Annotated in this window: 115 protein-coding genes and 1 pseudogene (2 of these 116 cut by a window edge); 80 read left to right on the plus strand and 36 right to left on the minus strand. The window is 56.0% G+C overall.

What is annotated here, in order from left to right:
- On the plus strand, positions 1 to 104 hold the 3' portion of the coding sequence (locus tag CLOEV_RS04620; RefSeq protein ID WP_245591106.1) for a terminase large subunit domain-containing protein. The gene continues 586 nt to the left of window position 1, outside the view; 104 of the gene's 690 nt are visible here — the last part of the coding sequence; its start codon lies beyond the left edge, outside the window; the stop codon is at positions 102 to 104.
- 174 nt (positions 105 to 278) lie between these two features.
- Positions 279 to 674, plus strand: a complete 396-nt coding sequence (locus CLOEV_RS04625) for a terminase TerL endonuclease subunit (RefSeq protein WP_034442190.1) — start codon at positions 279 to 281, stop codon at positions 672 to 674.
- Positions 675 to 1351: 677 nt separating this feature from the next.
- Here the strand turns inward: CLOEV_RS04625 and CLOEV_RS04630 are convergent.
- From CLOEV_RS04630 to CLOEV_RS04655, 6 genes are all read right to left on the minus strand, one after another.
- Positions 1352 to 2098: an ATP-binding protein gene (locus CLOEV_RS04630; protein WP_034442193.1), complete on the minus strand. Its 747-nt coding sequence runs from the start codon at positions 2096 to 2098 to the stop codon at positions 1352 to 1354.
- A complete protein-coding gene (locus CLOEV_RS04635; protein ID WP_169732195.1) occupies positions 2091 to 3185 on the minus strand; it encodes a Mu transposase domain-containing protein in 1095 nt (364 codons plus the stop codon). Before CLOEV_RS04635 ends, CLOEV_RS04630 begins: the two co-directional genes overlap by 8 nt.
- A gap of 63 nt (positions 3186 to 3248) precedes the next feature.
- Positions 3249 to 4019 carry an IS21-like element helper ATPase IstB gene (istB, locus tag CLOEV_RS04640; RefSeq protein ID WP_034442196.1) on the minus strand — a complete coding sequence of 257 codons (771 nt, stop codon included), beginning with the start codon at positions 4017 to 4019 and terminating at the stop codon, positions 3249 to 3251.
- Complete coding sequence (gene istA, locus CLOEV_RS04645) at positions 4012 to 5562, minus strand: IS21 family transposase (protein WP_034442200.1); 1551 nt, start codon at positions 5560 to 5562, stop codon at positions 4012 to 4014. Before istA ends, istB begins: the two co-directional genes overlap by 8 nt.
- Positions 5563 to 5664: 102 nt before the next feature.
- On the minus strand, positions 5665 to 6225 hold the full coding sequence (locus CLOEV_RS04650) for a hypothetical protein (RefSeq protein ID WP_051484896.1): 561 nt from the start codon (positions 6223 to 6225) through the stop codon (positions 5665 to 5667).
- A gap of 285 nt (positions 6226 to 6510) precedes the next feature.
- Entirely contained in the window at positions 6511 to 7197 is a 687-nt protein-coding gene (locus tag CLOEV_RS04655) for an IS30 family transposase (protein WP_051484897.1), read from the minus strand.
- 41 nt (positions 7198 to 7238) lie between these two features.
- On the opposite strand from CLOEV_RS04655, the gene CLOEV_RS04660 reads away from it, so the two are divergent.
- Both CLOEV_RS04660 and CLOEV_RS04665 read left to right on the plus strand, forming a co-directional pair.
- Positions 7239 to 7643 (plus strand): terminase TerL endonuclease subunit, encoded by a 405-nt coding sequence (locus tag CLOEV_RS04660; RefSeq protein WP_034442203.1) that lies wholly within the window; start codon positions 7239 to 7241, stop codon positions 7641 to 7643.
- A gap of 36 nt (positions 7644 to 7679) precedes the next feature.
- The gene (locus tag CLOEV_RS04665) at positions 7680 to 7871 is read left to right on the plus strand and encodes a phage head completion protein (RefSeq protein WP_034442206.1); all 192 of its coding nucleotides are present in this window, start codon (positions 7680 to 7682) and stop codon (positions 7869 to 7871) included.
- Positions 7872 to 8009: 138 nt separating this feature from the next.
- Here CLOEV_RS04665 and CLOEV_RS16385 read toward each other — a convergent pair whose 3' ends face one another.
- The 7 genes and pseudogenes from CLOEV_RS16385 to CLOEV_RS04695 all read right to left on the minus strand — a co-directional run bounded on the left by CLOEV_RS16385 (position 8010) and on the right by CLOEV_RS04695 (position 14966).
- The gene (locus CLOEV_RS16385) at positions 8010 to 8972 is read right to left on the minus strand and encodes a restriction endonuclease subunit S (protein ID WP_084482180.1); all 963 of its coding nucleotides are present in this window, start codon (positions 8970 to 8972) and stop codon (positions 8010 to 8012) included.
- Positions 8969 to 10783 (minus strand): HsdM family class I SAM-dependent methyltransferase, encoded by a 1815-nt coding sequence (locus CLOEV_RS04670; protein WP_034442209.1) that lies wholly within the window; start codon positions 10781 to 10783, stop codon positions 8969 to 8971. The genes CLOEV_RS16385 and CLOEV_RS04670 overlap by 4 nt, the downstream gene beginning before the upstream one ends.
- Before the next feature lie 237 nt (positions 10784 to 11020).
- Positions 11021 to 11812, minus strand: a pseudogene (locus CLOEV_RS04675) (IS1634 family transposase); the annotation flags it as partial.
- Positions 11813 to 11891: 79 nt separating this feature from the next.
- Positions 11892 to 13016: an IS5 family transposase gene (locus CLOEV_RS04680; protein ID WP_034442212.1), complete on the minus strand. Its 1125-nt coding sequence runs from the start codon at positions 13014 to 13016 to the stop codon at positions 11892 to 11894.
- Positions 13016 to 13294, minus strand: coding sequence for an IS5 family transposase (locus tag CLOEV_RS04685; RefSeq protein WP_034442213.1), 279 nt, complete (start codon positions 13292 to 13294; stop codon positions 13016 to 13018). Before CLOEV_RS04685 ends, CLOEV_RS04680 begins: the two co-directional genes overlap by 1 nt.
- 96 nt (positions 13295 to 13390) lie before the next feature.
- Entirely contained in the window at positions 13391 to 14410 is a 1020-nt protein-coding gene (locus CLOEV_RS04690; protein WP_425393597.1) for an IS1634 family transposase, read from the minus strand.
- A 265-nt stretch (positions 14411 to 14675) separates the two neighbouring features.
- Positions 14676 to 14966, minus strand: a complete 291-nt coding sequence (locus tag CLOEV_RS04695; protein WP_034442215.1) for an AAA family ATPase — start codon at positions 14964 to 14966, stop codon at positions 14676 to 14678.
- A gap of 270 nt (positions 14967 to 15236) precedes the next feature.
- Here CLOEV_RS04695 and CLOEV_RS04700 point away from each other — a divergent pair, with 270 nt between their 5' ends.
- The 10 genes from CLOEV_RS04700 (at position 15237) to CLOEV_RS04740 (ending at position 24585) form a co-directional block, all read left to right on the plus strand.
- The gene (locus tag CLOEV_RS04700) at positions 15237 to 16481 is read left to right on the plus strand and encodes an MFS transporter (RefSeq protein ID WP_034442217.1); all 1245 of its coding nucleotides are present in this window, start codon (positions 15237 to 15239) and stop codon (positions 16479 to 16481) included.
- Positions 16482 to 16492: 11 nt separating this feature from the next.
- Entirely contained in the window at positions 16493 to 17368 is an 876-nt protein-coding gene (locus tag CLOEV_RS04705; RefSeq protein WP_034442219.1) for a fumarate hydratase, read from the plus strand.
- Positions 17361 to 17924 carry a FumA C-terminus/TtdB family hydratase beta subunit gene (locus CLOEV_RS04710; protein ID WP_034442222.1) on the plus strand — a complete coding sequence of 188 codons (564 nt, stop codon included), beginning with the start codon at positions 17361 to 17363 and terminating at the stop codon, positions 17922 to 17924. The genes CLOEV_RS04705 and CLOEV_RS04710 overlap by 8 nt, the downstream gene beginning before the upstream one ends.
- A gap of 446 nt (positions 17925 to 18370) precedes the next feature.
- Positions 18371 to 19318 carry a TAXI family TRAP transporter solute-binding subunit gene (locus CLOEV_RS04715; protein ID WP_034442225.1) on the plus strand — a complete coding sequence of 316 codons (948 nt, stop codon included), beginning with the start codon at positions 18371 to 18373 and terminating at the stop codon, positions 19316 to 19318.
- 88 nt (positions 19319 to 19406) lie between these two features.
- A complete protein-coding gene (locus CLOEV_RS04720) occupies positions 19407 to 21392 on the plus strand; it encodes a TRAP transporter permease (protein WP_034442228.1) in 1986 nt (661 codons plus the stop codon).
- 88 nt (positions 21393 to 21480) lie between these two features.
- On the plus strand, positions 21481 to 21630 hold the full coding sequence (locus tag CLOEV_RS16775; RefSeq protein WP_245591108.1) for a hypothetical protein: 150 nt from the start codon (positions 21481 to 21483) through the stop codon (positions 21628 to 21630).
- 88 nt (positions 21631 to 21718) lie between these two features.
- The gene (locus CLOEV_RS04725) at positions 21719 to 22645 is read left to right on the plus strand and encodes an HNH endonuclease (protein WP_156938364.1); all 927 of its coding nucleotides are present in this window, start codon (positions 21719 to 21721) and stop codon (positions 22643 to 22645) included.
- A 103-nt stretch (positions 22646 to 22748) separates the two neighbouring features.
- A complete protein-coding gene (locus CLOEV_RS04730) occupies positions 22749 to 23252 on the plus strand; it encodes an AbrB family transcriptional regulator (protein ID WP_245591109.1) in 504 nt (167 codons plus the stop codon).
- A gap of 12 nt (positions 23253 to 23264) precedes the next feature.
- Entirely contained in the window at positions 23265 to 24167 is a 903-nt protein-coding gene (locus tag CLOEV_RS04735; RefSeq protein ID WP_034442237.1) for a lysophospholipid acyltransferase family protein, read from the plus strand.
- Positions 24151 to 24585 (plus strand): RuvC family protein, encoded by a 435-nt coding sequence (locus CLOEV_RS04740; protein ID WP_034442240.1) that lies wholly within the window; start codon positions 24151 to 24153, stop codon positions 24583 to 24585. The genes CLOEV_RS04735 and CLOEV_RS04740 overlap by 17 nt, the downstream gene beginning before the upstream one ends.
- Here CLOEV_RS04740 and CLOEV_RS04745 read toward each other — a convergent pair.
- On the minus strand, positions 24577 to 25098 hold the full coding sequence (locus CLOEV_RS04745; RefSeq protein ID WP_034442243.1) for a Rossmann-fold NAD(P)-binding domain-containing protein: 522 nt from the start codon (positions 25096 to 25098) through the stop codon (positions 24577 to 24579). The two genes, CLOEV_RS04740 and CLOEV_RS04745, sit on opposite strands and share 9 nt — an antisense overlap.
- An 11-nt stretch (positions 25099 to 25109) precedes the next feature.
- A complete protein-coding gene (locus CLOEV_RS04750; protein WP_008710950.1) occupies positions 25110 to 25418 on the minus strand; it encodes a YerC/YecD family TrpR-related protein in 309 nt (102 codons plus the stop codon).
- Between the two features lie 267 nt (positions 25419 to 25685).
- On the opposite strand from CLOEV_RS04750, the gene proS reads away from it, so the two are divergent.
- Positions 25686 to 27128: a proline--tRNA ligase gene (gene proS / locus CLOEV_RS04755; RefSeq protein WP_034442247.1), complete on the plus strand. Its 1443-nt coding sequence runs from the start codon at positions 25686 to 25688 to the stop codon at positions 27126 to 27128.
- 94 nt (positions 27129 to 27222) lie between these two features.
- Here the strand turns inward: proS and CLOEV_RS04760 are convergent, their stop codons facing one another.
- The 8 genes from CLOEV_RS04760 to CLOEV_RS04795 form a co-directional block, all read right to left on the minus strand.
- Positions 27223 to 30534 carry an AAA family ATPase gene (locus CLOEV_RS04760; protein ID WP_034442250.1) on the minus strand — a complete coding sequence of 1104 codons (3312 nt, stop codon included), beginning with the start codon at positions 30532 to 30534 and terminating at the stop codon, positions 27223 to 27225.
- Complete coding sequence (locus CLOEV_RS04765) at positions 30531 to 31709, minus strand: exonuclease SbcCD subunit D (RefSeq protein WP_218915504.1); 1179 nt, start codon at positions 31707 to 31709, stop codon at positions 30531 to 30533. The genes CLOEV_RS04760 and CLOEV_RS04765 overlap by 4 nt, the downstream gene beginning before the upstream one ends.
- A 119-nt stretch (positions 31710 to 31828) precedes the next feature.
- Positions 31829 to 33145: a TRAP transporter large permease gene (locus tag CLOEV_RS04770; protein ID WP_008710955.1), complete on the minus strand. Its 1317-nt coding sequence runs from the start codon at positions 33143 to 33145 to the stop codon at positions 31829 to 31831.
- The gene (locus CLOEV_RS04775) at positions 33142 to 33732 is read right to left on the minus strand and encodes a TRAP transporter small permease (protein WP_008710957.1); all 591 of its coding nucleotides are present in this window, start codon (positions 33730 to 33732) and stop codon (positions 33142 to 33144) included. The genes CLOEV_RS04770 and CLOEV_RS04775 overlap by 4 nt, the downstream gene beginning before the upstream one ends.
- An 88-nt stretch (positions 33733 to 33820) precedes the next feature.
- Entirely contained in the window at positions 33821 to 34192 is a 372-nt protein-coding gene (locus CLOEV_RS04780; RefSeq protein WP_008710959.1) for a hypothetical protein, read from the minus strand.
- A gap of 100 nt (positions 34193 to 34292) precedes the next feature.
- The gene (locus CLOEV_RS04785; protein ID WP_034442256.1) at positions 34293 to 35546 is read right to left on the minus strand and encodes an acyltransferase domain-containing protein; all 1254 of its coding nucleotides are present in this window, start codon (positions 35544 to 35546) and stop codon (positions 34293 to 34295) included.
- Positions 35547 to 35642: 96 nt separating this feature from the next.
- On the minus strand, positions 35643 to 37004 hold the full coding sequence (gene mnmE, locus CLOEV_RS04790; protein WP_034442259.1) for a tRNA uridine-5-carboxymethylaminomethyl(34) synthesis GTPase MnmE: 1362 nt from the start codon (positions 37002 to 37004) through the stop codon (positions 35643 to 35645).
- 154 nt (positions 37005 to 37158) lie between these two features.
- Positions 37159 to 38364, minus strand: coding sequence for an aminotransferase-like domain-containing protein (locus tag CLOEV_RS04795; RefSeq protein ID WP_008710967.1), 1206 nt, complete (start codon positions 38362 to 38364; stop codon positions 37159 to 37161).
- A gap of 213 nt (positions 38365 to 38577) precedes the next feature.
- On the opposite strand from CLOEV_RS04795, the gene CLOEV_RS04800 reads away from it, so the two are divergent.
- The 3 genes from CLOEV_RS04800 to CLOEV_RS04810 are packed head-to-tail and all read left to right on the plus strand — an operon-like array spanning position 38578 to position 41098.
- Entirely contained in the window at positions 38578 to 39591 is a 1014-nt protein-coding gene (locus CLOEV_RS04800) for a 3'-5' exoribonuclease YhaM family protein (RefSeq protein ID WP_034442262.1), read from the plus strand.
- Between the two features lies 1 nt (position 39592).
- Positions 39593 to 40513, plus strand: coding sequence for an RluA family pseudouridine synthase (locus CLOEV_RS04805; RefSeq protein WP_034442266.1), 921 nt, complete (start codon positions 39593 to 39595; stop codon positions 40511 to 40513).
- Entirely contained in the window at positions 40514 to 41098 is a 585-nt protein-coding gene (locus CLOEV_RS04810; RefSeq protein ID WP_034442269.1) for a DUF1847 domain-containing protein, read from the plus strand. It abuts the gene before it with no gap.
- A 25-nt stretch (positions 41099 to 41123) separates the two neighbouring features.
- On the opposite strand, the gene CLOEV_RS15825 is transcribed toward CLOEV_RS04810, so the two are convergent.
- The 3 genes from CLOEV_RS15825 to CLOEV_RS04825 all read right to left on the minus strand — a co-directional run bounded on the left by CLOEV_RS15825 (position 41124) and on the right by CLOEV_RS04825 (position 44355).
- A complete protein-coding gene (locus tag CLOEV_RS15825; RefSeq protein WP_051484898.1) occupies positions 41124 to 41741 on the minus strand; it encodes a TetR/AcrR family transcriptional regulator in 618 nt (205 codons plus the stop codon).
- A 180-nt stretch (positions 41742 to 41921) separates the two neighbouring features.
- Positions 41922 to 42680 carry a hypothetical protein gene (locus tag CLOEV_RS04820; protein WP_034442271.1) on the minus strand — a complete coding sequence of 253 codons (759 nt, stop codon included), beginning with the start codon at positions 42678 to 42680 and terminating at the stop codon, positions 41922 to 41924.
- A 124-nt stretch (positions 42681 to 42804) separates the two neighbouring features.
- Entirely contained in the window at positions 42805 to 44355 is a 1551-nt protein-coding gene (locus tag CLOEV_RS04825; protein ID WP_034442273.1) for an S-layer homology domain-containing protein, read from the minus strand.
- 898 nt (positions 44356 to 45253) lie between these two features.
- Between CLOEV_RS04825 and rpoB the strand changes: the two genes are divergently transcribed.
- The 46 genes from rpoB to lat all read left to right on the plus strand — a co-directional run bounded on the left by rpoB (position 45254) and on the right by lat (position 80456).
- On the plus strand, positions 45254 to 48934 hold the full coding sequence (rpoB, locus tag CLOEV_RS04830) for a DNA-directed RNA polymerase subunit beta (RefSeq protein WP_034442276.1): 3681 nt from the start codon (positions 45254 to 45256) through the stop codon (positions 48932 to 48934).
- Positions 48934 to 53943 carry a DNA-directed RNA polymerase subunit beta' gene (gene rpoC / locus CLOEV_RS04835; protein WP_034442279.1) on the plus strand — a complete coding sequence of 1670 codons (5010 nt, stop codon included), beginning with the start codon at positions 48934 to 48936 and terminating at the stop codon, positions 53941 to 53943. Before rpoB ends, rpoC begins: the two co-directional genes overlap by 1 nt.
- A 124-nt stretch (positions 53944 to 54067) precedes the next feature.
- Positions 54068 to 54313, plus strand: coding sequence for a L7Ae/L30e/S12e/Gadd45 family ribosomal protein (locus CLOEV_RS04840; protein ID WP_008710979.1), 246 nt, complete (start codon positions 54068 to 54070; stop codon positions 54311 to 54313).
- Between the two features lie 36 nt (positions 54314 to 54349).
- The gene (gene rpsL, locus CLOEV_RS04845; protein ID WP_008710980.1) at positions 54350 to 54721 is read left to right on the plus strand and encodes a 30S ribosomal protein S12; all 372 of its coding nucleotides are present in this window, start codon (positions 54350 to 54352) and stop codon (positions 54719 to 54721) included.
- A 21-nt stretch (positions 54722 to 54742) separates the two neighbouring features.
- Positions 54743 to 55213, plus strand: coding sequence for a 30S ribosomal protein S7 (gene rpsG, locus CLOEV_RS04850; protein ID WP_008710981.1), 471 nt, complete (start codon positions 54743 to 54745; stop codon positions 55211 to 55213).
- A 43-nt stretch (positions 55214 to 55256) separates the two neighbouring features.
- Positions 55257 to 57323: an elongation factor G gene (fusA, locus tag CLOEV_RS04855; RefSeq protein ID WP_008710982.1), complete on the plus strand. Its 2067-nt coding sequence runs from the start codon at positions 55257 to 55259 to the stop codon at positions 57321 to 57323.
- Between the two features lie 32 nt (positions 57324 to 57355).
- Positions 57356 to 58546 (plus strand): elongation factor Tu, encoded by a 1191-nt coding sequence (gene tuf / locus CLOEV_RS04860; protein WP_008708477.1) that lies wholly within the window; start codon positions 57356 to 57358, stop codon positions 58544 to 58546.
- A gap of 19 nt (positions 58547 to 58565) precedes the next feature.
- A complete protein-coding gene (gene rpsJ, locus CLOEV_RS04865; protein ID WP_008710983.1) occupies positions 58566 to 58871 on the plus strand; it encodes a 30S ribosomal protein S10 in 306 nt (101 codons plus the stop codon).
- Between the two features lie 32 nt (positions 58872 to 58903).
- The gene (gene rplC, locus CLOEV_RS04870) at positions 58904 to 59530 is read left to right on the plus strand and encodes a 50S ribosomal protein L3 (RefSeq protein WP_008710984.1); all 627 of its coding nucleotides are present in this window, start codon (positions 58904 to 58906) and stop codon (positions 59528 to 59530) included.
- Between the two features lie 17 nt (positions 59531 to 59547).
- On the plus strand, positions 59548 to 60171 hold the full coding sequence (rplD, locus tag CLOEV_RS04875; RefSeq protein ID WP_008710985.1) for a 50S ribosomal protein L4: 624 nt from the start codon (positions 59548 to 59550) through the stop codon (positions 60169 to 60171).
- Positions 60171 to 60467 (plus strand): 50S ribosomal protein L23, encoded by a 297-nt coding sequence (rplW, locus tag CLOEV_RS04880; RefSeq protein WP_008710986.1) that lies wholly within the window; start codon positions 60171 to 60173, stop codon positions 60465 to 60467. The genes rplD and rplW overlap by 1 nt, the downstream gene beginning before the upstream one ends.
- 20 nt (positions 60468 to 60487) lie before the next feature.
- Positions 60488 to 61312 carry a 50S ribosomal protein L2 gene (rplB, locus tag CLOEV_RS04885; RefSeq protein ID WP_008710987.1) on the plus strand — a complete coding sequence of 275 codons (825 nt, stop codon included), beginning with the start codon at positions 60488 to 60490 and terminating at the stop codon, positions 61310 to 61312.
- A gap of 25 nt (positions 61313 to 61337) precedes the next feature.
- Positions 61338 to 61622, plus strand: a complete 285-nt coding sequence (rpsS, locus tag CLOEV_RS04890) for a 30S ribosomal protein S19 (RefSeq protein ID WP_008710988.1) — start codon at positions 61338 to 61340, stop codon at positions 61620 to 61622.
- A gap of 12 nt (positions 61623 to 61634) precedes the next feature.
- Complete coding sequence (gene rplV, locus CLOEV_RS04895; protein ID WP_008710989.1) at positions 61635 to 61967, plus strand: 50S ribosomal protein L22; 333 nt, start codon at positions 61635 to 61637, stop codon at positions 61965 to 61967.
- Positions 61968 to 61981: 14 nt separating this feature from the next.
- The gene (gene rpsC / locus CLOEV_RS04900; RefSeq protein WP_008710991.1) at positions 61982 to 62656 is read left to right on the plus strand and encodes a 30S ribosomal protein S3; all 675 of its coding nucleotides are present in this window, start codon (positions 61982 to 61984) and stop codon (positions 62654 to 62656) included.
- Between the two features lie 6 nt (positions 62657 to 62662).
- Positions 62663 to 63082, plus strand: a complete 420-nt coding sequence (gene rplP, locus CLOEV_RS04905) for a 50S ribosomal protein L16 (protein ID WP_008710993.1) — start codon at positions 62663 to 62665, stop codon at positions 63080 to 63082.
- 1 nt (position 63083) lies between these two features.
- Entirely contained in the window at positions 63084 to 63299 is a 216-nt protein-coding gene (gene rpmC / locus CLOEV_RS04910) for a 50S ribosomal protein L29 (protein WP_008710995.1), read from the plus strand.
- Between the two features lie 6 nt (positions 63300 to 63305).
- A complete protein-coding gene (gene rpsQ / locus CLOEV_RS04915) occupies positions 63306 to 63596 on the plus strand; it encodes a 30S ribosomal protein S17 (RefSeq protein WP_008710997.1) in 291 nt (96 codons plus the stop codon).
- 1 nt (position 63597) lies between these two features.
- Positions 63598 to 63966 carry a 50S ribosomal protein L14 gene (gene rplN / locus CLOEV_RS04920; protein ID WP_008710998.1) on the plus strand — a complete coding sequence of 123 codons (369 nt, stop codon included), beginning with the start codon at positions 63598 to 63600 and terminating at the stop codon, positions 63964 to 63966.
- Positions 63967 to 63979: 13 nt separating this feature from the next.
- Positions 63980 to 64306, plus strand: coding sequence for a 50S ribosomal protein L24 (gene rplX / locus CLOEV_RS04925; RefSeq protein WP_008710999.1), 327 nt, complete (start codon positions 63980 to 63982; stop codon positions 64304 to 64306).
- Positions 64307 to 64323: 17 nt separating this feature from the next.
- Positions 64324 to 64866 carry a 50S ribosomal protein L5 gene (gene rplE / locus CLOEV_RS04930; protein WP_008711002.1) on the plus strand — a complete coding sequence of 181 codons (543 nt, stop codon included), beginning with the start codon at positions 64324 to 64326 and terminating at the stop codon, positions 64864 to 64866.
- 13 nt (positions 64867 to 64879) lie between these two features.
- Positions 64880 to 65065: a type Z 30S ribosomal protein S14 gene (locus CLOEV_RS04935; protein ID WP_008711004.1), complete on the plus strand. Its 186-nt coding sequence runs from the start codon at positions 64880 to 64882 to the stop codon at positions 65063 to 65065.
- 30 nt (positions 65066 to 65095) lie between these two features.
- The gene (gene rpsH / locus CLOEV_RS04940; RefSeq protein WP_008711007.1) at positions 65096 to 65500 is read left to right on the plus strand and encodes a 30S ribosomal protein S8; all 405 of its coding nucleotides are present in this window, start codon (positions 65096 to 65098) and stop codon (positions 65498 to 65500) included.
- Between the two features lie 15 nt (positions 65501 to 65515).
- The gene (gene rplF, locus CLOEV_RS04945) at positions 65516 to 66058 is read left to right on the plus strand and encodes a 50S ribosomal protein L6 (RefSeq protein WP_008711010.1); all 543 of its coding nucleotides are present in this window, start codon (positions 65516 to 65518) and stop codon (positions 66056 to 66058) included.
- Positions 66059 to 66074: 16 nt separating this feature from the next.
- Complete coding sequence (gene rplR, locus CLOEV_RS04950; protein WP_008711012.1) at positions 66075 to 66440, plus strand: 50S ribosomal protein L18; 366 nt, start codon at positions 66075 to 66077, stop codon at positions 66438 to 66440.
- 16 nt (positions 66441 to 66456) lie between these two features.
- Positions 66457 to 66975 (plus strand): 30S ribosomal protein S5, encoded by a 519-nt coding sequence (gene rpsE, locus CLOEV_RS04955; protein WP_008711013.1) that lies wholly within the window; start codon positions 66457 to 66459, stop codon positions 66973 to 66975.
- 14 nt (positions 66976 to 66989) lie between these two features.
- On the plus strand, positions 66990 to 67172 hold the full coding sequence (gene rpmD, locus CLOEV_RS04960; protein WP_008711014.1) for a 50S ribosomal protein L30: 183 nt from the start codon (positions 66990 to 66992) through the stop codon (positions 67170 to 67172).
- Positions 67173 to 67186: 14 nt separating this feature from the next.
- Positions 67187 to 67633 carry a 50S ribosomal protein L15 gene (gene rplO / locus CLOEV_RS04965; protein WP_008711015.1) on the plus strand — a complete coding sequence of 149 codons (447 nt, stop codon included), beginning with the start codon at positions 67187 to 67189 and terminating at the stop codon, positions 67631 to 67633.
- Entirely contained in the window at positions 67634 to 68929 is a 1296-nt protein-coding gene (gene secY / locus CLOEV_RS04970; protein WP_008711016.1) for a preprotein translocase subunit SecY, read from the plus strand.
- Positions 68930 to 68951: 22 nt separating this feature from the next.
- Positions 68952 to 69593 carry an adenylate kinase gene (locus CLOEV_RS04975; protein ID WP_034442294.1) on the plus strand — a complete coding sequence of 214 codons (642 nt, stop codon included), beginning with the start codon at positions 68952 to 68954 and terminating at the stop codon, positions 69591 to 69593.
- 11 nt (positions 69594 to 69604) lie between these two features.
- Positions 69605 to 70375, plus strand: coding sequence for a type I methionyl aminopeptidase (gene map / locus CLOEV_RS04980; RefSeq protein ID WP_008711018.1), 771 nt, complete (start codon positions 69605 to 69607; stop codon positions 70373 to 70375).
- Positions 70366 to 70710: a KOW domain-containing RNA-binding protein gene (locus CLOEV_RS15830; protein WP_008711019.1), complete on the plus strand. Its 345-nt coding sequence runs from the start codon at positions 70366 to 70368 to the stop codon at positions 70708 to 70710. The genes map and CLOEV_RS15830 overlap by 10 nt, the downstream gene beginning before the upstream one ends.
- Positions 70692 to 70910, plus strand: coding sequence for a translation initiation factor IF-1 (infA, locus tag CLOEV_RS04990; protein ID WP_008711020.1), 219 nt, complete (start codon positions 70692 to 70694; stop codon positions 70908 to 70910). Before CLOEV_RS15830 ends, infA begins: the two co-directional genes overlap by 19 nt.
- A gap of 52 nt (positions 70911 to 70962) precedes the next feature.
- Positions 70963 to 71088, plus strand: coding sequence for a 50S ribosomal protein L36 (gene rpmJ / locus CLOEV_RS16390; protein ID WP_008711021.1), 126 nt, complete (start codon positions 70963 to 70965; stop codon positions 71086 to 71088).
- Positions 71089 to 71094: 6 nt separating this feature from the next.
- Complete coding sequence (gene rpsM / locus CLOEV_RS04995; protein ID WP_008711022.1) at positions 71095 to 71472, plus strand: 30S ribosomal protein S13; 378 nt, start codon at positions 71095 to 71097, stop codon at positions 71470 to 71472.
- Between the two features lie 25 nt (positions 71473 to 71497).
- Entirely contained in the window at positions 71498 to 71890 is a 393-nt protein-coding gene (rpsK, locus tag CLOEV_RS05000) for a 30S ribosomal protein S11 (RefSeq protein WP_008711024.1), read from the plus strand.
- A gap of 24 nt (positions 71891 to 71914) precedes the next feature.
- On the plus strand, positions 71915 to 72541 hold the full coding sequence (gene rpsD, locus CLOEV_RS05005; RefSeq protein WP_008711027.1) for a 30S ribosomal protein S4: 627 nt from the start codon (positions 71915 to 71917) through the stop codon (positions 72539 to 72541).
- A 23-nt stretch (positions 72542 to 72564) separates the two neighbouring features.
- Positions 72565 to 73638 carry a DNA-directed RNA polymerase subunit alpha gene (locus tag CLOEV_RS05010; RefSeq protein ID WP_008711028.1) on the plus strand — a complete coding sequence of 358 codons (1074 nt, stop codon included), beginning with the start codon at positions 72565 to 72567 and terminating at the stop codon, positions 73636 to 73638.
- Between the two features lie 3 nt (positions 73639 to 73641).
- The gene (gene rplQ / locus CLOEV_RS05015; RefSeq protein ID WP_008711029.1) at positions 73642 to 73995 is read left to right on the plus strand and encodes a 50S ribosomal protein L17; all 354 of its coding nucleotides are present in this window, start codon (positions 73642 to 73644) and stop codon (positions 73993 to 73995) included.
- Between the two features lie 3 nt (positions 73996 to 73998).
- Positions 73999 to 74829, plus strand: a complete 831-nt coding sequence (locus CLOEV_RS05020) for an ATP-binding cassette domain-containing protein (RefSeq protein ID WP_034442298.1) — start codon at positions 73999 to 74001, stop codon at positions 74827 to 74829.
- Complete coding sequence (locus CLOEV_RS05025) at positions 74820 to 75671, plus strand: ATP-binding cassette domain-containing protein (RefSeq protein ID WP_034442300.1); 852 nt, start codon at positions 74820 to 74822, stop codon at positions 75669 to 75671. The genes CLOEV_RS05020 and CLOEV_RS05025 overlap by 10 nt, the downstream gene beginning before the upstream one ends.
- Before the next feature lie 24 nt (positions 75672 to 75695).
- Complete coding sequence (locus CLOEV_RS05030; RefSeq protein ID WP_008711032.1) at positions 75696 to 76508, plus strand: energy-coupling factor transporter transmembrane component T family protein; 813 nt, start codon at positions 75696 to 75698, stop codon at positions 76506 to 76508.
- On the plus strand, positions 76505 to 77263 hold the full coding sequence (gene truA, locus CLOEV_RS05035; protein ID WP_008711033.1) for a tRNA pseudouridine(38-40) synthase TruA: 759 nt from the start codon (positions 76505 to 76507) through the stop codon (positions 77261 to 77263). Before CLOEV_RS05030 ends, truA begins: the two co-directional genes overlap by 4 nt.
- Positions 77264 to 77411: 148 nt before the next feature.
- Positions 77412 to 78455 (plus strand): rod shape-determining protein, encoded by a 1044-nt coding sequence (gene mreB, locus CLOEV_RS05040; protein WP_008711034.1) that lies wholly within the window; start codon positions 77412 to 77414, stop codon positions 78453 to 78455.
- Between the two features lie 4 nt (positions 78456 to 78459).
- Positions 78460 to 78882 (plus strand): YkgJ family cysteine cluster protein, encoded by a 423-nt coding sequence (locus CLOEV_RS05045; protein WP_008711036.1) that lies wholly within the window; start codon positions 78460 to 78462, stop codon positions 78880 to 78882.
- A 206-nt stretch (positions 78883 to 79088) separates the two neighbouring features.
- A complete protein-coding gene (gene lat / locus CLOEV_RS05050; protein WP_008711038.1) occupies positions 79089 to 80456 on the plus strand; it encodes an L-lysine 6-transaminase in 1368 nt (455 codons plus the stop codon).
- A gap of 165 nt (positions 80457 to 80621) precedes the next feature.
- Here the strand turns inward: lat and CLOEV_RS05055 are convergent, their stop codons facing one another.
- Positions 80622 to 81140 carry a DNA-deoxyinosine glycosylase gene (locus CLOEV_RS05055; protein ID WP_034442305.1) on the minus strand — a complete coding sequence of 173 codons (519 nt, stop codon included), beginning with the start codon at positions 81138 to 81140 and terminating at the stop codon, positions 80622 to 80624.
- Positions 81141 to 81368: 228 nt separating this feature from the next.
- Between CLOEV_RS05055 and CLOEV_RS05060 the strand changes: the two genes are divergently transcribed.
- The 3 genes from CLOEV_RS05060 to CLOEV_RS05070 all read left to right on the plus strand — a co-directional run bounded on the left by CLOEV_RS05060 (position 81369) and on the right by CLOEV_RS05070 (position 86320).
- On the plus strand, positions 81369 to 82424 hold the full coding sequence (locus CLOEV_RS05060) for a carbamoyl phosphate synthase small subunit (protein WP_034442308.1): 1056 nt from the start codon (positions 81369 to 81371) through the stop codon (positions 82422 to 82424).
- 10 nt (positions 82425 to 82434) lie between these two features.
- A complete protein-coding gene (gene carB, locus CLOEV_RS05065; RefSeq protein ID WP_008711044.1) occupies positions 82435 to 85572 on the plus strand; it encodes a carbamoyl-phosphate synthase large subunit in 3138 nt (1045 codons plus the stop codon).
- A gap of 268 nt (positions 85573 to 85840) precedes the next feature.
- On the plus strand, positions 85841 to 86320 hold the full coding sequence (locus CLOEV_RS05070) for an Lrp/AsnC family transcriptional regulator (protein ID WP_008711046.1): 480 nt from the start codon (positions 85841 to 85843) through the stop codon (positions 86318 to 86320).
- Here the strand turns inward: CLOEV_RS05070 and CLOEV_RS05075 are convergent.
- Positions 86317 to 86499, minus strand: a complete 183-nt coding sequence (locus CLOEV_RS05075; RefSeq protein WP_034442310.1) for a hypothetical protein — start codon at positions 86497 to 86499, stop codon at positions 86317 to 86319. The two genes, CLOEV_RS05070 and CLOEV_RS05075, sit on opposite strands and share 4 nt — an antisense overlap.
- A gap of 24 nt (positions 86500 to 86523) precedes the next feature.
- Between CLOEV_RS05075 and gyrA the strand changes: the two genes are divergently transcribed.
- From gyrA to CLOEV_RS05100, 5 genes are all read left to right on the plus strand, one after another.
- Positions 86524 to 88977 (plus strand): DNA gyrase subunit A, encoded by a 2454-nt coding sequence (gene gyrA / locus CLOEV_RS05080; protein ID WP_008711048.1) that lies wholly within the window; start codon positions 86524 to 86526, stop codon positions 88975 to 88977.
- A gap of 3 nt (positions 88978 to 88980) precedes the next feature.
- Positions 88981 to 89607: a phosphatidylserine decarboxylase gene (locus CLOEV_RS05085; RefSeq protein ID WP_034442313.1), complete on the plus strand. Its 627-nt coding sequence runs from the start codon at positions 88981 to 88983 to the stop codon at positions 89605 to 89607.
- Positions 89604 to 90347: a CDP-diacylglycerol--serine O-phosphatidyltransferase gene (pssA, locus tag CLOEV_RS05090; RefSeq protein WP_008711052.1), complete on the plus strand. Its 744-nt coding sequence runs from the start codon at positions 89604 to 89606 to the stop codon at positions 90345 to 90347. The genes CLOEV_RS05085 and pssA overlap by 4 nt, the downstream gene beginning before the upstream one ends.
- Before the next feature lie 136 nt (positions 90348 to 90483).
- Positions 90484 to 92247, plus strand: coding sequence for an indolepyruvate ferredoxin oxidoreductase subunit alpha (iorA, locus tag CLOEV_RS05095; protein ID WP_034442316.1), 1764 nt, complete (start codon positions 90484 to 90486; stop codon positions 92245 to 92247).
- Positions 92248 to 92249: 2 nt separating this feature from the next.
- Complete coding sequence (locus CLOEV_RS05100) at positions 92250 to 92831, plus strand: indolepyruvate oxidoreductase subunit beta (RefSeq protein ID WP_008711055.1); 582 nt, start codon at positions 92250 to 92252, stop codon at positions 92829 to 92831.
- 194 nt (positions 92832 to 93025) lie between these two features.
- On the opposite strand, the gene CLOEV_RS05105 is transcribed toward CLOEV_RS05100, so the two are convergent.
- Positions 93026 to 94804, minus strand: coding sequence for a hypothetical protein (locus CLOEV_RS05105; protein WP_034442319.1), 1779 nt, complete (start codon positions 94802 to 94804; stop codon positions 93026 to 93028).
- 278 nt (positions 94805 to 95082) lie between these two features.
- Between CLOEV_RS05105 and larC2 the strand changes: the two genes are divergently transcribed.
- From larC2 to CLOEV_RS05125, 4 genes are all read left to right on the plus strand, one after another.
- Complete coding sequence (gene larC2, locus CLOEV_RS15835) at positions 95083 to 95763, plus strand: nickel pincer cofactor biosynthesis protein LarC2 (RefSeq protein ID WP_008711060.1); 681 nt, start codon at positions 95083 to 95085, stop codon at positions 95761 to 95763.
- Entirely contained in the window at positions 95753 to 96487 is a 735-nt protein-coding gene (locus CLOEV_RS05115) for an SIR2 family NAD-dependent protein deacylase (protein WP_008711062.1), read from the plus strand. The genes larC2 and CLOEV_RS05115 overlap by 11 nt, the downstream gene beginning before the upstream one ends.
- Positions 96488 to 96842: 355 nt before the next feature.
- Positions 96843 to 97292 carry a MarR family winged helix-turn-helix transcriptional regulator gene (locus tag CLOEV_RS05120; protein ID WP_034442323.1) on the plus strand — a complete coding sequence of 150 codons (450 nt, stop codon included), beginning with the start codon at positions 96843 to 96845 and terminating at the stop codon, positions 97290 to 97292.
- A complete protein-coding gene (locus CLOEV_RS05125; protein ID WP_034442326.1) occupies positions 97292 to 98617 on the plus strand; it encodes an MATE family efflux transporter in 1326 nt (441 codons plus the stop codon). Before CLOEV_RS05120 ends, CLOEV_RS05125 begins: the two co-directional genes overlap by 1 nt.
- Before the next feature lie 165 nt (positions 98618 to 98782).
- On the opposite strand, the gene CLOEV_RS05130 is transcribed toward CLOEV_RS05125, so the two are convergent.
- Together CLOEV_RS05130 and CLOEV_RS15840 are read right to left on the minus strand one after the other, a co-directional pair.
- Positions 98783 to 99775, minus strand: a complete 993-nt coding sequence (locus CLOEV_RS05130; protein ID WP_323398513.1) for an NAD(P)H-dependent glycerol-3-phosphate dehydrogenase — start codon at positions 99773 to 99775, stop codon at positions 98783 to 98785.
- A 52-nt stretch (positions 99776 to 99827) separates the two neighbouring features.
- Positions 99828 to 100547, minus strand: a complete 720-nt coding sequence (locus tag CLOEV_RS15840) for a formate dehydrogenase accessory sulfurtransferase FdhD (RefSeq protein ID WP_051484901.1) — start codon at positions 100545 to 100547, stop codon at positions 99828 to 99830.
- 123 nt (positions 100548 to 100670) lie between these two features.
- Between CLOEV_RS15840 and CLOEV_RS05140 the strand changes: the two genes are divergently transcribed.
- Both CLOEV_RS05140 and CLOEV_RS05145 read left to right on the plus strand, forming a co-directional pair.
- Positions 100671 to 101072 (plus strand): QueT transporter family protein, encoded by a 402-nt coding sequence (locus CLOEV_RS05140; protein WP_245591110.1) that lies wholly within the window; start codon positions 100671 to 100673, stop codon positions 101070 to 101072.
- A gap of 120 nt (positions 101073 to 101192) precedes the next feature.
- A complete protein-coding gene (locus CLOEV_RS05145; RefSeq protein ID WP_034442333.1) occupies positions 101193 to 102089 on the plus strand; it encodes a proline iminopeptidase-family hydrolase in 897 nt (298 codons plus the stop codon).
- A gap of 150 nt (positions 102090 to 102239) precedes the next feature.
- On the opposite strand, the gene CLOEV_RS05150 is transcribed toward CLOEV_RS05145, so the two are convergent.
- Positions 102240 to 103328, minus strand: coding sequence for a YkvI family membrane protein (locus CLOEV_RS05150; protein ID WP_034442337.1), 1089 nt, complete (start codon positions 103326 to 103328; stop codon positions 102240 to 102242).
- Positions 103329 to 103681: 353 nt separating this feature from the next.
- The gene (locus CLOEV_RS05155; RefSeq protein ID WP_008711074.1) at positions 103682 to 104773 is read right to left on the minus strand and encodes a YkvI family membrane protein; all 1092 of its coding nucleotides are present in this window, start codon (positions 104771 to 104773) and stop codon (positions 103682 to 103684) included.
- Between the two features lie 382 nt (positions 104774 to 105155).
- On the opposite strand from CLOEV_RS05155, the gene CLOEV_RS15845 reads away from it, so the two are divergent.
- Both CLOEV_RS15845 and pheA read left to right on the plus strand, forming a co-directional pair.
- Entirely contained in the window at positions 105156 to 109517 is a 4362-nt protein-coding gene (locus CLOEV_RS15845) for a PAS domain S-box protein (protein WP_051484902.1), read from the plus strand.
- 74 nt (positions 109518 to 109591) lie between these two features.
- Entirely contained in the window at positions 109592 to 110749 is a 1158-nt protein-coding gene (gene pheA / locus CLOEV_RS05165; protein ID WP_034442341.1) for a prephenate dehydratase, read from the plus strand.
- On the opposite strand, the gene CLOEV_RS05170 is transcribed toward pheA, so the two are convergent.
- The 3 genes in view from CLOEV_RS05170 to aroA are tightly spaced (at most 5 nt apart) and all read right to left on the minus strand, a layout consistent with a single transcriptional unit that may run on beyond the window.
- Complete coding sequence (locus tag CLOEV_RS05170) at positions 110746 to 112407, minus strand: prephenate dehydratase domain-containing protein (protein WP_034442344.1); 1662 nt, start codon at positions 112405 to 112407, stop codon at positions 110746 to 110748. The two genes, pheA and CLOEV_RS05170, sit on opposite strands and share 4 nt — an antisense overlap.
- Before the next feature lie 5 nt (positions 112408 to 112412).
- Positions 112413 to 113498 carry a chorismate synthase gene (gene aroC, locus CLOEV_RS05175; RefSeq protein WP_008711082.1) on the minus strand — a complete coding sequence of 362 codons (1086 nt, stop codon included), beginning with the start codon at positions 113496 to 113498 and terminating at the stop codon, positions 112413 to 112415.
- Positions 113495 to 113837, minus strand: the final stretch of a protein-coding gene (gene aroA / locus CLOEV_RS05180) for a 3-phosphoshikimate 1-carboxyvinyltransferase (RefSeq protein ID WP_008711084.1). 935 nt of this gene lie beyond the right edge of the window; the window shows 343 of its 1278 coding nt (coding positions 936-1278); its start codon lies beyond the right edge, outside the window; the stop codon is at positions 113495 to 113497. Before aroA ends, aroC begins: the two co-directional genes overlap by 4 nt.

A 113837-nucleotide genomic window follows, 5' to 3' on the forward strand; every position in this document is an offset into this window, starting at 1 on the left:
ACCCGGCTTTATGCTCCATTAAGAAGCTGGACGACCTGACCGCTAAAGTAGAGAGGGCAAAGCAGAACCGCAACGAACTTTCGGGCGTTCTTTGTAAAGAATAAAACTCAAACTTTTCCAGTTATAGGGACTATGAGAACCTAACATTGTTCTTATGGCTGAAAAATACTAGCTTTTTGAGCTTATATTAATAGTACCTTACATATACTATATTAATTTGCTATAAGGTGTTGCTATTACCAGATCCTAGAGATACGAGTACCTATCATTAGAAAAGTTTGAGATTAAACGTCCGGGAAACGGTAAAAACGGCGTGGCTTTCCTTTGACGATATAAACAACGAGGAAATATTCACCCTTGACGACTTCCGGGGCGCGTACTGTATAGGCGGCGTTGACCTGTCAATCACAACCGACCTAACCGCCGCAAGCCTGTTATTTATGAAGCGCGGGGACGATAAGAAGTACATAACGCAAATGTATTTCCTGCCCGCCGACCGTCTGCAAGAGCGCGTACAGCAAGACAAAATCCCTTATGACAAATGGTTTGAACGGGGGCTATTGCGCCTTTGCGCGGGTAATTCAATCAACTATTCCGACGTTACAGAATGGTTTTCCAAAACCGTCAAGCAATACGACCTTTTCCCAGCGTGGGTTTACTATGAGGCCGATTGAAAAATCAACTGCCCCCCCAAGGTAGTGTAGAAATGCTCCTGCATATTGTCACCTGTTTACAGTAACGGGACAGGTTGTTCCGAGACCTTGCCTCTCCCTGTTTCGGTCACCATAATAGCATCCAATTCGGCTTCCCACAATTCTTGTGGCGTCTTATAGCGGTGTCTCTTGCGGGGCAACGTGTTGATCTCAAACTTTTCCAGTTATAGGGACTACGAGAACTTAATCTTGTGCCTATGGCTGAAAAATACTAGCTTTTTGAGCTTATATTAATAGTACCTTACATATACTATATTAATTTGCTATAAGGTGTTGCTATTACCAGATTCTAGAGATACGAGTACCTATCATTAGAAAAGTTTGAGGTTGATATAACCGGAAATCCTTACCATGTCTCGTTCCGTCAATTGTTCAAAGCTGCTCCCTTTGGAGATAAATCGCCTCACTATACCATTCCAGTTCTCATTCGTCCCACGCTCAAAACTGCTATAAGGATGCGCATAATATATCTCTGTTCGCCCGTTACGCTCCATCTCTTCACTGGAGGCAAACTCGGATGAATATTTCACTCCCATAGGCCCACTGTTCCGCTAGCGACAGGCCCAGCGTTCCGGCAGAGACGGGGCCACCATCTTAATGACGGCAGGCCCATATCTGAGCGAGTATTGTTAGTGAGCCTAATTTTCCACGGACGCCAGGCGCTTCCTCATTGAATCCCCTGCAATGAGCATGCTTTCAGAGTTATGGATAATGCGGTCCAATAGGCTTTCAGAAATAAGCCCGTTGCCTAAGGCTGCCATCCATTCCGACACATCAATTTGCGTGCAAAAAATAGTGGACTTGTGCATGGTATAGCGATACTCAAACAATTCAAAAATGTCTGTGATGTTGTTTGAAGACATGCGGTTTAGCAGCCATTCGTCCAGTATCAGCAGCGAAACTTTACTAAGCCGCTGTATCGTTTTGCTAAAAGAGCCGTCTTCTCTGGCAAGCGCTAGCTCGTCCAGCAGGTTAGGCATTCTGATATACTTGCAGGTGTATCTGTTGCGGCAGGCAGCAGTGCCCAGAGCACAGGCAAGATATGTTTTTCCAACGCCGGTTGCGCCCATGATTATGATGTTCCGGCCGTGGAGCAGATAACCGCATTCCACAAGCTCATTGATCTTTCGTTTCTCTAATCCACGATCTTCAGAATAGTCGATCTCAAGCGCAGAAGCGCTCGGATAGCAAAAAGAAGCTTCTCTGATATGAACGCAGGCCGTATTGTCCTTTCTGCGATGCCACTCCCGATCTATAAGCACTTCGATCTGCTGGTCAAATGTCAGCTCTGTGAAACCTTTACTTTCACTCCTCTCACGTATGTCAGCCGCCAAAGAAGTAAGATGCATATCGCGCAGCTGATTGAGTGTGATCTGGCTAATCATTGTTTCTGCCTCCGTAATAAGCAGATCCGCGCCTGAATCCTATTACAGAAGAATTATCATCATTCTCGGCAAACCGGATGTTTATATCCTCCTGCAATGTGTTTCTGCTGCTCAACGCAAGTTTTATTGACTTCAAGCTGGGTGTGGACTGAAGCTCAAGTATGCGTGCACATGCCTTTTCAAGCGCCGCCGCGCCGTATTTTTTATCCAAAGAAAGCAGCCCTGCGCAGAATCTATCCCCTATGACACGGCTTCCATTCTTTTTGAGTATCTTATCAATGACGGTAAGCGTAGAGGGGCCGTGTTCTGTTCCCCAAGCAAGGTACTTATCCGCATCCCATTCCAGCATTCTGCGATGCGCCTCCGGCATGTGTGACTGGTCGGTAACATAACTCCCTTTTACTTCAGAACGAGGATGAGCAGCTATGCGCTCGCCATGAAAAAAACATTCGATAAGGTTGCTAGCTGTCCTTATCTGTACTTTTTTTGAGGCATAAGAGCATGGCACACTGTAATATGTTCCATCTATATTGACGTGATAACTGTAAGGTACGGTCTGCTCTTTATAGTGCGCGATGACGAATTCATGCTCGGGAAGCGCTGTCATCATACTCCTTTCTTCAGTCTCATAAACGGACTTTCTCGAGCTTTCTTTCTTTTGGAACGGCTTGTTGTTGAATCCTTCGAGGCGTTCCCTGACTGCATTGTTGAGCTCGTTCAGAGAATAAAATTCCTTATCTCTGAGCGCCGCTATGATATGGGTTGTAAGGAGCCCTACTGTGCATTCCACAGAAGACTTGTCTCTGGGTTTAAGCACTCTGGCCGGCGATACAAAACAACCGTAGTATTCAGCAAGCTCACGGTACGACTGATTGATCTCCGGCTCATACCTGTCTGGCTTTTTTACTCCGGTTTTAAGATTGTCAGGACGCAGCAGGCGCGTGGTTCCCTGAAAGTAGCGGAACGCATTGATATGCGCATTTTGCCACGAATCCTGTTTCTGATCATTGGTTGCTTCAGCGTAGCAATAACCTGAAAAGGGCAGGTGGATATTACGCTCCAAAGAGCCCACCATTCCGCAGGTCATGAAATTCTGTTCCGTAGCAAACGAGCCCACCGTAACGACGGCGAGCCCATTCATTGAGATGCGTTATTTCATTTCGACCGTACTGGCTTGAATAGACTTCAATCCTTTTTTCTTCCTCATTGAGTCGCCGTGAAGCACGATTTTATACGAACAATGAATGATCCTGTCCATTAAACTTTCGGCCATCAACGAATTGCCGAGCGCAGCCAGCCATTCCGAGGTCTCTATCTGACTGCAGAATATGGTCGAGCGCTGTTCTGTGCTGCGGCACTCCATTATTTCAAAGATGTCTTCAAGTCCTCCATGGCTGATCCGGGTTATAAGCCATTCGTCCAGGATAAGGAGCCGGGGTTTTCTGTATTGCTGTATAATTTGGCGTACAGAGCCATCGGTCCTCGCCATCGCAAGCTGATCCAGCAGTTCCGGCGTTCGGGTGTAACGGCAGGAATAGCGGTTGCGGCAGGCCGCCGTTCCCAGCGCGCATGCGAGATAACTTTTCCCCACTCCGGTGGCTCCCATGATCATGATGTTGTGTCCGTTTTCAATATAAGAACAGGCCGCAAGTTCGTTTATCTGCTTTTTTACCAGTCCGCGCTCCTGTGCATAGTCTATCTCAAGCACTGAAGCGCTGTTGTAGCAGAACTGCCCCTCCCTTATAAGGTCTGTAATGCGCTTGCTGCGCCTCCTATGCCACTCTCTGTCCACAATGACGGTTATCTGCTCGTCGAAGCTGAGTTCGCAGAAAGAAGCGTCGGCCTGTCGCTCCTTGATGTCGCCGGCGAGGAAACTGAGGTGCATATCATGCAGCTGGTTTATCGTCTGCTGGCTAATCATCGCTCTTGCCTCCGTAGTAGCCTGCGCCGCGTCTGAAACCTGTAACGGAAGGCCCATCATTCTGTGTCGAATCATCATCAGCGTTTCTTTTCGCGGTAACAGCGCTGAGCGCGAGCTTCATAGATTTCAGGCTCGGGGCGGAAGAAAGGGCGAGAAGCGCCCTGCAGGCGTTCTCTATATCCTGCGCGGCATAATTTTTACTCAGCGATACCAGCCCCATACAGAATTTGTAGCCCGGCAGGCTATGTCCGTTCCTGGTAAGTATCTTCTGTATCACGGAGAGAGTGCCGCCGCCTATCTCCGCGCCCCATTCAAGAAACTTGTCGTTGTTCCAGGCGTAGAGCTGTCTATGCGCCTCAGGCATATGAGAACTGTCCGTGACATACCGTTCAGCTCCCCGATTGCGTATATGACAGGCGACCCGCTCTCCGTCGCAGAATACCTCTATCATAGAAGAGGTGCTCCTTACCGTTACTTTTCTTCTGATACACTCATAGGGCACACTGTAGTATTTCCCGCCCTCTGCCTGAATATGATAATTTGCCGGAACGACGGCATCCTTGTAATGGGCTATCTGATAACAGAATTCAGGCAGCGGACTCAGATACCGGCTCTCCTGAACGGAGAACAGGAGGCTGCGTGAGCCCTCTTTCTTTTGAAAGGGCCTGTCGTTGAATTGTCTGAATCTGAGACAGATGTCCTTGTTAAGTTCTTTTAATGAATGATAGTCAACGTTTCTGACGGCGGCTATGATATGAGTGGTGAGCATTCCGACCGTTCCCTCGACGGTGGGCTTGTCTTTTGGTTTGCGTACTTTTGCGGGAGAGACAAAAGCACCGTAGTGCTCAGCGAGTTCTCTGTAAGCGCTGTTGATTTCAGGGTCATACTTATCTGACCTGACGACCCCGGTCTTTAAGTTGTCCGGCCTGAGAATCTTAGCCGTTCCTCCGAAGAAAGCATACGCATGGATATGCGCTGTGAGCCATGAATCCAGCTTCTCGTCCGCGAATGCCTCGGCATAGCAATAACCTGAAAATGGCAGGCAGGCTGTGAAGAGAGACGCTTTTATTTCTTTCCCGGCAACGGCATCTCGAAGCAGAATCTTTGTGCCGGCCCAGTCGACCTCCATGACCTCGGCAGGCTTATGGGCGATATGCATAGACGTGCTGTTCGCTGCCGCATATTCCTTATAATTCTTGCTGAACTGTGAATACATATACGGGATATCGCCGCTTTCCTGACATGCCGCGCAATACTCGTTCCATAACAGAGCAAGCGTGACGCCTGATCTGGCAAGCTCCTTATGTATATAGGCGTAATCCGGTTCTTTCTGGATACGCGGCAGTATGGCCTGCGGATAGATCATCCTTGCAAGCGAATTGTCCGAGAGCTCTTTGATCTTGTTAAAATCCAGCTCCAGCTCTGCGGCTCTTGCAAGGATCCGCTTGACAGTGCTGTGGGCGCAGCGGCAGCTGGCGGCAATATCCCGCTGGCTCAGCCCGCCTTCGAAGTGAAGGCGAAGTATCTCTCTGTACATGGTCATATTAATGACCTCCCTTGTGTTATTTACGCAGTACGCGTATTGCGCAAGGGTACCAGAAATACCTCTGGGCTCGCCGCCGTGACGCTGGGCTCGTTTGCATAATTACACTGGGCTCATGCGAAGGATTTTAGGTGCGCTTTGAGGAGCGGAATACTCACGCAGGCAGGCCACAAAAAGATTGGCATTTCGCTCTTCTCCGCCCGGGCCATTCCTGTATGCCATTTTCGTACCAGCCCAATCTACCTCCATGACTTCACCTGGTTTATGAGTGAGGTGGAAGGTAAGTTTGTTTTGCACGGCATATTGCCTATATCTGTTGCAGAATTGGGTGTACATATAGTGAGGAAGCGCAGCTGCAGCACATTTATCGCAATATTCATTCCACAGCAACATAAGGGTGACGCCGGATTTGGCGAGTTCTCTGTGTACGTATTCATAATCTGGCTCTAACTGCCTGCCTCTTTTGGGAACTTTTGGATATATAAGAAGTCCTATTGCAATGTCTGACTTTTCCCGAATTATTTCAAAGTTGATTCCTCTTTCTCTGGCGCTGTTTAAGACTCTCTTCACTGTGGTATATGAACATTTGCAGCTGGCAGCAATCTCCCTTCCACTCATTTTACCCTCTTCTGCAAGGCGCAGAATCTCACGATACATGGTCATTTTGATGACCTCCTTGAATTTATTCGCCGAATGATTACGGCGCCTGTATCAAGGATACGTCTGCTGTCTGGGGCTGTCATTGTCGTGAGGGTGGGCCTGTCTGCGTTGACGCCATGGGCCTGCCAGCGCCGGAACAAGTGTTAACGGTGGAGTGAAATATTCACTCGGACCCATTGTCGAACGTGATGCTTTTGAATATTTTGCTAAAAGAGTCTCCGTAGTCTCTCTCCAATCTGTCCAATACTTCTACGATCCTGCTGCTCTCTTTGTCTCCTACACAAAACATCATGCCATTCCTATCTTGCGTTCAACCAACGTCAGGATATGTCCACTCTGCTCTTTTCCTACAATACCGTCTCCTTCCCAATGACCGAATTCTTTGCGCTCCTGAATATGCTTTGGCCGTTCGTATATACTACGTCCCAATACCTTTTTACGCTCTCTCCTTAAACTCTTTGGCTTACGGCGTACCTTCAGCGGTAAGTCGATATTCCTGGTTCGCACTATCCTATCTTCGATCCAGTTATAAAATGTCTTTGTCGTAAACGTATGCCTGAACAACCGATTCTCTTTCGCATAACCGACAGCCGCGTCCACAGACCATTTCTCTCTCGAACGAATCTTTGACTCCACGAATTCCACCATATCAGTGCATTGGATGACTTTGTTTTTTGCTCCGCACCTCTTACGATTTTCTTCGTACCTCTTTTGTCCCACTTCGGCCAGATAGATGGTGTATGAAATACGCTCTGACCAGTCCACTTTCTTGCTATAGCTGGGATTTTGCTTCACCTGCGTGACAGTTCCTCGTTTGATCTCGCGCTTGATCGTACTTTTATCCCGCTTTAGAAGCAGGGCTATTTGGCCTATGCTTAAACCTTCTTTGTAAAAACGTTCGATCGTATCTCGTTCACAGCGGTTGATATGAGGTGTTGCTTTCCGCTCTTTTGTGGTATCTTCTTGATGGCTCATTGGAAGTCCTCCTGGCATCTGTTGGTTTGGCGACAAACATTATGCAGGATTTTCTTCCTTTGAGCTATTTCTTTCTTCTACTCCACTGGGGGCAGTTGATTTTTCAATCGGCCGGGGTTTACTATGACAGTTATTCGGCACGGTATTTTGTAGAGGAAATGACGCTGCAAGGCTTTAACATGGTTAGGTGCATACAAGGGGCGAAAACCCTGTCCCTGCCTATGCAAATGTTAGGCGCGGACTTACAGGCGCACAGGGTTATTTACAATAACAACCCTATCTTGAAATGGTGCTTGACGAATACGGGCATACAGACCGACCGCAACGGGAACATAGTACCCATAAAGAACCAATCGCCCCGACAACGGATTGACGGAGCGGCGGCGTTACTGGATTGTTACGTCGGATTGTATGAGCATTACAACGAATATACAAGCGCGATATGACTATCCAAGTTTGGATTGAGTAAAGGGGGAATTGCTTTGAAACTGAAAGATAAGAAAATAGAGATATTAGCGGTAACGATGATTAAAGACCCGGAGGGCTTTCCGACGCAGGTTTTAGCCCCTATCGCGCCGCCGCTATGGGCGTACTTCCGGCAGCTATCGGGGAAAGAGGTTTACGCCGCTATGTCCGTACAGGCTGTCGAAGAAGTCCAATTCGTGATTAACTAGCGGGACGACATAACCACGCGGCATATTGTCCGCTTTCGCGGCGTGGACTATGATATTACCCGCATTGACACATTCGAGGGGTATAAGCAGGATTTAACGCTTTATGCGAAGCGGCGGACGTAAATATTGCTTACGCCCTTATAGTTTATCACCATAAGGCAATGATTTAATATAATTCTCCATATAGCTCCAGTCCGGAACACCCTTCCTTTTGTCGGTTTTTTTGACTGGCAATTTTAGGACTGTTTGCTCTAATCGTGTATTATTTACTATACGACCGTATGAATAGCGGGGAATTTCAAGCCAACAAAGCGTAGTAATAAATAACCCAATATATTTATTCATAGTAAAGCCTTTTGCAGTTAAGCAAGTTACATTGTTCGACGGTACAAATTTTGAAGGTTGATAAAATGTTCTAAAAACTGAACCTTGCCCCGTGTTCGCTACTGTTAGACAATTTCCGTTGTTCACATATTCGCTTTCGCAGGAAATGTAATTGCTAACGCCGTTATTTTGGGTATAAGCTGTAACCAATGGAATATCGCCGCTTTCGCAATCTGTAACACTACCCATCTTCCCGCGGGCAGTATTAAACAGTCGGGTTATCGGGAATTCTTCCCAAGTCGACTTATCAAGCGGTAATGCGTTTTCAGTTGTGTTTTTTGTCGTAACAGGATTTACAGGCGTAGAGTTTACCCAAGACGGAATAATATCGGGTAATTGAATATCTTTCAAAGTCTTGTTTGCTTGTCTGCCATAATTATAACGGTATGCGTTAGCTTTAATGCACATACAGTAAAATAGTTTTTCTTGTATAGTCATAGACTTTTTAGGTGTTAAAACATATAAGTCCCGTCCGCTGTAATAGGGTTTTGTTTGCACAAATGTTTCTAATACACTACCGCCGCCCGCACAAGATAAAGTCCCTGCTTTTTGCGGTATAACGCCGTCAATTTTCTTTACCACAGCAACAACGCCGTTATTACTTGCAGTACGCGAAACAAAATTAACACCGTTTATATCGTCGGCGGTTGTTCCCTCACAATTCAGCAATTCGAGGTTTACCCCATATTCTACACTAAATAAATCTATAACTTTCATAGTTGTTCACCATTTTTCAAGACATAGGCTAAATAATCTCTTACTACCCTTTCAAAATCGCCTTGTGTCAATGTAGAATAGTTTGTGCTCATATACGCTTCTGCTAACCATTCATCGTTAGCTGTAACTTTTTGGCATACAGAAAGCCCCGGTTCTGCCTTTCTTTCTCTGTATAAATCAAGCCAATTTGCTTCAATGTTTGCCCAAACGCCCAAGCCCTTGTCGTCAGTCTTTTCTATTCTGCCGAGATTTTTTCTCTTTACAAAGCCATCGTCGCGAAAATACCCAAAAAAAGTGCTTGTGGGAGCGTTTTCGTGCCTTGTTCCAAGAGTAAAAACCATACAACAGGCGTTAGCATTTGCACCGGGGTGAAACATATCAGACGGAAAAGAAAAAACCGCATCAAGAGTATGCTCTTCAAGCATTTTTGTTTTATATAGCTTAATGTCTGCGTCTGTGCCAATAGCGCATTGCATAGGCAATAAAACGGCAAGTCGCCCAATCTTGACCTTTTCGGCAATTTTATAAACGTAATGAAAGCCTTTTGATGGGTCTTCTTTAATTTTGCTATTCCAAGTCTTAACATACGTTTCATCGCTATGCTTTCTTTGCGCGTTATAAGGCGGGTTCATTAAGACAACATTAACTCCCGCATCAACATAGTTGTCAACCCTGAAACAGCTTCCTTGAACAATGTTAGAGTTGCCGTCGCTATGTATTAACATATTTGTAGTGGCAAGCCCGAAAGCCGTTTCTTCATACTCTATTCCGTAAATATGTTTCTTTCTGACGCGTTCTTTTTCGTCCTCCGTATCGCAGTCCGCTAACGCTTCTGTCATAGCGCGTACTAAGAAAGCTCCACTACCACAGCACGGGTCTAATATAACGGAGTTACGATTAACACCGACAACCTTACACATAAAATGAACTATGTGGTCTGGCGTAAAGGCTTGATTTTTATCGGCTTTTCCAACGTATTTATTGAAAGTCGTAAAGAATAGGTTTAATAAATCCTGTCCCTTTGTTGTCCTGTCGTTAATGAATGGTAAAATTTTATCTTTTATTTCTTGCAAAACGTGCGAAAATTGCTCCTTTGTTAAGTCGGTAACATCTTGAGAATCAATTACTTTGCTTTTCAAAATAACCAATTTAGCGGCTTTATTTAAGTCTTTCGCTTTATCAAGCAGGGCATTTAGAATTTCCTCTATACCCGCGCGAATTTGTTTAGTGCTTAATCCCTCATATTTTAAGCCATTTTTTAACGCTAAAAGACAAGTACCCACAAACTGACTACGGATTTTTTCGTTTATTCCGTAGCCGTGTAGTAATTCGTTAAGTGCGTAGGTGTTTTCAACAATAGTCCTTTTGTCATTCTTTGCGCCGAAAAACACATCTACATAGTCTGTAAAAGGACGGATAACACGTTCGCTTTTATTTTCATGTTCGTCGTCAATAATGCCGCTGTCGTCAAGCCACACACGAATTTCGTCGGTTTGAGTTGCTGCCAAGATAGCAATAACTTTATTATCCGTTAGTTGTTTTTCATAGATAACATACTGTTGTAACTGCTCAATGTCCTTTGTGGCATTACCCTTGATAAGTTTCGTCTTTGTTTCGATAAGCACAGTTACTCTATCGTTAGCAAAGCGCAAGTCTAAGTTTTTGTATCGGCGTAAAGCACCCGAAGCAAGGAAATTCAAATAATCCTTGCCAATCTCTTTTAGAGCCTTTTCATAGCTGAATTCGCTGTTTTCTATATTGTCGACGAGAAAGTCCCTGCCGACAGTCGTAATAATATCTGCACGTTTCATTATGAAATTCTCCTTACAGCGTGACTTGTTGCTAAGCAAGTATTATTGCGCATACACAAAAAGCGCACAACAATACATTTGATATTATAATATAAACTCAAACAAAACGCAATCCCCTTAAGAAAAATATTTTTGCGTTTTAACGCCCCGACTTTTACAGTAAATTCGAGTCAAACATATCCAATTCCTTGCAATGACTCATTTTTTCAAACGACATGTTCGTGATATTTCGTTATGCTATTTTATCTTCTTAAGAAATCTGTTAAATTCTTCTTGCTTTGGGTACGCGTCATAGAAATCAACATTGAAAGTTTTCTGTATCTTGCTGTAGTCTACGGCTATTTCATCTTTATCAGAAAATGAAAGAGTGTCGACTTCTTTACCGTGGCGATCTATGCGCTTTTCGAACTCCAGACTTCCTCCCACATCCGTAAGGTGCATTATTCCACCGCGCAGGACGCGGCAGTTGGCCGCCCTTAGCGCGGCCGCTATGCGTTCGATCGAGATGGCATCACCGCCCATCCTCAGCTGGAGCATCCTCACTAACAGCAACGCCGTAAAGCATATCAGAAAGTGCGCGTGAATATGTCTTTGCGTGCTTACATATACCGGCCTGGCATCCAGGTCGGACTTCATGACCCTAAAGGATTGTTCTATGCGCCACAGGCCTCCGTAGACTTCGCGCATCTTTGCCGCGTCATAATCCATTTCGCTTGTAACGATGCAGAAATACCCGTCGAAACGCGAATCTTCGTATGCCTTTTCTTCGTCGACCTTCAGTTTTTTACGCGCGCCTTTTACTACTTTGCCGTCGCTTCCGCTGACAATCTCTTCTTTTGTGTATTCAAGACAGCCGTGCCGTATTGAGTATGCGCTGTTTTTCGTGGCTGATTCTGCCCTCAACAGCTTTTCTATACGTTTGCGGCGGGCCATCTCCGCATCTGCCCGACTCCAGTAGATAAGTACCTTGCGTTGCCTGGAGATAGAATGACCTTCACTGTCCTTGCCTGTGTACTCCTCGGTAAAGAGCTTGTAACGGCAACTTCCGTCCGCGTTTTGTACATACCCTTCGTCGCTGAATAGTCGCCGCTGAAAAACGCAGTTTTTCCTAAAATTTCAAGCACCAACTCAAAAACCCGATGTTGAACCCCAAAAACGTCGGGTTTTCTGCCTTTAGATAAATTTGAACAAAAATCCTAAGACGGTTTAGGATCTTTTTCATGTTATAAGCACAGCTTGCCATCAGAGCGTTGATTTCATCTCCGATACGGCCTTTCAGGTAATTCCTGTCCATCCCATAATCTCGCTTCAAATGCCCTATTATCGGTTCGATGGCGTTTCTTCGCTTCAGGTTTTTCTTGAGCGATACCGTCACTGCTTCTTTCGTTCCCGGAATGTGGATGGCGCAGGGTATCTCTTTGTGCTTTGCTTTGCCTCTGTAGCCTTTATCGCAGTAGGCGTCTTTCGGGAATATCCCTGTTATCTCCGATGCTTGAGTCAGGGCGCTTTTGAGCGTCGTTACGTCGTTTGGACAGCCTCCGTATGTCTGGGCGCCTACGACAAAATTGCTTTTGTGTGTTGAAGTTATCGAAACTTTGCTGCCAAATTCGTATTTCTTGGCTGCTTTGCCTTTGGCGATGCAGGCTGTCTCAGGTTCAAAGTAGCTGTAGAGCTTGTTTTTATCTGTGCGTTGCTGTTCAAATGCACGGCGGGCCATTGCCAACAGCCGGCTGAGTGGGGTTTCTGTCTGCTCGTTCTGTTGCTTGTCTGTGATCTCCCGTATCAGACGGCCTAGTATCGTCTTTACTTTTCTCGTGCAGGCGGCGGCTTTCTTGTATTTGCGGCTCCTTGAAAACTGCCAGCTCGCGCGCTGAAGGGCAGGCACCGTCCTGGCGTAGGTCCGTTTGAGTTTCATTCCAGCTCGTTTCGCCTCGCGTACCAGTAATTCTATGCCCTTGGCGTAGAGCTTGAGGTCCGTAGGAAACGTTATGTCGTTTTCCTGTACCGTCGTGTCTACGATGACACAGCTAAGCTCTCTTGGCTTAAGGCATTTCATGCGCATCGCCGTTTCAAGACTCTCTTTGAGCATTGCCTCAAAGCCTTTGTGGCCGGTCCTCTTGCGCCACCGTGTCATTGAGCTGGAGTCCAATGGCAGCTCTGTCATAAAGTATTCCATTCCGCATAAGTGAGATAGGAAATCTTTGATTTCCGTAATCGAACTTAGTATGTTCATCAAAAATACTGCCAATATGGATTTTCTAGGAATTCCATAACTGTCGCTTCGTCTGAAAGATCGCGAAGGCCTTTGAGATAGTGAAGGCCAGCCATAAGCCTTGTCGGAAGCCCGGGGCGGCCTTTGTTCGCAATGTAGACCTCGCCTAGTGTACTCTCGAAGGTCTTCCAGTTTATTTTATCGCCCAGTTTTACGAGTTCATGGTCCATATTGATCATGTTTTCGAGCCTGTCTTGAAATAATCTATCCTGAGGTTCTTCTGTAGTCTTTGGCTTCATTATCGTAGTTTTCTCCTGATAATTGCGAATCTTCTACGTATATTTTACCTCAAATTTAAAGATTTATGCAGACTATTACTGGATCCTTTGAGTTTTTTAGCGGAGACTGAATAACGCCTCATGATACCGGCTTCCATTCTTGCCACGCAGTACCTGTGATACGACATAGCCGTCTCCGTTATTACAGATCATATCTATGTTTTTTGACGAGTTCAGTCCTTTGTCCGCTACAACCACAAGCCTCTTCAATTCATACGTCTTACGCACCTCATCTATTACAGGATGAAGCGTCAAACAGTCGCTCGTATTGCCTGGGAAAAGAGACATACAGGCTGGAAGCCCGTGCTCATCCAGAAAAAGCCCCATCTGAACGATCGGATCCACCCGATGTTCCTTAGAAACACCGCGCATGCGGTAACCGTCTCCATCATCAGGAAAATCTATCTCAAAATAGTAATTGGTCACATCGTAAAAGGCATAAGACATATCACGCCCTACAATACGCTCAACCCCCTCGCTCAGCCACCGCTGAAAATCCAACGACATATCCGCAAACAGACCAAGAGCACGATAAACATCCTGCAAAGAAAAATCGCAGCACATCCCATAAAACTCATCCTTCATCTGACAGTTGCCGCGCTTTGAATCCGGAGCTAAAACACGCGTCAGCACAAGGAACTTGAAAACGGCAGCCAAAGGCACCTCTCCTCTATATCCGGAGGATGCGACATAGTGCTCAATAAAACCGTCCACATCAAGACTATTATAGATTGCTTCAATAAACTTATACCCATAATTTCTCTCACGGTTGGAAGGAGAATACATCTTAAGAGTAGAAGGCACCTCAAGCCGCAGGACAGGCTCATCCCTGCATTTTGCGTCAAACTCTGCAACCATAGCGAGGAAAGCCTCTCTATCCTCATGGTCTTCCAAATAGCCGAAATTCTTAACAGTCCGCTGCTTAGGAGGAAGTCCCGGGCCAGGTCGGTATCCTTCAACCACCCGTATCTGAGTCTTGACCACTCCGTTTTTATAAACCCTGCTGTCCTTTCGAATCACGCGAACCACCCCAATTTGCGAAAAGCTAATAAAACGTGCACAGACATAGTATGGCACAACCAGAGCATAACACAATAGATATAATAAAAAACAGAAGCAAAACCATGAAAATTCGCTCCTGTACTGGGGGGATTATAAGTTAGTTTTTGATATGTCGGGATTTACTGTAAAAGTCGGGATATAATATAAACTCAAACAAAACGCAATCCCCTAAAGAAAAATATTTTTGCGTTTTAACGAGTGTTTTCAAGTATCATTTAATAGATATAAGCGACAAACAAGCGACAAAACAAAAGTCAAACACGGCAAAAACCCAGTAAAATCAAGGTTTTCTGTCGTTTTTTATATAGTCTTTCTCAGAAGGGCGAAATTTGATTTCAAAGTAGATGTCGCCTCTCTGATCTCTTGAGATTACTTCGCTGAAGCCTCCGCGTTTTGCAAGCGCCGCCCTGACATTGCTGTTCAGGCAGTCATGGAGAAAACCAAAAATATCAAAGAACGTTGTTTTACCGACGCCGTTTTGTCCAAGGAAAACGGCCATGTTTGGTATATTTCTTATGGCGATGCTCTTGAACACTTTATAATTTCTAACGGTCAGCGATTCTATCCTCATGGACCTTACCTCTTGCTCAGGCAGATGAATGTATTATAACCTGAAACCCAGCGGCGGAGAATAGCAGCCCGCATCAATAAGTATATGTTGTATTGAAATGCTGATACACGGTAACCTATTTCTTTTGCGCGGCGGAAGGTCATGTAATGGAGCGTCTTTGCGAAGGGGGCAGCGGAGGGTGTTTGTAAAGCTGCCGTCCTCGTTCCTGTTTATCCCTCTGGAAGTGATATATAATATCTCATCAGTAAATTATAGACGGGGGCTATTATTTTGAAAGAGGAAAACATATTGCTTACGCCGCTCTTTATGCGGCTTTTTATTCCCTTTGGCGTGGGGTATTTTTTATCTGTCTTTCTTGGCAGCGCCAACGCGACGATGGCGCCGATCCTGATAACGGAATTTGCGCTTTCTCCCGCCGACCTTGGCTTTATGGGCTCGGTCTATCTGATTTTTTTCGGTTTGGCGCAGTTTCCGCTCGGGGTCTTTCTCGATCGGTACGGCGCTCGTGTTACGCTTGCGCCGATGCTGCTCTTTGCCGTTGCCGGCGCGCTGCTCTTCGCCGCGGCGGAGGGCTTCGCGGCGCTCGTCCTTTCCCGCGCTCTGATCGGCATCGGCCTTGCCGGGAGTCTGATGGCGGCGTTCAAGGCCTATGCCTCATGGCTGACGGCGGATAAGCTTCCGCTTGTCTACAGCGTTCAATCGCTGATGGGCGGGATCGGAGGAATGTTCGCCACGCGCCCGGTCGCGATCGCCTTTGATATTTTCGGCTGGCGGCATGTATTCGTCATGCTTGCGGTTATCAGCCTTTGCAGCGCCTCGCTGGTCTGGTTCGTCGTCCCGAAGGACACGGTCCGCCGCGATGAGAGGCGCGGCTCTTTCTGGAAGCTCCTCGGCAAGATGTTTTGTTTTTTCGCCGACCGGCGTTTTTGGCTCGTCGCGCCGCTGGTGACGGCCGCGCAGAGCGTGATGTTTGCCTACCTCTATCTCTGGGTCGGCCCGTGGATGCTTGACGTCGCGGGGATGGACATCGGCGAGGCGGGAATGTATATGATGCTGGCCTTTGGCGGCGCCGCTCTCGGTTATTTTGGCAACGGCATCCTTGCCGGCTGGTTCAAGAGAAAGGGCTGGCTGAGCTGGGAACAGCTTTACCTATTGTCCGGCGTGACGCTGACCGCCGTGCTCGCGGCGATAATGTTTATGAACGGCAGAGGCGCGGCTCCGCTGTGGGGTGCGGTGATGTTTCTTTCTACGATGACTATGATCTCTTTTCCGATAATGCGCACGATGTACGCGGAAGACGAGGTCGGGCGCGTGCTTTCCCTGCTCAATTTCACCATTTTTCTCTTCTCTTTTATCGTTCAGTGGTTCATAGGCGTGGTTCTCGATTTGTATCCCGTGAGCGGCGGGCGTTTTTCTCCGGCCGGCTATCGGTCGAGCCTTGCCGTCGTCGTCATCTTTAATCTGGCGTCGTGTATCTGGTATTATTATGGAATGAAGAAAGAAAGCAGCCGGTAAGGAGGCGCGATATGTCGAAGATATACAGGATAATGGCGGAGGAGGTCGCGGAAAAGGTCTGCGAGCTCGCGCTTACCGCCAACATGTATCTGCCAGAGGATGTGAAGCGGGCGCTGGCGGAGGCGCGGTCGGCGGAGAAAATGCCGCTCGCCCGTTCCACCTATGACGAGATCATCAAAAACGCGGAGCTCGCCGCCGAGAAGTATATGCCGATCTGCCAGGATTGCGGGATGGCGGTTTTGTTCGCCGAACTCGGACAGGATCTGCATGTCGAGGGGGGCGGCCTCGAAGAGGCGATAAACGAAGGGGTGCGCAGGGCTTACCGCAAGGGATATCTGCGTAAATCCGTCGTCTCGGACCCGCTCGTAGACCGCAGGAACAGCGGGGACAATACGCCCGCGGTCATCCATTGGCGCGTCGTTCCCGGACGTTCTCTCGATATCACGATAACACCCAAAGGAATGGGCAGCGAGAATATGAGCCGGATATTCATGCTGAAGCCCGCCGACGGCGCGGACGGCGTGATAAAGTCTGTCGTGGAGACTGTCGAACAGGCCGGGTCTAATCCCTGTCCTCCGGTGGTTATCGGCGTTGGGATCGGCGGCAATTTCGAGACCGCGCCGCTCGCCGCGAAAGAGGCGCTGCTCGTGCCCTACGGCGAACGGCATCCGGTCTCCGCTTACGCGCAGATGGAGGAGCGGATACTGCGCGAGGTCAACCGGCTGGGGATCGGCCCCGCCGGGATCGGCGGCACGGTGACGGCGCTCGACGCGCATATCGTCACGCGCCCGACGCATATCGCGGGGATGCCGGTCGCGGTCAACCTTTGCTGCCACGCGCTGCGCCACGCGCGCGGAAGGATAGATGGGAGGGCTGAAAATGAATGAGATCAAGCATATAAAACTGCCGCTCAGCGACGAGGATGCCCAGGCCCTTCGCGCCGGGGATATCGTAAGGCTTTCCGGGAGCATTCTGGTGGGGCGCGACGCCGCTCACAAGCGGATGGCCGAGGCGATCCGCGAGGGAGGGGAACCTCCTTTCCCGATCGAGAACGAAATCATTTACTACGCCGGTCCCGCCCCGACGCCGCCCGGCGCTGTCATCGGCCCAGTCGGCCCGACGACGAGCGGGCGCATGGACCCTTATACGCCGCTTCTTCTCTCCAGGGGACTGCGCGGCATGATCGGCAAGGGCAAGCGCACGCCGGAGGTCCTGGCGGCGATCAGGGAACACAAGGCCGTGTATTTCGGGGCGACGGGAGGCACCGCCGTGCTGCTTGCCGACTCGGTCAAGCACGCGGAGCGTGTGGCCTACGAGGACCTCGGGCCGGAGGCGGTGCTTCGGCTTACGGTGGAGGAGATGCCGCTGGTCGTCCTAGCGGACTGCCGCGGCGGCGATCTTTACGTAAGCGGTCCCGAAGAGGCGCGCAAGAGTTTTTTGTGATCTCGAATATAGATTTTAACGGCACAAGATATAAAGATCCCGCTCCACCCAGGCGCGCTCAAGTATTATAAGGAGATCGGCGCCGTGAAATAAAATATCGCGGTAATTGGAACCGGCGCGGGGGCTTGTTCACGGCCTCCGCGTTTTTAGCTATTTTCACAAATGGTATTTAATATTATTGACAGGAATAGAGAAATTAAATAATCTAACTTTCTATTATATACTCTGTATACTAGGATTGCACCGTCAATATGAAAAAAAATGATAATTTATATTCGTACATATTGCTTTTTGTATTTTGTGGGCGTGTAACTATAATTATAGAATAATCATTTTATCGATATTTTAGATTGTACGTTTTCAGTTTCTGCAAAACGAAAGGGGGACCGTTTTTTATTGTAGGTATCACCGGGTAATTTTCTATAAAAAAGGAGATGTACATTTTTATGAAGAATTTCATCAGACTCGCATTGGTAACGGCTCTTATCGCGTCATTTGCCGCCTCGGCGTCGGCGGCGACATTCATCAACATCGGCACCGGTTCCACCGGCGGCACCTATTATCCCGTCGGCGCGGCGATGGCTAAGGTCTGGAACTCAAGCATTTCCGGGATGAAGGCGAACGCCCAGTCCACCGGCGGCACGGCTCAGAATCTCGCGCTGCTCGGGAAGGGCGAGGCTGAGGTTATTTTCGCCGACGGCCTTTATTTCTTCGCATATGGGGGCAAAGGGGCCTTCGAGGGCAAGGCGATGAAGAATCTGCGCGGCCTTGTTCCTCTCTACGCGGAACCGATACATTTCCTTGTCGCCAAGGGCAGCAATATAAAGAGCATCAAGGACCTCAAGGGGAAGCGCGTCTCCGTGGGAGCCGTTGGCAGCGGTACGGAGGTAACTGTCCGCACGCTCCTCAAGGCGAACGGCATCGACCCCGACAAGGACATCAAGGCTGAGAATCTCGGACTTTCCGACACGGCTTCGGCCTTCGCCGATAAAAACATCGACGCCGGACTTACCGTCGGCGCGCTCGGCATCGCCGGCGTGGTGGAGATCGCGACGCTTGGAACCGCCGAACTTCGCGACTTTGAGCCGGAGGCCATAAAAAAACTCTGCGCGGAGCTTCCCTATTACCTGCCTTTTGATATTCCAGCCAACACCTATAAGGGACAGACAAAACCGGTAAAAGCGATGGCAAGCTGGAACGTTCTTATCACGAATGACAAGCTCGACGCGGAGACCGCCTACCAGATGACGAAGGCCCTCTATGAAAAGAAGCAGGATATTCTTAACGTGTCGACGAGGCTCGCCTCGATGTCGCCCGAAAACCTGAAGTATATCCAGGTCCCGATCCATCCCGGCGCTCTCAAATACTATAAGGAGATCGGCGCGGTAAAATAACTTACCACGGACATTCTTAGATCAGGGCGCGCGGAGGCAAGGATCTTCCGCGCCCTCTTTCGCCCGTCTTTCTATAGGAGGAACGTATATGGAAGAAAAGAAACATAACAAGTCTTTATTGGAAGACATAAGCATGGACGAGGCACAGGTAAGCAGCCTCGTAGAAAAATATGACGCGGAGAGCCGTTATCGCAGGCTCACCGGCGCGCAGGGGATATTCATCTCCCTCTGGCTCGCCGCGATGGCGCTTTTCCACCTATATACAGCCGGTATCGCGACGATGCCCATCACTATCCAGCGCGCGGTGCACCTTACGTTCGCGATAGTCGCGGTGTTCATTCTATTCCCCGCGTCAAGAAAATCATCAAAAATGAAGACGCCATGGTACGACTGGCTGCTGGCCGCTGCCGCGGGCGGCGTGACAGGCTACATCGTCTTCTTTTTCAACGATATCGCGCGCCGCGGAGCGGAGCCGATCGATTACGAAATATACCTCGGCATCGCCGCCATACTGCTGGTCCTCGAGGCGGGACGCCGCGTAGTGGGAAACGTACTGCCCTGCATGAGCGTGATTTTCCTGCTCTATTGCTATTTTGGCAATTACGCGCCCGGGATATTCCAAATACGCGGATATTCGCTGAGCCGCATAATACAGCATATGTATCTGACTCCCGAGGGCATCTTCGGACTCGCGCTCGGAGTCTCTGCGACCTTCGTCATCGTGTTCATCATATTTGGCGCCTATCTCTCGCAGAGCGGCGGCGCGAAGTTTTTCAACGAGCTTGCGCTTGCCCTTGCCGGAAGTAAGCCCGGCGGCCCTGCGAAGGTGGCGGTCGTAGCCTCCGGGCTGCTCGGCACGATCAACGGCTCTTCCGTCGCCAACGTCGCGACTACGGGCACCTTCACCATCCCGCTCATGAAAAAGGTCGGGTATCCCCCCTATTACGCCGGCGCGGTCGAGGCCTGCGCCTCCACCGGCGGCCAGTTGATGCCGCCGATCATGGGCGCCGGAGCCTTCATCATGAGCGAGTTCCTCAACATCCCCTACCTTTCGATCGCCGCCGCCGCGATCATTCCGGCTCTCATCTACTACACGGCGATATTCACGAATGTCCACATCCGGGCCCGCAAGCAAAAGCTGCAGGGCATTCCTAAGAGCGAACTGCCGTCCGTGGGAGAGGTAATGAGGAACGACGGTCATCTGCTGGTTCCCGTGATCGTCGTCATCGTCACGCTGTTGTTGAAGTACACCCCTCTGCGCGCCGGGTTTATCGGCGTCGTGTCGGTCATTATCGTGAGCTCGCTGAAAAAGAATACGAGGATGACGCTTAGAGATAACTTCAACGCGCTTGTGGAGGGCGCGCGCGGAGGGCTCGGCGTGGCGCTGGCCTGCGCGCTCGTGGGGTTCATTGTCGGCACCTCGTCGCTGACCTCGCTTGGCCTTACGATCTCCAACAACATAATCGAGATATCGGGCGGGAACTTGATGCTGACGCTGGTGATGGCGATGGTGGCCTGCCTCGTCCTCGGAATGGGGCTGCCGACTACGGCGAACTACATCGTCTGCAGTACGATCATCGCCCCGGCGCTGATCGGCATGAAGGTGCTGCCGCTCTCCGCGCATCTCTTCGTCTTCTACTTCGGCATCATGGCCGACCTCACGCCGCCGGTATGTCTCGCCGCGTTTACTGGCGCGGGCATTGCGGGAGCGAGCCCGGCCAAAACAGGGATGACGGCGACGCGGATCGCGCTGGCCTCTTATCTGCTGCCCTACTGCTTCGTCTACAACCCCATGCTGCTGCTGCATAATGTTGAGGTCGTTGAGCTTGTCGTCCTTGTAATTTCCGCGGTTCTTGGCGTGGTCGCTTTGGCGGGTTCCTTCGAGGGATGGTTCTACAGGGATCTCAAAAATTATGAAAGGGTGGTTTTTGGCGTTATCGCGCTGCTGTCTATCCACCATGATTTCTGGATCAGCATCGCCGCGATCGTTGGGATCGCGCTGATGATAGTCTACTTCAAAAAGAGCTCTCACGACGGTCAGCTGCCGGAGAAATTTGAAGAAGTTTCAGCGTAATGAAGGATAATTGACGGACGATCGGCCTCTTCCACGCGGGAGAGGCCGATTTTTATTGTATAATCTATCGATACAGGAGGTGTGCTTGATGTCCTCGCAATTTTACACGATATTTGCCGTTATTCTCGGCAGCGGCGTCGGTTATAAATTGAACTTTCCCGCGGGAGCGATGGTCGGCGGTCTTCTCGGTATCGCGCATGCCGGCAACGGGGAGGTGAAAAAGTTTAAAAGTCAATAAAAAAACAGCGCTAAGCTAGCCTTTTATAGGATTTATATTTATAAAACTAATTAATATTATTTAAATGATGCTAGAAAGGAGGTTTTATATGCGTCGAGTCAAAAGAATTATTGATGATATGAGGAGGCGATGTGGATATAAACGAATGTTGAGTCAACATCCGCATGAGGTTGACATATTATTTGATGTAATATCTAAAAGGCTTGGCCGCGAGGCTCTTATCAGACAGGTGAAAAATAAAAAAGATTATTATCTGATAGATATAGCTTTTTCATATTTTCAAAAAGCGGACAGAAACAGGCAGGTTGGATATAGGTCAGGCTTTTGTTTTAGGAAGCCGAGTTTTATCTATAAAGAATTAATGTTTATTATCGTGCACTCACCGATAATGTTCTCATTTTTTCAACAAAACTTTGATTACGATGTTTTTAGAAGTATTTTAGAAAAAACAGGAAAATATCGAGATTGTAATTATATGTATTATACGATCTTTAATAAAAACAGGGATACAAAGGAAACCTTTGAAATATCCACCGAATCAATGGATGAATTTCTGAAAGAGATTGATTTGGTAGAAAGTCAATATGGTTTTGCAAAAACGGTTTTCTCTGCAAAAAATTCAAGTAAAGCTAATTTAGGTAACACATATTATCTCCTTATTGCTAATAAGTTTACCACAGAAAATATATCAGAAATAATAGATATTTCTTGGGATTTATTTATGTGGTTGTATCCCAGCAAGCCACTTTTTTCCAGAGATGCCACACTGAATAGAAGCATGAGAAATATAGAAAGAAAGTGCGAATTTCATCATATAAAAAATTTGCCTAATTTTATGACAGATATAGAATGCGAAGGCGTTATTCAAGCTGCCCATATAAAACCGCATCATAAAGGCGGTAGCGATAAAATGGAGAATGGGCTATGGCTGTGCGAAAAACATCATAGGCTGACGGAGGGAAAAATTTCTGGAAGAAGAAACAAAACGGCTATAGATGTACGTTACATATCTTAATTGAATAGATTTTTCCTTCCATTTACAAGCATGTACTTCTTACGAGGGTTTTAGTGCGAATGATGTTGCTTTTTTATTATATAATTCTATGATGAAGAAAGGGGTGGAGAATTTGTCTTCACAATTCTACACGATATTTGCCGTAGCCTTGGGCAGTGGGCTTGGTTATAAATTGAACTTTCCCGCGGGAGCGATGGTCGGCGGTCTTCTGGGCGGCCTCATCGTCAAGGGAGCGTTCACCATGGGGCTCGATCCCAAGATAGATTGGCTCTCCTACCTTTCCCAGGCGCTTGTGGCATATGTTCTGGTGCGCGGGAGCGACTTTTCCTCGCTCCGGGAGCTGCCTAAATACCTTCCCGCGGCGATAGCCTACAGTCTGCTGCTGCTTGCTTTCACACTCGGCCTGGCCTGGCTCTTCGCCCATTTCTGCAAGATGGATTTTCTCACGTCTCTCTTCGCGACGACCCCGGGAGGGCTTACGGGCATTGCCGTGGTGGCGGTGGACATCGGCGCCAACCCCGCGATCTCCGTCCTTTTCAACATCTGCCGTATCGTGACGGTGCTTGTCGTGGTGCCCATCCTTGCCAATATAATAGTGAAACACTGAAAGGAAAACTTTATGGCACAAAGTCAGCCTTTAATATGGCACTCGCTCAATACATTCAGAAAACTGGTCTGCGCTCTGCCGCATGAGAGGGCCGTCGCGCTTGGAGGCGCGCTGGGTTCTCTTGTCGGACGTTTTTCCCATAAGAAAGTTTCCGAGGCGCAGGAACGCTGTGCGAAGATACTGGGAGTTTCCCGCGAAAGGGCGCTGGAGATCGTGCTCGGCTCATACGGCCACTTTGGACGCGCAGCCGCGGAATTCGCGCGGATGCCGGTCATGGCGGACAAGATAGATTCGCTGATGCACAGCAGCGGACAAGAGCACCTTTTCGAAGCGGTAAAATCCGGGCGCGGCGCGATACTTGCCACGGCGCATATCGGCAACTGGGAATATGCCGCATGCTGGCTCGCGCATCTGGGGCTGCCGATAAATTCGCTCGGCGCCGACCAGCGGGACGAGCGCATAACCGAACTTATCAAAGAGCTGCGCCGCGCCGGCGGTTCCAAGGCGCTGGGCAAGGCGAGCGACCTCAAATCGATGATGAAGGCGCTGCAAAACGGGGAGATAGTCGCCGTCCCGGTCGACCAGGACGCAAAGGAGTTGGGCGTGGTCTCGCCTTTTCTGGGCTTCGCGGCAAGCACGCCGGTAGGCCCGGCGAAGCTTGCCGCGAAGCTCGGCTGCGACGTCATCCCCGGAGCCTGCGTGCGGCGGCCGGACGGTATCAGTTTTGAGCTGACGCTGCTGCCGCCGATGAAGGGCCGCGGCGGGGAGCCCTTCGGCAAGGATATGCAGGCAAGCACCGACGACCTCAACGCCGTCATATCGGAGATGATCCGCGCGCATCCAGATCAGTGGATGTGGATGTATCCACGATGGGAATCGGTGGAGAGGGGCATTTTCGGTGATCGCGGGAATTGATCCCGGGCGCTGGAAGATAGGCGTCGCCTTCGTCGAGGGGAAGGAGCTGCTTTTTTCGGCGATAGTCCCCGCCGAGAAACGAGCCGTCCTTATCAGTGCCTTTGAAGCGGGGGAATGGGGCCCTCTCGGAGAATGGCGCATGGAGGGCGCGGTGAAAAATCTCGCGGGACGCCGCGCCGAAAAGATCTGCATCGGCGACGGCACCTCCTCAAAAGAATTCGCAAAAGATTTTCCCTTTGAATACAGCGAAACAGATGAATACGGCACTACGCTTGAGGCGCGGAAAATATTTTGGCGGCTGCACCCGCCGGGCGGAATAATGAAACTTGTCCCGCTCTCGCTGCGCACGCCGCCGAGAAACATAGACGATCTGGCCGCTTATGCCATCATTTTAAGAGCGGAGGGCTCTTTAGATTAATTTTACGAGCACGCCGTACTCCGCAAGTTCATTGTTCATGCTCTTTGCGACGGCCTCCGCCGCCGAACGGTACATTTCGGAGATGAGATTGCTCTGTCCGTGCGGCAGCCTGACGATGATTTCCGGGGATTCTCCGCCCATCATGTAGGGCAGCGCGCATTTGCAGAGCATGAAGAGTCCGTTTATCGCCGCCGTGTGCGCCGTAAAATCATCCTCGGAGAGGTCCAGGAATAGTTCGCCCCGCGCCGTAAGCTCCGGCATATAGATGAGCCTGTCGATCGCGCCGAGGTTCTCCGCGCAGCCGACGACCGCCGGCGCTATCGCCTCCAGCGTCATCTCTCCCGTTACGCATCCTCCCGCGCAGCCGGACATCTCCCGCAGCCGCTTTTCCAGCTCCGCCGCCATTTCCGGGACGGCGCAGGTATAATAGACCGCGCCGTCCGCGATCAGCTCTGCCGCCGCCGATAGGTCGGATGGCGCGAAGGGCAGGAATATCTTTCTTTTTTCGGGCATTTCAGGCGGCGCTACTTTCCCTCGTTCGTCTTCGCGGCTTCAAGTTTGCGCAGCACGTCGCGATATCCGTCCGCCCCGTACTCGACAAATTTCTTTACCCGGCTGATCGTCGCGGTGCTGGCGCCGGTGGCCTGCACGATCTGCGGGTAGGAGAAACCCTTGATGAGAAGGCTGGCGACCTGGAGCCTCTGCGAGAAAGCCTTGATCTCGGAGAATGTCGCGACGTCCTCAAGAAAACGGTATGCCTCGTCACGGTCTGTAATAGCGACTATGGAATCGCAAAGCTGGTCGGTGAATTCGTCTTTCCACTGGTTTGACATAGTTTTGCCTCCGTATTTTAGAGCTTTAATCAGGGACTATATTAAAAAGGATACGCTAAATCGCGAAAATGTCAAGTTAGGTTAATGTACTAAAGCGATTTTTGTCATGCGCATGAACAGCAAGGGATATCTTTGCGGGAAAAGCTCGACGCGTTTGCCAGTGAATGCTGTCATTCCATATCGCAAAATTCCTTAAAAGAGTGGTAAAATACAATGCAACTGTAAACGAAAAAATATATGACCAAGAGCGTATGGAGGAGTTTATAAATGGCAAAAAACATCACACCGAAAGAAAAAGATTATTCGCAGTGGTATCTCGACGTCATCCGCGCCGCGGAGATGGCGGACTACGCGCCGGTGCGCGGATGCATGGTCGTGCGCCCGACGGGCTACGCGATCTGGGAGCTCGTTCAGAAGCATTTTGACGACGCCTTCAAAGAGACGGGGCACGTCAACGCCGCCTTTCCGCTGCTCATCCCGCAGTCCTTCCTCTCCAAAGAGGCGGAGCATGTAGAGGGCTTTGCGCCGGAATGCGCCGTAGTCACCCATGCCGGCGGCGAAGAGCTTGAGGAACCGCTCATCGTGCGCCCGACATCGGAGACCGTCATCGGCCACATGTACAGCAAGTGGGTCCAGTCGTGGCGAGATCTGCCGATCCTCATAAACCAGTGGTGCAACGTCATGCGCTGGGAGAAGCGCCCGCGCCTCTTCCTGCGTACCTCGGAATTCCTCTGGCAGGAGGGGCACACCGCCCACGCGAGCAAGGATGAGGCCGTCGAGGAAACGCTGCGTATGCTCGAGGTGTACCGCCGCATCATGACAGACTATCTCGCGCTGCCCGTCCTTGAGGGAGAGAAGACGGAGGGAGAGCGTTTCCCCGGAGCCGACAACACCTACACCTGCGAAACGATGATGAGCGATAAAAAGGCTTTGCAGGCCGGCACGAGCCACTACCTCGGCCAGAACTTCGCAAAAGCCTTCGAGATACAGTTCCAGAACAGGGATGGCGAGATGGAGTTTGCCTATACGACCAGTTGGGGCGTCTCCACGCGCCTCATCGGGGCGATCATCATGACCCACTCCGACAACGACGGCCTTGTGCTGCCGCCGCGCATCGCCCCCGTCAAGGCGGTCATCGTTCCAATTTCGACGAGCGGCGAGAAGATAGAAAAAGAGCTTATGCCGAAGGCCGCCGAGCTCAAGGCGGCGCTCAATGAAGCGCTCGGCGGACGCTTTGTCAGCATAGACTCCCAGTTCCACATGCGCCCCGGCGACCGTTTCTTCTCGCACCTGCAGAGGGGCGTGCCGCTGCGTCTTGAACTAGGAGAAAAAGAATACGCGGCGGAGAAGCTCCGCGTCGTACGCCGCGACACCGGCGAGAAGCTGGAGATCGCCTGGGCCGACGCGCCGGCGGCGATCCCCGCGCTGCTTGAGGAGATACAGCAGAACCTCTATCGCCGCGCCCTGGAGTTCCGTCTCGCGAACACCCACAGGGCTGACAGCTTTGAAGAGTTCAAGATGCTTCTTGAGGAGAAGGGCGGTTTTATCGAAGTCTTCTTTGACGGTACGAAAGAGGACGAAAAGGCGATAAAAGAGGCGACCGGCGCGACGCCGCGCTGCTTCCCCTTCGCCCATTCCGAGGAGCGCGGCAAATGCTTCTACACCGGCAAAGAGGGCGCGCGAAAGGCGATCTTCGCCAAGGCCTATTAAAGCCGGATCCAGAAAAATAAAAAGAGGGGCGCGGTCCTTATCCGCAGCCCCTCTTTTGCGTTAAGAGCCGCGGCCGCCGCTCGGCGGCCATTCCCTAACTCCTGATCTCAGCCTCGCTGCCGCTGGCGCCGTTTTTGGTGACCACGATCTGTTTTTCTATCCTCTCCCTGAGTTCGCCGACATGCGAGATTATGCCTACGAGGCGTCGTCCCTCGCTGAGCGAGGCCAGCACTTTGAGCGCCTGTTCGAGCGATTCTCCGTCGAGCGAGCCGAAGCCCTCGTCCACGAATAGCGTGTCGAGCTTCACTCCGCCCGCGACCGACTGTATCTCATCGGAGAGGCCGAGCGCCAGCGAAAGCGAGGCCATAAACGACTCGCCTCCCGAGAGAGTCTTTACTCCCCTGACCGTGCCGTTGTAATGATCGACGACGTCGAGATCCAGGCCGATCTTCCCCTTCAAAGTCTCCTCATTTTCCCTGCGTTTCAGCTCGTACTGCCCTGATGACATGACCATAAAACGCACGTTGGCGCGCTGGAGGATCCTCTCGAAGCAGGCCATCTGGACGTAGGTTTCAAGCATGATCCTTGGCTTGCCGTTCAGCGTCCCGTTGGCGGTCTCGGCAAGGGGTTTGAGCAGCCGCCGGAGTTTTTCTTCCTCCGCCAGCTCTTTGCTCTTCGCGGAAAGGCCGGCGGCCGCCTTATGGTTGACGCTGAGGCGCGCAGCGACGACGCCGCGCTCAAGCGCCAGCGCCTCTTTGCGCGCCGAGGCGGCGGCCTGTTCCTTTTTGAGCTCTTCTGCGTCGGTCTCTTCAGCGCCGGAGAGGCCTTTTTCAAGTCCCTTGACCCTACCCTCCGCCTCGTCGCGTTTTGTGCGGCAGCCTTGGAGCGCCAGGCGGCTCCTAGCGAGAGCCGCCTTCATGGACTCCAGCTCTTTTTCCTTCTCCTTCACCGCACGCTCTGCCTCGGCCCTGCCGGCGTATGGCAGGCGCAGCGACAGGGCCTGCACGCTGTCCTCTTCGGCACGAAGCGCCCCAGCAGCCTCCGTCAGTTTTATTTCGGCGCTGCGGATCGCCTGTTCGAGCGTGTTTCTTTGCTCCTCCCCCGCGGGGATGAGCGTCTCAAGTTCCCGTGTCCTCTCGATCTTTGCCGCGGCAAGGGCGATCGCCCTCTTGGTCTCACAGACGGTCTTTTCCGCCTCTTTGAGTTCCGCCGCGCTTTGGGCCTCTGCTTTATCCAGCCCGCATTCCGCCAGGACTTTGCCGCAATCTTCCGTCAGTGAACGTTCGTCCGCTTCGATCATCCCGGCAAGCCTGCTGATTCCGTTATCGGCCTCCGCCTGCGCCTGCCGCCATTCTTCGGCGAGGAGGCACAGCTCTTCTTCGCGCATCTTTATCTCTTGGGCGAATGCGGCGGCCTTTTGTTCTGATTCGTTCCTGTTCTTTATATCTTTGGCCGCCGCCGTCAGGGCCTCATCTAAAGAGATGAGGAGAGTCTTGTTCTCATAGCGTTTTGCCTCCAGCGCCGGCAGGATTTTGTCCGCGGAGGTTTCGCCGAGGATTTCCTCTGCCAGTCTGGCTGTCACTCCGCGCTTTTCGCGCGCTTCGCTCTCCAGGCCGCCGGCCAGCGCGCTCAGCGAACGGTACTTTTCTTCGGCCGCGCCCTTATTTTTTGCCGCCTCTTTGAGCTCCCTCTCCGTCGGTACCTCTCCTGCGAGCGAAGCGGGCGACGGGTGATCGCGTGAGCCGCAGACGGGGCAGGGGTGCCCCTCTTCCAGCGCCGAAGCGAGGATGCCCGCCTGCGCGTTGAGGAAGAGGCGGTTTTTATCTTCATAACTGTCCCTCGCGGTCTCATAGCGGCTCTCGGCCTCGGCAAATCCTTTCCGGGCTAGGGCGAGTTTTTTCAGCGCCGCGTCCTGCTCGGCAAGCCTCTCTTCTATCTCGCGCAGCCGCCGCGCCCTCTCTCCGCTTTCCTGGCGGCTGTTTTTCAGCCGTTCAAATGTGAGATCCGCCTCCCGCAGTGCCGCGGCCTCATTTTTAGCCCGCGCCTCATCTTCTCTGACCGCCCTCAGCCGCTCGTTCCCGGACCTTTCCTCTTCCGCATATTTGCCAAGCGATTTTTCTTTCGCCTCTTTTGCATCCAGCAGCTCTCTCTTCATACTCTTCAGCCGCCCGGCCGAGCTCAGGATGGCCGCCAATACTGCGGAACGGCTCCGCGCGGCCTCCAGCGCAGCTTCCAGGGCCGCCTTTTCCGCCGCCGCCTCTTTGAGTCCCGCGCGCTCCGCTTTAAGGCTCTCCGTCGAGGCGGCCTGCGTTGCCAACGCTGCCTGCCGGCGTTCTATTTCCTCTTTGTCCTTGCTGATCGCCGATTTTATCGCTTCCAGTTTTGCGCGGCGCGCCGCAAGCTCGTCGCAGGCGGGGAGTTCATCCCTGATAGATTCGATCTCATGGGCCAGCGCCAGACGCCGTGTCTCTTTTTGCTCTTCGGAGCTGTTTTCTTCCGTGAGCAGCGTCAGCTCCTTTTCTCTCTCCGTCAGGTCAGCCTTTGCTGCGGTAAGGTTTTTTCTGGTTTTCTCCGCCTCTTCGGCGCGGACCAGTCCGGCGCCGAGTGCTGCCAGCGCCTCCTCCGTTTCGCGCAGCTCCGACGAGAGCTTGTCGTCAGTATCCCCGTCGAGCCGCAGCAGTTCGCGGACTAAGGCCAGCGCCTCCTCCGGAGGAGAGCCCTTTGCCCTTTTCAGCGCCTCGCGCAGTTCTTCGTCTTCAGGTGTTTCGACACCGTCCATATACTGCGCGATAGCGCCGCCCAACTCGGTACAGGCCCTTTCCCGTGCCGCCGCCTCCTCTTTCAGCTTATCCTGCAGCTTTCGATAGTATTCTGTCTTTAGTATACGGCTGAAAAGAGCGCCCCTTTCATCCGTCGAGGCCAGCAGCAGCTTGAGAAATTCACCCTGCGCGATCATCGATATCTGCGAGAACTGGGCCCTGTCAAGGCCCGTTAGCTCCTTTATCCTGTCGCTGACCGGCCTGAAGCCGCAGCAGACGCCGCCTCCCGGCAGATACAGTTCGGCATTGGCAGCCACCTTTGTGAAACCACTGCCCTTTTGTTTAGGACGCAGATAGGCAGGGTTGCGCTTCACAGTGTATCTTTTGCCGTCGTACAGGAACTCCAGTTCGACAAAAGTCAGGGCAGAGGCCTCCGCGTATTTGCTGCGGAAAGCCTCCGTTTCGCGGATTTCGCCGCTCGCCGAGCCGTAAAGCGCGTAGGTGATGGCGTCAAAAATGGTGGTTTTACCCGCGCCGGTGTCGCCGCAGATGAGATATAGGCCGCTTTCGCCGAGCCTGTCCATCTCGATGACGGTCTTGCCGCTGTATGGCCCGAAGGCGCAGAGCGTAAGTTTTAGCGGTCTCATTGAGCGTCCTCCCAGATGTCTTCGATATGCGACGATACGATCCTTTTCTGTTCTTCCGTCAGCTCAGCGCCGTTTTGCTTGAAATAGAGCTCGTCGAAGAGTTCGAGCGGAGTTCTGCTCTCGGCGCGCGCGGCGGTGAACACGTCCGTTTGTGAACGTGTGCGGCTATTGTCATAATCGAGGCGCATAATGCGCGGATAGATAGAGCGCAGTCTGGCGACCGCGTCGAACACATCCTCTTCATCGGTGAGTGTGATGTGGAAGTAATCGCCGGTGTCGAGGCCGTCGTAAAAATTTTTTGAGGCGATCTCGTTATAGCCGCCGCAGATCTCGCGCAGGTCCCTCTTTGGAGTGAGCGGAAGCGTATGCACCGTCAGAGAACCCTTTTCGCGCAGCTCCACGACCGTCAGCGACTTTTGCTGGCAGCTCTCGGAGAAGGAGTACTTGAGCGGCGTGCCGCAATAGCGCGCCTTGCCGTCCGGCAGCGTCTGCGGCCCGTGCAGGTGCCCGAGCGCCGTGTAGTCGAAGGCGTTGAAAATTTCCGCCGGTACGCCCTCCGCGCCCCCGACGACGACATCTTCCGAGTCACAGCGCGGACAGCCCGTCACGAAAAGGTGCGCCGTAAGGACGTTGCGGCCGCCCTCGTCCAGATGGATATCCCTCAGGATCGTTTCCACCGTGCTCTGCGTATCCCCGCATACCTCTTCGGGGAAGAATGGTTTTGCCATTGCGGGTTTCACGAAGGGAAGCAGGTAAAAATTCACGGGGCCGTACTCGTCCTCCAGCGTCACACATTGGACCGTGCCCTGAAAGGCCTGCGCGATATATATTCCGCCGCGCGCCATCACGCGCGAGCCGAAAGACAGTCTCTCCGGAGAATCGTGATTGCCGCTGATGACGAGCGCCGCGATCCCCGCCTCCGAAAGGCGGCAGATAAACGAGTCGAAAAGGCGCACCGCCTCGGCGGGAGGCACCGGCTTGTCATATATGTCGCCCGCGATAAGGACGGCCTGGGGCCTTTCCGCCGCGGCCGCCGCGAGTATCTCCTCAAGTATATGCTCCTGATCCTCAAGCATGGAAAATTCGTTGACGCGTTTGCCAAGATGCAGGTCTGACAGATGCAGGAATTTCATGGTGAAGCTCCCTTCGCCGATGTCGGATCCACCGATATACAAACTTGATTTCGCTGCTAAACCGTGCCTTTTATTATATCCGAGAAGCGCAGCGATGGCAAAAACGCGCCGGATAACAAAAACAGGGGCCGCACCGGCGGCCCCTGCACTCCTCCATAGTTTTACCAGGGCACGCCGAGGATGAAGTGCGGCAGCGCGAGCACGACCTTCGGTATATAGGCCGTAACCAGCAGCACCGGCACCCAGCAGAGGACCATGAATTTCAGCGCCGGACTCATGATCTCGTTTATAGGCGCTCCTCCCACTCGTCCGCTGAGGTACAATACCGGCGCGGCGGGCGGCGTGATGCAGCCAAGCGCCGTGTTTACTCCGACGATCGCGGCATAGTGGACGGGATTGAAGCCGAGGTCCATGATGATCGGCAGCAGGATCGGCGTGGTCAGAACGACGACGCTGATGTCGTCCATCAGCATTCCCATCAGCACGAGGAAGACGTTTATCATCATCATGACGACGATGGGGTTGGTCGAGATCGAATAGAAGAGGTGCAGCACGCGTCCGGGAAGATCTTCAAGAATGTAGAGGCGCGAAAGCATCGAGACGGAATAGAGCATTACCATGATGACGCCGGTCGTTATCGCGCTTTCGACGATGATGTTGAAGAGCGTCTTCCAGTTGAGTCCCTTATATACGAAGAGCCCGATGGGGATACAGTAAAGCACCGCGAGGGCGGAGGCTTCGGTCGTCGTCATGACGCCGCCGTAGATGCCTCCGAGGACCATTACCGGCATGACGAGCGCCGGAATGGCGAGGCGTCCGCGTTTCATGAACATCTCCATGCGCTCTTTGCCCGTGCGCTTCACCTCAACGAAGACCTCTTTATTGTTGCGCAGCATCCAGACGTTGATGAGGCTGAGCAGGATTATCGTGATGATCCCGGGCCCGACTGTGGAGAGGAAGCAGGCGAGCACTGAGATGCCGCTTATCCAGGCGAAGATGATCAGCGTCGCGTTAGGCGGGATGAGCAGCCCGAGCAGCGAGGCGTTGGCCATCAGCGCGCAGGCGTGTCCCATCGGGTAGCCGCCGGAGCGAAGGCGCGGGAACATGATCGCGCCGATGCAGGAGAGCGTCGCGCAGGCCGCGCCGCAGATGGAGCCGAATACGGCGCAGGATACGACCGCGACGATGCCGAGGCCGCCGCGGATATGACCGACGAAGACGTCGACCATATCAATGAGCTTTTCGGCGATCTTGCCGCGCTCCATCACGCCGCCCGCGAGGATGAACATCGCGATGGCGATAAGGGAGACGGAGTTCATCTGGGTGAAGCCGTAGGGGAGCAGCTGTGTCGCCTGGTAGCCGGCTCCGTCAGGGCCGCCGAAGAATATGAGCCAGGCGCAGGAGGCCATGAAGCTCACGGGGACGGGGACGCCGATGGTGAGGGTGGCTATAAGTATGATCAGCGCGATATAGATCATGAGAGGTTTCCTCCTTTGAGGAAGAGTTTTTTACCCGCGGCGATCATCTCGAGCATAAAATACCACGACATCGAGAGCAGCCCCAGGAATATCGAGATATAGGCGCTCCAGAGGGGGATGCGCCAGGCCACCGTGCGCGGAAGCGCGACGAAGGTGCCCAGCGGGCCCATGAATCCAAAGATAAAGAATTCCCAGCCGTACCATGTGAAGAGCAGCGTCACGCTGAATGTTATCAGCGTGCGGATGAAGATAACGGCGTCCTTCGTCCTGCTCTCGCGCATATAGGACTGGACGAGGTCCGCGGAGACGTGGGTTCCGGCGAAAGCGCCGTAACCGGCTCCCATAAAATAGAGCCAGAAGGCGAATATCTTGACCCATTCTTCGTAACCGTAGAGGTCCATCTGAAGGAAGTAGCGCATGATCGTCGCCGCGCTGATAATGAGCATGAGCAGCATCGACATGCAGAAGCATACTATGGAATAGAAGCTGACCGTGATTTTATCAAAAAGATTGACAGGCTTGCGGACGCTGCTTATCTCGTCGTCCAGAAGCTCCGCCATTTCGATGCGTTCGGAATTGGCCGCCATTATAAAGACTCCTTTCTCAAAAAACAGGGAAACTGAGGCTGATAAGACATCAGCCTTTTGGGTAGCTGCCGCCTGCTTGAGAAAGGTCTTATTCCAGTTTTTTTATGGTGTTTATATAACGTTCTTCAGGAGAAAAGTTTTTTGCTGAAAACAGGGGCTGGCGCAAGCCGGCCTGGCAGGGATCGGCCTCCATGCAGATGGTGGAGAGGGCGAAGCTGCCGGGCCCGTCTTTTGTCATTTTGCGCCCGGTCTGTACGAAGGACTGGAGCGCCGAGAGCATGACCGGGCCGCCGTTCTGGATGACCGTGTCCACGGAAGATGCTGTTTCGGCCCAACTGCCGCCGAACGCCATCCTGTAGGGGTCGTTAGGCCCCTCAAAGTTTCCGATGATGGAGAAGAGCATAAGCGAGGCCAGCAGACATAACGCCGTGTATCTAAGGGTCTTTTGCGTCCGCTCCATAAGATCATCTCCTAAGTCTCTGACTATCTGATATATTACCATAACTTCCGCCCTTTGGCGTGGATTCTGTTTATTCTTTGATGTTCTACAAAATAATTTTTTATTTGTAAATTGCGTGAGGAAATGATTGAACCCGCGGCAGGCGGCCGCATTCCCACAACGCGGCCAGGGTCTCTAAAATTCCCCGTTTGAAGCAGTATTCGGGAGAGCGGCCATCATGATAGCGCGCCATGGTGGAAGCTCCATACCATTTGACGCGAGGCATCGCTTTTATAGCGGCCGCCGCCAACACGCGGTGGACGCCGAATTCAACGGCGACGGCTTCGTTTCCGCCAAGCCCGGCGGATAGCGCGGCGAGGGCGAGGTCGAAGCGCGCCGTTCCGCGGCAGTGCCGGACGCGCCAGGCGGGAGTTTCCGCCTCCCGCGCCGAGAGCATGGCTCCGGTCACGGAGGAGTAGAGAGGATAAACGCCGTCGCGGACAGACGGAAAGTCAAGCGCCGCTATCGGCGCTAACGCCGGCTCCATCATTGCCGAATGGGCCGCCTTCGGCACACGCAGCCTTTTATGCGGCAGAGACAGGCGGTCCAGCTCTCTCTCAAATGCCGTGAGCGCCTTGATCTCTCCGGAGATCACGGCGGAGCCGCGGCTGTTGACCGCGGCGACAGACAACTTACCTCCGTATGATGCCGCCACGCGGCAGGTATCCCTTATATCCGCCGCTACGTGGACCATCGCCCCGGCTCCCGCGAGGGCGTCGATGATCTGCGCGCGCCTTTGGACGAAGCCGAGCATCTCCTCGTAAGAGGCCATGCCGCAGACGACCATCGCCGCCAGCTCCCCCAAAGAATGGGCGATCACAATGTCCGGTTTTGCTCCCCATTCGCAATACTGCATTGCCATCGCCGTGCCGTATATGAAGATGAAAAGCTGCTCTTCCATGCTGCCGCGCGCTTTGCCGCGAGAGAGGATCTCCTTCACGGAGGGCGCGCCGCCGCCCGTGAGCCGTTCCTGCGCGCGCTCTATGTATTCCCGGAACGTCGGCATGGACGCGCAAAGATATTCTAGCGGTACCGGGCCGGATGAGCCCTGACCCGGCATCGCGAATATAAGTTTTTGTCCTTTGACCGCTGCCGCGCGAAATGTTTTCAGCGATTCAATGACCCCCGTCCTGCCGGAGGCGGCAAAAGCCATCCTGTGCGAGTCGTTCGTGAATTTTTCCGTATCGAACAGGCCGCAGAGATCGTCTCCCGCCGCCAGGCGGCGGGACAGCTCCGCGTTTCGCGCCGCAAGCGCGGCGGCGCTGTTTGCGGAGATGGAATATATCTTTACCTCGTTTTCTTTAATATGTTCCATTTTTTATATGAGAGTTTACCTAATGGTATTCATATTTTTGTATCTGATACATCTGTAGGACGGCATGCCGCATTCCCGGGAAGCGGCAGTTTGCCGTCACTTTCCGACACAGAAGCTGCCGAATATCTTGTCGAGAAGCTCTTCGCTGGCGTCAAGCCCGAGCAGCGAAGACAACTGCCCTCTGGCCTCGGCAAGACAGGAAAGGACCAGGTCGTCACCCAAATCGGAGAGGAGTGCCTCGCCAGCGGCCTCGACGGCCTCCTTCGTCCTTGAAAGGCATTCGACCTGACGCGCGGTGACAGAACAGCCGCCGGAGACGGAGCCTCCTGAGAGGGCGGTCCGGACGATGAGTTCCTTCAGCTCGTCAACGCCCGTTCCGTCGGCGGCGGAGATCGAGATCCGCGGGCAGCCGGGGAAAAGCGCCTCGACGTCGGCCTCCGTCGTCCTTGTGGAAAGGTCGTTTTTATTTAGGATGACGATCTGTTTCTTTTCGGCGGAGAGCGGTCCTATCTCGTCTTCCGCGGCGGATTCCGAGCTGTCGATGACCCTCAGGATAATATCGGCCTCCGCCATGGATTTGAGGGATCGCCGTACGCCGATCGCCTCTATCTCGTCCTCCGTCGCGCGGATGCCGGCGGTGTCGATTATCCGTACCGGCAGCCCCTTGTAAATGAAGGTCTCCTCGATGCTGTCGCGCGTCGTGCCGGGTGTTGCGGTGACGATCGCGCGGTTTTCCGCCAACAGGGCGTTGAGCAGCGAAGATTTGCCTACGTTCGGGCGTCCGATGATCGCCGCGCGCACGCCGTCGCGCAGCAGCATGCCGCTGCGGCAGCCGGAGAGGAGTTCTTCACACCGGCCTGAGAGCTTTTTTATCCGTTCCGCGCTTTCGCCGTCGGTGATGAAGCCCTCTCCCTCCTCGGGAAAGTCGAGGTCGACCTCCAGCGCCGCGGTCAACTCGGTCAGGCTGTCCATAAGCCCCCTTATCTGCTCGGTGAACGAGCCCTGCAGCGAGCGTGCCGAGGCCGCCAGCGCCTCGTCGCTGCGCGCCTTTATGATGCCAGCGACCGCCTCCGCCTGCGCAAGGTCGATACGGCCATTTACAAAGGCCCGCCTGGTGAACTCGCCCGGCAGCGCCATCCTCGCCCCCAGCGCGCAGAGTTCCTCGACGCAGCGCTGGGCTGAGAGCGCGCCGCCGTGACAGTGTATTTCGGCGCTCTCTTCGCCCGTATAACTGTTCCCGCGTTCAAAACGCACGGCAAGCACCTCGTCGAACAGCGTTCCGTCTTTCGCGTGCAGCGTGCCCAGCGCCATGTATCGCGCCGGCTGTTCGGAGAAGCGCCTTTTCGCGCGGAACATCTTATCCACGAGCAAGGCGCAGCCCTCGCCCGAAACCCTTACTATCGCGATGCCGCCCTCTCCCCACGCGGTGGCCAGCGCCGTAATTATCTCTTCCGCCATCTTTTCGCGCTCCCGTATGTTTCATTTTTCAAAGCGTCCGCCTACGGCGGCCCGTGGATTTTAGTCTAACATCGCGAAGCGCCGCTGTAAATAAAAATGCCGGGGGGCGAAGCGCCCTCCGGCATTTTTGCGGCTTTACGCTGCAGACGGCTCTTTACAGTTCTTTGATAGCGGCGGCGAGGCGCTTTACGCCCTCTTCGATCTCCTCCGGCTGTGCGAAGGTGAAGCAGGTGCGCATATAGTCGAGCCCCTCGCCCTCTCCCGCGTAGAAGGAGGGGCCGGTGACGAAGGCGACGCCGTGATCTATCGCCTTCATGAAGAGCTTGGTCGAATCGACGCCCGGTACCTGAAGCCAGAAGAAGAATCCGCCCTCCGGCGTATGGTAGCGGGTGTTGGCCGGCAGGTGTTTTTTGAAGGCGGCGTCCATCGCGTCGCGTTTCTTGCCGTAATGGGCGATGATCTTCGGCAGGAAGCCGTCGAGGTGTCCAAGGCGGCAGTATTCATAGACGAGGGCCTGCGCGACGACGCTCGTGCAGAGGTTGGTCCCCTGCTTGATCATCACCATCTTCTGGATCAGCTCGGGCGCGCCGACGATCCACGCCACGCGCGTGCCGGGCGCCAGTATCTTGGAGAAGGAGCAGGCATAGACGACGCGCCCGCCCTTATCCATCGAGAAGATGGTCGGCACATGCTCTCCGTTGTAGCGGAGGTGTCCGTAGGGATCGTCCTCGAAGATGACGAGGTCATATTTCTCGGCGATCTCGAGCAGCTTTGCGCGGCGCTCTTTGGTGAGCGTCGCTCCCGAAGGGTTCTGGAAGTTGACGATCGAATAGATGAATTTTATATTATGTCCGTCTTTGCGCCCCTGCTCGATGACCTGCGGCAGCAGGTCGACGCGGAGTCCGTCCTTGTCGCATGGCACGGAGAGGAAGCGCGCGCCGCGGTTGCGCATCGCGTGCAGCGCCCCCGGGTACGTGGGGCCCTCGACGATGATCGTATCGCCGTCGTTGAGCAGCACGGAACAGAGAAGGTCCATCCCCTCCTGCGAACCGGTGGTGATCAGCATCTCGTCGGATTTTGTCTCACGGCCCATGCGGGGGGCCATCCACTTTGCGATATATTCCTTGAGCGGTTCATAGCCGTTCGTGGCGCCGTACTGCAGAACGTCCTTGCCCTCGCGCGCCAGTATCTGAGAGGCCTCGGAGAACTCCGCGACGGGGAAGACCGCCGGGTCGGGGTTCCCGCCGGCAAACGAGATGACGCCGGGCGTCTTTGTGTACTTAAGAAGCGCGCGTATCGGCGACGGCTTTACATTTAACGCTATCTCTGAAAGTCTTGTGTTCCAATTTACTGTGCTCATAGAAAAATCCCTCCAAAGTAAGGTATAACCGTATTATACACGTTTTACCTGAAGTATGTGGTACGGCGGACTGATGTATTAATTGTCCGTACAGCGTTTGGAACGCGCTCCGGCGGCCAGAGAGGCGGAATTATTATGAGCGCGCGCTATATGACATAAAAAGATGATATTATAGGGACGTATGATTTTGTTTTATGGAAGGAAGATGAAACGATGACTGCTAACCTGCTGCTCAACAGCCAGGAGGTGCGAAAGCTCCCCGCGGGCAGCCTCTTCAAGGCAATTTTTGTCGTCAGCGCCCTCTCGCAGAAGAGCGATAAAAACGGAAAACCCTATTACGACGTGACAGTTTCCGATTCATTCGGAAGCATCGAGGCGAAAGTCTGGTCGGACGCCCAGTGGCTCGATAAGTCGGAGGCCGAGCCGCAAAACGACGACGACCGTTTGCCGGTCGATAAAATACTGCTGCTTGTCGGAAAGACGGTTGGCATAAACGGCAAGGCGGCGGAGTACCGCGGGCAGCTCCAGTTCAATTTCAACAAACTGACGCTGCTCAATCAGGATAAATACCCGCCGGCGGGCTATCTGCCGCGTTCGCCGATCCCTTTGGATGAACTTACCGCCCGCTTTGAGGCGCTTGTCAGAGACTGCGGCGGCGAGGCCGGCGATTTCCTCCGCAAGGTCTTCACCGGGGAGCTGTGGAGCCGATTCCGCGATTGGCCGGCGGCGGTCAGCCACCATCACGCCTACGCGAACGGCCTGCTTGAACATACGCTCTCCGTCGCGGAGTGCGCGAAGTCTATGGCCGGTTCGATGCTGGGGGCGGGCTATGACGTCGACGTCGATATTGTCGTCGCCGGAGCTTTGCTCCACGATATCGGCAAGCTGGACTCCTACAGGATGATCTCCGTCCCTGAGATGACCGTCGAGGGGGCGCTGCTCGACCATGTGGCGCAGGGATACATGCGCTTTAATGAACTTGCGGCGCAGTTCGGCCTCACGGATAAGACACGCATGCACCTTGGCCACATACTTCTCTCTCATCACGGACAGCGCGAGTTCGGCTCGCCCGTCGTACCGGCGACGCCGGAGGCGATGATAGTTTCCTCGGCTGACGAGCTTGACTTCCGCATGTTCTGCTGGCACGATTCCGTGAAGAACCTTACCGAAGACCAGCCGATATCGGCGTGGAACAACTCGACTCAGCGCAGGTTCTGGAAGAAATAAAATGGGCGGAGAGCTGAGGATTTCCGCGGACAACGACGGCCGCCGCGTCGACCGGGTGCTGCGCACGCTCTGGCCGCAGGTGCCGCTTGGGGCGATCATGAAGGCCGTCCGCACCGGAGAAGTTCGGCTGAACGGGAGAAAGACGAAGGCCGACGCGCGCCTCGAAGAGGGGCAGCTTCTCTATGTGCCATGGGAGGAGGCAGCCGGTTCGGCCTCACGAAACGGCTGCGATGTCCATGAGGGAGATATTTCCGAAAAAAGGCCGCCTCTTGAGACGCTTTACAGGGACGGCTATCTCTGGATCGTAAATAAGCCTGCCGGGCTGCTCACGCAGCCCGATGTCAAAGGCGGCGACTCGCTTATCACGAGAGCGCTTGCGGAACTTTGCTGGACCCGCAGCGACTACAGGCCCGCGACGGTGCAGCGGCTTGACCGGAACACCACCGGCGCAGTGATAATCGCGCTCACGGGCGCCGCGCAGCGCCGTCTCGCGGAATTGATACGTGAACATAAGATAAGAAAGCTGTATCATGCCGTCGTTGAGGGCATAGCCGACGAATCCGGGCGCGTCGACCTGCCGCTCTTGAAGGACGGTTCCGCCAACATGGTCCGCCCGGACAAAGATGGGCAGCCGGCCCTCACTCTTTACCGGAGGATATCCGTCCAGGGCGCGCGCAGCGTCGTGGAGGCCGAGCTTGTCACCGGACGCTCCCACCAGGCGCGCGTGCATCTGGCCGCGATCGGCCATCCGTTGGTGGGGGATGCGAAGTATGGGAGCGGACGGGGCGCGAAACGCCCGCTGCTTCACGCGAGAACGGTGATCTTTCCCGATGACGGCGAGCTGCCCGCGGTATTGCGCGGCGCAGCCGTAACGGCGCCGCTGCCCGCCGATATGAAAAAATATGAAGGAGATGCGCTATAGATGAGATGTGACCTTTGTACGGAAAAATTATGCAAAGAGGGAATGGCCTGTACATCCTGCGACGCGGCCGCGCTCTACTCCGACACGGAGGACCGCCGTATGATGCGCGCCGCCTCGGAGGTCGAGGCGGAATATTATGGAGAGGTCAACCGTATCCAGGAGATAATACTCTTTTCCCGCAAGATGGGATATCGGAAACTCGGCCTCGCCTTCTGCGCGGCCCTTTCGGAAGAGGCGGCCAAACTCTCGCAGATACTGGAAAACTACTTTGAGATAGCGACCGTCAACTGCAAGGTCTGCGGCGTGCCCAAAGCGGAGATGGGCGCGATGGAGAGCGACAAGGTCGGCTCGATATCCTGCAACCCGATCGAACAGGCCGAAGTGCTCAACGCCGCGAAGACGGACTTGAATCTGCTGCTCGGGCTATGCGTCGGCCACGACGCGCTCTTCATAAAATATTCACAGGCTCCGGTCGTTCCCGTCGCCGCGAAAGACCGCGCCATAGCACACAACCCTCTCGGCGCGCTCTACTGTTCGGCGATCTTCAAACGGATGATGAAAGAGGCGAAGAATCAGCAGGAGTAAACGCGCGCTCGAAAACCGAAGGCCGCTATATTCTCACGGGCGCCAATTCCTTTGTGAAAGAATCAAAGACGAAATTCAGGCACCCGTGAAATTCCTCCGGAAGTCTCTCTGCTATCTGCATCGTCCTCAGCCCGTTGAAGAGCGTCGTTATCATCACCGCCACCTTCTCTGGGGGCACGTCGCTCCTTATCCTGCCGCTGTTCTGCGCTCTTGTGATAAATCCCTCCACCATCTCCCTTTCGTGTACGAGGGACTTGCCGATAATGTCGTTCGCCTGGGCCCGGACCTCCTCCGGCCATTTATAGTCCTCCCGCAGCAGTTTGTGCCCGATCCTGTAACGGATGTCGCTGTCCGGGCGCACAAGCACTTTTTTATAAAGCGTGCTCAAGTCTTCCGCGGAATCCGGCATAACCAGAGCTTCAAAAAACTCGTGTTCGTCTATCCGGCACAGCTCCTTTATGATACGGAGCAGGATGTCGTTTTTATTTTTGAAATGCCAGTAGATGGCACCTTTAGTCAGCCCGGCCCTTTCCGCGATCTGGTTCAGCGTTATCTGTGAAAAATCTCCTTCGGTAAACAGCTCGCAGGCGGCTTGAAGGATAGCATGTCTGGTCTCCTTGGCCTGTTCCTTTGTTCTGCGCATGGTCCGATGCCTCCTTGTGGATGATCGTGAGAGTTGATTATATGGTATCCATTTGACAAATAGCAACATATCAAAATGATTTTTACAGGGCAAACGCTGCGGCAAATGTCAGAGGTTCAGCGCCGAGCCTATCCGGCATTTTATGCGTTTGCCCAGGCGGTTTGGCATTTGCCCCGGCGCCTACTGTTTCGCGAGCTCGTCCAGCCTTGCCTGGATGGTCGATATCTCGCCGTTGATGGAGGCGAGCTTCGCCTCTTCCTCGGCCTTGTCCTTGCGAAGCTTTTCGAGACGCTTCAAGAGGCGTTCCGTTTCCAGCTTGTCGGCGGCCTTGCCCCTGTAGAGCGCCTGCGGGTCGTCGCGGTCAATATCCCAGATGAAGCTGATAGTCTTGCCCTCGAGTATCGGGCTTATCGCCGATACGAATTCAAGGCTGACATTCTTCACGCCCTTCAATAGATCCTTTCCCGTCTTCTCGTCGAATCGCGGGAAAAAGATCAGTCCCTCTTTTTTGCCCTGGAACTTGAAATTGAAGCGCCTGTCGTAGTCCGTCGGTTTATAGGTCTTGCCGGCGATTCGCAGCTTCACCATGATATCGAACGGCCCGAGGAACATCGTCGGCCCGTTGTTGATGAACTCGATCTGTATCGGTATCAGTTCGTCAAGCTTGAGGCTCGAGAGGAACTTATACTTATAGTCGTCGGTCTCCTGCTGCGTCCAGAGATTGTCTTTTGCCTCTTTCTGCACGAGCGCTTCGATGAACTCGGCGGAATAGTATGTGGCTCTGACTTCAAGATTGGCGCCGTCCTCGTCCACATGTTTGCGGGATTTCGTCCAGCGCTGGAGCACCTGGCCGAACGTGTCCGCATCGGATGGAAGCGCGTCGCCGAGAGTAAATATCAACGCCGCTATGATTATTAGAAATGTAGTAAACTTTTTCAATTGAATACCTCCTGGTCTATGTGATTTTGTCTGTAATGAAGACGGGAGAAAATAGGACAAGAATAAAGCCGTTTGTAAAAAACAGAGACCCTCGCGGGTCTCTGTTTTGCGTAAAGCAGATAGCTTAGAAGCTGACGTTGGTGCGGAAGCGTACGACGTGGTCCTTGCCCTGTGTGCCGGCGAAGCCGAGCAGGTTGGTGTCGCCGTGGTCCACCTGGTCGTATGCGAGTTCGAAATAGATAGCCGGGGTGTACTGATAGCCGACACCGAGGCCCCATTCCGTCGCGTCGTCAAGATAATCCGTGTCGTAGTCGACGTTCGCGAAGCGGACGAAGCTGCTCCACTTGTCGTTCCACTTCTGGTCGGCCTTCACGAACCACCACTTTGATGTTCCGAACGGATCCGCGTACATCATATTGCGTCCGACATAATCGTAGTTGCCGTTGCCGCCGCCGATCGAATAGCGGTTTTCATAACCGAGGAAGGTATTGTCCTGCTGCGAGTATTCGATCCAGAGTCCCGTGAACTTGAGAAGGTCCTGTTTGATGTCGAGGATGGCCTTCCACGCCTTTGGGCTGTCTTCCGTATCTCCGGCCCTTACTCCGCCGTAACCGTAGGTCATTACGTCGCTTCCTAGATCCTGGAAGTAATAGATACCCTTCAGCTCGACTGCCGGGGTGAACTTGAATCCGGCATAGAAGCCGTAGACGTTCACGTCATAGTCGCCGTCGACAAAGTTTGAATCTTCCTGGAACCAATAACCTGTCGCGCCGAGCATGAACTTCTCGTTGGGACGCCAGTTGAGGTCGAGGGCGTAATTCATATACGTGCCTTCACCCAAAGTGCCGTCCATCGCATAATCGTTGCCCCAGTTGTCGTTGCGTCCGACGATCGCCGTTGCCTTGAAAGAGTTCCACTTCTTGCTGAGCTGGAACCCGTCGGTGCGGTAGTCGCCGAAGATAGAATCGTTGTCGGTATAGAGACCATATTCGTCTTCAAAGTCGACCGCGAAGCGTCCGACGCGTAAGTCTACGTCATAGGGGAGCTTCGTGTTCACATAGAGATGTGACCAGCGCATGTGCTGGAGATCGCCGCGGCCGTCTTTGTTGCCGGCGGAGTCGCTGCCCGTGCGGTACTGGGCGTAGAAGTAGGTGTTCTCGTCGATCTGCTTCGTGAGGAACAGACGGAAACGGCTCTTCGTAAATTCGTTGTCCTCGCCGTTGGCCGTGTAATTATTCACATCGTTGTCACTGCCGCCGAACTTCGCGTCGAAGCGGAAATTACCGCGGATCTTCCATCCGCCGATACCGTCTTCAAGGACTGCGACTCTCTTGTCGAGTTTGTCGACCTTCACGCCGAGGGCGTCGAGTTCGTCTTTGAATTCCATGACGAGCTTCTTGAGGAGTTCGAGATCCTGCTTGCTGGCCTTGTCAGCGTCGATCGCCACGAGGGCGCGCGCTACCACTGACGCCATCTCATAACGTGTCGCGGGCTGTGCGCCCTTGAATGCGCCGTCAGGATATCCTGATACGATTCCGCGGGAAGCGAGAAGACCTACCGCGTCATAGGCCCAATGGCCCTGGGGTACGTCCATGAACGGGTTTGTTGCTGCGAGTGCCGGAGCGGCGAACGCTACTACGGCAACCATTGCGAGTACTGCCATAAACTTTTTCATTACTTGTACAACCCCCTTGGTTGTTTTTTAGTTTTTTGTATTACGCGGAAGCTCCGCTTTAGGGGTTGCCGGCATCCATACTCAAGTCTCCAAAGTTTCCTTGCTCTATGTTTGTCGTCAGCCTTTTCAGCCTTGCCGCCGCCTTAAAATCTGCTCTCCTTTATTGGCTGGGGGTTGGTTTTCACCTCTCTTTCTTGCCGTCCAGGGTCGCCGCAGAATTCCAAGCTGTTTGGGGTCCGGATTGTCAATGTGCGTTGCTCTTACGTGAAGATTATATTTTTACCGCCGCGAAATATATATAAGCCTGAAGACTCATAGTATATATAAATACTTTTTATCAATATTATAGATACCAAAGGGGTGCTAAAGTATTTAACGTTTTTGTGTGCGGCATAAATTTATAAATCGGGATATGAACCATGTTTTTAGGAGGGGGCAAAACGACGCGCGCCATAATAAATGTATCTTTTTACTTTAGAATATTTACTATTTATATCTAATGAATATTTGATATAAGCCTATAGGACCATATTTTTAAAATAGGTAGACTGTAAAATACAGTCTCCACCGCCTGGGGCAATCGTGAGGTTTTAAACGGAAGAGCAGAGAGAAATTCTCCCATCAGCTTTTTATGCCGAGTTTTTGCGCGCGCGGAGGAAAATATCGGGCGCGCAAATATGTGAAAGGTCCCAAAAGCCGTTCCGCCGCTTGACAAAAGGCTCGGAGAGGGTCCATAATAGCGGCTGTCGGGAAACTTGGCGACGATTTCAGCAGAATATTTTCATAAAAAATAAAAACAGGCGACGTCTGTCTATTGACAGTTGTCGCTTTTTTGTTATAATCCTCATTTGTACGATTGTACATTCTCATCATATTCTCGAATGGGGAGGATGCTCCCATGCAGGTTAAACAGACTTCGGGCAAAGCATTTGAGCGGCGTGTAGTTTTTGGTAAAGAGAAGAATTTGATAGCACTTCCGGATCTGGTTGAGGTACAGCGCAACTCATACCAGTGGTTTTTTCAGGCCGACAGGGAGCCTGATATGCGCGCGTCACAGGGGCTGCAGGAGCTTTTCGATGAGATTTTCCCTATCGAGAGCTACGACGGTTCCTTCGCTCTGGAATTTGTAAGATATTATGTCGATCCTGTTCCTATCAGTCTGGATGAGGCTCGCAGCCGGGACCTTACGTGGTCGAGACCGCTGCGTGCGACGATCCGCCTGATAAACAAGAAGACCGGCGAGATCAAGGAAGAAGAAATTTATCTTGGTGACTTCCCCGCGATGACGGAGAGGGGAACCTTTATCATCAACGGCACGGAACGTGTCGTTGTAAACCAGCTGGCCCGCTCGGCCGGCGTCTATTACAGCGCGGACCTCGGCATTCCGGGACAGGAGACCTTTGTGGCGAAGCTGATCCCGGACCGCGGAGCGTGGATCGAGTTTGACCTCGCCCCGGGGGACGTTCTCTCCGTAAAGATAGACAACCGCAAGAAGATTCCCGTCACGATGATGCTGAGAGCTTTCGGCATCCAGAGTACGGACGAGATAATCTCTCTCTTTGACGGCAAAGAGGTCGAGAAGGATCTCGTTGACGACGATGTCCGCGGAATGCTTCTCGCGGAGGATATCGTTGCGAACGACGGCTCCGGCGCCGTGGAGATCCGCAAGAACACGCGCCTGACAAAGGAGCACATGGAGGTCCTCTGGAACCACGGGCGCACGAAGGTATGGGTATGGGATATCGATCCCGCCCTCGCCGTGACGATAGAGCGCGACAACACCGACACGCCGGACGCGGCGATGCTTGAGCTTTTCCGCAAGCTGCGCCCCAACGAACCGGCGCGTATGGAGAACGCCCGTGAATATATCACCAGCATATTCTTCGATTCCAGAAGATATAATCTAGGCCGTGTCGGACGCTACAAAATAAATCGCCGCCTGCAGCTCGAACTTTCCAATTCGGAAAGGCTGCTTACGGTAACCGATATCGTGGCGATAATCAAGGGGCTGATCCGCCTTCGCGACGGCAGCGAGCACATGGACGACATCGACCATCTCGGCAACCGCCGCGTGCGCGCGGTCGGCGAGCTGCTTCAGAACCAGGTCCGCATCGGGCTTCTGCGTATGGAGCGCATCGCGCGCGAGCGTATGACGACGACGCCGGATCTTGCCACGGCGATGGCGAAGGATCTCATCAACGTCCGTCCGATATCGGCGGCGCTGCGTGAGTTTTTCGGTTCGGGACAGCTTTCGCAGTTTATGGACCAGACAAACCCGCTTGCGGAGCTAACGCACAGACGCCGTCTTTCCGCCCTCGGCCCCGGCGGCCTCTCGCGCGAGCGCGCGGGATTTGAGGCGCGCGACGTCCACCATACGCATTACGGACGCGTCTGCCCGATCGAAACGCCTGAAGGCCCGAACATCGGGCTCGTCACCTCTCTCGCCACCTTCGCCCGTATCAACGACTACGGCTTCCTTGTCTGCCCGCGCCGCAAGGTGGTGGACGGCAAGGTCACGGAGGAGATCGTCTATCTCTCGGCGGACGACGAGGACGAATACTATGTCGGGCGCGCCGACCTGCCTATGGATGACGAGGGCAACGTCCTCCCGTCCTCGACAGGCGGCATCTATGTCCGTCACCATGACAACACTATAGAGATAGACCCGAAGGAGCTCGACTACCTCGACATATCGCCGAAGCAGATCGTCTCCATTTCGACGGCGCTCATTCCCTTCCTCGAGCACGACGACGCGAACCGCGCGCTGATGGGTTCCAACATGCAGCGCCAGGCGGTCCCCCTCGTCTTCCCGGATTCTCCGATCGTGGGAACGGGCATTGAACACCGTATCGCCAAGGACTCCGGCTCCTGCGTCGTATCGCGCAGAGCCGGCACCGTCACCTATGTCGACGCCGACCTGATAGTCATCAGGACGGACGACGGAGGGCAGGACGAATATCATATGCCGAAGTTCCGCCGTTCGAACCAGGGGACGGTCATCCACCAGCGTCCGCTCGTCTACACCGGGCAGCATGTCGACGCCAACGAGATAATCGGGGACGGGCAGGCCTGCGACCAGGGAGAGCTCGCGCTCGGCCGCAACGTCGTCGTCGCTTTCGTCTCGTGGGAGGGCTATAACTTTGAAGACGCGATCCTGCTCTCTCAAAAGCTGGTAAAAGAGGATTTCTATACCTCGATACATATAGAGGAATACGAGGTCGAGTCACGCGACACCAAGCTCGGCCCGGAAGAGATATCGCGCGATATCCCGAACGTGGGCGAAGACGCCCTGAAGAATCTCGACGAGGACGGCATCGTCCGCGTCGGCGCGGAGGTCAAGGCCGGCGACATCCTCGTAGGCAAGGTGACGCCGAAGGGCGAATCCGACCAGTCTCCGGAAGAGAAGCTGCTCCGCGCGATATTCGGAGAGAAGGCGCGCGAGGTGCGCGACACCTCCCTGCGCGTGCCGCACGGCGAAGGCGGCAAGGTCGTCGAGATCAAGCGCCTCAGCCGCGAAAAGAACAGCGAGGACCTGAGCCCCGGAGTCAACGAGGTCGTAAAGGTCTATGTCGCGCAGTTCCGCAAGATAACCGAGGGCGACAAGATGGCGGGACGCCACGGAAACAAGGGCGTCGTCTCCCGCATCATGGCGGAAGAGGACATGCCCTACCTCTCGGACGGCACGCCGGTAGACGTGGTGCTGAACCCGCTGGGCGTTCCTAGCCGAATGAACCTCGGACAGGTCCTTGAAACGATGCTCGGCTTCGTCGCGATGCAGCGGGGCTATAAGGTGGTAACGCCAGTCTTCGAATCGGCGACGGCCGAAGATATAGCGGACGACGTCAAGTGGGTACAGGAAAACAGGTATCCCGAGATGCGCGACGACTGCAAGATAACGATATACGACGGTCGTACCGGCGAGCCGATGGCGAACCAGGTAATGGTCGGAGTCATGTATATGCTTAAGCTGATACATCTTGTCGACGACAAGATCCACGCGCGTTCGATCGGGCCGTACAGCCTTATCACGCAGCAGCCGCTCGGCGGTAAGACGCAGTTCGGGGGGCAGCGTTTCGGAGAGATGGAAGTCTGGGCCCTTGAGGGTTACGGCGCGGCCCACATGCTGCAGGAGATGCTGACTGTGAAGTCGGACGATATCCGCGGCCGCCTCAAGACTTACGAACGCATCGTGAAGGGCGAGAATCTCGCGAAGCCGGGCGTTCCCGAATCCTTCCGCGTCCTTATCAAGGAGCTGCAGGGACTGGCGCTGGACGTCGAGATCATGTACGCCGACGGCAGCTTCGGCGAGCTCGTCCTGAATGACGACGAGGACGAGAGAAGCCCGCGCCACGTATCGTTCAAGCCCGACGCGACGGTAGACGACCTCGACGCGGTCTTCAACCAGGATATGACAGTCCCGGCGAAGGCCTCGGGCGTCAGCGACCTCTTCCATGAGGGCTCGGTGGAGTACAGCGGACTTGAGCTGCACGAGACCGACGAGGAACGGGACGCCGCCATACTGAGCGACGATCTATTTGAAAGTGAGCCACAGACCGGTGAGCAGGGGGATGAAGATTAATGGCAAATGTGAGTCATGAAATCGCCGGAGTAAGAATGAAGCTTTCCTCTCCCGAGAGAGTCAGGGAACTCTCCAGCGGGGAGGTCAAGAAGCCGGAGACCATAAACTACAGGTCGCTCCGCCCGGAGAAGGACGGCCTTTTCTGCGAGCGTATCTTTGGCCCCATCAGGAGCTACGAGTGCGCCTGCGGCAAATATAAGCGCAGCGGGCCGAAGTTCCGCGGCGTCGTCTGCGAGCGCTGCGGCGTCGAAGTGACCGACAACCGCGTACGCCGTGAGAAGATGGGGCATATAGAGCTGGCGGCGCCGGTCGTGCATATCTGGTATCTGCGCGGCATCCCGAGCCGTCTCAGCCTTCTGCTGGGAGCCTCGACAAAGGAGCTCGAAAAGGTAGTCTACTTCGCCCCGACGCGCCGCCGCGAGAAGGTCTATAAGGTGGTCAACGAAGGACGCCGGATAGACCTCGCGCGCCGCGGTTCGCTGATGTCGGCCTCGGAGGAGCGCATCCACCGTTTCTATGACCCGAAATTCAAGGCCGAAGAGGCTTACCGCATCACAAAGGTCGAAGAGGTGCCCGTGGACGACGGCGACATCGTCACGGCGGCCCAGGTCAGCCGCCTCCGCAGCGATTACGGAGACGATCTGTTCAAGGTCGAGCCGGCCTTCCGCGTATATAAGGAGAGCGACGCCGAAAACAGCGTCGAGATGGTCTCGGATACGAAGAAAAAGGTGATGCTGGCGCGCGATCCCGAGCTGAAAGCCGAACGCGCCGTGCTCAACAATCAGGAGGCCTATATCGTCACCGCCGTCGTGCGTCTGCCCTTCGCGAAGAACGACGTCATCTCGGAGAGCGAATTCCGTCTTTACGCGCAGAAATATCCGAAGCGCTTCCAGACGGCCGAAGAGACCGAGACGATCGAAGATCCGTGCTATATCGTGATCGAGGGCGGCGACTCGCCCTTCGTGCGCGGGGATATCGTTCTTGAGCGCGAAGAGATCATCTGCGCCGCCTATGACAAGGGATTCCAGGCAGGGATCGGCGCTGAGGGCGTCTATACGCTGCTTTGCCAGATAAACATCGACACGCTCGTCGACCAGCTCCGCGAGGAGATAGCCGAGTGTTCGGGCCAGAAAAAGCGAAAGCTAATCAAGCGGCTTCAGGTGGCGGAGGATTTCCGTAAGAGCGATTCGCGTCCCGAATGGATGGTCCTTTCCGTGCTGCCCGTCATCCCGCCGGACCTTCGTCCGATGGTGCAGCTTGACGGCGGACGTTTCGCGACCTCCGACCTCAACGACCTCTACCGCAGGGTCATAAACCGCAACAACCGCCTGCGCAAGCTCCAGGAGCTCAAAGCGCCTGAGATCATCGTGCGCAATGAAAAGAGGATGCTGCAGGAATCTGTGGACGCCCTCATTGACAACGGCCGCCGCGGAAAGGCCGTGCTCGGCGCAGGCAACCGCCCGCTCAAGAGCCTGACGGACCTTCTGCGCGGCAAGAAGGGGCGTTTCCGCCAGAACCTTCTCGGAAAGCGCGTCGACTATTCGGGCCGTTCCGTCATCGTGATCGGGCCGCACCTCAAGATATACCAGTGCGGGCTTCCGAAGCAGATGGCCTTGGAGCTCTTCAAGCCGTTCGTCATGCACAAGCTCGTCGAAAGCGGGCTCGCGCCGAACGTCAAGAGCGCGCGCCGTTTCATCGAGCGCGGACGCGACGAGGTATGGGGAATCCTCGAGGGAATCATCAAAGATCATCCCGTCATGCTGAACCGCGCCCCGACGCTGCACCGTCTCGGTATCCAGGCTTTTGAGCCCGTGCTTATCGAAGGTAAGGCGATCCGCCTCCACCCGCTCGTCTGCACGGCCTTCAACGCCGACTTCGACGGAGACCAGATGGCCGTCCACGTACCGCTTTCGCTGGAGGCCCAGACGGAGGCGAGGGTGCTTATGCTCTCGTCGAACAACCTGCTCTCGCCCGCGAGCGGAAAGCCGGTCGTCACGCCGACACAGGACATCATCCTCGGCGTCTACTATCTGACTACGCTCAGAGAGGGACTCAAGGGCGAGGACATGTACTTCCGCGACACGGAAGACGTCCTTTCGGCGCTCGATCATGGGATCGTCCATGTCAATTCCAGGATACGGCTCATGAAGAACCCCGCGTGGGAATGCGAGACGATGGACGGGAAGTGGATAGAGACCTCGCCAGGACGCGTGCTCTTCAACTGTGCGCTGCATCCCGGCTTCCGATATAAAAATGAGACTATAAATAAGAAAGAAATGGGCAAGCTCCTCGACGAAGCCTACGACAAGGTCGGGCAGACCGGCATGGTCGAGATGCTCGACGCGATCAAGACGCTCGGCTACCGCTGGTCTACGGTCAGCGGCATCAGCCTCGGTGTCGGCGACGTCATCGTGCCGAAGGAGAAGAAGGAGATACTTGACGTAACGCTCGTGCAGGAAGAGGATCTCACCAGCCAGTATGAAATGGGCATCCTCACGGAGGACGAGTACATGCGCCAGAAGGATATCCTCTGGTCTGACGCCGGACGCCGCATCGCCGACAAGATCATGGACAGCATGCAGGTGACGAACCCGCTGCGCATCATGGTCGACTCGGGAGCCCGAGGCTCGCGCGGACAGGTCGCCCAGATGGCGGGTATCCGCGGACTGATGGCCGACCCATCGGGACGCATCATCCGCTATCCGATCGTCGCGAACTTCAAAGAGGGCCTGAACACGCTGGAATACTTCATCTCAACGCACGGAGCGCGAAAGGGACTCGCCGACACGGCCCTCCGTACCGCCAAGTCCGGTTATCTGACGCGCCGCCTCGTCGACGTCGCGCAGGATCTCATCGTGATGGATGAGGACTGCGGCACGTACAGCGGAGTCGAGATCCGTCCGCTGCTCCAGCAGGACGGCAAGGCGACCATCCCGATGTCCGAACGCCTCGCGGGGCGCATCAGCGTAGCCGACGTTAAAAACCCGAAGACCGGCGAACCGCTGCTTGAGAGAAACGAAGAGATAAGCGTCGAAAAGGCTAAATATATAGAATCGCTCGGCATCACCTCGGTCTGGGTGCGCAGCCCGCTCACCTGCGGCCTCCGCCACGGCATCTGCCGCGCCTGCTACGGCCGCGACCTCGCGACGCGCAAGCGGGTCGCCATCGGCGAATCCGTCGGCGTCGTCGCCGCCCAGTCGATCGGAGAACCCGGCACGCAGCTTACGATGCGTACCTTCCATACGGGAGGCGTCCGCCAGTTCACGGGAGAGGACATCACGCAGGGCCTGCCGAGGATCGAGCAGCTCTTTGAAGTCCGCCGCCCGAAGAAGGTGGCGATACTCGCAGAAGACACCGGCACGCTGGTCGAGATCCGCGAGATGGACGGCAAACGCAAGCTGATCATCGCCAAGCAGGGCGAAGACGGCACGGAAGAGCGTATCTCCTATAACATCCCCGCATCCCAGAACCTCCTTTCGGGAGTTGAGGAGGGATGCCAGATCACAAAGGGCATGCTGCTGACCGAGGGATACATCGACCCGCAGCAGCTGCTCGAGGTCGAAGGGCTTGAGGCCGTACAGCATTACCTGCTTGACGGCATCCAGGAGGTCTACCGCTCACAGGGCGTTTCGATCAACGACAAGCATATCGAAACGATCCTCCGCAAGGTCGCGCCGGTCAACCGCGTGCGCGTGGTGAAGGAGGGCGACAGCGCCTTCGTCTCAGGCGAACTTGTTTGGAAAGAGGACCTTGAAAACGCGATAACCGAGATCAGGGAGGAGAACGATAATTCGCTGAATGAATCCTACTCCTTCCTGAAGGACTATAAATTCGTCGATATCCCGGGAGAGGCCATGCCCGAGGGCGACCTCAAAGAGGCCGTCTTTACGAGAGAGGGCCTTGGCGAGCTGCTGCAGCCCGGCAGCCCCGCGACGGAGATCATCATCGAGGACGAAGAGGGGCCGGTGCGCGTCACCATCGGAGACGCAAACTTCAGGCGTTCGATGGAGGGCCTTGAGATCATAGAGGATTTCGTTTCGCCGGAGAGCGGCGAGACGCTCGTCGCGGCAGGCACGAGGCTGGCCTCGGCCGATCTCGCGGCGATCGTCGGCTGCCCGCCGAAGCCGCTCTTCATCCGTGACATGAACCTTCTTGAGGGAAATAAAGAGAAGTCGTGGTTTGCGGCCGACGTCGAGGATGACGGAAGCGTCATCATCAAGATGGATTCGCTGCTTGACGATGAGGCCATCGCCCTGCTCAAGAGCCACAACACCCGCCAGATAAAGCTCTGGAAGGCTCCCGAAGTGATCAATCTGACCGACGCGATGCACCACGTACTCATCGAGCACTTCTTCGGCAAAGCGATCACGCAGGCGCTCAACGCCGACGGCGAAGTTATCGAGGACATCCCGCACGTCATCGACGGTTCGGTCGTCCGCGGGCTCGTCGAGGGCGCCATCTCCGGCGTGGAATGCGACGACATGATCCTCACCAAGGAGCGCATCGTCAAGCTGCTGCTTACGGAGAGAGCTCTCGGCAAGATACTGCTTGAGCCCGTCACCGACGACAGCGGCGAGATCGTGGCAGAGGCGGCGCAGGAGATTACAAGCTCCGTGCTTGAGAAGATCGCGTCGTCGGCGGCCGGCAGCATAACGCTGCGTTCGAAGGCCGCCGCCTCCGAGTACAAGAAGCTCCTTCAGAGGGTGTCGTTCGTCCGCCGGCTCCGCGAAGAGCCCCAGTGGCGTCCCGTCGTTCACGGCGTCACCAAGGCGGCGCTCGCGACGGACAGCTTCCTCTCCGCCGCCTCCTTCCAGCAGACGGCGCAGGTGCTTGCCGCCGCCGCGGTCAGGGGCGACGTGGACAGCCTCGTCGGACTCAAGGAGAACGTAATAATCGGGCTTCTCATTCCCGCGGGGACGGGCATCGAACGGCACCGCAAGGTGGAGATAAAAGAGGAACAGGAAGCCCCTTCCGAGCTTGAACTTATGGAGGCGTCATTCAAAGAATAGGCCGACAGTCTCCTCGGAAAAAATATTTTAAGTAAATTAACGGCGGCAGGGCGCAGTGTTTATTGACACGTGCGCCCTACGCTGTTATTATATATCGGTGCGACTGCGCACAGGAGGTGTTCGTGTGCCCTTAAATGAATTAGCCTCCTCGCCGAGATGTGCGGGACAGAACAGCGTTCTGCGCAATATCGCCAGGGGAGAGGCGCTCAAGGTTTTTCTCGCGGCCGACGCCGATGAGAAGCTGGCGTTAAGAATAAGGGCCGCCTCGAATGAGCGGAATATCCCCGTCGAGACGGCGGCGGATTCACAACAACTGGGAAGAGCCTGCGCCCTGACGAGAAAAACGGCGGTCGCGGCGATTCTTAAATAGTAGAAATGACCATCACTAAAGGAAGGAGGGAGCTATTTGCCAACAATCAGCCAGCTTATTCGTAACGGCAGAGAGGAAAAGAGACGTCGCTCAAGCGCGCCTGCTCTTCAGGAGAATCCCCAGCGCCGCGGTGTCTGCACCCGCGTTTACACGGTGACTCCTAAGAAGCCGAACTCTGCTCTTCGTAAGGTCGCTCGTGTGCGCCTTACCAACGGAATCGAAGTTACAGCTTATATACCGGGAGTCGGTCACAACCTTCAGGAACACTCAGTAGTGCTAGTTCGCGGAGGCCGTGTGAAGGACCTGCCTGGCGTACGCTATCACATAGTCAGAGGTACGCTTGACTGCGGCGGAGTTGAAAACCGTCGCCAGAGCCGTTCGCTCTACGGTGCGCGCAGACCGAAATAACTTTAATGGGAGGTAGTTTTTATGCCGCGTAAAGGTCATGTAAAAAAACGTATTACACCGCCCGATTCAGTCTACGCGAACCCCGCGATCACAAAGTTCATCAACTGTCTGATGCTCGACGGCAAGAAGAGCACGGCGGAGAGGATTTTGTACGGAGCACTGGATCTGGCCGGAAGCAGACTCAACCTTGAGCCTGCCGAAGTATTTGAGAAGGCAATGACAAACGTTCGTCCTCTGGTCGAAGTTCGTCCTCGCCGCGTAGGCGGTGCGACCTACCAGGTCCCCGTCGAAGTGAAGCCCGACAGGGCGCAGGCGCTGGCGATCCGCTGGATAATCAACTTCTCACGCTCACGCAAAGGTATCCCGATGGTAGAGCGCCTTGCGCGCGAACTCGGCGACGCATGCAAGGGCGAGGGCGGTTCGGTTAAAAAGCGTGAGGATACGCACCGTATGGCGGAAGCCAACCGTGCATTCGCCCATTACCGTTGGTAGTGGAAAATATTACAAATCTTGATTTAGTTTGGTGGTGTTGACGATGCAGGGCATCGACTTAAGTACAGTGCGCAATATAGGAATAGCTGCGCATATAGATGCAGGTAAGACGACGACGACGGAACGTATCCTCTTCTATACAGGCCGTAAGCACAAGCTGGGGGAGACCCACGAGGGTGCCGCCACAATGGACTGGATGGAGCAGGAGCGCGAGCGTGGTATTACGATCACATCGGCGGCTACTACCTGTTTCTGGGGCGATTGCCTTATCAATATAATTGATACACCCGGACACGTGGACTTTACCGTCGAGGTAGAGCGTTCCATGCGTGTCCTTGACGGCGCTGTCTCCGTGTTCTGTGCTGTCGGCGGCGTTGAGCCGCAGTCAGAGACAGTCTGGCGTCAGGCCGACAAATATGGTGTGCCAAGGATAGCATTCGTCAACAAGATGGACAGAGTAGGCGCTGATTTCTTTGCGGTAGTCGACCAGATGCGCAAGCGTCTGGGGGCAAAGGCGATCCCCATCCAGATCCCTATCGGCGTTGAAGACGGCTTTACCGGCATGGTGGACCTCGTTCACGAGAAGGCTGTCATCTATGATGATACCCTCGGTACGGAATTTCACAGCGCCGACATTCCTCCCCAGCTGGAGGAAGAGGCCGCCCTCGCGAGAATGGAAATGCTTGAGATGCTCGCCGACTATGACGACGAAATGATGGAGCTTTACCTTGAGGGGACCGATATCCCTCTCGATATGGTGAAGCGGGTCATCAGAAAGGCTACCATCAGCCTGGACATCGTCCCCGTGATGTGCGGTTCGGCCTTCAAGAACAAGGGCGTACAGCCCCTGCTCGACGCGGTCGTGGCATACCTGCCCAGCCCGCTCGACATGCCGCACCTCGTTGGCGTGGACCCGGACGATACCGCCAAAGAGATCGAAGTAAAGGCATCGGCGGATGCGCCCTTTGCGGCGCTCGCCTTCAAGATCATGGTCGACCCGTTTGTCGGAAGGCTCGCCTTCTGCCGCGTCTATTCCGGTTCGATCGAGAGCGGAACGTCGATATACAATACAAATACCCGCCGCCGCGAGCGCGTGGGACGCATCCTTCGCATGCACGCGAACAAGCGTGAGGAGATGGACGGCGCCCAGGCCGGACTCATCGTCGCGATCCCCGGCCTCAAGCAGGTACGTACCGGCGACACGCTCTGCGATGAAAAACATCCGGTGCTCCTTGAGAACCTCATATTCCCCGAGCCGGTCATCTCGCTTTCTGTCGAACCGATGAGCAAGGCGGACCAGATCAAGCTTGCGAAGGGACTTGAGGCGCTTTCCGAGGAAGACCCGACATTCCGCGTCTCCGTAAACGAAGACACGGGGCAGACGCTGATCAGCGGTATGGGCGAACTCCATCTGGAAATCATCGTCGACCGTCTGCGCAGGGAGTTCAATGTCGAGGTCAAGGTCGGGCGTCCGCAGGTCGCCTACCGTGAAGCGATCCGCAAGCCCGCTAGGGCTCAGGGCAAGTTCGTCAGGCAGTCCGGCGGTAAAGGTCAGTACGGCGACGTCGTCCTTGAAGTCGAGCCGCTCGAAGAGGGCAAGGGCTTTGAATGGGTCGACAAGATCGTCGGCGGAGTCGTGCCGAAGGAATATGTCCCCGCTGCCCAGAAGGGCGTTGAAGAGGCGCTCAATAACGGAGTTCTCGGCGGTTATCCCGTTATCGGCATCAAGGTCGCGATCGTCGACGGCAGTTACCATGAAGTCGACAGCTCGGAAATGGCTTTCCGCATCGCGGGTTCCATGGCTATCAAAGAGGCCCTTAAAAAGGCCGATCCCGTCCTTATGGAGCCTGTAATGAACGTTGAAGTCGTCGTCCCGGAAGAGTATATGGGAGACGTCATCGGCGACCTTTCGTCGCGCCGCGGACGTGTGGCTGAAATGGGCGTGCGCGCGAACGCGCGTATCGTCAAGGCATTCGTGCCGCTCGCGGAAATGTTTGGATACGCGACAGATCTCAGAAGCAAGACATCTGGCCGCGCCTCATATACAATGAGCTTTGACCACTACGAGGAAGTTCCTCGCAATGTGGCCGAAGAACTGCTCAAGAATTAATCAAGGAATTACCTCAAGGAGGTTAGACTGGTATGGCAAAAGAGAAATTCGTACGCAACAAACCGCATCTCAACATCGGTACGATCGGTCACATAGACCACGGCAAGACGACGCTGACGGCGGCGATCACCAAGACGCTGGCGCGCCACGGCGGAGCTGACTTCACGCCCTTCGACATGATCGACAAAGCGCCGGAAGAGAGAGAGCGCGGAATCACCATCAACATCTCGCACGTTGAATACGAGACGCCCGCGCGCCACTACGCCCACATCGACTGCCCGGGCCACGCCGACTACATCAAGAACATGATCACCGGAGCCGCGCAGATGGACGGAGCGATCCTCGTCGTATCCGCCGCCGACGGCCCGATGCCGCAGACCCGTGAGCACGTGCTGCTTGCGCGCCAGGTCAACGTTCCTGCGCTCGTAGTATTCATGAACAAGTGCGACATGGTAGACGACCCCGAACTCCTCGACCTCGTCGAAATGGAGATCCGCGACCTCCTCAACAAATACGAGTTCCCCGGAGACGACATCCCCATCGTTCGCGGCAGCGCGCTGAAAGCGCTTGAGAGCGACGAAGACAACGACTGGACCAAGGGGATCATGGACCTGATGCAGGCGTGCGACGACTACATCCCGGCGCCTGAGCGCGAAGTGGACTTCCCCTTCCTCATGCCGATCGAAGACGTCTTCACCATCACGGGCCGCGGCACAGTCGTAACGGGCCGTGTGGAAAAAGGTATAATCCGTCCCGGCGACGAAGTAGAGATCGTAGGTATCAAAGACACGCACAAGACGGTGGCGACGAGCCTTGAAATGTTCCGCAAGATCCTGGACGACGCGGAAGCGGGAGACAACGTAGGCATCCTCCTTCGCGGCGTAGGCAAAGACGACGTGGAGCGCGGTCAGGTTCTCGCGAAGCCGGGCAGCATCAAGCCGCATACGCACTTCAAAGGCGAAGTGTACGTCCTCAAGAAGGAAGAGGGAGGCCGTCACACGCCGTTCTTCAGCGGCTACAAGCCCCAGTTCTACTTCCGTACGACGGACATCACCGGCGAGATCAAACTTGCCGAGGGAGTGGAAATGGTAATGCCTGGAGACAGCAGCACATTTGAAGTCAAACTCATCGCGCCGATAGCGATGCAGGAAGGACTTCGTTTCGCAGTACGCGAAGGCGGCCGCACGGTCGGCGCCGGCGTCGTCACTGAGATCATAGCGTAACCCCAGGAGGGGAAATATTTTGGCAAAGAAAATTCGTATAAAACTTAAGGCCTTCGACCATCGCGTACTCGACGCCTCGGCTACCCAGATAGCCGACACGGCGCAGCGCACAGGCGCCAGAGTATCGGGTCCAGTGCCCCTTCCGACAGAGGTAAACCGCTACTGCGTGCTCACCTCGCCGCACGTCGACAAGGATGCGCGCGACCAGTACGAGATCAGGACGCACAAGCGCCTGATCGACATAATAGACCCAACGCAGAAGACGATGGAGGCTCTTATGGAGCTGAATCTGCCCTCTGGTGTGGATATACAGATTAAACTTTAACAGTTCTAATCTGAAAAAGGAGTGAAACGTTAATGAGTATGGGGATTCTGGGCCGCAAGGTAGGGATGACCCAGGTCTTCGACGAAAACGGCAAGGCGGTACCTGTGACAGTTATTGAAGCAGGGCCCTGCACGATCGTTGAAATCCGGACACCTGAAAAAAACAGTTACAGCGCAGTGCAGCTCGGCCTCGGAGATGTAAAGCCCGTTAAGCTGACAAAGCCGATGAAGGGTTACTTCGAGAAGCAGGATGTTGCGCCCAGGCGCTGGCTGAGGGAGTTCCGCGTGGACAGCACGGCGGACTACCAGGTGGGACAGGAGATCACCGTTTCTCTGTTCCAGAATGGCGAAGTTGTTGACGTAATAGGAGTCAGCAAGGGTAAGGGAACCGCGGGTGTAATGAAGCGCCACGGCTTCGGCGGAACGCCGGCGAGCCATGGTCACTCGGTAACACACCGTCACCCCGGTTCGATCGGATGCAGCAGCTTTCCCGGCCGTGTAATGAAGGGCCGGAGAATGGCGGGTCATATGGGCAGCGAGCGCGTCACGACGAAAAACCTCAAGGTTTTCGGAATTGACGAAGAGAACAACCTCATCCTTATCGAGGGTCCTGTTCCCGGAGCGCGCGACAGTCTTGTCATGATCCGCAAAACAGCGTAGTAGGGAGGCAGAAGACGATGCCTGTAGTAAAAGAAGTTAATTTCAAAGGCGAGGTTATCGGGGAAGTAACGCTTTCCGATGCCGTCTTCGGAGCCCCGGTCCATGTGCCGGCCATGCATCAGGTTGTGGTCGCGCATCTGGCGAACTGCCGTGTTGGTACACACAACACCAAAGACCGCGGAGATGTACGCGGCGGCGGTAAGAAGCCCTGGAGACAGAAGCACACTGGCCGCGCGCGCGCCGGCAGCTCACGCTCACCGTTGTGGGTAGGCGGCGGAGTTGCTCATGGTCCGCACCCGCGCGACTACCACCAGAAGGTAAATAAGAAGGTTCGCCGTCTCGCCATTCGCAGCGCGCTCACGCTCAAGGTCCAGGCTGAGAATATGCTTGTGATCGACAGCTTTGGGCTCGAAACTCCGAAGACGAAGAGCATGATCGAATTTTTCGCGGCGGTACAGAGCGGCAAGAAGCCCCTCCTCGTGCTCCACGAGACGAACATGGCGGTCGTAAAGTCGGCGGCTAACATCCCCGGCGCTTACGTACAGCACGTGGACAGCGTGAATGTCTATGACCTTCTTAACCATGACCAGCTGATCGCAACTCCTGAAGCGGTTAAAAAGCTCGAGGAGGTATTCGGTTAATGAACGCGATAGCATATGATATAATAGTTCGGCCCATCATAACGGAGAAGACGAGCCGTCAGATGGAACTGGGACAGTATACCTTTGAGGTTCTGCCGAAGGCTAATAAGATAGAGATACGCAAAGCCGTCGAAGAGGTCTTCAAGGTCAAGGTTGTCAAGGTAAACACGATCCAGGTCCGTTCCAAACCAAAGCGGATGGGTGCCTTTTTGGGTCGTTCACGTTCCTGGAAGAAGGCAGTCGTAACTCTCGCCAAGGGAGAGAAGATCGCTTTCTTTGAGGGCGCAAGCGCCTAGGCAGAAAGGGGAAACATCTAATGGGAATCAAGAAATATCGTCCCACTACGCCCAGCCGCCGTCACATGGCGACGCCCGATTTTTCGGAAATCACGAAGGCGAAGCCGGAACGGAGTCTGGTCGTATCACTCTCGCAGTCAGCGGGACGCAACAATAATGGCCGTGTGACAATGCGTCACCGCGGCGGACGCGGCAGAATCAAGTACCGTATCATAGATTTTAAGCGCGACAAGTTCGGAGTCCCCGGCAAGGTTACGGCGATCGAGTACGATCCCAACCGTTCGGCGCGTATCGCGCTCATCTCTTACAAAGACGGTGAGAAGAGATACATTTTGGCTCCTGTCGGCCTCGGCGTCGGCGATACTGTCTTTGCCGGCGAGGGTTCCGACATTCGCCCCGGAAACGCCCTTAAGCTCAAGGACATTCCGGTCGGTACGGTCATCCACAACGTAGAGCTTGAGCCCGGCCGCGGCGCGGTAATGGTCCGTTCCGCCGGTACGTCGGCGCAGCTTATGGCCAAAGAGGGCAAGTACGCCTTTGTGCGTATGCCGTCAGGCGAGCTTCGCCTCGTACTCCTTGAGTGCATGGCGACCGTCGGCCAGGTCGGCAATGAAGAGCACGAGAACGTAGTCTTCGGTAAAGCAGGAAGAACGCGCTGGCTCGGCATTCGCCCGCATATCCGCGGTATGATCCAGAACCCTGTGGACCATCCGATGGGCGGCGGCGAAGGCAAGAGCAAATCGCACAAGCATCCTGTCTCGCCGTGGGGTACTCCGGCAAAGGGTTACCGCACCCGCAAGCGTAAGCCGTCGGATAAGTTCATCGTCCGCCGCCGCAAGAAGTAACCCGAGTTTGTAGGAGGGAATTAAGATGGCTCGTTCACTAAAGAAGGGACCCTACGTAGACGTTAAACTTCTTCGGAGGGTAGAGGACATGAACGAATCAGGCAAGAAAGTGGTCATCAAAAGCTGGGCGCGCGCCTGCTCGATCACGCCTGAAATGGTCGGACACACGATCGCGGTGCATAACGGCCGCATTCATGTCCCTGTTTACATCAGCGACAATATGATAGGACATAAGCTCGGTGAGTTTGCGCCTACCCGTAAGTTCGGTGGCCACGCCGGCCAGGAACGCTCTACGAAGGTAAAGAGGTAGGAGGCGCGAGGTATGGAAGTAACAGCATCGGCTAAGCAGATCCGTATTTCTGCTAACAAAGTCCGCAGAGTCCTGGCGCTTGTCAGAGGCAAGAATGCTTCGGAAGCGCTCATGATTCTTAAATACACGCCCAACAAGCCGGCCAGATACGCGGAGAAGGTGCTCAAGAGCGCCGTCGCGAACGCTGAGCACAACCACGGCCTTGACATGGACAAACTCATCGTCAAGACCGCCACGGCAGACCAGGGAGCATACATGAAGCGCTTCCGCCCCGTATCGATGGGCCGCGCTCATGCGTTCAGACATCACACGTGCCATATCACCATGGTCGTGTGTGAGAAATAAGGAGGGGTTGAACGGTGGGTCAGAAAGTTCACCCGGTAGGTTATAGACTTGGCGTTATCTACGATTGGGAATCCCGCTGGTACGCTGACGGAAAGAAATACGCGAAGTATCTTCACAAAGATCTCGAACTCAGGGCGTGGATAAAGAAGCGCTGGGCTCAGGCCGGCGTCAGCCGTGTGGAGATCGAGCGTATAGGCGATGTCATGCGTTTCACAGTTTGGACCGCCCGGCCTGGTGTCGTAATTGGCAAGCAGGGAGCCGAAATACAGGCGGTTCGCGAGGAACTTCAGGCTATGACCGGCAACCGGGTCATGATAAACATTCAGGAGATGAAGAATCCCGACGTAGAGGCACAGGTAGTCGCCGAAGGCGTCGCCTCGTCACTGGAGCGCAGAATCAGCTTCCGCCGCGCGATGAAGCAGTCGATCTTCCGCGCGATGAAATCGGGAGCCCAGGGAATCAAGATCCAGTGCGCCGGCCGCCTTGGCGGCGCTGAAATCGCGCGCACGGAATGGTATCTTGAAGGTCAGCTTCCCCTTTCGACGCTGAGGGCCGACATCGATTATGGTTTTGCGGAGGCGCACACCATATACGGGGTCATCGGCATCAAGGTGTGGATATACAAAGGCGAGGTTATGGAGCGCAAGCCCATATTCGAGGCCGAGCCCGTAACAAAGGAGAGGAGGTAAGATCCAATGCTTTCTCCGAAAAGAGTAAAATACCGCAAGCCCCACCTGACAGCCCTTCGCGGCTACAGCAAAGGCGCGACGGAGGTAGACTTCGGCGAGTTTGGACTTCAGGCCTGCGAAAACGGCTGGATCACGGCGCGCCAGATAGAGGCGGTCCGTGTCGCCATCAGCCGTAAGATGAAAAAGGGCGGCAAGATCTGGATAAGGATATTCCCCGATCGTCCCGTCACAGAGAAGCCTCTTGAAACTCGTATGGGTAAAGGTAAGGGAAACGTGGAATACTGGACCGCGGCGGTCAAGCGCGGACGCGTTATGTTTGAAATTGCAGGAGTGCCGCGTGATGTCGCCGAACTGGCCTTCCGCACGGCATCGTTCAAACTGCCCATCAAGGTAAAAATGTTAACCCGAGAGGGAGCAGGTGAATAGTATGGATCCCAAGGAACTTCGAGATCTCAGCGTATCTGAGCTAAAAGATAAGCATAAGCAGTATAAGGAAGAGCTGTTCAACCTCCGTTTTCAGAATGCGATCGGACAGTTGAGCAACTCGGGACGCATCAAAGACGTAAAGAAGACCATTGCCCGTATCCTTACAGTCATCACGGAAAAAGAGATGGGCATAGATCACTCAGGAGCAAGGAGGTAACCGACGATGGAAGAGCGTAAAGCACATCGTAAAGTCCGTACCGGAACAGTGGTTAGCGACAAGATGGAAAAGACCATCGTCGTGCGCGTAGACCGTATGGCGAAGCACTCTCTCTACGGCAAGCCCGTTCTCCGTTCAAAGAAATTCATGGCTCACGACGAGACCAACGACTGCCGCATAGGCGACACCGTCAAGATAGGCGAGACCCGTCCCCTTAGCGCGAGGAAGCGCTGGGAAGTTCTTGAGATAGTAGAGAGAGCTCCTATCCTCGGCGTCGCTGAAGAGGAGGCCGAATAGCATGATTCAGCTGCGTACAGTACTTAACGTAGCCGACAATTCCGGCGCAAAGAAGATCCTCTGCGTCCAGGTCAAGGGCGGCAGCTTCCGCAAGGTCGGAACCGTCGGGGATGTTATCGTAGGCGCCGTCCGTGAGGCGGCCCCCAACGGCAATATCAAAAAGGGCGACGTCGTTAAGGCCGTCATCGTCAGGACGAAAAAAGAGATCCGCCGCAAGGACGGTTCCTACGTTCGCTTTGACGACAACGCGGCCGTCGTCATCGACAACAACGGCGACCCCAAAGGAACACGTATATTTGGTCCTGTAGCAAGGGAACTGAGAGAAAAGAAATACATGCGTATAGTCTCTCTGGCGCCCGAAGTAGTGTAGGGGGTAACCTGCCATGTCTAAAATGAGAATCAAAAAGGGAGACCGCGTCCGCGTCATCTCCGGAAAAGACGCCGGCAAAGAGGGAAAGATCCTGAAGAGAAACATCGACAAGGATACGGTCGTGGTGGAGAACGTCAATTTCGTCACCAAGAGCGTCCGTCCGACACAGAAGGATCCCCGCGGCGGACTCGTCAAGAAAGAGGCGGCTCTTTCCGCGTCAAAGGTAATGCTTGTCTGCCCTAAGTGCGGCAAAGCTACCCGCGTCAGCCGCGCCTTCCTTGATGATGGCAAAAAGGTCCGTATCTGCAAGCAGTGCGGCGAAATCATCGATAAGGCATAATGAGGAGGGACAACAGAATGACTCCGCGTCTTTTAACAAAATATACTGATGAAGTCCTTCCCCGTCTGAACGAGCAGTTCCAGTATAAGAACGTTATGGAAATCCCGCGTCTCGTCAAGGTCGTCATCAACATCGGCGTCAACGAGGCAAAGTTGGACCAGAAGTACATGGACGCCTCGCTCAACGAGCTGACCATCATTTCCGGACAGAAGCCGATGATGAAGCGTGCAAAGAAATCCATAGCCGGATTCAAGGTCCGCGAGGGGATGCCGGTAGCGTGCGCGGTAACGCTGAGAAGCGAGAGAATGTGGGAATTTGTAGACCGCCTTTTCAGCATCGCGCTTCCCCGCATCAAGGACTTCCAGGGAATTTCAAAGAAGGGCTTCGACGGCAGGGGCAATTTTAACCTCGGCCTCAAAGAGCAGCTTCTCTTCCCTGAGATCGATTACGATAAGGTCATCCGTCAGCGCGGCATGAACATCACGTTCGTCACAACCGCGAAGACCGATGAGGAAGCCCAGGCGCTCTTAAAAGAGCTGGGCATGCCCTTCGCCCGTTAGGAAGGAGAAGCTAATGGCCCGTAAAAGTATGGTGAACAAGGCCAAACAAGAGCCGAAGTTCAAAGTGAGAAAATACAATCGTTGCCCGATCTGTGGACGCCCCCACGGATACATGCGCAAATTCGATATGTGCCGCTGCTGTTTCCGCAAGCTTGCACGCGAGGGAAAAATCCCTGGCGTTGTCAAGTCGAGCTGGTAGGCACGTGGGCGTAGAAGGGAGGATCCTTTAATGCATATTACCGATCCTGTCGCGGATATGCTCACACGCATCAGAAATGCGAATGTGGTTTACCATGAAATGGTAGATATGCCTCTTTCAAAGATGCGTCTTGAAATGGCCCGCATCCTCAAAGAGGAAGGTTATATCCGCAACTATAAGACGATCACCGACGCGAAGCAGCCGATGCCCATCCTTAGGCTGACCATGAACTATGGCCCCCAGAAGGAAAGAGTAATCCAGGGACTTCGCAGAATCAGCAAACCCGGCCGCCGTATCTACGTCGGCAAAGACGAACTTCCCAAGGTAATGGGCGGTTTGGGGATTGCACTCATATCAACGTCAGCCGGACTCATGACCGACGCCTCAGCCCGCAAGCGCGGACTCGGCGGCGAAGTAGTCTGCTACGTCTGGTAACGGAGGCGCGCGAATATGTCTAGAATAGGACGCAAAGCGATAGCGCTTCCGAAAGGCGTGGATGTCAAGATCGATGGACAGCATGTCACCGTCAAGGGAGCCAAGGGCACCCTTGAAATGGATGTGATGCCGAACATCGCCGTGGCGATTGAAGAGGGACTGGTCCATGTGACGCGCGCGAACGACGACAAGCCCGTACGCGCGGCCCACGGCATGACGAGAGCCCTTATCGGCAATATGGTGAACGGCGTCAACGACGGTTTCCAGAAGGTACTTGAGATCGTCGGCGTCGGATACCGCGCCCAGATGCAGGGCAAGAACCTTGTGCTGAGCCTCGGTTTCTCACATCCGGTAGAAGTCGTTCCCCCGGCGGGGATCGAGTTCGCCTGTGAGAGCCCCATCAAAATAATAGTTCGCGGCATCGACAAGCAGCTTGTTGGTCAGGTCGCGTCAAACATTCGCGGATATCGCCCGCCCGAACCCTACAAGGGCAAGGGAATCAGATATGCCGGCGAATATGTAATCCGCAAGGCCGGTAAGGCCGGCGCCAAGAAGTAAGGCGAGGTGAAGGACGTTGATCAATAATCGCAGTCGTAACGAAATGCGGGAGCTTCGCCATCGTCGCCTCAGGAAACATCTCTCCGGCACCGGCGAGCGCCCCCGTCTTGCAGTCTTCGGCAGCCTGAAGCACATGAGTGCTCAGATTATCGATGATGAGAAGGGCAACACTCTTGTATCGGCATCGACCATACAGGACAAATTTGACGACGTAAAGGGCACTGGAAACCAGGAAGCAGCAAAGGCTGTAGGCAAACTCATAGCCGAGCGCGCTCTTGCACACGGAATCACCGAAGTTGTCTTTGACAGAGGCGGCCATGTTTATCACGGCAGAGTAAAGGCCCTTGCCGAAGCAGCCCGCGAAGCCGGTCTGAAGTTCTAGGAGGAGGCGCAATAAAGTGGCGAGAGAGACACAGAATACAAAATCCTATAGCAGCAGAGGCCTTGAACTTTCAGAGCGCATAGTCTCCATCAACCGCGTCAGCAAAGTCGTTAAAGGCGGTAAACGTTTCCGCTTCAGCGTACTCGTGGTAGTGGGCGACGGCGTAAGTCAGGTCGGCCTCGGTATGGGCAAAGCCAAGGAAATATCCGTGGCTATGAAAAAAGGGATCGAGCATGCGAAGAAGAACATGATCGACCTTAAGAAGACGGGACATACTCTTCCGCATCCCATTATCGGCAAGTTTGGCGCGGCGGAAGTCCTCATGCGCCCGGCTGCCCCCGGAACCGGAGTTCTCGCCGGTTCATCGGTGCGCCCGATCATGGAGCTCGGCGGGATCAAAGACGTCATCGCCAAGGTGACCGGAAGAACTTCCAACCCCATCAACATCGCTTACGCGACGATGGATGCGGTCAAGAGGCTCCGCACGCCGGAAGAGATTTACCGTCTCCGCGGCAAAGAGCGCAAGGAAGCCTAGGAGGTATCACAGCTATGGCTAAACTTCGTATCACATGGAAGAAGAGCACGATAGGCCGTCCTCCGAGTCAGGAGAGAATAATAAAGGCTCTTGGCCTTCACAGGCTCAATGAGACCGTATATCACAACGACAGCCCGCAGATTCGCGGCATGGTCAACAAGATCGGCCACCTGCTGGAATGGTCTGTTGAGGAATAAGGGGAGGAACTGCCATGAAACTTCATGAACTCTCACCTGTGCCGGGATCGCGCAAGAAGAAAAAGCGCCTCGGCCAGGGCTTGGGCAGCGGACAGGGAAAAACGGCAGGCAAGGGCCACAAAGGTCAGAAGGCCCGCAAGAGCCCTGATATCGGAGCCAACTTCGAAGGCGGACAGATGCCGCTCGCGCGCCGTATACCTAAGCGCGGCTTCAGCAACTTCCGTTTCGCAGTGAAATATGAGATCGTCAACATCGCGGATCTTGAAGAGCGTTTTGAGGCGGGAGCGGAAGTGACCGCGAAGGAGCTCACCGAGCTCCGCCTGATCTCGGACGCCGCAAAACCAGTCAAGGTCCTCGGCGCGGGCGAGCTCTCCAAGAGCCTTAACGTAAAGGCGAATGCCTACAGTTCATCGGCTGCCAAGAAGATCGAGGCCGCCGGCGGCAAGGCAGAGGTGATATAAATGCTGGATTCCTTCCGGGATACCTTTCGGCTGCCCGATCTGAAGCGCCGCATCCTTTTTACTCTTGCAGCGCTCTTCGTCTACCGTCTGGGTGCGCACGTACCCACTCCCGGAGTGGATGCAGCAGCCCTTGGAAAACTTTTTGATCAGGGGACTCTGCTTGGTTTCCTGGACCTCTTTGCGGGAGGGGCACTCAGCCGTTTTTCCATCTTCGCGCTGGGTGTCACCCCCTACATCAACTCCAGCATCGTCATGCAGCTGCTTGCAGTCGTCGTGCCGAGTATTGAGAAGATGCAGAAAGAGGGAGAAGAGGGACGCAAAAAGATCGTTCAGTGGACCCGTTACGGAACGATCGTCTTTGCGTTCATACAGGCAGTCGGTATGACAGGCTGGCTGAGAGGGCTTGGAATATATTCGGGCGGCATGCTTGACATCATTCTCGTGTCGCTCACCCTCACGACCGGCGCCGTAGCCGTCATGTGGCTTGGAGAGATAATGTCCGACCACGGCATAGGCAACGGCATCTCCCTGCTGATTTTCGCGGGTATAGTGGTAAGGATCCCCGAAGCGATCATCCGTACGGTGTCGCTCGTGCGTCTTGGTGAAATGAACGTGCTCGTCATGCTGCTCGCCATAATTATAATGGTGGCTGTCATCGCGGGATGCGTCATGCTCCAGGAGGGACAGCGCCGCCTTCCCGTCCAGTACGCGAAGCGTATGGTCGGAAACAAGATGTACGGCGGTCAGTCGAGCTTTATACCGCTCCGCGTCAACACCGCGGGAGTCATCCCGATAATCTTCGCGTCGTCAGTGCTGCTTTTCCCGTACACCATCGCGGGACTTTTCCAGCACAGCATAGCGAGGATGATACAGCAGGCCATGAGCCCGAGCAGCCCGATATACATGATCCTGTACGTGCTGATGATAATCTTCTTCTCGTATTTCTACACGGCGGTCGTTTTCAAGCCTGAGGATATATCGAACAATATGAAGAAGAACGGCGGGTTCATCCTGGGCATCCGCCCCGGCAAGCCGACCACTGATTATATCGAAAAGGTGATGGGACGCATCACGCTCGGAGGTTCGATCGCCCTCGCGGTGATCGCGATCATTCCGACAGTGATGACGGGGCTCATGAATATCAATACCTTCTATTTTGGCGGGACCGCGGTGATAATCGTAGTCGGCGTCGCGCTTGATACAGTTCACCAGATCGAGGGACAGCTCCTCATGCGTCATTATGAGGGCATCCTCAAGCGCCGCGGCGGCAAAAGCGGCGGTTTGCTAAAACTGTAATCATTAAAGAGGCGAATAGAAAATGAGGATCATTCTTCTTGGAGCACCGGGGGCAGGTAAAGGGACGCAGGCCGACAGCATTAAAGGCAAGTATCCCGTAGCGCATATATCGACAGGCGATATCCTGCGCGCCAATGTCAAAGCCGGAAGCGAGCTTGGCAAGAGCGCGAAGGAGTATATGGACGCAGGCAAACTTGTTCCCGACGAAGTGATCATCGGCATGATGGAAAAACGCCTTCAGGAGGCCGACTGCAAAGATGGCTTCCTGCTTGACGGTTTCCCGCGTACGATAGGTCAGGCCGAGGCCCTTGACGTGATGCTCGCCAAGCTCGGCATCAAACTTGACGCGGTGGTCAGCCTTGCGATAGACGACGACACCGTCGTCGGCAGGCTTACGGCAAGAAGAGTCTGCCGGCAGTGCGGTGAGATATACAACACCGTGCTGAAGCCGGCGGCAAAAGAGGGTGTCTGCGACAAATGCGGCGGAGAAGTCATCCAGCGCGATGACGACAAGGAAAGCGTCATACGCAACCGTCTCTCCGTCTTCCATGAGCAGACCTCCCCGCTCATCGATTATTATGGTGATAAGGGCCTTCTCGTCACAGTTGACGCCACCGGCGGCAAAGACGCGGTCCTTAAGATCCTTGAGCAGCGGAAAGGCTGAGGCAGTATTTAATGATCACCTTTAAGAGCGATCGCGACATAGCCAAGATGCGCAGGGCGGGTCAGATCGTTGCGGACATTCTCAAATTAATGAGAGAAATGGTCAAACCGGGGATCGACACACTGACACTTGACGAGGCGGCGGAGGATCTGGTAAAAAAAGCAGGTGCGAAGCCGGCCTTCAAGGGATATAAAGTACCGTGGGTATCGGTTCCCTTTCCAGGCACGATCTGCGCGTCGATAAACAATGAAGTCGTGCACGGAATTCCCTCCTCGGACAGGGTTCTTGAAGAGGGAGATATTATCAGTATCGACACCGGCGCCTCGATCGAGGGCTTTTTCGGTGACGCGGCATGCACCTTTGCGGTGGGGAAAATAGGCGAAGAGCGACAGCGGCTGCTCGATCTTACGCTTGAATCCCTCCATAAAGGCGCCGCCGCGGTGAAACCGGGAGCGACCCTCGGAGACATCGGTTTTGCGGTAGAAAACGTTGTGATCCCCGCCGGCTGCGGTCTCGTGAGAGATTATGCCGGACACGGCATCGGACACCGGCTGCATGAGGCGCCACAGGTTCCCAATTTTGGAAAGCCTGGAAGCGGCATAACCGTCAAACCGCGGATGACCTTCTGCGTAGAGCCGATGGTGATGACCGGAGCCGAAGAGGTGAAGACCCTCTCTGACGGGTGGACCGTCGTCACGAACGATGGAAGCGACGCTGCTCATTTTGAGTACAGCCTCCTCGTAACAGACGACGGCGTGGAGATACTTACGCCATGGGAATAAACTCCTCCGCATATAAAGAGGGGTTCCGTACCGGGGACATCGTCATTGTGCGCCGCGGTAAGTACGCGGGAAAGCCCTTTGCCGTGATGGGGGCCAGTGACGACAGGATACTGATAGCGAACGGGGCTGAATACACAGCGGCGAGGCCCAAGAAGAAAAATGTTATTCACCTGCAACAAACGCACTATAATCTCGAAGATGTGGCTGGGCGTGTCGCTGGCGGGAAACCTCTGGACAACGGCTGGTTGATGCAGAAAATTTCCAAGGTTTTGGAAAACAGCGGCACATCTTGCAAACAGGAGGATGAAGCTGCCGAATGGCCAAAGAAGAGGTAATTGAGGTAAAGGGCAAGGTAGTGGAGCCGCTGCCAAACGCCATGTTCCGCGTTGAGCTGGAAAATGGCCACAAGATACTGGCTCATGTCTCGGGCAAAATGCGCATGCATTTTATCAGGATACTGCCGGGCGACCGGGTGCTTTTGCAGCTCTCGCCCTACGACCTGACGCGCGGTAGGATAACATACAGATACAAGTAGGCGGAAATTTCGTCATGGATGGAACAAGTACAGTCAAGGAGGTCTGCATTTAATGAAAGTAAGACCGTCGGTCAAACCTATATGTGAATATTGCAGAATAATCAAGCGTCACGGCGTCGTGCGCGTGATCTGCAGCAGAAACCCGCGCCATAAGCAGCGTCAGGGAGCAAGGAGGTAGCAGGGAATGGCTCGTTTAGCCGGTGTTGACCTGCCGCGTGAAAAAAGGATCGAAATAGCCCTTACCTATATTTTCGGTATCGGGCCGGCAGTTGCGAACGATATTATAAAGGTTACGGGGATAGATCCCAATACCCGTGTGAAGAACCTTTCCGAGGAAGAAGAGCAGAAGCTTCGCGCTGAAATTGAAAACAACCGCCTGGTAGAGGGTGACCTTCGCCGCGACATAGCGATGAACATCAAGCGCCTAATGGACATAGGATGCTACCGCGGACTCAGGCACCGTCAGGGACTCCCTGTCAGAGGCCAGAGGACAAAGACGAACGCCCGTACACGCAAAGGTCCGAAGAGGACGGTCGCGGGCAAGAAGAAAGCCACCAAGTAAGGTGCAACCAGGGAGGGAATAGCAGTTGGCCAAACGCGTACAGCGCAGCCGTAAGCGCAAAGAGAAAAAGAACGTCAGCTATGGTGTCGCGCATATCTACTCGACATTCAACAACACCATCGTGACACTTACAGACAAGCAGGGCAACGCCCTTTCATGGGCTTCAGGCGGAAACGTAGGTTTCAAGGGGACCCGTAAGTCGACCCCGTACGCCGCCCAGATGTCGGCGGCACAGGCGGCTAAGGTCGCCCAGGACCACGGAGTAGTGGAAATCGACGTCGTAGTCAAGGGCCCCGGACCGGGACGCGAGTCTGCCATCCGTTCGCTTCAGGCGGCGGGGCTGCAGGTAAACGTAATCCGCGACGCAACGCCGATCCCGCACAACGGATGCCGTCCGCCTAAACGGCGCCGCGTGTAGTCCTAAAAGGAGGTACTAATTAGAATGAGCAGATACACAGGACCTGTCTGCAGGCTCTGCCGCGCAGAGGGCGCCAAGCTCTTTTTGAAGGGAGACCGCTGCTATACAGAGAAGTGCGGACTCACAAAGCGTAACTCGAAGCCCGGACAGCATGGAACGCGCCGCGGCAAGATGAGCGAATATGGGATTCGTCTTCGTGAGAAGCAGAAGCTTCGCCGCTTCTACGGGATCAACGAGACCCAGTTCAGCACGATATACAAGAGGGCGACCGGCATGACCGGACAGACTGGACATAACTTCCTCCAGCTTCTGGAGCGCCGTCTTGACAACGTAGTTTACCGCCTCGGCCTCGGCGTCAGCCGCAGCCAGGCCCGTCAGCTTATATGCCACGGCCATTTCACGGTCAACGGCCGTAAGCTTGACATTCCCAGCGCCCTCCTTAAGGTCGGCGATGTCGTAGCCGTAGCCGAAGGCAGCCGCGACGTCCCGACGATCAAGGAGAATGCCGAAGCGTCAGCAAGCCGCAGCATTCCCGCGTGGCTTGAATTCAATCCGGAAGCAATGTCAGGCTCGTTAGTAGCAGTACCGGTCCGTGAGCAGATAGACGTACCAGTAAACGAACAGCTTGTTGTTGAATTCTATGCACGTTAGTGAAACGAAAGGTGGGGGAGAATATGGAGCATGATCGTCATGAGATCATAGTACAGGAATCCACCCCGTCGTACGGTAAAATTACCGTTGAGCCTCTTGAGAGAGGCTACGGAGTAACACTGGGCAATTCGTTGCGCCGTGTTCTGCTCTCCTCGATCAGCGGGGCGGCGGTAGTCGCCGTGCGCGTCGAGGGAGTCCTGCATGAATTCAGCACTGTTCCGGGAGTCAAAGAAGACGTTATCGAACTTCTGGTAAATCTGAAGCATATTCCCGTTCGCTGTCATTCAACGGCGGTGCGCACCCTTCACCTTGAGTCCAAAGGACCGAAGGTTGTGACGGTGTCTGACATCGACCCCGACAGCGAGGTCGAATTTCCCGACCCCGAGGCTTACATCTGCACGCTCGAGGAGGGGCACACCCTGTCGATGGACATTTACGTCGCCACCGGCACCGGCTACGCGCCGATAGATCGTCCGCGTGCCTCATACCTGCCGGTGGACGCGCTTCAGACAGACGCCCTGTTTTCGCCGGTGCAGCGTGTGAAGTACGACATCCAGGACAAGCGTATGGGGCAGCGTACCGATTATGACAGCCTCACGCTGGAAATATGGACGAACGGCGTTGTTACTCCAGAGTCCGCCGTCATACAGGCCAGCCGTATCCTTAAAGGATACTACGCCTCGATCGTGGATTCGCTTGCCGGCCCCGGAACGAGCGCTCTTGATGAGATAATCAAGAACGACGAGGCCTCGCGCGCGACGGCGATGGGCGGCAAACCTGGCTTTGACGTGCACAGCGGACTATCGGGTTTCCCGATGGGAGAGAATTCCATCTATTCGCGTCCCGTGAGAGACCTCGAGCTGTCGGTGCGCAGCGAAAACTGCCTGCTCCGCGGCGGGGTCCATATGATAGGCGAACTTGTCTCCAGGACGAGGGACGACCTTCTGAAAATCCGCAACCTCGGTAAGATCTCCCTCAAGGAGATCGAGGAGAAACTGGCCAAATTCGACCTTCACCTCAGCGGCGACATAAGCACGCCGATTGACGATGACGACGAGGATTTGGATGACAACGAACAGAATCTGAAGGAGGAATAACCAATGAGACACCGCATGAACACAAGGCGGTTGGGACGCTGCAGTTCCCATAGGTGGGCCATGTTAGGCAACATGGCAGCCAGTCTCTTCATCGAGGGCAGCATTATAACGACAGAGACGAGAGCGAAAGAGCTCCGCCGCGTTGCCGAGAAGCTCATCACCAAGGCAAAGGCCGGCACGCTCAATGACCGTCGTCTCGTGATCGCCCGCATCCCTCACAAAGAGGCGGTAACCAAACTGTTTAACGAACTCGGACCGAAGTACGCCGACCGCAACGGCGGCTATACCAGGATCGTGAAGATCGGCGCTCGCGTAGGCGATGCCTCCCCGATGGCGGTAATACAGCTGGTAGACTAATATATGATTCAAGAAAGACAATTCATCCTCAAAGGCGCGGAATTTTGCTATCCGAATGCCTCTGAAAAGATACTCAAGGGTATCGATTTGGAAATCCGCGCCGGCGAGCGGGTTGCGCTTCTTGGTTCAAACGGTTCCGGAAAATCCACGCTCTTAAAGCTTTTAAGCGCCCTGCTGATCCCAACGCAGGGCCTTTGCTTTGTGGGCGGCACGGATACCTCCGAGGCTAAGGGGTACGAACTGCGCGGGATCTCGGCGATCGTATTTCAGAACCCGGAGGACCAGATCGTGGCCTCCACCGTGGAAGAAGAGGTCGCCTTTGGACCCGAAAACCTTGGATGTCCGCCGGAGGAGATACTGGCGCGGCTGGAAGAGGCGCTTGCGGCGACCGGACTCGGCGACCGGCGGGAACAGTTGGTCGCGTCGCTCTCCGGAGGGCAGAAACAGCGTCTCGCCCTGGCCGGCGCGCTTGCGATGCATCCGAAGGCGATATTGCTGGACGAGGCGATGTCGATGCTCGACCCCCGGTCCCGCCGTGATTTTACGGAGATAATCGCGGCGGAGCACAAAAAAGGCCTGACGATAGTGGAAGTCACGCACAGGCTTGATGAGATAAGGGGGGCCGACAGAGTGATCGTCCTGGCGGATGGGGTTATCTCTACGGACGTCAGCGCGAAGGAATTTTTCAAAAAAAGTGAAGCCGAGCTCCTCGCGATGAACCTCGCCAAGCCGCCTCTTGACCGCCTGCACGAACGGCTGGTCCTTGACGGGCTCATCCCCGCGGAGACCGCTGCCTCCGTCGAAGGCATCGAGGAGAAACTGCTATGCCGCTGATCGTAAAAGAACTCAGTTATACATACAACATCGGACTGCCCACCGAACACCCGGCGCTGCATGGGGTATCTTTTGAGGCGCAGGCCGGTGAGATAGTCTCCGTCCTCGGTCATACCGGGAGCGGAAAATCGACGCTCGCGCAGCACCTGAACGCCCTGATGATCCCCCAGAAGGGAACGGTGGTCGTCGACGGCGTGAATACCGCCGAAGCGCCCCGCGAAGTACGCAGGAAGGTCGGCCTCGTATTCCAGTATCCGGAAGAACAGATATTCGCCGAAACCGTGGCGGATGAGATCGCCTTTGCCCCCAGGAACTGGGGGGCCGGCGAAGATGAGATAAAAGAGATCATACCGGAGGCGATAAGGGCGGTCGGCCTTGACGAAAAGATACTCGCCGCCTCGCCGTACAACATATCGGGCGGACAGAAGCGCCGGGTGGCCATCGCCTCCGTGATAGCGGCGCGCCCCGCCTACCTGGTCCTTGACGAACCGACCGCGGGGCTGGATGGAAGGGCTTCGCTTGAATTGATAAAGACTCTCAAAGATTTTGCCCAAAAGGGAATGGGGATCGTCCACATTACCCATGATATAGAGCTGGCGCTGGATATCAGCGCGAAGATACTGGTCCTTGAAGATGGGCGGGCTCTTTCGTGGGCCGCTCCCGCGGAAACCGCGGCGCTGATCTGCGCGGAAAAGATAAAGGGGCTTGCGATGCCGGAGATACTCGAGCTGGCAAAGCGGCTCAAAGAGGCCGGAAAAATAGAGGCGCTCACCTGGTCCCCGGACAGGCTGGCTGACGAGCTGGTTTCGGCCGCGGGAATCAGAGGTTCCCGCCGGCATTGATGACGGAGGGGCAACGAAAAAAGAATGGCAGCCTTTGATAAGATCGCGCTTGGCCAGTACATTCCGGCCAAGTCTCCCATACACGCTCTGGACCCGCGCGCGAAGATAATCCTGGTGATCTCCGCGATGGCCGCGGTCTTCATGACGCATACACTGACGGCCTTTATCCTGTGGGGAGCCCTGCTCCTCCTGATAGCGCGCCTTTCACGGATACCGCCGCGCGTAGTGGCGGCGTCGGCCAGACCCGTCCTTATACTGATAATATTTACCTCGCTGCTGCACCTTTTCCTCACTCCCGGCGACGAGATCGCCCGCTTCGGCAGGCTGACCGTCACGAAAGAGGGCGCCTTCCTCGCGCTGACAATGTCGATGCGCCTCGCCTGCCTTGTCATGTACGCTTCGCTGCTCACCTTCACGACTTCGCCGTCGCAGATCTCAGACGGGCTGGAGGGGCTGTTGTCGCCGCTGAAACGCGTCGGCGTGCCGGCCCACGAGATCGCGATGATGATAACGATCGCGCTGCGTTTCATACCGACGCTCTTCGAGGAGACCGGACGCATAATCAAGGCGCAAAAGTCGCGCGGCGCGGAGTTTGACGAAGGCAGCCTGATGAAACGCGCGAAGGCCTACATCCCGGTACTCATACCGCTATTTGTGATAATCTTTAAGCGTGCCGAGAGCCTTGCCGTGGCGATGGAAGCGCGCGGCTACTGCGGCGGCGCCGGGCGCACGCGTATGAAGCCCCTGCGCTGGCGGCCCTCGGACAGCGCCGCGCTGGCGGCGTTTATCCTCCTCTCCGCCGTTATCGTCTGCGGAGAAAAGGTCTTCCCGCTATGAACCGCTACGCGGCGGAAGTCAGCTATGACGGAGGAAAGTTCTTTGGCTGGCAGATACAGCCGGGGCTGTCCACGGTACAGCGATCGCTGGAAGAGGCGGTCTCCAAAATCAACGGCCGCCACACCCCCGTCGCCGGCGCGGGACGCACTGACGCCGGCGTGCACGCGAGGGCGCAGGTCTGTTCGTTCGATATGGAAAGGCCCTGGGAGCCGCGCCGCCTGCTGCTTGCGGTCAACGCGCATCTGCCGGAGGGCGTCAGCCTCATGCGGGCCGCCGCCGTCCCCGGTGATTTCCATGCCCGTTTCAGCGCCAGAGAGCGTGAATACCGCTACTTTATCTGGAACGCGAGCGCAATATATCCCCATATAAAGGGAAAGGCCTGCTGGATCAAGCCGCAGCGCTACGATTGGGCGCGCGCCGCCGAGGCGGCGAAGGAACTGCTCGGCCGCCACGATTTCAAAAACTTTTGCCGCCTTGAGGGAGGCGAACACAGCACCGTCAGAGAGATCACCCAAATACGCCTGATCGACAGGCGACCGCTTGTCATCCTGCGGATAAAAGGGAACGGCTTCCTGCACAACATGGTGCGGATAATACTGGGAAACCTGGAAATGGCGGCTCTCGGGCAGATAACTCCACGGCAGATAAAAGAGCTGCTCGATACGCGCGGGAGCACCAGATCCGACGGCGGCCGCACCTTTCCCGCCTGCGGCCTCTACCTGTGGCAGATATCGTATGACGAAAAACTATGGTGACAGGCAGGATGGCTTTCATGCGTTTGCTCCGCGCTCTGTGATAAAAGCCTCTTTGTATGGCCGCTTATATGGTAAAATAACTATTTGAGTTATATAGGAACGTTGCAAAAGAAGACCTCTGTATAGAGAGATAGGGAGGCTGGCAGGTTTGTGGAACAGAGATATAGGTATAGATCTGGGCACCGCCACGGTGCTGGTATTCGTTAAAGGCAAGGGGGTCGTCCTCCGCGAGCCGTCGGTCGTAGCGATGGACCAGAGCACGGGAAAGATACTTTCCGTCGGCGAGGACGCCAAAATAATGATCGGGAAGACCCCGGGCAACGTGGTGGCGATACGCCCGCTGCGCGACGGAGTCATCGCGGACTACACCATGACGGAGGTCATGCTCCGCGAATTCCTGAAAAAGACCACCTCCGGCATGGAGCGCATCGTGCGCCACCGCCTGATGATCGGCGTGCCGGCGGGAGCTACCGACGTGGAGCGCCGCGCCGTGCTTGAGGCCGCGCTTGAGGTGGGTGCTAAAGAGGCTTACCTGATAGAAGAGCCGATGGCCGCCGCGATCGGAGCCAATATGCCTGTCGGCGAGGCGGTCGGGAACATGGTCGTCGACATCGGCGGCGGCACGACGGATATCGCCATCGTCTCCCTCGGCGGTCTGGTCGTATTTGAATCGCTGCGGGTCGGAGGCGACAAGTTTGACGAGGCGATCGTCCGCTACATGCGCAAGCAGTATAATCTGGCTATCGGCGAACAGACGGCGGAAGACGTGAAAAAACAGATCGGCGCCTGCGATCCGACGAAGGCGTCTCCCGACAAGATAATGGACATTCGCGGACGCGACCTTGTCCAGGGACTGCCGCGCCAGGTCACGGTCAACAGCGTCGACGTCGCCAAAGCGATCGACGAACCGGTGAGCAGCATCATCGCCGGGATAAAGCGCGTCCTTGAAAAGACGCCTCCCGAGCTCTCCGCGGACGTAATGGACCGCGGGATAATCCTTACGGGCGGAGGCGCTTACCTGCGCGGCCTCGCCGAGCTGATCATGGAAGAGACGGAGATAAACGCCGTGGTCGCCGAATCGGCCGGCGAATGTGTCGCGCTGGGCACCGGCATCGCCCTGGAGTCGCTCGACAAACTCAAGGAGACCGGCGCGGTCTACCTCGCGACGAAGAAAGGTTTCAAAGGCAGATAACCCCATGCATTACTGGTGGGAGCGCGACGGCGTCCGCTTTGAGTGTACCGCCTGCGGCCGCTGCTGCGGCGGAGAGCCCGGCTCCATTTGGGTGACGCCCGCCGAGCGCGCGCGGATCGCCGGCGAGCTTGGGATAGACGAGATCGCCCTGCGAAAAGAATATCTGACGCGCCGCGAGGGAAGATGCAGTATAAAAGAGATGGAAAATTATGACTGCATTTTTCTTGAACGAAACTCGCGGCGCTGTAAGATTTACAAAGTACGCCCGCTCCAATGCCGCTTATTCCCCTTCTGGCCCTCAATATTAAAAGATAAAAAAGTTTGGAATTTTTACGCTAATAGATGTCCAGGCATGAACAACGGAAAATATTATTCTCCGGAAATAATCAAAAAATTCTTAAATTTGCCATCTGCGGAAATATTGTAGATATTAATACAAAAAATAAAGGCTCGTTGTTAGATAATTTTGGATATTATATTTTAAGGCGCGAGAAAAAAGACCTTAATTGTCCCTTGTATTCTGGAAATTCAAACTTGATTTTATTCCCCTGCGATTGTAAACTTATATAAGTTGGTAATATGTAAAATGAACTCATATTCCTAAGAAGTACAAAAACCGAGGAGGTTGTTCACATGCCGTCAAATTGCTCAGTAGCGCCGAAAGATGTATTCTCAACGATTGAAAAGCTCCTTCTTCGTGACGGGTTCGATATCGTCATCGATATGGAACAGTCAAAGGGAAGCCATATCGTAGACTCCGCGTCAGGGGCCAAGTGGCTGGACTTCTACACATTCTTCGCGTCGTCCCCCTTCGGGATGAATCACCCGAAACTCGACAATCCCGAATTCAAAGAGAAGATATTCCGCGCAGCCATCAACAAGGTTGCCAACTCGGACATCTATACGCAGGAAATGGCTGAATTCATCAAAACTTTCGGTGAAGTTGCCGTCCCCGAAGGCTACAACCACGTGTTCTTTATCGACTACGGCACGCTCGCGGTCGAAAATACATTCAAGGTAGCGATGGACTGGAAAGTCCAGAAGCTCCTGCAGAAGGGCAAAGTCACCCCCGGCGAAGCCTACAACGGACGCAAGGGCACGAAGATCATGCACTTCAACGAAGCCTTCCACGGCCGCAGCGGCTATACCCTTTCCGTCACGAACACCAACGACCCGAACAAGCACCAGCGCTTCGCCAAGTTCACCGACTGGCCGCGCATCATCAACCCGAAGATCTCCTTCCCGCTTGAAGACCATATCGGAGAGGTCGAGTGGCTCGAGGCCCAGGCCATCAAGCAGATCAAACAGGTGCTGATGGACGATCCCGACGGAGTCGCGGCGGTCATCATCGAAACGATACAGGGCGAGGGCGGAGACAACCACTTCCGCACCGAGTTCTTCCAGAAGCTGCGCCAGATCTGCGACGAAAACGAAATGCTGCTCATCTTCGACGAAGTACAGTGCGGCATGGGCATCACCGGCAAAATGTGGGCCTGGGAACATCATGCGCCCGTCAAGCCGGACCTCTTCTCCTTCGGCAAAAAGGCGCAGATCTGCGGACTCATCGCCGGCCCGCGCGTCGACGAAGTGAAAGACAACTGCTTCAAGGTATCGAGCCGCATCAACTCGACCTGGGGCGGCACCGTCGTTGACATGGTCCGCGCTCAGAAATACCTTGAGATCTACCGCGACGAAAAAGTCCTTGACTACGTCAGCAACGTCGCCGGCCCCGCGCTCTACGCCGGACTCAAAGAGCTCGAGTCCGAATTCCCCGGATACATCCGCAACGTCCGCGGCAAGGGGCTTATGTGCGCCTACGACATCTGCTGCCCGGAACTCCGCGACAAGTTCCTCAAAGAGTGCCACAAAAACAACATGCTCATCCTTGGCTGCGGCAGCAACACCGTCCGCTTCCGTCCGGCGCTCAACGTTCCCCTCGAAGACCTGCAGCTCGGCATCGATATATCCCGCAAAGCCGCCCAGGCCGTATTCAAGAAGTAATCCTGATCTTAGAGAGCTAAAAAAATGCCGGAGCATCGCTCCGGCATTTTTTATGGCGTAAGCGCCCCGCTGTTTTCTTCGTACAGGGGCATATCCGGCGAGGCGGCTCACGCGGGGCGGACGGCGGCGGGATAAGGGCCGTCCGTGAAAAACATCGCCGCGGCGTCAGCGGCCGGTTCCCTGCCGCAGCGCCTCCTCCCACATCCGGTAGCGCTCGTCGTTCCTTCCGGCGCAGGCCGGGCTGGTGGAGAGCATTCGGCGGTAGTGGCGGGCCGGTTCGCCGAAATATTTTTTGTATTTTGCAAACGCGCAGGCGCCGTTGAAGAGGATCAGAGAAATGTTGGGATGAAGCGCGAGCAGCGAGGGGACGTCGTTCGGCTCCTCGTCTCTGATTTTTCCGTCGAGACTGCCGGCGCGGCGCGCGCATTTTATCGTATCCCATAACGCGAGGCGGCGGCGCAGGATAAAATCGTAGCGTTCCTGAAAGGAGTCCGGCATCGTCTCTCCGAATACACGGTAAAGTATCTTCCAGAAATGGTTTTGCGGATGCGCGTAGTAGCTGCTCATCGCCAGCGATTTTTCTCCCGGCAGCGAACCCAGTATCAGCGTGCGCGAGCTGTCGTTTATAACCGGACCGAAGCTGTACTTCATTTTTTGCGATACCCTTCCCTTCTTGCCTATCATATTTTATCCCCTTTTACCGCCGCCGCCGCCCTATTATTCGTCATAATTTTTGTGCAACCGATTGAATGTCCATTGTCACCGGTAAAAATATATCGAAGAGGGCTTGACGAATTATGTTTAAGGGCTATAATACTCTGGAACTTTGAACGATTGGTAAAATCAATAAATAAACAAAACATATATTCATGTTCATTTTGTTTATAGAAAAGTGAAGGAGTGCGCGATCTTATGAAGAACAGAGTTTACTTGACGCTGAGCGACGGCTCGGTATGGCCCGGAAGGGGGCATATCGAGGCACCCGTGGAGGGAGAAGTCGTCTTTACCACGGCCTCCTGCGGTTATCCGCAGACTTTGACGGACCCCTCTTACAACGGACAGATCGTCATCTTCGCATTTCCGCCCATCGGCATCTACGGAGTGGATAAAGAAAATCTTGAGGGGCGGCGCGTGTGGGTGCGCGCGGCTCTTATGACCGGCCTTGACGAGACGGAGGAGGGACGTTTTGAAAGCCTGACCTCCTGGATGGCGGAAAACGGACGCCCGCTTATCTCCGATATAGACACGCGCCAACTGATATTAAAGATACGCGAATGCGGTTCGATGATGGGCCGCATCGACCTCGAACCGCATGTTCCGGGGCTGGAAGAGCTGCCGGATACGCTGGTTTCCGAGGTCTCCTGCCGCGAAATGGAGACATACGGCGGCGGGGAACTGACCGTCGCGCTGATGGACTACGGCGTCAAAGAAAATATTATTCGCGGCATGGTGCGCCGCGGCTGCCGCGTGATACGTTTCCCGCATAACACGCGCGCTTCCGAGGTGCTGGCCTCCGGCGCCGACGGGATATTGCTGAGCAACGGGCCGGGAGACCCCTCCGTGCTAGATTTCGAGGCGGGCGAGATCGCCGGGATGCTTCCCTGCGGCAGGCCGCTGCTTGGAGTATGCCTCGGCAATCAGCTTCTCGCGCGCTCCTGCGGGGCGAAGACAAAAAAACTCCCCTTCGGCCATCGCGGGGCAAACCAGCCCGTGCTCGAATGTTCCACGGGGCGCGGTATCCTCACCAGCCAGAACCATCAGTACGCCGTGGACGGCGATACGCTTGCGGGGACGGACCTTGAGGTGGCCTACAGCCACCTGGGGGACGGCACGGTCGAGGGGCTGCGCCACAAGCGTTTCGACGCGCTCTCCGTGCAGTTTCATCCCGAGGCCTCGCCCGGCCCGGAGGACGCCTCCTACATTTTCGACAACTTCATAACCCGTATGCGGGCCGCTAAAGGGAGATAGGTGAACGCTGATGAGAGATACGACGATAAAAAAGGTTCTTGTTCTTGGTTCCGGGCCGATAAAGATCGGCCAGGCCGCGGAGTTCGACTATGCGGGCACGCAGGCCTGCCGCGCCCTCAAGGAAGAGGGCTGCAGCGTAATACTGCTCAACAGCAACCCCGCGACGATACAGACGGATAATTCCGTTGCCGACTTCGTCTACATCCGGCCGCTCCTTCCCTACGTGGTGGAGAACATCCTCCGCGAGCACCGTCCCGACGGCGTCGTCGCGACGCTAGGCGGCCAGACGGGCCTCAACCTCTGTATGGAATGCGAAAAGCTCGGCATGTGGCGGCGCTATAAATGCCGCGTCCTTGGCACGCAGCCGGAGGCGATCGAACGCGCGGAGGCGCGCGAGCCTTTCCGCAGGGCGATGATCGAAGCCAATCAGCCGATCATCGCGAGCCGCGGCATCTCCTCGGTCGCCGAGGCGCAGGAATTTGCGCTGCGCACGCCGCTGCCGCTGATACTGCGCCCCGATTTCACGCTCGGCGGCTCCGGCAATTCGGTGGTGCGCGATATTGAAAGTTTTGTGGTGCAGACGGAGGACGCGCTTACCGCCTCGCCGGTGGGACGGGCCCTCATCGAGCGTTATCTCGAGGGATGGCACGAGATCGAGGTCGAGGTCGTACGCGACAACGCGGGGAACTCCCTCGCGGTCTGCAGCATGGAGAATATCGACCCGATGGGCGTCCACACGGGAGACTCTATCGTCGTCTCGCCTGTGCTCACCCTCACCGATAAAGAATGGCAGATGATCCGCACGGCGGCGCTCAGAATAGTCGACGTGCTTGACATCCGCGGCGCCTGCAACGTGCAATTCGCCCTCGCCCCCGACGGCGGCGAATATTATGTCATCGAGGTCAACCCGCGCGCCAGCCGCTCCAGCGCGCTGGCGAGCAAAGCGACGGGGTACCCGATCGCCCGCATGGCGGCAAAGATCGCCCTCGGCCTCAACCTCACGGAGATGGCCAACCCCGTGACGGGCGCAGGCAGCGCCCTCTCGGAACCGGCGCTCGACTATGTGGCGGTCAAGGTGCCCTCCTGGCCCTTCGACACCTTCCCGCAGGCGGACCCGTCGCTGGGGCCGCGCATGAAGGCCACCGGCGAAGTGCTCGCCCTCGCCGCGAATTTCGCGCAGGGGCTGGTCAAAGCCTACCGCTCGCTCGCGCGGGGCAGGACCCTGCCGGACCGCAAACTGCGCGCGTGGGAGACGCGCCGCCTTTGGGAGCAGGTCAACACGCCGACGAACCTGCGTCTCGAGGCGATTACGGAGCTGCTGCGCCGCAGTTCGGCGACGGTGGAGGAGATGGCCCGCAGGACGCACATCCGCAGATATTTTATCGAGCAGCTCAACGCGATACAGCTGGCGGAAAAGTATCTTGAAGAGGACGGCGCGGTGAACGGCAATATCGTCAGCGCCGCGAAAAAGGGCTTCTCCGCCGGCCAGATAGCGCTCGCCGCCGACATATCCAGAGAAGAGGTGCTGCGGAGGCTTGAGGAAGAAGACTATTCCACCGGTTACCGCGAGGTCGACGGCTGCGCCGGCGAGTTCCCGTCAGGCTCCGGCTATTACTACGGCGTGGCCGGCGTGAAGGACGACCCCTACGAGCGCCACAGCGGCGGCATCGCCGTCATCGGCTCCGGCGCGATACGGATCGCGCAGGGGGTAGAATTTGACTACTGCTGCGTCAAGGCGGTCGAGGCGCTGCGCCGCCGCGGCATCCGCGCGATCATGATGAACGTGAACCCCGAGACGGTGAGCACCGACCATGACATATCGGACGCCCTCTACCTCGAACCTCTGACCGTGGACGACGCGCTGCCGGTGCTGAAACGCGAGGAGGCGGCGGGAGTCTTTGCCTGCTTCGGCGGGCAGACCTCCCTGCGCCTCGGCCTCGATCTCGCGCAGGAGGGGATAAAACTCTTCGGCCCCGGGGCCGAGGTGATAGACGCGGCCGAGGACCGCGGAAAATTTTCGCGGCTGCTCACCAAAATAGGCGTGCCCGAGCCGGAGGGAGTCGACGTCGCCTCCGTCGAGGAGGCGAAGGAGGTCGGACGCCGGCTCGGCTATCCGCTGATGGTGCGTCCGAGCTTCGTCATCGGCGGCGTCGCGATGAAGGTCGTCTACGGCGAACAGGCACTGGTCGAGGTCCTGCGGGAGGCCTTCGAGGCGGTCCCCGGACAAAAGGTGATGGTGGATCAGTTCCTCGCGGGGCGCGAATTTGAATGCGACGCCGTCTGCGACGGCGAAGATGTCCTCATCCCCGGGATATTCGAGCACATAGACCCCTCGGGGATACATTCGGGCGATTCGATCGCCGTTTTCCCCAGCTATTCGCTTACAAAGGAGCAGCAGGGGCAGGTGCTGGACTTTGTCAAGGTGATATCGAAGGAGCTCGACGTTCACGGGCTTCTGAATATCCAGTTCGTGCTGCGCGGCGGCGTCTTCTGGATCATAGAGGCCAATCCGCGCGCGAGCCGCACCGTGCCGATCGTCAGCAAGATATCGAAACTCCCTGTCATCGACATGGCGGTGGGCATCGCTCTGGGCGAGAGGCTACGCGATATGCCGTACGGCACGGGGCTCTATCCCGAGACGGGGCAGTGGAGCGTCAAGGTGCCGGTATTCTCCAACGATAAACTCCCCGGGCTGGACCCCAAGCTCGGGCCGAGGATGATGTCCACCGGCGAGAGCCTGGGCGTCGCGGACAACCTTGCCGACGCGATAATGGACGGACTTAAGGGCTCCGGCTGGCTGCCGCCGGCGACTGGACGCATACTGATGAGCATCGCGGACAGCGAGAAGGCGGAGGCTATGCCCGTCGCCTCGCAGTACAAGATGCTCGGCTGGGAGATAGACGCGACGGAGGGTACCGCGGCCTACCTGAAAAAGTGGGGCATCGAGGTGAACCGCGTCGAGCGCGCGGAGCTTGTGCGCCGCCTACGCGGCGGCGAGTGGGACCTCGTGCTGAATATTCCCGGCGGCAACGAGCGCCACATGGCGGACGGCGCGATGATAAGGAAGCAGGCCTGCTCCGCGGGAACGCCCTGTCTGCACTCGATAGCCGCCGCCTGGGCCGTGGCGGCGGGGCTGAACAGCCGCTGAGGCGCGCGGGAACGCCGGAAACAACTCACAATACAAAACGGAACCAAACGACGCCGGGCTTGACCCGGCGTCTTGCGTATCCCCTACCGTCACGCCGGGCCCCGGCTTGTGGCCGGGGCGGCAAATCAAAAGCAAAGGCCGGAAGAGTATACTTAAAATAACGATAAAAATTCATTCTTCCTATTTCCTTTTTGTAGAAAGTAGTTTAATATATTTATGGGTATAGCTAAAAAAGCTATTTTTAATAAGAGGGTAGGGGGAATTGCCGATGTTGAGCAGTAAGCTGCTTGATGATATTGGAAGACAGATCCTGAGAATACTTCAGGAAGACGGCAGAATATCTTTTAACGAACTTGGCAGAAGGGTAGGCCTCTCTTCACCTGCGGTCGCGGAACGTGTGCGGCGTATGGAGGAGGCCGGCATCATCCTCGGCTATCGCGCGGTGGTCGATCAGTCGCGTGTGGGCTATCCGATAATGGCGTTTATCCGTCTCTCCATTCCGGTATCGTTCCTCGCCCAGGCCGACGAGTTGGCGAAGGCCATCCCGGAGGTGCTTGAATGCCATCACCTCACGGGGAGCGACGGAGTTATCCTTAAAGTCGTCGTTTCATCGGTCGGACACCTGGAAGAGGTCATCAGCCAGATGGGCAGCTGCGGCATGACGACGACGGCGATCGTCCTCTCGTCCCCGGTGGTATCGCGTCCCATCGATCCCATCAAACAGCAGACCCCGCCCCCCGCGGTCTAGGGCTGCGGCTGCCGGGCAAGATTAGACTGTTTCTGATTTTTTCTTACATTAAACCCTGTCTTATGGTAAAATATATAAGCTGAATTAGAAGCGGCGAGTATCGCCGCTTTATTGTTGAATAAATTTTTATCATCAGTGATGTAAAGCTCACTGTATTCAGGCATAATCAACGCTTTCACACAGAGCGCCTCGGAGGTATATATATGGATCACAACTCAAAGCAGAGCAACCTATTTGAAATCAATAAGGTTATACCTCTGCCGCTGGAAGAAGAGATAAAGCAAAGTTATCTTAATTACGCGATGAGCGTCATCGTGGGGCGCGCCCTTCCCGACGCGCGCGACGGACTGAAACCCGTGCAGAGAAGGATACTTTTCGCGATGATGGAGCTTGGCGTGCGTCATAACCAGGCCTTCAAGAAATCGGCGCGTATCGTCGGCGAAACGATGGGTAAGTACCACCCGCACGGCGACGCGGCGATATACGATACGATGGCCCGCCTCTCGCAGGATTTCAGCATGCGTTACCAGCTCGTCGAAGGTCAGGGAAACTTTGGCTCGATAGACGGCGATCCCCCCGCGGCGATGCGTTACACGGAGGCGCGCCTCCACGCCCTCGGCGAGGAGATGCTGACCGACATCAATGAGGAGACGGTCGACTGGGGGCCGAACTTTGACGAATCGCTCGAAGAGCCTCTCGTCCTGCCCTCGCGCGTTCCAAATCTGCTGGTAAACGGCAGCACCGGCATCGCCGTCGGCATGGCGACCAATATGCCGCCGCACAACCTCGGCGAGGCGGTGGATGTCTGCTGCGCGATCCTCGACAATCCCGAGGTCGAGCTTGGCGAGCTTATGGGGCTTATGCCAGGGCCGGATTTTCCGACTGGCGGCATAATTCTCGGACGCGAGGGGATAATCGACGCCTACCGCACGGGACGCGGAAAGCTCGTCGTCCGCGGGCGCGTAGACATCGAGGATGGCCGCAAGGGAAAACGTTCGATCATCATTACCGAGATACCATACATGGTCAACAAGACCAATTTCATAGAGACGATCGCGAAGGGTGTGCAGAGCGGCCTTATCGACGGCATCTCCGACCTCAGGGACGAGTCTGACCGCAACGGTATGCGCATCGTCGTGGAGCTCCAGCGCGACGCCGATCCGAACCTCGTGCTGCGCCAGCTCTACACGCGCACACAGCTGCAGAGCACCTTCGGGGTGATAAACCTCGCCATTGTCAACGGAGAGACGAGGGAGCTGCCGCTCAAAGAGCTGGTGCAGATATTCCTCGATCACCGCCGCGAGGTAGTGCGCCGGCGCACCGAGTTCCGCCTCCGCAAGGCGGAGGACCGCCGCCACATCGTCGAAGGCCTGCTCCGCGCCCTGGACGTCATCGACCAGGTCATCCACATTATCAGAAGTTCGGACACCGCGGCGACGGCGAGGAACAACCTCATCGAGGAGCTTGGCTTCACCGAGATCCAGGCGCAGGCGATACTTGACATGCGCCTCCAGCGCCTGACCGGGCTGGAGCGCGAGAAGCTCGATACGGAGCTGGCCCAGCTGCTGATGGACATAGAGCGTTACGACAGCATCCTCTCAAGCCAGCTGATCCTTGACTCCGTCGTCAAAGACGAACTGATGGAGATAAGAAGGAACTACAGCGACAAGCGCCGCACCGACATTGAAAACGCGGTCGGCGAGGTCGCGGACGAAGACCTGATCCCCGAAGAGGATATCGTCGTCGCCCTCTCCCGCGACGGATACATCCGCCGTATGCCGCTGCAGGACTACCGGGTGCAGCAGCGCGGCGGCAAGGGCGTCAAGGGGGTCGCGACGAAGGCCGAGGACGAAATAGCGATAATCGCCACCACCACGACGCACAGGACGCTCTACCTCTTCACGAACAAGGGGCGCGTCTTCGGCGTGCGCGGCTTCTCGCTGCCGGAGCCTAAGACGGGCAAGGGAAAGCTTGTGGGAACGATAATCACCCTTGAAAAAGAGGAGAAGGTCGTCGCGATAAAGGACAGCCTGCTCGGCGGGACGAAATTCATCTTCTTCGTCACGAAGCAGGGAACGGCGAAGAGACTGCCCGTAGAGGAGCTTGACGGCCTGACCAGGGCCGGCCGCCGCGTGCTTGGCATCTCCGAGGGCGACGACATTTCGCGTGTACGCTTCACGAGCGGCACGGACGACCTGCTGCTCACCACGGCGCTGGGGCAGACGCTGCGCGTCAACGAAGAGGAGTTCCGTCCGCTCGGCCGTCAGGCGCAGGGCGTGCGCGGCATCCGCCTTGACGACGGTGACAGCGTGGTCGGCTGCGACGTCGTAAGCGACGGCCGCCATGTGCTTTTTATCAGCGAGCGCGGGATAGGCAAACGCACCTCGTATGACGAATTCACCCAGCATCATCGCGCCGGTTACGGCGTGCGCGCGATGAAGCTTTCGGAAAAGACCGGCGACCTCGTCGGCGCCTGGGGCGTCCAGGACGACGAGGAGATCATCGTGATCAGCAGCAAGGGGCGCATGGTGCGCATCGGCGCTCAAGAGATATCGACGCTCTCCCGCACGGCCACCGGATACATGATCGTAACGCTCGACGAGGGCGATACTGTGGCGGATATCAGCATCGTCCGCAAAGACGACGACGAGGAATAGCGGATGAAGCTTGCCCGCGACGGTTATCCGACGATAGCGGCGCTCATCTTTATGACGGCGGGGGGAGGGCTCATCTCTCCCTGGATATCCGCCTGCCTTTTCGTTCCCCTCTGCATAGTCGTCTGGTTCTTCCGCGACCCCGAGCGCGCCCCCGAGCGCGCCCTCGCGGACGGAGACTTTCTCAGCCCGGCGGACGGCAAGGTCGTCGAGATCGAGGAATCCGAACACGAATATGTCGGGCGCGCGGTAAAGATCGGCATATTCATGAATGCTTTCAGCGTTCATGTCAACCGTTTTCCGACCGACGGCACGGTAAAGTACATAAAATACGTCCCCGGCAAGAAATGGTTCGCCTTCGCCCCGAAGGCCTCGGAGATAAATGAGCGTTTATACGTAGGGGCGGAATCGGATCACGGCCGCTTTCTGCTCGTGCAGATTGCGGGTATACTCGCGAGAAGGATAGTTCGGCGGGTCCGCATGGACGATATAGTGCCAATCGGCGGCAGATATGGTATGATAAAGATGGGGTCGAAGGTCGACATATACCTTCCCCCGGAAATTATGCCTAATGTCAAGATCGGCGACAAGGTGTTCGCGGGGCACAGTATAATAGGAGTGTTAAAAAAATGAGAAGAGTAGACAGAAGAGTGAAGAATATCCCCATAAAAACGATAATTCCGAATATGATAACGAGCGGCAGCGTCTTCTGCGGAGTGTCGTCGCTGATACTTACCGCCCATGAACGCTTTATCCCCGCTGCTCTTCTGATCTGTTTCGCGGTATTTTTCGACGTGATGGACGGCCGTGTCGCGCGCAGCCTCGGCGGCAGCAGCGCTTTCGGCGAGGAGCTCGACAGCCTCGCGGACGCGATCAGTTTCGGCGTCGCCCCCGCTTTCCTCATCTACAACGCCTACGTCGGCGTCGAGAGCGGCATCTGGGGACCGCTGACCGCCTCTTTTTTCGCGCTCTGCGGCGTTCTGCGCCTCGCGCGCTTCAACGTCACGCACGTGCCGGCCGGCCCGTTCCAGGGTCTTCCGATACCTGCCGGCGGCCTCGCGCTGGCCTCTATCGTCATCGCCCGCCTGCCGATAACGCCGCTGGTCGCGATGTCGGCGATGTGCTTCGTCGGCGCGCTGATGGTGAGCTCGGTGCCGTACTGCAACGCCAAGAAACTCAAGAAATCGAATGTCAGCCGCGCCAAACTTTACGGACTCATGACATTTATCGCCCTCTGCTTCTTTATTTTGAGAGAAAAGGCTTTTCTTGCCATGGCGGTAATGTATATAATAAGCGGGTTGGTGAAGTTTGACGGAGCGGAGTGGATAATGCTTCACGCTGAGGACGAGCGTTCGGCTCACGAGAAAGACTGATCGCTTACGGTCTTTTAAGATATCGGCCCCGGCTTCGCTCAGGCGGAGCCGGGTTTTTTATAACAGCAGGAGTTAATGGCGCCGTTCCGCGGCTGGTGCGCAGGCCGGCGCTATTCAATAAGGGGGAAACTTTTTGATGAAGAAGATCATGACCGGCAACGAGGCGATCGCCCGCGGCGCGTGGGAGGCCGGACTGCACGTGGCGGCCGCCTACCCCGGCACGCCTTCGACGGAGATACTGGAAAACCTCTCCGGGTACAAGGATGTCTATTCAGAGTGGGCGACGAATGAGAAGGTCGCTCTTGAGGTGGCGGCTGGAGCGTCGATGGCGGGGGCGCGCGCTCTCGCGGCGATGAAGCACGTCGGGCTCAACGTGGCGGCGGACCCGCTTTTCACCCTCGCCTACACGGGAGTGGGCGGCGGGCTTGTCGTCGTCACGGCGGACGACCCCGGGCTCTTCAGCTCGCAGAACGAGCAGGATAACCGCTTTTACGCCTCGCACGCGAAGCTCGCGATGATCGAGCCCTCCGACAGCCAGGAGAGCCTCGACTTTATAAAAGAGGCTTTTGCGATATCGGAAAACTTCGACACTCCCGTGCTCTTCCGCGTCAGCACGCGTATCTGCCACAGCAAGACGCTCGTTGAGCCGGGAGAACGCGCCGAGGTCGCTGTACGCCCCTACGAAAAAAACAGCGCGAAATATGTGATGGCTCCGGCCCACGCTAAAAAACGCAAATACCTTATGGAAAAACGCATCGCCGCGCTGAAGGAATTCTCCGAGACGACGCCGCTGAACCGCGTCGAACGCGGCGAGGGGAAGACCGGCATCATCACGAGCGGCATCTCCTACAACCACGCGAAAGAGGTCTTCGGCGACGGGGCCTCCTATCTCAAGCTCGGCTTTACCTGGCCGCTGCCGGAGAAAAAGATCCGTGATTTCGCCGCCTCGGTCGATACGCTCTATGTGATCGAGGAGAACGAACCCTACATAGAAGATTTTGTGAAGGCGCTCGGCGTCGCCTGCACGGGCCGTGAAAAGCTCCCCTGGGTCGACGAGCTGACGCCGGAGGTGATCCGCCGCGCCTTCTTCCCCGGCGAGGCCGAAACTGGAGGCTACGCGATCGACGCCAATATACCGCCGCGTCCTCCCGTGCTCTGCGCCGGCTGTACGCACCGCGGCTTCTTCTACGAAGTCGGCAAATACAAGGACATCGTCGTTACCGGCGATATCGGCTGCTACACGCTCGGCATGGTGCCGCCGCTCTCGGTGACGGATTCCGTCATCTGCATGGGGGCCAGCGTCTCCGCCGGCGTCGGCTTCCGCAAGGCCGTAGAGCGCGCGGGAAGGAATGAAAAGGTCTTTGCCGTCATCGGCGACTCGACCTTCTTCCACTCGGGGATCACGGGGCTTATCGACGCCATCGTCAACAAGGCGCCGATCGTCGTCAACATCCTCGACAACAGGATCACCGCCATGACCGGCCATCAGGAGAACCCCGGCACCGGCCGCACGCTGATGGGCGAGCCGACGCATCAGGTCGACCTCAAGGCGCTCTGCATGGCCTGCGGTGTCAAAGAGGAAAACATCCGCCTCATCGACCCTTACGACCTTACGGCGACGAAAGAGGCGATAAAAGCCGGACACGACGCCTCCGAGCCCTTCGTGATAATCACCACGTCTCCCTGCGCGCTCATTAAAGAGGTCATAAAAAAGCGCGCCAATATGAAGTGTGCCGTGGACGAGGAAAAGTGCGTCAAGTGCAAACTGTGCCTCAAGGCGGGCTGCCCGGCGCTCAACTTCCGCGGCGGCCGCGTCTACATCGACCGCGCCTCCTGCAACGGCTGCACGGTCTGTATGCAGATATGCCCGAAAAAAGCTATCTCCAGGGAGGGTGAATAGCCATGAAAAACAACGATACCAAAAGCATCCTTCTCGTCGGCGTCGGCGGACAGGGAACGATCCTCGCCTCGAAGATACTCTCCGAGGGACTCGTCCGCAAGGGATATGACGTCAAGATGTCCGAGATACACGGCATGAGCCAGCGGGGCGGCAGCGTCACGACGCACGTCCGCTATGGATCGAGGGTGGCGTCGCCCGTCGTGCCCGAGGGCGAGGCGGACGTGCTCGTCGCCTTTGAAAAGGTCGAGGCGGCGCGCTGGCTCCGTTACCTGAAAAAGGGCGGCACTCTCGTCGTGAACGATTTCGAGATATATTCGCTGCCCGTGCTTACCGGCGCGGCTGAGTATCCGGAGGGCGTCACCGACAAACTCAAAGCGGAGGTGCCGAACACGAAATGCTTCAACGCCGGGAAGGTCGCCGAATCGCTCGGCAACATCAAGGCGCAGAACGTCGTGCTGCTCGGCGCGCTTGTGAAGGCGATGGGCCTTGAGGATCTGGACTGGAAGGCCGTCTTGTCCGAGACGGTCCCCCCCAAGCTGCTTGAACTGAACATCAGGGCTTTCGAGGCCGGATTGGCTCAATAGAGCGGATGGGGATATAAAAAAACCGAAGATGGCGCGGGCCGGTCTGGTTTTTGCCCGCGCCGTCTTCAACGTTTGGAAGGCATTACGGTTTTGGCCGGAATTACCAATATTTACAGCATAAAAAGTCCGTGCGCATGGACCCGCACGGACTTCGTTCTTATATAGGATTCAGCCTGGTTCGGATCAAACGGCGGTTACCACTTGAGTTCCGTCTCCGTGACCTCTCCGTCGCCCCATGTTACCGTGAGCAGCAGCTTGCCGTTCTTGGCGTTCAGTTTGCCGTTATTCTGCATCAGCAGCTGATAGGTCTTTGTGCCGTTGACGTTGAGCTTGACCGTTCCGTTGGCCGCGTTGAGGAACTTGCCGCCCTCCCGCACGCCGAGGAGCCACCTGCCGTTGTTGGCGGCCAGCGTGTCCCAGCCGGCGCCGCCGCTGTCGGCGAGGACCATCGCCTTGATGACGCCCTTGCCGGCGGCCTTGACCGTCAGCGCCATATCCTTGGCTCCGTTCGCGCCCTTCTTCTTATTCTTGCCGACGAGGTCCACGGCGACGCTCTCGGGCTTCTTTGAGACGAATGTCACCGAGCGGTCGGCCTTTGTAACGGCGCTCTCGTTCTTGTCTTTGCCCGCCGCAGCTTTTGTGGCGCCCTCCATCAGACGGCCGTCCTCAAAGACGATCGTGACGCGGTAAGGCCCCGTATTTTGGTCTTTTTCCTCGTCAAAGGCGATATGTAATTCTTCGGTGCCGTCGACGTCGATCGCCACGGACCCGTTCGCCTTGTTCAGCCTCTTTCCATCCGGCGTCAGTACCGCCGCGAGATAGGATTTGTCATTGCCCTGTATGGTGTCCCACAATTGTCCGTTTTTAAGGTTGGTCACGCGCACGCCGGTTATCCTGCCTTTGGCGTTGATCGCTATTTTGACGAAGCTGTCGGGGGTCATATTGGACTCGAACTTCTTGCTCTGCCCCACAAAATCATATTTGCTGGCGCCGTTGTACTCCACCGATACGGTGTCTTTGGCGACGGCTTTTTTGCCCTCGGTCGCTTTCAGCTCAAGCATCCTGCCGTCTGAAAGCGTCACCAATATCTTGGCCGACGTCTTGGGTTTTTCGAGGATGCCCTGCTTATCGTCCAAGAACAGCATGCAGCGGACGTCTCCGCCAAAGGAGAGGCTGCCGTCCGTCTTGTTGAGGATGTTGTTTGACTCGTCGATGACAACGGCGAGAGGCGCTTTGCTGCCCGGCACCGTGTCCCACTCGGCTTTCTGCGAGCCGTTCTCGGCGGTGATTTTGACGCCCTTCACCTGTATGCCCGTTGAGAGTTTGAAGTGCGCGTCGAAACGGTAGTCGTTCCTGCCGTTCGTGCCGACCGACTTCTTCTCCCCCGCGAAATCCTGTTCCGAGACGCCGCGGCTTTCAAAGAGGACTATCTCGTCCTTTGCCGGTCCCTTCTTCGCGTCGTCCGTCTTTTTATCCTCGCCCTTCTTGTCCCCGGCCTTCGCCGCCACCGCCTTTACCGTCGTCGAGGCGCTGGTTTCAGCCTTGTCTATGAGCGTCACGTTGGCGATGAAGGTGGAATCCTTCGGTATCGCTCCGGCCGCGTCGTTGATCATCAGCGTGAACTGAGCGGCGAGGATCACGGGGGTTATCGTCATCCGTCCCGTTTTATTCAGGAGCTCGCCCTTGGAATTCTTTACGAGAAGCAGGTTCTTCATGTTGGAAGTGCTCCACGTGACGCCGGTCGTTTCGTTCTTGAGAGATATCTCCCTGATCGCCTGAGCGCCCGTCATCGTAAGTGTGAATACCGCGTCCGGCGTTCCGTCCGGCGTCGCCGTACCGGCTCCCATGAGATCGTCGTTAGCCCCGTCGAATACGAGAGATTCGGCTTTAAGCGTAACATCCGCATAGGAGGCGGGGCAGAGGGAAAATACCGCCGCCGCAAATGCCGTTAATAATACAAGAAACTTTCTCATTATAGATTGCACCCCTTGGATTTATATATTTACCGTCATGTTATTTTATAACAAAATCCTCTTTTTAAAAATTTATATATGAATTTTTCAGCATAAATCTGTACGGGGGCCGGATAGGATACATAAAGTCCGGTAAACGACCTCCCAAATGGGGAGCGTAGGCGAGCTTTTTGCGGGGTAACGGCACGGTGAAAACATCCGCGCGCTTCGACGCCATGGGCCGCAAACGGAGTTTTGTTATAAAATAAGGAGAGGCGGATTTAAAGAGGTGATCGGTTATGGATGGCGGTAAGATAGGCGGCGAAGTGTTCGAGATCAGCGCTAACATTGACGATATGACCGGCGAGGATCTCGGCGCGGCGATGGATATCCTGCTTGGCGCGGGGGCGCTCGACGTCTGGTTCGAGCATATACAGATGAAAAAAAACCGTCCGGCGGTCAAACTGTCGCTGCTGGCCCGCCCCGGCGACGAGGAGCGGCTTGCCGAGGCGGTGCTGCGCCATACCACTACGCTGGGCGTGCGCATGAGCAAAAGCTCCCGCGTAACGCTGGCGCGCGCGACGGATACGGTCGCGACCGAATTTGGCGAAGTGCGGATGAAGAAGGGGCTGCTGGGCGGCGAAGTGATCAAGGAGATGCCGGAATACGAGGACGTTAGGCGTATCGCCGCGGAAAGCGGCGAGCCCATAGCCGCCGTGAGAGGGATGATCGCCGCGGCCGGGGGCGGGAAGAAAAGGCGCTTCCGCCATTACAAGGGCGGCGAGTATGAATACCTTGGCACGGCGCGCCATTCGGAGACGGAGGAGGAACTCGTCCTTTACCGTCCGCTTTATAACGACAGCGGCCTCTGGGTGCGCCCGAAAAGGATGTTTTTTGAGAACGTGGTCGTCGACGGGAAGAGCGTTCCCCGTTTTGCGGAAATAAAAGAGCAGATGGAGGGGTTGCGAAATGAGCGTTGAAGAAGATGCCAAAAGGCTGGCGCGGCTCGTTAAGGAGGGCGGCGTCACCATATTCAGCGGGGCCGGGCTGAGCACGGAGTCCGGATTGCAGGATTTCCGTTCCAGGGACGGGATATGGGCTCACGCCGATCCGACCAGGCTGGCTTCGGTCGGCGCGCTGGAGGATAATTATGAGGAATTCCTTGAGTTTTACAAGGCGCGCCTCTATGTGCCGGAGGAGATCCAGCCTAATATCGGCCACAAAATAATCGCCAAATGGGAAAAAGAGGGCTATGTTGACGGCGTGATAACCCAGAACGTCGACCGCCTGCACCAAAAAGCCGGTTCCGTCAACGTATGGGAGCTTCACGGTAGCCTGGAGCCGGTGCGCTGCCACAGCTGCGGCGGCGAGGGCTCGACGGCGGACTTCCTCGCCGGCAAACCCTGCGCCCGCTGCGGAGGACGCCTGCGGCCAAGCGTCGTCCTCTTCGGCGAGATGCTGCCGCAGCGGCCGCTTGAGGCGGCCGACGAGCTCAGCGACGGGTGCAGGACATTCATCGTCCTCGGTTCCTCGCTCGTCGTCTCGCCCGCGAACTACTTTCCCAGGCAGGCGAAGAGCAGGGGGGCCCGCCTCGCGATCGTCAACCGCGACCCCACGCCGCTCGACGGGATCGCCGACATCGTCGTACACGAGGGAATAGGGGCCTTCCTGACAGAGGTGGAAAAGGATATGCAGGGCCGCTGAAAAGAGCAGATGACGGGAGGCGGTCCCTGCGATGTTTTTAGCGCTCCGGACCGCCTCATGATAAGGTGGCCGCGCCGGTTTTAGTCCGCTCTCTTTGGCCGTCGCTGAAAAACCGCGGCGTCGTAAGCGGAGAAACGCGGAGGCGCGCCGCGCGTTGTGCAGCCCGGCTGCATTATATATTATCCGTGTTTCCGGGCGACGCTGCGCGGCGGACGTTAGCCGGGGGCGGAGGTAAGGCCGCCGCGCGGGCCGCGTGCCTTTCGCGTAAAAACTCTCACAAAATTTCTTGCAAAAAGTCTGAATCCGTACTATACTGGCCCAATGGTCCGAAGCAGGACTAAAAAGGGAGATGTGAATGATGTACGGCAGTATCCCCGATGTGGAGCTGAGGCGTTTTTACTCATTATGGCGCGACATGGCCCTCGTATACGACGAATGGTCAAAGGCGCGCGGGATCAGCGACAGCGCCGTGCTGGTGCTCCATTCGCTCTATTATGAGCGCGGCGGCTGTACGCAGAAGATGATCTGCGACAAATGGCTCTTTCCGAAGCAGACGGTCAACTCGATCTTGAAGGATTTTGAAAGGCGCGGGCTGATCGAGTTTTCCACTCTCGAATCCGACCGCAGGAATAAGCTGGTACGGTTGACGCCCGCGGGGGATGATCTGGCGGGCTCGCTCATTCCCGAACTTTCGCGGCTGGAGCGGTTCGTAATGGAAAAGATGGGCGAAGAGGGGAGGCGCGGCCTCATCGAAGGCATGGCCCTGTTTGTAAAGTATTTCCGCGAAGGGTCGCCAGAGCTCTGATGAAGAATTCGAGAGAATTTTTCTCCTGCGTGCTGCCCTCTCTCGCGGCTTTCGCCCTCTCGGGGGTCTACGCCGTGGTAGACGGCTTTTTCGTCGGCAACAGCATCGGCGACGCGGGGCTGGCGGCGATCAACTTTGCCTTTCCCGTCACCGCGCTTTTACAGGCGGCGGGGACCGGCATCGGCATGGGGGGCGCGATACGCTTTGCCATCTGCGCCGCGCAGGGCGACGAGAAAACGGCGCGGCATTATTTCAGCGCCACGCTGATCCTGCTCGCGCTCTGCGGCGCGCTGCTCTCCGTCCTGTTTTTTGTCTCCGCCGGGCCGCTGTTGAAGACGCTGGGCGCGCGGGGGGCGACACTCCCGCTCGGCAGGGAATATCTGATATTCATCGCCGCAGGAGCCCTCTTCCAGGTCTTTGGGACTGGGCTCGTGCCGCTGATAAGGAACATGGGCGGTTCTCTTTACGCGATGTTCGCGATGTCAGCGGGTTTCATCGCCAACATAATCCTCGACTGGCTGTTTATCATGGTATTCGGCTGGGGTATGGCGGGGGCGGCGGTGGCCACGGTGATAGGGCAGGCGGCGACGGCGCTTTGCGCGGCGTTCTATTTCGCCGTCAAGCGTTACCCGCCTTCGCGGCCGCCCGTGCGGATGGTCCTCCGCTTATTCTCCGTGATATTGAAGATAGCGATCTCTCCCTTTGGGATCACCTTCTCTCCGATGATAGGGATGATGCTCATGAACCGCTTTTCCGTTCTCTACGGCGGAGAGGGCGCGGTAGCATGCTACGCCTGCGTGGGCTACATCGTCACTATCGTCTATCTGCTGCTGCAGGGCGTGGGCGACGGCTGCCAGCCGCTTATCAGCCGCTATTACGGCAGCGGGCGGCGGGCCGACATGCGGCGCGTCTGTTTACTGGCCTATATGACGGCGGGGGCGCTGAGCCTGCTCTCCATCTGCGCCCTGTATCTGGCGCGCGGCGGCGTCGGGGAGCTCTTCGGGGCTTCGGAGGCGGTGGGGCGCAGCGTGGCCCGGGTACTGCCGCTTTTCCTCGCGGGCGTCTCCTTCCTGGCCTTTACGCGCATCACCGCCGCGAGTTTTTACGCGACGGAGGAGAGCCGGCTGTCATATATCCTCGTTTATGCCGAGCCGCTCTTTCTCCTGGCATTCCTGCTGCTCATGCCGCGTTTTTTCGGCCTGACCGGCGTATGGCTGGCCACGCCCGCATCGCAGGCGGCGACGGCGGCGATAGCGTCAGCCGCGAGACGGAAGGCAAAGGCGCTGAACCCATCTCGCGCCGGGCGGGCGGAGGCCGCTTCGTAAACGGCGAACAGGCGGATGATCCGTATCATCCGCCTGTTTACGGCTTACCGCCGCGTCCCCGACCGGCGTGCCGCCGGCAGCCCTCTGGGAGGGGCGGAGCCAGCGCCTGTCCGGTTACGCGTTAATAGTTGTCCCAAAAAGGGGGCGGGCTTTACGCGCGCCCTCTTATCTCATCTCCGACTTTACCGGCCTCGCAAACAGCTCTTTCAGCAGCGCTTTGGGGTCCTCGTTTTTATAAAGGACGCGGTAGACGGCATCGGCGAGCGGCATCTCGACGTTGAATTTTTTACTGTTCTCGATGACGGCGCGCACCGTGTATGCGCCCTCGGCGACCTGTCCAAGCTCGGCGACGGCCTCCTCCATGCTCATGCCGCTGCCGACGGCGAGTCCCAGGCGGAAGTTGCGCGAATGCATGCTGTAACAGGTGACCATGAGGTCGCCGACGCCGGCGAGCCCGGAAAGCGTGAGCGGAGAGGCGCCGAGCTTCGCGCCGAAGCGCATTATCTCGGCCAGTCCGCGCGAGGCGAGCGCCGCGAGTGCGTTGTCGCCGAGCTTGAGGGCCTTGGAGATGCCGGCCGCGATCGCATATATATTCTTTGTCGCGCCGCCGACCTCAAGGCCGATGACGTCCGTGCTGGTGTATACGCGGAAGTTTCCGCCGTTGAGCAGTTTCTGCCACGATTTTGCCTCTTCCTCATCTCCGGAGGCGAGGGCCACCGTCGTCGGGCAGTCAATGAGCACCTCTTCGGCGTGGCTCGGTCCGGACAGCGCCGAGTAGACCATCTGGGGGCAGAGCTCCCTGTGTACCTTGTGGAGCAGGTTTCCCGTCGATATTTCTATGCCTTTGGCCAGGTTCAGCATGTGCCCCGGCGCGGGGGCGAGCGCCGCGATCTTGCCGCAGACCTCGCGTTCGAACTGCGTCGGTATCGCCATGATGTACCTGTCCGAAAAGTCAAGGGATTCACGCAGTCCGGTGGTCGCCGAAATATTTACGGGCAACGCCGTGTCAAAGAAACAAAAATTGTTTCTGTGGCTGCCGTTTATCGTCTCGGCCTGTTTGCCGTCTATCGTCCACATCTTTACATTATGGCCCAGGGAGGCCAGGTGTACCGCCATGGCGGTACCGAAACTGCCAGCGCCAAGGATCGTTATGTTCAATGTAGTTCCTCCGTTCAGTATTCTCATGCCGCGTATGCCGCGCATTTTGTTATTATAGCTCTTTTTCCGCCAATTCGACCCGGCCGTCCGCGCTGTAAATGTTAAAGCCCCCGCCGCGCGCGAATCCGATCATCGTGATGTTTGCCGCGCGCGCCGCGGCGACGCCGTCCGCCGTCGGGGCGGAGACGCTCGCGATGAAGGGAATGCCGGCGTTTGCGGCCTTAAGGACCATGTCGCCCGGCATGCGTCCGGAGATGAAAAGCAGGGAGGCGGCGGGGTCAGCCCCTTCATACAGCAGCCAGCCGGCGGCTTTGTCCACGGCGTTGCGGCGGCCGACGTCCTCCGCCGAAAAAAGGGTCTCCCCTCTGTTTGACGATAGCAGCGCCACATGGAGGCAGCCTGTGCGGAGGTAGAGTTTTGCCTGCGCGAGCTCGGCGATCTTTTGCCGCACCAGCTCCGGACCGACTTGCCACTCGACGGACAGCGGCGCGGGTTTTAGCGGTACTCTCCGCCTTTTGAGCCTCACGCCGATGATGTTGCCGTTCACGGAGATATCTTCGATGTCGTCCGCCGACGATATCAGCCCGCGGCACTTCAGGTTCCCCGCCGCCCACAATTTTTCGCCGCCCCCGGTGATGACGGCCGCGTGGTCATACCTGCCGTCCACATAGAGGGATACCGTCTTTTCGGAGATCAGTTCGTCATCCGCCGCGGTTCCCGTTCCGTCCGGCCCGACCCGGATTATCTTTATTTGCCTGACCGCGCTCTCCATTCCGCCCGTCCCCCCTCTGTCTTTTGTAGTATAATACACCTCATGAAAAATAAAAGATTTTTTACCCCTCACGGAATCGCGTTGTCCGCTTTAATTGCCGCCCTTTACACCGGACTTACCTTTGTGCTGGCTCCCATATCCTTCGGCCCGGTGCAGTTCAGAGTTTCGGAGGCGCTGACGCTGCTGCCCTTCTGCCTCCCGGAAGCGGTGCCCGGGCTCTTTATCGGCTGTCTGATCTCAAACATGCTCGGCGGTTTCGGCATAATCGACATCGTCCTTGGCAGCGCGGCGACGCTGGCCGCCGCCTGGATCACCTCAAAGATGCCTAACGTCTGGCTGGCCGCCCTGCCGCCGGTCGTCATCAATGCCGTTGTGGTCGGAACCTATATCGCCATACTGTCCTCGACGCCGGTCGCTTGGTCGATCATCTACATCGGCGCGAGCCAGGCGGCCATTTGCTACGCTGTCGGAGTGCCCTTGATCTTATATGTAAAACGCTCCGGGGTCCTTGAAAAGTACAGATAAAACGACAGCGGTTCCTTTCTGATCGCCGTAGTTGAGCATACTTCCGCATTAATATTGTCAGAATATTGTGCTATAATTATCTCAGGTAAAGCAGTTGAATGAGATAAGGAGGCGATGATAATGGCTGTCAGTATGAAAACTGAATACATTGATGTTCCCGGAGGGTACCTATGCCTTAACGTCTACGGCGCGGAGAAAAATTCCAACATCCCCGTCCTTTACATCCATGGCGGGCCGGGCGGCAACATCGAATCTTTCCGGCCGATGGCGGAGAGAATCGCCGAGGACCGGACCGTGTATCTCTACAATCAGCTTGGCTGCGATGAAAACTCGCATACGGGCGAAGAATCGCTCTGGGTCCCCGAGCGGTATATCGAATCGCTGAACAGTATAATCGCCGCCATCGGAGTCCCTAAGCTGCACCTGATCGGACGTTCCTGGGGGGCCTATCTTGCCGCGGAACACGCCATACGTTCCCATAACTCTCCCGTCATCTCGATCACGATGATCAGCCCCCTTGTCAGTACGAAGATATGGATCGCCGACGCGAAACAGCGCCTCGCCGAACTTGGCGAAGACTGCCTTGAGGCGGTGGAGCAGTGTGAGCGCGAGCACCACTTCGACGGCCGCTATTATCAGGAGATCATCAAGAAGTACGACGACAACTTCCGTTACCGCCTATCGACCGTCACCAGGGCCGGTCACGCCGCGACCCCGCTCAAGCCGAAGACCGCCTCCGGTTTGAGGGTATACCGGCATATGTGGGGGCCGAGTGAATTTACCTGCGAGGGTGTCCTGAAGGATATCGACATCACCGGCAGCCTCTGCAAGATCAGGGTCGCGGTCCTGCTTATCTGCGGCGAGTTCGACCAGGTGCGGCAGCCGACCTGCGAATACTACCGTTCGCTGATCCCCGGTTCGAGGATGGCGGTCATCCCGGACTCCTCTCAGACCTCGTACCTGGAACAGCCGCACATCTTCTATTGGACGTTGCGGAACTTCTACGAGTGTTTCTAGGGAACCGCTGATTAATTCACTTTGTCATATAAAACCTGGCGCATCTAATCAGTAGCTCCCTAGGCGGCGGAGCATACAACGTATTAGAGATAAGGCGGCCGGCGGGATATCTTCCCCGCCGGCCGCCCGCAGTAGCTATGGAAATTGATCTTAGGCGGGCTTTCGCATATTTCGCGCCGTCTTCACGATCATAAAGAGTATCAGCAAGATCCCAACATAGCCGTTTATGCCGTAGATGATGTTGACTATGCGCTGGAAGGGGAGCAGCAGGCTGACGGCGCAGCCGGAGACGGCGAGCCCCGCGGTGAGCAGATATGATTTTCGTGTTTTTTCCGCCGAGAAACGGGCGGAGACCGACCAAAGGAGCGGCACGGAGGTGGTGTAAATGCCTCCCATGATGATAATGGAGAAGATCGTGGCGATGGGAGGATATATCCTCTCCGCGAGAATGAGCGAGGGGATGTCAGTCATCGCCACGGCGTCTATGTTGGCGAGCAGTCCGAGCATCATGATGACGATGCCGGCGACGAAGCCGGCCGCGCCGAGCGTCGTGCCGATGACGGCCTCTTTCGCCGAGTTCGCCTTCTGTCCCATTGCCGCGAGGAAGGCGGCGAGCCAAAGCATCGAGAAGCCGACGTAAGACATGCCGGATGTGAGCCAGTTTGTTCCGACCTTTGTCATTTCGACCTCCGCCGCTTCGATCATACGCGCTCCCTGAGCTATCCCATCCGGGTTTTTGAGAATGGCGGCGAAGCCGATGCCGATCGCGAACAATACGATCGCCGGCCCTATCGTACCGATCACGTCGACGATCCGACCCAGGCCGAAGGTGACGGTAAAGGCCGAAACAAAGGCCATCCCGACACAGCCGGCATATACGGGAAGCCCGTAGTACTGCGCGAGAGTCGCTCCGGCGCCGGCTACCATTACGATGTATGACATGTAGAGGAAGGCGATGGCGAAGTAGTCATAGAAGCCGCCGATATACCTGCCGCAGTAGTATCTGTAAATGTCGTTCGTGTTTGAAAAACGCTGGCGGAAACCGGTCGCGATAAAGTCCCCGCCGACATACACGAGGCAGATGAGCGTGAAGAGTCCAGCAAGAAGCCCCTTCATCCCGTAGGCCGTGAAGTATTGAAGTATCTCCTGTCCGGTCGCAAAACCGGAGCCGATAAGAAAGGCGACGAACGCCCCCGCGAATTTGATTACATTGGACCAACTGATCTTTTCTCCGCACACACTGCACCACTGTCCCTTCAAAATTAGTTACATTTTTCACAACTTGACTGCCAAAAAAATTTGGAGTTATATCCTTATTACGAGGTAAAATATTTCGTTGTCTTAGTTTATAAAATTAGCCCGTTGGTTCGGATTTGATCGTAGTCTAGCTTGGATATCTGCTGTTCACCCATCTTTATTAAGTATTCCTGCTTAACGGCGAATATTATAAGTGATAATGGCTCAAAAGTCTTTGTTTTTTAATATGCAAGCGACTAAAAAACTCCTTTTCCTTTGTGCGTTCACACAAAAGATGAGCGGCGAGCCAAGCCCGCCGCTCATCTTTGTATTTTTTGATATATCAGCCGTTGCTTTTATTTCGTGAACTTCTTCGTGATGCCGAAGCTCTTGGCGAGCATGAAGAATATCAGGAGTATCCCGACGTAGCCGTTCACGCCGTAGATTATATTGACGATCTGGCGGAAAGGCAGCTCGAGGGCTACAAAGCAGGCGATTGCCGCGAGTCCGGCGGTGAGGCCGTAGAATTTCGTCGTTTTCTCCTGGGCGAATCTTGCCGAAACAGACCAGAGAAGGGGAACGGCCGTCGTGTAGATGCCGGCAAGGATTATAACGGAGAAGATAGTGGCGAGAGGGGGCCATATCTTTTCGGCGATGATGAGCGAGGGAATGTCGGAGGTGTAAAGATCCTGCAGGCTTGAGAGAAGGCCGAGCATGAGGATCAGCGCGCCGATGACGAAGCCGATGGCGCCGATCGTAGTGCCAAGAACGGCCTCTTTCTTACTGTTGGCCTTTGTGCCCATCGCCGCGAGGAAGGCCGCGAGCCAGAGCATACAGAACCCGACATATGACGTTCCGGCCATGAACCAGTTGCTGCCGACCCTTGTGATATCGAGCTCTCCCGAGGTGATCAGCCGCGCGCCCTCGGCGATGCCGCCCGGGTTCGTCACGATGGCGGCAAGTCCGACGCCGATGGCGATGATGACGATCAACGGACCGATGGCGCCGATAACGTCGACTATCTTGCCGAGGCCGAAGACGACTGTGCCTACGGAGAGGACCATCATCAGGATGGCGCCCAGCACCGGTGAGATATGGTAATACTGGTTGACGGTCGCGCCGGCGCCGCCGAGCATGACGATATACGACATGAATATGAAGGCGATCGAGAAGTAGTCATAGAAGCCTCCGATATATTTGCCGCAGTAGTGGCGATAGATGTCGTTGGTATTTTTAAAATGCTCGTTGAAGCCCGAAACGATGAAGTCTCCGCCGACATAGACGAAGCATACCAGCACGAAGAGCCCGACCAGAAACCCTTCATAGCCGTAGGCGGCGAAGTACTGGAAGACTTCCTGCCCGGTCGCGAAACCGGCGCCTATGAGGAACGCGATAAACGCCCCTGCGAACTTCACCACATTAAGCCAGCTAACTTTGTTCCCACTCATAAGACAGCACGACCTTTCTTGGATGGATGTGAAATTTCTAACATCTGCACCATATCATAATTTTAGTCGATAGTAAAAAGGTAAATGAGTATCTGGAAAATTTTTATTCCTTATAACAATTATGACTCCCATTTCACAACTGAAAATTTATGCTTAAATATAAATGAAAAATTTAGGTTTTTCTCCCTTGCCGGGCAAGCGTCAGCGGTCATTTTTAAGGTGTGAAATATGCTTCATTATGATATTCATTGTTTTGCCATGGGGTCTTTGCTATACTTAACGAAATGCCGCCCGCGTAAAATAGCGGCAAATAGTTTGCGTGACGGGTGTTTTTCTCTGTTGTCAATGTGCTGGCCATACTATGAAAAAGGAGCCTATAGCGATGGACGGACAAAAAACTATCTCTCCGCTGGCATTGCTCGAACGTTTTTGCGTGAATGATTTTTGCAGAAGGGATGCCGAGGGATCGCTGGCCTGTCTCAGTAAGGATGTATACTGGTGCGGGACATCCTCTAACGAAGATATTCACAATATATGCGAGGCCCGGGCATATCTGGAAAGAGAGATAGCCTCCCGTCCCGCGCCGTATGAAATGGCCTTCAGCGGAGAGGACGAAGAGACTACTCCCGAGGGGGCGGGATGCGCCAGCGCGAAGCTGACGCTGACCGGAGAGGGGCGCTCCGCGGCCGGCCGCGTTTCGATCGCCTGTATCCCCGAAGATGGAACGGCGCGGATACGTTGTCTTCATATGTCGATGATCGACTCTTTTGAAAAGGAAGCCGCGGCCCCATCTTGGGGATATGCCGGCGAAGATGGGCCGAAGCCGCTTTATGACTTTGTGAACAGCTCGCTGCACGGAGGAATGCTTGGCGGTTATCTTGACGAGCCGGATATGCCGTTCTATTTTATAAACGAACAGTTGTTAAATTATTTGGGGTACGAGCGCAGGGAAGAGTTTCTGGCGGCAACCGGCGGCAAGATCGCCAACCGCGTGCATCCGGATGAACGGGCGGCGGTGATGGGTTCGCTCTTCGCGCAAATGGAATCTTCCGATGAATATTTGCTGGCCCCTTATCGTATGCTGAAAAAGGACGGCGGTTTTATCTGGGTCACCGAAAACGGCAAGAGGATCACAGCCGGAGACGGGCGTCCGGCGGCGGTCTGCCTCTGTATCGACGTATCGGCGGTGGTCGAGGCGCAGGAGCGCCTCCGGCATGGCAAGAAAGAGATGGAGAATATCCTGAACTCCATCCCGGGGGGAGTCGCCATCTACAAAGTTTCAGACCGTTTCGACACGGTTTATTTTTCCGACGGCGTCCCGTCGCTTTCGGGCCATACGGTGGAAGAGTATCATGAGCTGATAAAGCGGGACGCGGCGGAAATGGTCTACGCCGCAGATACGGAGCGCGTCGTATCCGCCATCCGCGAAGGGCTGGCGAAGGATACGCCGATAGATATAACTTTCAGGAAAAGGCATACGAACGGGGCCCTGATCTGGGTGCACCTGCAGGGTAAAAAGATCGGGGAGTCAGACGGCTTTCCGCTGATGCACGCGGTTTTTCACAATATATCCAGGGAGACCGAGCTTTACCGCGACATCCTTAACGAGAACAACACGATCATCCAGGTCAGCGACCTTGAGACGAGGGAGGTGCTCTACGCCAACAGGGCCGCGGCCGAGTTTTCCGGCAACCCGGAGGGGGATTTTTCCGGCAGGCTCTGCTACGAGTTCATGATGCACCGGGATTCTCCCTGCTCTTTCTGTCACGTCCCGCAGCTGACGAAGGATAATTTTCTTGAGGCGGAACAGTACCTCGCGTCTAAAGACCGCTGGTATTCCGTGAAGGGAAAACTCATAGAGTGGAACGGGCGCAGCGCCGCCGTTGAATATGTCTCGGACATCACAGATTCCAAGCGGCTGCACCAGCGGCTTGAGACGGAGAAGTCTTCGCTGGAGAACATCATAAATTCCATCCCTTCGGGGATCTGCGTATACAGGCTTAACGGCGGCGTCGTCGAACTGGCAGCCGCCAATTCGACGATCGGCGACATGCTCGGGGTTACGCGGGAGGGGCTGAAAGATAATATTTCCGCGGACATCTTCCGTAATATTCACCCTGACGACGCGGCTCTGCTGAAGGAGAAGATGGCGGAGGCGCGCGGCGGGGCGCGCCGCATGGAATGCGCGTACCGGCTGCGCAGCAATGCGACGGGGGAGTACCGGTGGGTGTATCATTCCGCTAACTTTATTCCCGAACCGGACGGCAGCCAGACGGCCTATGTATGTTACACGGATATTTCCGCGCAGAAGGCGGCGGAGGATAAGCTCAAGCGGCAGGCGGAATATCTGCAGAGGCTCTATGACACGATGCCCTGCGGCATTTCTCAGTATTCCGTGAACGACCTTGGCGGTGCCAAACCGTACCATTATGTAAACCGCCGCGGGCGCGAGATATACGGCGTCAGCGAGGCGAATGAAGACAGGCTGGCCTACGCCCGCGTTCATCCCGACGACAGGGACGAATATACAAAGATGCTCAAAAATGTTATCGCGAACGGAGAAGCCAGTTCCTACGAGCTGCGTTTCATCCGCCGTGACGGAGGGATCTTCTGGATCAGCGGCATCATAGAACGGATAACGGATATTGCCGGCAACGATATATACCAGAGCGTCTACAACGATATCACCGAGCTCAAGGAGGCCCAACTGCGCGCGGAGGAGGAGTATCAGCTCCTCTCACGCCGTTATGACGAGGAACTTAACAACCTTAAAGACGTCTCCGGCGACCATGTCTCGATAATGCGCATAAACATTACTAAAGACGTCGTTGAGGATCTCGTCGACATCCATGACGGGAGTATCCCATTCCATTGCGGCATGTCCGCCGCCGAGATCGTGGAGAATATGGGCCCCTTCTTCGTCAGCGAGGAATCCAAGGCGGCGTTTTTGGATAAGATCGATTACGGCAACCTCATCAGGGAATTTGAACTCGGCAACAACCGTCTTACATTTGAACAGCCATTTATCGATCGCGAGGGCAATCTTCTCTGGATGGAGCTGCAGATCACTGTGAGGAAACACCCTGACAGCGGGGATCTCATCGCCTTCTTCTGCGAGAGGGATATCACGACCCGAAAGCAGCTCGCCGATACCTTTAAAATGGTCGTTGCGCAGGATTACGACGCCGTCATCCGCCTCGACGGAAAGCATAACCGGTATGAGCTCTTTGTCTCCGAGCCTTCGGAGGGAGAGCCTCCGGCCTGCGTAGCGAATGATTACCGGCGTGACATTGCCCTGTATGCCGAACGGTTCATCGTTCCCGAGGACCGCGAACGGGCGCTGCGCGAGATGGAATATGCTGATATCGTGCCGCGGCTGGAGAGACAGGATGTCTATCAGGTGCTCTTCGATACGCGGGACGCGTCGGGCGCGAGGTGCAGGAAATCGATAAAATATTCCTATATTGACAGGCAGAATCAGATCTTGCTGATGACGCGGCAGGATATAACCGACGCCGTGGCCGCCGAGAAGAGGGCTAAGGATGAGATCGCGGCGGCGCTTAAGCGCGCGGAGCTGGCGAGCCTTGCCAAAGGAGAGTTTCTCGCCCGCATGAGCCATGAGATGCGCACCCCGATGAACGCCATTATGGGCATGACGGCGCTCCTGCAGGACGTGCTGGGTGACCGCGAGGCGGAGGAGGACTACATCGGCAAGATAAATTCATCCAGCCGCTTTATGCTTGCCCTCATCAACGACGTCCTCGATATGGCGAAGATAGAAAGCGGCGAGTTTCTGCTGTACCCGTCGCGTTATGAATACAAAGAGTTTGCGGGCGCGATAGAGGCGATGATAGAGCCTCTGTGCCGGCGCAAGGGCGTAGAGTTCGTATTTGACGGCAACTGGCCCGCCGCGGCGGTATGGGTGGACAAGGTGCGCATCAACCAGATTTTCCTCAATCTTCTCTCGAACGCCGTAAAATTCACCCCCGCGGGCGGAAGGGTGGAGTACAGGATGCCCAGGGCTGACATACGCGGCGGACGTGTCTGCTGTGATTATATAATCAGGGATAACGGCATCGGCATGAGCAAAGAGTTCCAGACGCGTCTCTTTGAACCCTTCATGCAGGAGAACGCCGCCGCTGGCATCGGGAGCCGCGGCACGGGGCTCGGGCTTGCGATCGCCAAGAGCATCGTCGATAAAATGGGCGGCAGCCTCGACATTTGGAGCGAGGAGGGGAAGGGTACGGAGATCCGGCTGCATCTGGAACTGGATATCGCGAAGGACGCACCGGAGGCGGCGGCCGGGGGCGAGCGGGCCGACTGCGCGGGAGCGCTGAACGGACGCCGTGTGCTGATCGTGGAGGACCATCCGCTGAACACCGAGATCGCGAGGAAATTATTGGAAAAAAAGGGGATGCTGGTGACCGCCGCCGCAAACGGAGCGGCCGCCGTGGAGACCTTCGTCAATTCGCAAGAGGGCTGTTTTGACGCCGTGCTGATGGATATCTGCATGCCGGAGATGGACGGCCTGACGGCGACGAAAAAGATAAGGAAGCTGCCGCGCGCGGACGCGGAGAGCGTGCCGATAATCGCGATGACGGCGAACGCCTTTGACGACGACCGCCGGAAATCCGAAGCGGCGGGCATGAACGATCATTTGGCCAAGCCGATAGAGCCGGAGCTGTTATATTCGACGCTGGCAAAGGCCATATCGCTTTACGAAAAATCCCGGGCGGGGAAATGATTTACAGTATGAAATCCCGCCGGGTGTAGTCATCGTTGATGAAATAAAGGGAGAGAGAGCGGAGGTAAAGCAGCATGGACCATGACGAGCTGAAAAAAATACGAATAGAGATAGACCGGACCAACAGATCGCTGATCTCCCTGTTTGAACGCCGGATGGAACTTGTCCGGAGCGTCGCCGAGTATAAAAGGGAGCGCGGGCTTCCCGTCTATGACGCGGCGCGCGAAAAAGAGGTCATCGAACAATGTTCCGGCTGGGTGCGGGACCCCGAATACCGCGGCGGCTGTCTGTGGCTGATGGACAAGGTCATGGAGGCCAGCCGCCGTTACGAAAACGAAAAAATATCGGCTGAAGAGGGCGCGCGGCATCGCGCCGCCTCTGCCGGGACGCCCTATCGCAGAGTCGGCTATCAGGGGGTCCCCGGCTCATACAGCCACCAGGCGCTGCGCGGCTATTTCTCCGGACAGGAGGTCAGCGAATCCAGCTTCAAGCTCTTTGGCGACGTTGTCGCCGCCGTCGTCGGCGGCGAGGCGGACTGCGGCGTGCTGCCGATAGAGAATTCGTCCACCGGGGGGATACTTGAGGTCTATGATCTGCTGCGTAAGAACGACTGCCGCATCGTCGGCGAGAAGATCGTTAAGGTGGACCACAACCTCATGGCCGTAAAGGGAGCGAGGATGGAGGATATCAGGACGGTCTACTCTCATCCGCAGGGATTCAGCCAATGCGCGGAATTTTTTGGCGGACACCGCGAGTGGGAGCTGGTGCCGTACTTCAACACCGCCAGGAGCGCGAAGATGGTAAGCGAAGAAAAAGATATGACGAAAGCCGCCGTAGCGAGCAGGGAGGCCGCGGAGCTCTACGGCCTTGAGATACTCGCGCCGCGCATAAACTTCAACTCCCGCAATTACACCCGTTTCGTCATCATCGCCGCCGGCGACCGCCATGACGACGAGGCCGACAAAATAACCGTCGTCATCGGCCTCCGCCACGAACCGGGGTCGCTCTGCAAGGCGCTTGCCTGCTTTTACGACAACGGCCTGAACCTGACCAACATCGAATCACGTCCGATGGAGGGAGGCTCCTGGGAATATTTCTTCCACATGGACTTCAGCGGGCACCTGAAAGAGAAAAACGTTGCAAGAGCCGTCGCGGAGCTTAAAAAGAATACCAGCTACCTGAAGATACTCGGCAACTACCGCGCGGACAGGGGGCGGCAGCCGGCCTTTTAAGCCACACGGTAACCGCCTTTGAGAAGCTCTATTATCGAATCCAGCATGTTGACCGCCTGGCTGAGTTCACCGTCGTTGCGCACCTCATAGTCAGATACCTCCCGGTAGGTGGGCAGGCGGTCCGTGTAGAGTTTGAATATATGCTTCGGGTCGCCCGCGAGCAGCGGCCTGTTAGAGAGGTCTACGCTCGCCAAAATTTCCTCGACCGGCCGGTTGACGAAAAAGACGTAGCCGGTGCGCCGCAGCGCGCGCGCGTTTTCCTGGCGCATCATCGTGCCGCCTCCGGTGGATATGACCGCCCCGCCCAGACACGAGACCTCTTTGGCGATCTCCGTCTCGGCGTCGCGGAAGTATTTCTCCCCCTTTTTCGCGAATATCTCCGTGGTGCTCATGCCCTCCCGCTCTTCTATGAGGGCGTCGGTGTCGTAGTAGTCCATGCCGATCTGAAGCGCGAGCGCTTTGCCGACGGCGTTTTTGCCGCTGCCGGGCATTCCCACGAGGACGATGTTGCGGCGCTTGCTCTTATAGTTGCCCAGTACGCGCAGCGAGTCGCACTCCTGTTCCACCAGCGCGAGCGCCTTTTGCGTGTTGGCCTGCGCGAGATCTCCCGCGAAATCGGCGAAGAAGAGGTACTCGAAATCAGCGCCGCCTACCGGTACGGACTCTATCTTGGAGAGGTTCAGGTGGTAGTCGGCGAAGACGCCGAGCACGCGCTGGAGGGCCCCGGCGCGGTGGCGGACGGTGAATGCGATGCTGACCTTGTTGCAGCCGGGCGATATCTCAAATTTATTTGAGAGGATCACAAAACGCGTACAACTGCCTGGGTTGTCGCTTATGTAGGGGGCTATCACCTCGAGGCCGCTCATTTCGGCGGCGAACCCGGAGGTGATGACCGCACCGCGCGGCGAGCCCTCTTCCGCGACCTTCCTGACGCACTTTGCGGAGCTGAGGCTGGGGACGGCCTTTATCTCGGGGTGGTCCTCAAGAAAAGCCGTGCAGCGTGCCAGCACCTGCTCGTGCGCGTATATCTCCCTTATCTCCCCGATATCGGCTCCCCTGGGCGCGGCGAGGCAGTCGTCGAGGCGGACGTTCTGTTCTCCCGCTATGCAGAGGCCGTACTTGTTTATCAGCTCGCGAACTCCGGCCATCGCTCCCGCGGTGTTTGACTCAAGCGGCAGCACAGCGTAGTCCGCCGTGCCGTTTTTGACGGAGCGGCAGACCTTTTCGTAGGTGGCGGCGTTTCCGAATCGGGCCTCCCCGCCGAAGTATGCCTCGGCGGCCTCATGCCCGCGGGAGCCCTCGCATCCCCTGTAGATGACCTGGGGATTTTCCTTCCGGCGCGCGGCGGCGCGTATCATCTCCCGCAGCCACAGCCCCGTGATGTTGTCGCCGGTCACGACCTTGTGCTGCACGGCGCGGCTGTTTTCCAACATCATCCGCCAGAAGCGGCGGATGTACGGGATGTCGTCCTCGCGCTTTGCGAGCGAGACCACATGGTCGATGACGCTCTCCTCCTGCGCGGCGTCGGTGATCGGGATGTTGCGGTCCATCTTGTATTCGGCGATCGCGCGCGCGGCCTCAAGCCGCCTTTCGATCAGGGCCAGGATTTTTTCATCAAGTTCGCGTATCTCTTCTCTGTATTCCTTCAGCATCATCATTCTCCTTAAATGCAGCGAATGCCGTAAAGCTTCTGGACGGCTTCAAGCAGCGCCAGCGCGGCGGCGGCTTCGATCGCCGGTACGGCGCGGTGTACGATGCAGGGGTCGTGACGCCCGGGCACGACGAGCTTTGCGTCAGCGCGCCGTTCCATATCGACGGTATCCTGCTCGCGGGCTATCGAGGAGGTGGGGCGCAGCGCGGCGCGGAAAAGCAGCGGCGCGCCGGTCGAGATGCCGCCGCTGATGCCGCCGTTGTTGTTGCTCCTCATGACGACCCTGCCCTCTTTCATCTCCATAGGGTCGTTCGCCTCGCTCCCTCTCATCTCCGCGAAGGCGAATCCCGCCCCGAATTCGATCCCCTTCACTCCAGGGACCGCGAAACAGTTGCGCGAAATGAGGCTTTCCAGCGAATCGGCGCCGGGCTCTCCGATGCCAGCCTCAAGGCCGGTCGCGGCGCATTCGATGACGCCGCCGAGCGAATCACCGTTTCTCTTCGCTTCGGCGATCGCCTCGCGCATCCTCTCTCCCGCGCCCTCGTCAAGCACCGGAAGCTCCCTGTGCGCCGCCGCCCGCAGGAGGGATTCGCCGCCGCTCCGAAAAAGCGGGCTATCCTCAAGGCAGGTGTCTTTTATGCCGTTTATCGAGCAGATATGGGCTCCGACAAAGATCCCGCGGCGAGCCAGCAGCTGCTTGGCAACCGCCCCCGCGAAGACCAGCGGCGCGGTGAGCCGCCCCGAAAACTGGCCGCTGCCGCGCATGTCCGCGAAGCCGCCGTAGCGCGCCGCGGCGGTGTAGTCGGCGTGTCCCGGGCGCGGAAAACGTTTCAGCAGCGAATAGTCGCCTGATCTCGCGTCGGTGTTTCTTATCATCGCGCAGAGCGGAGCGCCGGTGGTGAAACCGTTGTAAACACCGCTCAGCACTTCGGGGGAGTCCGCCTCTTTACGGGCCGTCGAGAGGGCGTTTTTGCCGGGGGCCCGGCGTCCCATCTCAAATGCGATCTCCTCCATATTCAGCGCGGCGCCGGCCGGGACGTCCTCAAGCAGGACTCCGATCGCCGGTCCGTGGGATTCTCCAAAGATTGAAAACTTCATTGCCGCCCCTCCTTATCGATCATGAAACTGCCGCCCATCGCGCGGTATTCCTTCCAGAAATCGGGGGCGCTCTTTTTCACGCACTCCGCGTCGTCTATCGTAGTCTCCCCAACGCACGCCGAGGCGGCGACGGCCAGGCTCATCGCGACCCTGTGGTCGTTGTGCGCGGAAACCGCGCCGCCGCGCAGCTTTCCGCCTCCCGTAATGGTAAGCGAGTCCTCTCCCTCCCGTACTTCCGCGCCGAGGGCGGCGAGTTCCGCGGCCATCGCCGCGAGCCTGTCGCTCTCTTTTATGCGCAGCCGCGCCGCTCCCGTGAGCCGCGTTTCTCCCTCCGCGCAG

Origin of the sequence: Cloacibacillus evryensis DSM 19522 (assembly GCF_000585335.1) — a bacterium.
Taxonomy (GTDB): domain Bacteria; phylum Synergistota; class Synergistia; order Synergistales; family Synergistaceae; genus Cloacibacillus; species Cloacibacillus evryensis.

What these genes read in the sequence shown, in the direction of transcription:
- CLOEV_RS04630 (WP_034442193.1), bottom strand. Translation starts at nt 2,098, where the DNA reads ATGATTAGCCAGATCACACTCAATCAGCTGCGCGATATGCATCTTACT.
- CLOEV_RS04635 (WP_169732195.1), bottom strand. Translation starts at nt 3,185, where the DNA reads ATGACCTGCGGAATGGTGGGCTCTTTGGAGCGTAATATCCACCTGCCC.
- istB (WP_034442196.1), bottom strand. Translation starts at nt 4,019, where the DNA reads ATGATTAGCCAGCAGACGATAAACCAGCTGCATGATATGCACCTCAGT.
- istA (WP_034442200.1), bottom strand. Translation starts at nt 5,562, where the DNA reads ATGACCATGTACAGAGAGATACTTCGCCTTCACTTCGAAGGCGGGCTG.
- CLOEV_RS04650 (WP_051484896.1), bottom strand. Translation starts at nt 6,225, where the DNA reads ATGACCATGTATCGTGAGATTCTGCGCCTTGCAGAAGAGGGTAAAATG.
- CLOEV_RS04655 (WP_051484897.1), bottom strand. Translation starts at nt 7,197, where the DNA reads ATGAGCCATCAAGAAGATACCACAAAAGAGCGGAAAGCAACACCTCAT.
- CLOEV_RS04660 (WP_034442203.1), top strand. Translation starts at nt 7,239, where the DNA reads ATGCAGGATTTTCTTCCTTTGAGCTATTTCTTTCTTCTACTCCACTGG.
- CLOEV_RS16385 (WP_084482180.1), bottom strand. Translation starts at nt 8,972, where the DNA reads ATGAAAGTTATAGATTTATTTAGTGTAGAATATGGGGTAAACCTCGAA.
- CLOEV_RS04670 (WP_034442209.1), bottom strand. Translation starts at nt 10,783, where the DNA reads ATGAAACGTGCAGATATTATTACGACTGTCGGCAGGGACTTTCTCGTC.
- CLOEV_RS04680 (WP_034442212.1), bottom strand. Translation starts at nt 13,016, where the DNA reads ATGAACATACTAAGTTCGATTACGGAAATCAAAGATTTCCTATCTCAC.
- CLOEV_RS04685 (WP_034442213.1), bottom strand. Translation starts at nt 13,294, where the DNA reads ATGAAGCCAAAGACTACAGAAGAACCTCAGGATAGATTATTTCAAGAC.
- CLOEV_RS04695 (WP_034442215.1), bottom strand. Translation starts at nt 14,966, where the DNA reads ATGAGGATAGAATCGCTGACCGTTAGAAATTATAAAGTGTTCAAGAGC.
- CLOEV_RS04705 (WP_034442219.1), top strand. Translation starts at nt 16,493, where the DNA reads ATGTCGAAGATATACAGGATAATGGCGGAGGAGGTCGCGGAAAAGGTC.
- CLOEV_RS04710 (WP_034442222.1), top strand. Translation starts at nt 17,361, where the DNA reads ATGAATGAGATCAAGCATATAAAACTGCCGCTCAGCGACGAGGATGCC.
- CLOEV_RS04715 (WP_034442225.1), top strand. Translation starts at nt 18,371, where the DNA reads ATGAAGAATTTCATCAGACTCGCATTGGTAACGGCTCTTATCGCGTCA.
- CLOEV_RS04720 (WP_034442228.1), top strand. Translation starts at nt 19,407, where the DNA reads ATGGAAGAAAAGAAACATAACAAGTCTTTATTGGAAGACATAAGCATG.
- CLOEV_RS16775 (WP_245591108.1), top strand. Translation starts at nt 21,481, where the DNA reads ATGTCCTCGCAATTTTACACGATATTTGCCGTTATTCTCGGCAGCGGC.
- CLOEV_RS04725 (WP_156938364.1), top strand. Translation starts at nt 21,719, where the DNA reads ATGCGTCGAGTCAAAAGAATTATTGATGATATGAGGAGGCGATGTGGA.
- CLOEV_RS04735 (WP_034442237.1), top strand. Translation starts at nt 23,265, where the DNA reads ATGGCACAAAGTCAGCCTTTAATATGGCACTCGCTCAATACATTCAGA.
- CLOEV_RS04745 (WP_034442243.1), bottom strand. Translation starts at nt 25,098, where the DNA reads ATGCCCGAAAAAAGAAAGATATTCCTGCCCTTCGCGCCATCCGACCTA.
- CLOEV_RS04750 (WP_008710950.1), bottom strand. Translation starts at nt 25,418, where the DNA reads ATGTCAAACCAGTGGAAAGACGAATTCACCGACCAGCTTTGCGATTCC.
- proS (WP_034442247.1), top strand. Translation starts at nt 25,686, where the DNA reads ATGGCAAAAAACATCACACCGAAAGAAAAAGATTATTCGCAGTGGTAT.
- CLOEV_RS04760 (WP_034442250.1), bottom strand. Translation starts at nt 30,534, where the DNA reads ATGAGACCGCTAAAACTTACGCTCTGCGCCTTCGGGCCATACAGCGGC.
- CLOEV_RS04770 (WP_008710955.1), bottom strand. Translation starts at nt 33,145, where the DNA reads ATGATCTATATCGCGCTGATCATACTTATAGCCACCCTCACCATCGGC.
- CLOEV_RS04775 (WP_008710957.1), bottom strand. Translation starts at nt 33,732, where the DNA reads ATGGCGGCCAATTCCGAACGCATCGAAATGGCGGAGCTTCTGGACGAC.
- CLOEV_RS04780 (WP_008710959.1), bottom strand. Translation starts at nt 34,192, where the DNA reads ATGGAGCGGACGCAAAAGACCCTTAGATACACGGCGTTATGTCTGCTG.
- CLOEV_RS04785 (WP_034442256.1), bottom strand. Translation starts at nt 35,546, where the DNA reads ATGGAACATATTAAAGAAAACGAGGTAAAGATATATTCCATCTCCGCA.
- mnmE (WP_034442259.1), bottom strand. Translation starts at nt 37,004, where the DNA reads ATGGCGGAAGAGATAATTACGGCGCTGGCCACCGCGTGGGGAGAGGGC.
- CLOEV_RS04795 (WP_008710967.1), bottom strand. Translation starts at nt 38,364, where the DNA reads ATGAGCACAGTAAATTGGAACACAAGACTTTCAGAGATAGCGTTAAAT.
- CLOEV_RS04800 (WP_034442262.1), top strand. Translation starts at nt 38,578, where the DNA reads ATGACTGCTAACCTGCTGCTCAACAGCCAGGAGGTGCGAAAGCTCCCC.
- CLOEV_RS04805 (WP_034442266.1), top strand. Translation starts at nt 39,593, where the DNA reads ATGGGCGGAGAGCTGAGGATTTCCGCGGACAACGACGGCCGCCGCGTC.
- CLOEV_RS04810 (WP_034442269.1), top strand. Translation starts at nt 40,514, where the DNA reads ATGAGATGTGACCTTTGTACGGAAAAATTATGCAAAGAGGGAATGGCC.
- CLOEV_RS15825 (WP_051484898.1), bottom strand. Translation starts at nt 41,741, where the DNA reads ATGCGCAGAACAAAGGAACAGGCCAAGGAGACCAGACATGCTATCCTT.
- CLOEV_RS04825 (WP_034442273.1), bottom strand. Translation starts at nt 44,355, where the DNA reads ATGAAAAAGTTTATGGCAGTACTCGCAATGGTTGCCGTAGTAGCGTTC.
- rpoB (WP_034442276.1), top strand. Translation starts at nt 45,254, where the DNA reads ATGCAGGTTAAACAGACTTCGGGCAAAGCATTTGAGCGGCGTGTAGTT.
- rpoC (WP_034442279.1), top strand. Translation starts at nt 48,934, where the DNA reads ATGGCAAATGTGAGTCATGAAATCGCCGGAGTAAGAATGAAGCTTTCC.
- rpsG (WP_008710981.1), top strand. Translation starts at nt 54,743, where the DNA reads ATGCCGCGTAAAGGTCATGTAAAAAAACGTATTACACCGCCCGATTCA.
- fusA (WP_008710982.1), top strand. Translation starts at nt 55,257, where the DNA reads ATGCAGGGCATCGACTTAAGTACAGTGCGCAATATAGGAATAGCTGCG.
- tuf (WP_008708477.1), top strand. Translation starts at nt 57,356, where the DNA reads ATGGCAAAAGAGAAATTCGTACGCAACAAACCGCATCTCAACATCGGT.
- rplC (WP_008710984.1), top strand. Translation starts at nt 58,904, where the DNA reads ATGAGTATGGGGATTCTGGGCCGCAAGGTAGGGATGACCCAGGTCTTC.
- rplD (WP_008710985.1), top strand. Translation starts at nt 59,548, where the DNA reads ATGCCTGTAGTAAAAGAAGTTAATTTCAAAGGCGAGGTTATCGGGGAA.
- rplW (WP_008710986.1), top strand. Translation starts at nt 60,171, where the DNA reads ATGAACGCGATAGCATATGATATAATAGTTCGGCCCATCATAACGGAG.
- rplB (WP_008710987.1), top strand. Translation starts at nt 60,488, where the DNA reads ATGGGAATCAAGAAATATCGTCCCACTACGCCCAGCCGCCGTCACATG.
- rpsS (WP_008710988.1), top strand. Translation starts at nt 61,338, where the DNA reads ATGGCTCGTTCACTAAAGAAGGGACCCTACGTAGACGTTAAACTTCTT.
- rplV (WP_008710989.1), top strand. Translation starts at nt 61,635, where the DNA reads ATGGAAGTAACAGCATCGGCTAAGCAGATCCGTATTTCTGCTAACAAA.
- rplP (WP_008710993.1), top strand. Translation starts at nt 62,663, where the DNA reads ATGCTTTCTCCGAAAAGAGTAAAATACCGCAAGCCCCACCTGACAGCC.
- rpmC (WP_008710995.1), top strand. Translation starts at nt 63,084, where the DNA reads ATGGATCCCAAGGAACTTCGAGATCTCAGCGTATCTGAGCTAAAAGAT.
- rpsQ (WP_008710997.1), top strand. Translation starts at nt 63,306, where the DNA reads ATGGAAGAGCGTAAAGCACATCGTAAAGTCCGTACCGGAACAGTGGTT.
- rplN (WP_008710998.1), top strand. Translation starts at nt 63,598, where the DNA reads ATGATTCAGCTGCGTACAGTACTTAACGTAGCCGACAATTCCGGCGCA.
- rplX (WP_008710999.1), top strand. Translation starts at nt 63,980, where the DNA reads ATGTCTAAAATGAGAATCAAAAAGGGAGACCGCGTCCGCGTCATCTCC.
- rplE (WP_008711002.1), top strand. Translation starts at nt 64,324, where the DNA reads ATGACTCCGCGTCTTTTAACAAAATATACTGATGAAGTCCTTCCCCGT.
- CLOEV_RS04935 (WP_008711004.1), top strand. Translation starts at nt 64,880, where the DNA reads ATGGCCCGTAAAAGTATGGTGAACAAGGCCAAACAAGAGCCGAAGTTC.
- rpsH (WP_008711007.1), top strand. Translation starts at nt 65,096, where the DNA reads ATGCATATTACCGATCCTGTCGCGGATATGCTCACACGCATCAGAAAT.
- rplF (WP_008711010.1), top strand. Translation starts at nt 65,516, where the DNA reads ATGTCTAGAATAGGACGCAAAGCGATAGCGCTTCCGAAAGGCGTGGAT.
- rpmD (WP_008711014.1), top strand. Translation starts at nt 66,990, where the DNA reads ATGGCTAAACTTCGTATCACATGGAAGAAGAGCACGATAGGCCGTCCT.
- rplO (WP_008711015.1), top strand. Translation starts at nt 67,187, where the DNA reads ATGAAACTTCATGAACTCTCACCTGTGCCGGGATCGCGCAAGAAGAAA.
- secY (WP_008711016.1), top strand. Translation starts at nt 67,634, where the DNA reads ATGCTGGATTCCTTCCGGGATACCTTTCGGCTGCCCGATCTGAAGCGC.
- CLOEV_RS04975 (WP_034442294.1), top strand. Translation starts at nt 68,952, where the DNA reads ATGAGGATCATTCTTCTTGGAGCACCGGGGGCAGGTAAAGGGACGCAG.
- map (WP_008711018.1), top strand. Translation starts at nt 69,605, where the DNA reads ATGATCACCTTTAAGAGCGATCGCGACATAGCCAAGATGCGCAGGGCG.
- CLOEV_RS15830 (WP_008711019.1), top strand. Translation starts at nt 70,366, where the DNA reads ATGGGAATAAACTCCTCCGCATATAAAGAGGGGTTCCGTACCGGGGAC.
- infA (WP_008711020.1), top strand. Translation starts at nt 70,692, where the DNA reads ATGGCCAAAGAAGAGGTAATTGAGGTAAAGGGCAAGGTAGTGGAGCCG.
- rpmJ (WP_008711021.1), top strand. Translation starts at nt 70,963, where the DNA reads ATGAAAGTAAGACCGTCGGTCAAACCTATATGTGAATATTGCAGAATA.
- rpsM (WP_008711022.1), top strand. Translation starts at nt 71,095, where the DNA reads ATGGCTCGTTTAGCCGGTGTTGACCTGCCGCGTGAAAAAAGGATCGAA.
- rpsD (WP_008711027.1), top strand. Translation starts at nt 71,915, where the DNA reads ATGAGCAGATACACAGGACCTGTCTGCAGGCTCTGCCGCGCAGAGGGC.
- CLOEV_RS05010 (WP_008711028.1), top strand. Translation starts at nt 72,565, where the DNA reads ATGGAGCATGATCGTCATGAGATCATAGTACAGGAATCCACCCCGTCG.
- rplQ (WP_008711029.1), top strand. Translation starts at nt 73,642, where the DNA reads ATGAGACACCGCATGAACACAAGGCGGTTGGGACGCTGCAGTTCCCAT.
- CLOEV_RS05020 (WP_034442298.1), top strand. Translation starts at nt 73,999, where the DNA reads ATGATTCAAGAAAGACAATTCATCCTCAAAGGCGCGGAATTTTGCTAT.
- CLOEV_RS05025 (WP_034442300.1), top strand. Translation starts at nt 74,820, where the DNA reads ATGCCGCTGATCGTAAAAGAACTCAGTTATACATACAACATCGGACTG.
- CLOEV_RS05030 (WP_008711032.1), top strand. Translation starts at nt 75,696, where the DNA reads ATGGCAGCCTTTGATAAGATCGCGCTTGGCCAGTACATTCCGGCCAAG.
- truA (WP_008711033.1), top strand. Translation starts at nt 76,505, where the DNA reads ATGAACCGCTACGCGGCGGAAGTCAGCTATGACGGAGGAAAGTTCTTT.
- CLOEV_RS05045 (WP_008711036.1), top strand. Translation starts at nt 78,460, where the DNA reads ATGCATTACTGGTGGGAGCGCGACGGCGTCCGCTTTGAGTGTACCGCC.
- lat (WP_008711038.1), top strand. Translation starts at nt 79,089, where the DNA reads ATGCCGTCAAATTGCTCAGTAGCGCCGAAAGATGTATTCTCAACGATT.
- CLOEV_RS05055 (WP_034442305.1), bottom strand. Translation starts at nt 81,140, where the DNA reads ATGATAGGCAAGAAGGGAAGGGTATCGCAAAAAATGAAGTACAGCTTC.
- CLOEV_RS05060 (WP_034442308.1), top strand. Translation starts at nt 81,369, where the DNA reads ATGAAGAACAGAGTTTACTTGACGCTGAGCGACGGCTCGGTATGGCCC.
- carB (WP_008711044.1), top strand. Translation starts at nt 82,435, where the DNA reads ATGAGAGATACGACGATAAAAAAGGTTCTTGTTCTTGGTTCCGGGCCG.
- CLOEV_RS05070 (WP_008711046.1), top strand. Translation starts at nt 85,841, where the DNA reads ATGTTGAGCAGTAAGCTGCTTGATGATATTGGAAGACAGATCCTGAGA.
- gyrA (WP_008711048.1), top strand. Translation starts at nt 86,524, where the DNA reads ATGGATCACAACTCAAAGCAGAGCAACCTATTTGAAATCAATAAGGTT.
- CLOEV_RS05085 (WP_034442313.1), top strand. Translation starts at nt 88,981, where the DNA reads ATGAAGCTTGCCCGCGACGGTTATCCGACGATAGCGGCGCTCATCTTT.
- pssA (WP_008711052.1), top strand. Translation starts at nt 89,604, where the DNA reads ATGAGAAGAGTAGACAGAAGAGTGAAGAATATCCCCATAAAAACGATA.
- iorA (WP_034442316.1), top strand. Translation starts at nt 90,484, where the DNA reads ATGAAGAAGATCATGACCGGCAACGAGGCGATCGCCCGCGGCGCGTGG.
- CLOEV_RS05100 (WP_008711055.1), top strand. Translation starts at nt 92,250, where the DNA reads ATGAAAAACAACGATACCAAAAGCATCCTTCTCGTCGGCGTCGGCGGA.
- CLOEV_RS05105 (WP_034442319.1), bottom strand. Translation starts at nt 94,804, where the DNA reads ATGAGAAAGTTTCTTGTATTATTAACGGCATTTGCGGCGGCGGTATTT.
- larC2 (WP_008711060.1), top strand. Translation starts at nt 95,083, where the DNA reads ATGGATGGCGGTAAGATAGGCGGCGAAGTGTTCGAGATCAGCGCTAAC.
- CLOEV_RS05115 (WP_008711062.1), top strand. Translation starts at nt 95,753, where the DNA reads ATGAGCGTTGAAGAAGATGCCAAAAGGCTGGCGCGGCTCGTTAAGGAG.
- CLOEV_RS05120 (WP_034442323.1), top strand. Translation starts at nt 96,843, where the DNA reads ATGATGTACGGCAGTATCCCCGATGTGGAGCTGAGGCGTTTTTACTCA.
- CLOEV_RS05125 (WP_034442326.1), top strand. Translation starts at nt 97,292, where the DNA reads ATGAAGAATTCGAGAGAATTTTTCTCCTGCGTGCTGCCCTCTCTCGCG.
- CLOEV_RS15840 (WP_051484901.1), bottom strand. Translation starts at nt 100,547, where the DNA reads ATGGAGAGCGCGGTCAGGCAAATAAAGATAATCCGGGTCGGGCCGGAC.
- CLOEV_RS05145 (WP_034442333.1), top strand. Translation starts at nt 101,193, where the DNA reads ATGGCTGTCAGTATGAAAACTGAATACATTGATGTTCCCGGAGGGTAC.
- CLOEV_RS05155 (WP_008711074.1), bottom strand. Translation starts at nt 104,773, where the DNA reads ATGAGTGGGAACAAAGTTAGCTGGCTTAATGTGGTGAAGTTCGCAGGG.
- CLOEV_RS15845 (WP_051484902.1), top strand. Translation starts at nt 105,156, where the DNA reads ATGGACGGACAAAAAACTATCTCTCCGCTGGCATTGCTCGAACGTTTT.
- pheA (WP_034442341.1), top strand. Translation starts at nt 109,592, where the DNA reads ATGGACCATGACGAGCTGAAAAAAATACGAATAGAGATAGACCGGACC.
- CLOEV_RS05170 (WP_034442344.1), bottom strand. Translation starts at nt 112,407, where the DNA reads ATGATGATGCTGAAGGAATACAGAGAAGAGATACGCGAACTTGATGAA.
- aroC (WP_008711082.1), bottom strand. Translation starts at nt 113,498, where the DNA reads ATGAAGTTTTCAATCTTTGGAGAATCCCACGGACCGGCGATCGGAGTC.